Here is a 115,343-nt window from a genome sequence, read left to right on the forward strand (position 1 = left end):
GCGAGATCGAGATCCGATCCCGGCAGGTAGCCGTGGCGCTCGAGCCACCGCATGGCCTCAACGCTGAGACCATGGTGCACAACGCAGCCATTGAACGCGGTAAGGAGGCCGCTGCCGCGACCGACGTGCATCACGATCATGCGACGCACATCGGATTCCGACATCGATGTGGCGATCAGCCACTCCGACTGTGTAGCGCGGGCAACATCGCCCATGCCACGAATTGCGCTGGAGATACGGCGGTAGTGCTGGCGGGTTGCCCCGCAGAGATCGTAGCTGAGCTGGAAATGTGTCATGCGGTGTACCTATTACCGAGTGAACGCCCGTGCCGGGGCGGTCCTACCGCGCATGCTCGGAGGCATGCGCGGACTAGCGAATCGCTACTCGGCGACCTAACCTTAGGCCGCTACTCCCTCCATGGTGGTGGCACGCCGCGCCAACGGCGTATCGGTGACCTGCTGCCCCCCTGAGCCAATCATTCGCTCAGGGGGGCCGCTTGCTTACGGGTATTTCTATTTCCTCGTGCTGCGCTGTCGATTTGTGACAGCAAGCAATCTATGTCGAAAATCTGCCGACAACACGGGATTGCACGTCTGAGCTAAATCGTTGTAGCCGCGTAGTTTACCGTAGGCCGGGTCACGCCATGGGCGGTGGCGCTGCGCGTGAGCTCTTCTGACACCCGTTGTGGTGCGCCGCCGCACGCCCGTACCGCCTCCAGTTCACCCTGACTGGAGGCGGTTTCGTGTCTTTGCCCAAGTGGCTGTGGAGAATCGTGAAGGATCTCTTGTTGGCCGTCTGGTACATGTTCTGGCTCCCTTTCGCCGTCATCATTGCCGTCTTGGCGATGTTCTGCGAATGACGGGCGAAGCCACCCTTCGGCGGCCGGCCAGGGTGGTATCGTACAGCTCGCGCCAGAACCTCCCCGACCGCCCCCCCCGCCCAGCCGGCCGGAATGCGCCTGTCGGCAGGCTCGGCCCGGTGATCGGCCTCAACCGAAAAACGTCGTCGCCTTGGATCGAAACCAGTGATCGGTTTGCGCCGGGACGCGTTGTCGATTTGGGTGAACTACGCTTTCGGTTCGTGGCGGCCAGGAGGCGAACCTCGCCGCTGAACCGCGGATGCGAAAGGAGGACTGCGAGTAGGGTTCGCCGCCCCCGTCGTCGGCGGCCCAGCTGCCGTTCCGCCCAGCGCGCGAGCGGGGCCTTGCCGAAACCCGTTGATACTTTCGAGAATGGTGGGAAGAGAACCCCCATTCCCTCCCCTTCATGCAGAGGATTCAACTCGCAGGCGGTACTGAATACGCACTGGTCGACGACGCCGACTACCCACTGGTCGCACGCTACTCGTGGCACCGCTCTGGTCGATATGCAAGCGCACGCGTCAATGGCAGGAAGATGAAGCTCCACGTGCTGCTCTTGGGCAAGTGCGAAGCGCGCGTGATCGACCACAAGAATGGTGACGGGCTCGATTGCCAACGCGAGAACTTGCACCACGTAACACGCGAGCAGAACGCTGCAAATAGTCGGCACCGGCAGAGCGCCCAACCTTTCCGCGGTGCGCGCTATATGCCGAGTTCCTCAGCGTGCGAAGTGCGGATTGGCGGCAGTGCCCGACTGCGCTTTGGCCCGTTCGACAATCTGCTTCTTGCGGCCATGATCCGCGACCTCATCTCGCTTGACGTGTACGAGGGAACGGTCACGCTGAATTTCCCGGAGCTGCGTACGCTGTACGACGAACTCGCACGACGCTTTCCGCAGTTCACGAGGTGCTACCAATTGCCAGTGGAATAAAGAGGTATTGCTAAACACGGTTCTCTCGTTCCTGATCTTTGTCGAGTTCGGTAACGCCGGCGATAGTCTGATTCATGTCGAAGCGAAGGCGCATATCGGCGAGCTCGCGTCAAGTTGAACGGCGGCAGCCGAAGCTTCGCGCAACAAGAGCATCGCGTCGCTTGTGGCGACGAAAGTTGCGCTTGGTGTTCGCGAAGATGCCGATTGGCGGCGGGGCTATTATCAATTCGCGAACAGGTTCGCACACCTGAACGTTTTAAGAGCGCGTCGCGCTAACGCCGCTCTTGTTCTGTTGCAGTTGACCGGTAACACGGGCACGCCGACCGCATCCAGCGCGACCGCGTATAGTGATGCGCTCAGTGTCGCTTACACCCCGCTGGGCTTCCAATTTCACGTGCATGCTCTCGGGGTGGCGCGCGTCCGCGCTGATGTCGCGGAACTGTAGTAGCTGACCCTCGCGAGGCCACTTCTTCTCGCCCATCGGAGCTAACAAGGTGGAGTCGGCGGTGGGGTCACGCCAATGAGGCCTACACTCTGGGTATGAGCCCTTCCGACGACGCAGGCATCGCTTTCTGCGCAGTGATGGCGGCGCATGCCACTTCTAAGATTGGTCCGACTTGCACTGCGCGTGCTTCATGGGCAATTCCTAGATATCGGGCACCACTTGTGCTCAGTCGAATCGGCGCTCGCGCAGGAGCTATAACGGTGAGCACCCAGCGAGAGTGACCGATGTTGAGTCGATCACGTGCGATAGGAATTCGCCCCGAAGCACTTCTACCCGACGATTGTCCGTGTCGGTGATTCAAATGCGCCCTCAAAAAAGGTCGTTGTGGTGCGGCGTTTCGCACCCGTAGCGTCTTCTGTCACCCGAGACGGAGGCGACTTTGGTTTTGAGATGGCTGTGGGCTGCTGTGACGTTCGTAATCAAGGCGATGCTATTCATGACGTTTTTCTCGTACTGCTTCTGGTATGGGCGTTCCTGTTCTTGTCTGGGTGAATCGCCACTACAGCTCGGACAGAACGGGCAGTATCAGCGGCGCGATCATGAACGCGACAACCCACAGCGATCTGGCGATTCCGTGGAGGACCGTATAGACGTCGCCTACTTGGTGCCACAGCATGGCCCAATAGAGCCGGGTGCGTACCGCGGCGAGGTGCACTCGGTGACCCTCAAAGCCGAGCCGCTCTGACGCCTTCTCGAAATCATCTTACGTGTTGCCGGACAAGGCGAGGGTCATTGCAGCGTCCCGGCTTCTGCGAAGTTCGCGGTCCGTTTCGTACCGCCTTTTCACTTTCGACTTCGCCACCGCAGCTCTCCCAGAAAAGTCTTCCTGTTTGTTGTACAGACGCGAGCTCTGGACGGAGAATGGGGAGCGGGCCACCCGCGGCGGTATCCTGGCGCTATGACCCTGCTATTCGCGAGGATGGCGCGCGAGGCGCGGCCGGAGGCTACGCGCTGCTCTACCAGCTGGATTGCCTGGAGGGTGGTGGATTCGTTGCCGGCTACTGTGACCTCGACGTACCTGCGATGCCTATTCGAGGGCGGTCAGACTCTGTCTCAACCTCGCGATGTCACACTTCTCTCCCTTCCCTTCTCCATCATGAGCAACTCTGCACCGCAGGACACCCGCGCGTTGTTCGCGCAGCTCGCCGCCCCGTTCGCGGCCGACGAATTGGACTGGCGCATTGGCCGCTCCGGTATCAAGAACGGCAACCCGTGGGCGCAGATCCTGGTTTATATCGATGCCCGCGCGGCGCGGAAGCGCCTCAACGATGTGCTCGGGCAACAGAACTGGCGCATCGAGTACAACTCGGGGCCCGGGAACGGCGTGCTCGCGCGGCTCTCGATCCGCGTCGGCGATGAGTGGATCGCCAAAGAGGACGGGGCCGACACGACCGACATCGAGGCCACGAAGGGCGGGCTCTCCGGCGCGTTCAAGCGCGCGGCGGCCGTCTGGGGTATCGGTGAGTACTTGTACGATGTCGGCAATAGCTGGGCCGACTTCACGCCGAACGGCGCGAACAGCGTTAAGATCGAGGGCACGTACTATAAGTGGTCGCCGCCGCAGCTCAACGCGCAATTCATCCCCGCCGGCAACAGGCCCGCGCCTAAAGCGGCGCCGTCCCGCCCGGAGATCGTGCGCGATGAGGAGCCGGCACCCGAGACGCGGCGGTCATCGCAGCCGGACCCGGATCTCCCGCGTGGTGTCGCGTCGGCCCGCTCCGGATACGACAACGCGGCGGCCGCCAAAGGCATGACCGCCGACAAAGCCCGGACCATGAAGGTGCCGTTCGGGAAGATGAAGGGCGAGATCCTGGGCGACGTGATCGCCACGCGGCGCGATGATGTGAAGAGCGGTCGCGACTGGGCAGCGACCAACAACAAGTTCGTCGACTACGTGGCAGCGGTGGATGCGCTCCTAGCCGCGTGATCGCAGGGGCCTGGCCCCTGCACCCCGCTCACGGGAGGACCCGACCCCGGTTGCGTGCTCGCGCGGCCGGGGTCAGTCTTTCCTCCTATGCCCCACACGCCTGAACCTGAAGATCTCCTGAAGACCAAAGGCCCGCGCGGCTTCACGGTCACCCCTGTGGTGCGCGAGGACCGGAAGCGGCGCGTGTATTTTCAGTGGCCGCGCAAGGGTGCCAGCGGTGGCTGGGTGAAGCTCGCCTCCGACCTCGACTGGCCGGAGGGCCCGCGCCGGCAGCAGTCCGTCGCCGAGGAAGCGAACACCCGGGCCCAACGACTATCCGACGCCAGGCGCCTGAGACAGCCGGACAGCGTCCTCGAGCGCCTCGCCATGGGCGAGCTGCCCGGGGAAGAGGTGAAGCCCCAGTCGACCACGACGACCGTCACGATCCGGGAGATCATGGCGGCGGCCATCGGCCCGTCTCCGCGCGGGATCGCGCCCAAGGGCGAGGGGTCCTGGTTGGCGCGCACCGCGTTCTGGAAAGAAAACCCGCCCCCCCGTACGGGGCGCTTCGACACGTGGACCCAGCAGGCCCGCCAGGCCCGCCGCGAGGCTGACCGGATCGAGGATATGCTGGGCCCCGACACGGACTTCCTCGCGCTCACGGCGAACGACTTCCGCGCGCTGTGGAAGACGGGGGTAGCGGACAACGCTGTGAAAAGAATCGACGTGGCACTGCAAGTGAGCGGGTGGGCGGCGACGAAGTACGCGGCGCGCGGATACCGCGCGGTCGAGATGCCGAAGAAATGGAAGGGCGGCGTCGCCGTCGCGACGAAGCCGGCGGCGCTCAAGGGTGTTGCGAAAGCCAAGCGCTTCACGTGGAGGGAGGCCGGCCACCTGTGGCGGTGCATCTATGATCGCGCCAATGACCTGCACCCCTCCCTCCGACTTGCGCTGATGATCGGCGGGGAGGTGCGGCTTGGACAGATGGTGCGGTCGACCGTGCACCACGTGCAAGAGGTGAACGGGATGTACTATGTGCAGCCGCCGGGGTCTGGGAACAAGCTGACCTGCCTGACGCAGGTGCCTATCGCCGCGCATGAGGAGTTCGAAGCGGCCCTGCATGCGGCGCAGCAGCGGACCGGTGACCCTCGACTGTTTCCGCAGTCACGACACCCAGCGGGCGACGAATTCCGGCGACTCGAGCAGATCGCAGGGGTCCCGCACCGCGCGCCGTACGGGCTGCGCCACGCCATGATTGACGTGGCCCCGTTCGCGATGGCCGAGCTGCTCCAAGCGGGCGACGATCCGCTCGAGGTGAGCGATCCCGTGGTCCTGCATATCATCTCGCACCATCGGACCGACACCGTGAAGGACGGGGTGTACCGGGATACCCCGGTGGGCCAGGAGTTCGTCCTGGAGCCGGATAGCCCGATGCTCGCCCTGCTGACCGCGGCGGCCCGGGTGCGCGACCACGCGCGGCGGGTGTGCCTGATGAAGGCGGGCTACGGCGAGCCGCCGGTCGGGATCATGCGCACCGGCAGGATGCGGACGGAGGATTTCCCAGATGAATCGCGCGAACTGACCCCAACCTGACCCCAGGAAACAGCACGCCCCCCGCTGCGATGGTTGCCAGCGGGGGGCGTTTTCTCTACTTTCCCTCTCAAACTTCTACGGATGGAGTGAGATTCGAACTCACGGTACGCTTTCACGCACACACGCTTGCCAGGCGTGCGCCTTAAACCACTCGGCCATCCATCCTGGGACTGCACCTGCCCCTGCTTCCTGATAGACGAACGCGCCGGCGCGGGGTTCCACGACGGCGCGTCCTTGCCCTGATCCTGCTAGCTGACTTGTCACGCCCGCAGCACCTGCTGCAGCGGACAGGGTGAGATTCGAACTCACGATACCGTTGCCGGTACGCCGGTTTTCGAGACCGGTGCCTTCAACCACTCAGCCACCTGTCCAACGGGAAGAATGTCACAAATCTGTTGCCAGTTTTGTGCCCTTCAGTCCGGCTGGCCCGACCAGCGCCAACCGGATCCCGCAGAGTCTGGATAAGTAATCGGCGAGGCGACCCGATTCAAGGGTTCGCGGCCACGCGAGCCAGCTCCGCTTCCGCCGCCACCGTACCGAACGCACCCCACTGGCCGCCGTCCACGATGCGACGCCACAGGGCCTCGCCCTCGGCCTTCCGGCGGTTGTACCAGTGCCAGTTGGCCACGCCGTACGCCGCCGAGGCGTCCTTCACCGACAGCTCGCCGGTGGGCGCGGCGGTGAGGACGGAATCGGCCGGCAACTCACCCTTGTACAGCATCAGCAGGCGATGATAGGCCTGATTCTCGATGATCTTCATATCGCGAGTGACAGGCACCAGCACCTGCGCCGCCTCGGCGTCCCGACCGGACCGGCGAAGTGACATGTACAGCCAGTGCGCCATCGACACGCGACGGTCGTCGTTGCTGGCCGAATCTACTTCGAGCTGCGCCACGCGCGCGGCGGCCGCGAAGTCGCCAATGAGATAATGCGCGAGCGCGAGATGATAGCCGATGTTCGAATGCAACGTCCCGATGGGCGAGTTCTGCGCATTGGGCTGTCCGTCGGGCTCGACTTCATCGGGCTTGCCCTTCACCAGCTCGGTGGCGCGCTCGAGATCTTTCACCGCCGCCGGGAAGTCGCGCACCGAGATGTAGCGGTGTCCGCGGTGCCGATACAACCATGGGTTGTCGGGATACAGCGCGATGCCCCGCGTATAGATCTCGATGGATTCGCGCAGCTGGCCGAGATACCCCAAGCGACGCGCGTACCAGATGATCGAGTCAACGTTGGTGGGCGTGTGCTCGTACGCGCGTTGCGCGTCGGCGAGCTGCGTCGCGTACTTCTCGCGTACATCGGCGGCGAGTGGGAACGCGCGTAGCGTGTCACCAAGCAGCGAGACGGCTTGAAACGCGGGCGCCTCAGGCGCCGCTGTTGCCACTGATGCCGACGGTGTGTCGGCGGGTGAGGCGCAGGCGAGTGTCACGGCGCAGACACCGGCCACGACCAACGTGACCGCGTGCGGGGTGCGCCGAGTCGCGATACGAAGCGCTGACATGATGTGGGGGAGTGAGGGGAGCGCGGCGACTACCCGCGGCGGGCGGCGAAGAATGCTTTCAATATCGCGCTCGATTCCGCCTCCTGCACGCCGCCGCGTACCTGCGGACGATGGTTGAGCCTGGGATGCCGTACGACATCCCCCACCGAGCCGCACATGCCGGCCTTGTCGTCCCAGGCGCCGAACACCAACGCGCCCACGCGCGACAGCACGATCGCTCCCGCGCACATGGCACAGGGCTCGAGCGTGACCACCAAGGTGCATTCGGTGAGTCGAGCGGCGCCGAGCGTGTGCGCGGCCGCACGCAATGCGAGCAGCTCCGCATGCGACGTGGCATCACCGTCGCGCATCATCCGGTTCTGCGCGCGCGCCACGATGTCGGCACCACACAACACGACCGCGCCGACCGGGACTTCCCCGGCCAGCGCGGCCGCTCGCGCTTGGCCTAGCGCGAGGGTCATCGCGACCTCCACCTCCGGCGCCAACGGCGGACCGGAGGTGGCGCCGACGTCGTGACTCAACCCAGCATCTCCGCCATTGGCGTGACGCCTGAGAACGCGGCCTGTGCGGCGGCATCGGTGGCGTCTCCGTGCCTGAACGACAGTGAGTCGGTGCCCGTTTGCACATCGGCCACGATCACGTCACCGTCTTTGAATGTGCCATCGAGTACGGCGAGCGCCAGCGGATTTTGCAGCATGCGCTGCACGGCACGCTTGAGCGGCCGCGCGCCGAACACGGGATCGTATCCCTCGTCGGCGAGCAACGTGCGCGCGGCATCGGTGAGACGAATGGTGAGCTTGCGGTCGGCCAGCAGCTTGCGCAGATGCGCGAGCTGCAGGTCGACGATGTGATCGATCTCGCCGCGACCGAGCGGATGGAACACCACGATGTCGTCGATACGATTGAGGAACTCGGGCTTGAACACACCACGCAGCGCCATCAGGACATCCTGCTCCACGTTGGCCCACGCCGTGTCGCCCGCTTGCCCACGTTCGAGAATCATCTGACTGCCGACGTTCGACGTCATGATGATGACGGCGTTGCGGAAGTCGACGGTGCGTCCCTGCGAATCGGTGAGGCGGCCGTCGTCGAGCAGTTGCAGCAGAATGTTGAACACATCCGGATGTGCCTTCTCGATTTCGTCGAATAGAATCACCGAGTACGGCCGACGGCGGACGGCCTCGGTGAGCTGGCCCCCTTCTTCGTAGCCCACATAGCCCGGCGGCGCGCCGATGAGCCGCGCCACGGCGTGCTTCTCCATGTACTCCGACATGTCGATGCGCACCATCGCGTGTTCGTCGTCGAACAGGAACTCGGCCAGCGCCTTGGCGGTCTCCGTCTTACCCACGCCCGTGGGCCCGAGGAAGATGAACGAGCCGATCGGCCGATTGGGATCCTGCAGTCCTGCGCGCGACCGGCGCACGGCGTTCGACACGGCCTTCACCGCTTCGCGCTGACCCACCACACGCGTGGCGAGCACGTCTTCGAGCTTCGTGAGGCGTTCACGTTCGCTCTCCAGCATGCGCGTGACGGGAATGCCTGTCCAACGCGCTACGACATCGGCCACGTCGTCCGCGCCGACTTCCTCCTTGAGGAACTGCGGACGGCCGTCGTGACTGCCGAGTTTTCCTTCGGCGACTTTCATGTCCCGCTCGAGCTGCGGAATTTTGCCGTACGTGATCTCGGCGGCCTTGTTGAGATCACCGAGGCGCGTGGCCTGCTCCGCTTCGAACTTCGCGGTTTCGATTTCCTGCTTGATGCGACCAACGGCGCCGAGCGTTTCCTTCTCCTGTTGCCACTGCGCGCGCATGCCGGTGGTCTTTTCTTTCAGATCGGCGAGTTCGCCTTCGAGGTTCCCGCGACGCTCGACCGAGGCGGGGTCGGTTTCCTTGCGCAAGGCCTGCCGCTCGATCTCCAGCTGCACGATGCGGCGGTCGACTTCGTCGATCTCTTGCGGCACCGAATCGATTTCGATGCGCAGCCGAGAGGCGGCTTCGTCGATCAGATCGATCGCCTTGTCGGGCAAGAACCGATCGCCGATGTAGCGGTTGGACAGCGTCGCCGCGGCTACGACCGCGCCGTCGGTGATGCGCACGCCGTGATGCGCTTCGTAGCGCTCTTTGAGTCCGCGCAGAATGGCGATCGTACTCTCGACACTGGGCTCGCCGACGAACACCGGCTGAAAGCGACGCTCGAGAGCGGCGTCCTTCTCGACGTGCAAGCGATACTCATCGAGCGTGGTCGCACCGACCACACGCAGTTCACCGCGGGCCAGCATGGGCTTGAGCATGTTGCCGGCGTCCATGCTGCCTTCCGCCTTGCCGGCGCCAACGAGCGTGTGCAGCTCGTCGATGAACACGACGTACAATCCTTCGGCGGCCGTGATCTCCTTCATCACGGCCTTGAGGCGCTCCTCGAATTCGCCGCGGAACTTGGCACCGGCGATGAGCGCGCCGAGGTCGAGCGACACCAGTTTCTTGTTTCGGAGGCCCTCGGGCACGTCACCGCTGATGATGCGCTGGGCGAGTCCTTCGGCGATGGCCGTCTTGCCGACGCCGGGCTCGCCGATGAGCACGGGATTGTTCTTCGTGCGGCGCGAGAGCACCTGAATGACGCGACGGATTTCTTCGTCGCGCCCGATGACGGGATCGAGCTTACCCTTGCGCGCGGCTTCGGTGAGATCGCGGGTGAACTTCTCGATCGCCTGATACTGTCCTTCGGGCGATTGGTCGGTGACCTTGTGCGAGCCGCGCACGAGCTTGAGCGCGTCGAGCAGCGCCTTGCGGTGTGCGCCGACGGTGGTCAGCACGCGCGTACTGTCGGTGCCCTTGGCATCGGAGAGCGCGAGCAGCAGATGTTCGGTGGAGACGTATTCGTCACCGAGGGCTTTGGCTTCTTTCTCGGCGGCGTCGACGACCTGCGTGAGCTCGCGACTGAAGGTGGGCTGCGCGTCGCTTTGCTTGGCATACCGGGCGGCTTCCTGTTCGGCAGCGGCGCGGACGCTGGCGACGTTTGCTCCGACGCGCTGCAGCACCGGGACTACGATGCCCTCGTCCTGGGCCAGCAGCGCCAGCAGGAGGTGCAGATCATAGACGAGCGGATTGCCGGCCTTGCGCGCGAGCGCGACGGCTTCGTTGAGCGCCTCAGCGCTCTTCACGGTCAGACGGTCAGGATTGATCATGGTGTTGTGTAGAGGCAATCACAGTGCCGCGCTTCTGCTGCCAATACTGCAGACGACGACCGCGAGTTTCGAGAGGGAAGCTCCTACATTCGCGAGCATCGAGGGTCGTGAATACAAGACGGCGCGCCGGGTCCGTCCACCCGGCGCGCCATCGTGAGTTTTCGTTTGGGTCTCGTGGTGCTCGTCTACTCCCAGCTTACTTCACCACGATCATCTTTTTCACCAGCGGCACGCCATCCACTTCGAGGCGGTACAGATAAACGCCCGAAGCGGCCTCCCGCCCGGTTGCTTGGACCTTGCCATCCCAGTACGCGACGTAGTCGCCGCACTGGACAGACACTTTTTCTAGCGGTTGACCTCCGGCCACCCCTCCGGCTCCGCCCTGCAACACCGGCGTCGCTACAACCTGCATGATCATGTTGTAGACCTTCAAACTGACGCGGTACTGCCGACCAGGCTCGGTACAGTTGGGTGCATCACCCACACTGAACGGGATGCGAGTTTCAGGATTGAACGGATTCGGATAGTTCTGTCCGAGCGTCGCTCCATTGCGGCGTTGCTTGCTATCCTGCGCGGCCGCGACTCGTGGCATGATCACGCTGAGAGCGAGCACCAGACCCAGTGCTCCCCACACACGTTTCATGTTGCTTCTCCGACTGACGAATCAGGGTTGTGAGTCGAAGTCTCCAAGTGAAAGGTGGAAGTCGGACCTGAGTATCAGGTCTTCTTGAAGCTAGGACGCGTAGACGGGGCCGTCAAGCAACATTCCCCGGCAGTCGGACAGATTACCACCGTCCCTGCTCCCAGACCCCGAAGGCGCGCAGCTCCCGACTGTCCGGGAGGTGCTGGGTGACGAACTCCCTGAGGAGCCGCTGATGGGCTCGGCAGTCGGCTGGCTCGACCGAGGGCTGGTCTCCCCGAATCCAGGCGGAAATGACCTCGCGAGCGGAGGCCGGCAGCCGGCGACCGGATGGCGCCATTTTGGCACAGAGCGGACACAGGACGCCTCCGGCGGCGTGACTGAACCGGGCATCCGCCTCGGGTGGGATCTCGGCGTGACATTCGGCGCACCGGTCGATGCTCGGCATGAAGCCGACCTCACTGACGAGGCGCCAGAAGATCCCGAGGGTGAGTGCCACGGTATCGGTCTCCGAGGCCTCCGCGATGGCATCCAGCCCCGCGGCGACCCCGTGATAGACACGCGGTGCCGCCTCATCGTGGACCACCCGCAGAACGCACTCCACGAGGGCGCTGGCGGCGGTGAACCGGCCCAGATCCGTGGCCAAGCCCGCTCGTGAGCGGGTGACATCGAAGGCGTTCAACGCGTGCAGGTCGCGGCCCGGCTTCACCTGAATCTGCGCCTGCCCTTCGGCGAACAGATCGACGCCGCTGCCGAACCGTTTCTTCGATGAGCGGGCGCCGCGGGCGACCACCGACAGCACGCCGGCCTCACGAGTCGCCAGACGCAGGATGCGCGACGACTCGAGATATGGCACGGCGTGCAGCACGATCGCGTCGGTCGTGATCAGGGACATGGGTGGAGCTTAGCGAGTACGGAGGCGACCCGCTTCCGGGACGTCCGGTACGTGCCGCCCTTACGGACGGATGGCCATGTCCACGCCGCCTTGATTCGCGGCCACGCGACGGACTTCGGTGCCGGCCGGGCTGAACACCAGCAGTGAGGTCACGGAGCCCGTGCCGTTCTGGATGCAGTGCAGCCGGCCGAGGGCATCGGCCTGTCCACTGCCGCAGGTGACGGCGGTTCCGGTGGCTCCGGTAAGCACCAACCAGTCGGCCGACGCCGATGTGACAAAGCTCAGATCGGCCGGGCGCACCTTGATGATGCGATTGGTGAACGAGGCGAGATCCTGATACAGCGAGACATACAGGAAACCATCGAGGCCGAGCTTAACGCCGGCACCGTAGGTGTTGGCCGGCATCCGCTTGCTGGAGAGCACGCGCTTGCCGCGCAGGTCGACCTTGGTGATGCCGCCAGTAGAGATCAGCGTGTAAGGAAATGACGCGAAGCTCGCATCACCACCGGCGCTGATGTAGGCCACGTCGCCGTCGACGAGTGCCGACGCGCCCGATCCACGAAGGCCGGGCAACAGGATGGTGTCGCGAACGGTGCCGGTGTTCGGCACACGAATGAGGCGAACGTCGCCCTGCACGGCGTAGTTCACTCTGCAGTTCGCGTTGGCATCGACGATCCAGGTGGCGTTGTCGAATTGAAACAGATCGGTCGGGCATGTGCCCGCGTTGGCAATGCGGGTGCTGGCGACAGCGCCGGCTCCGGCGAAGGACACGAGCGCGATGCTCGAGGAGTCGCGCAGCGCTGCGCCGATGAGCGTCTGTCCGCCCGAACCATTGAGCAGCCGGGCGCGCGAGGGATTACTGCGCGCGGGGAGCTGAATGCGACGCGTCGACGACGTACGAACGTCCGCGATATAGAGCAAGTCACCCGCGCCACGACTGGACACGGCGAGCACGGTGTCGCGGAGCAGCGTGAAGCCTCCGGCATCGAACTCCGTCGTCGGTCCGAGGGTGAGTTTGGTACTGGCGCTGCCGGTGTCACCGAGGAAGGTGAGACCGGGCTGGATGAAGCCATCGAGCACGAGAATGCCGCGCGGTGGCTGCGGCGTGCTGTTACTCACGCCATCATCACCGCAGGCGGTGAGCGCGGTGAGCGCGGTGAGCAGCACGGCGGACGTGACCGCGGAAAGGCGGCGGCGCATGGACGAGCGAGAACGGACCTGCGGGATCATCGTGGGGAGTGTTGTAGAGTGAACGATATCGCCCAGGCGCGCCCGGGCGACGGAAAACCGCGGACCGACTGCCACGAGGCATCGGCGGCGTTCTCGAGCGAGAACGCGACCAAGGCGTCGAAGCGGGGCCACGGCCAGTGGGGCAGTGCGCGCAGCTGTTGCGCGACTGTGATGTCGACGAGCGACACCGCTGCCAATTCGAAATCGGGGTTGCGTGGTCCGGCGGTGTATGGCCGGGCGCCGGTACCGCGCCACACGACGGTGGCGTGCTGCGCCGCCGTGTGCAGCTGCAGCTGTGCGCCGCCGGCGAAGCGGGGAACGTATGGCGTGGGGATACGCAGGCCGCCGGTGCTGAGCATCGCGTCGTAGGCGGTAATCCACCCCGAGAGTGACGCGATGCCCGACGCGACTTCGGCGCGTGACTCCACCCCGCGGAGCCGTTCCACGCCAACGTTGGCGGGACTCCAGCCGAAGTTGCCGGGGAACCATACGATCGCGTCGCGTGTGTTGCGCGCGACGATGGCGCCTTCGAGACTCGCGTGCCGACGCGTGGCGCCGGCGAACACACGGAGGCCGCTACTGACATCAACGTCCACGCGCTCGGGTGAGAGCGCACGTACGAACAGTCGCTGCGGTGACGAGAAGTACAGATCGTAGAGGGTGGGCACCCGTACCGCCTGGGCGGCGCGCGCAAACGCCACGAGATGCGCCTGCTCTCCCATGCGCGCGATGCGGCGTTCGGCGCCGATCGACGCAGTGGGCAAGAACCCGCTGCCTTCAATGAGATCGGCGCGAGCGCCGACATCCACGCTCCACAGCCCGATACGGTGCGCACTCCATGCGCGCTGCACGCCGACGAACCCACGACGGCGACGCTGCGTGATGCCACCTGTCGCCGTGAGGCGATCGGCACCGACCCCCATGCGCCACGCGATGTCGCGCAACGCCCCGCGCCATTCGGCATCGCCCGCCCAGGCCACGGCGCGTGAATCGAGCGCCGGACGGGTGGGATCGACGTAGCGCAGTTGCATGCGGCGGACGCCGGTCGACAGCGTGGTGCCATGCACGGTGGTCTGGGCACGCGCCAGCAGACGATCGGTGTGCGAACGGTCGGCATCGTAGGTGCGCACGTTGGCAGGACCGACCATGCCGCGCTCGCTGGTCGAGCCCAGCACGGAAAGCTGCGCGCGGCTGCCGATCACGCCGAGCGACAGGGTCGCGCGTTGTTCGTCGTTGTTCACACGCGCCTCACGCTGCGGCGCGACGCCCGCGTCGTTCACAAATGCAAAGTCGTTGGTCGCCGTTCGCCACGCGGCGCTGGCGTGCCAGAGCGCGCCAGCGGACGATGCATGCCAGGCGCCCTCCACGGCCTGCTGCCCGAACGCGCTTACGCGCATCGACGCCACACGCTGCGCCGACGAGGTGAGCGCCAACACGCCGCCGGTGGCACCGGCACCCGTACCGACCGGATCGGCGCCGAGGGCGACGGTTGCCGACTGCAGCGCCGCCAGCGGAACGTCGGAGACGTCGGCGATTCCCGTTGCGGGATCATTGAGCGGCATGCCGTCGAGCGTGATCGCCACCTGTTCACGACGCGCGCCTCGAAGGGATAGTCCTGTCTCGCCGCGCGCCGATCGCACGTTGGTATACGGCATGAGCGCGAGCACCGCATTCACCGTGGAGGCGCCGGCCGTGCGGGCGTCGACGGTCTGCAACGTGGCCGTCGTACGCCCAGCGGAACGCAGGTCGCTCGCGTTTGCGTCTGCTCGCATAGCGGTGACCTGCACAGCGGCCAATTGTTCCGTACGCGTGGCGTCGACAGCGAGCAGCGCGACCCAGATCGTGTCTCCGGCCGGCCACGTCGAGGGCGGCACCGTAACGCGGCGCGGCAGATATCCGGTGCGTACCACTCGCATGCTGTCGGTATTCGCCCCCGAACGCGTGGCGGGAAGATGCGCGCAGGCGTTGGCCAGACGACGCGAGGTACGTCTCGTCGACGGCGGCACGAACCACGTGATCTCGGCACCAACCAGCGGCGCGCGCGTACGCGCATCGGCCACGCAAATCGTCGCGGAGTCGCGCGTCGACTGAACCGAGTGCGCGATGGTGCTCACGAGGAAGAGCGCCACGACACTCATAACGACGGTCGCTCGCGGTGACGACCGCGGCCGCGCAGCGGCAGCAGCGCCGGTGCGCCGACGGCGGGATCGCGCGTGACGACCAGGGGCCACTCGTACACCCGCTCGAGAATTTCGCCGCGCATAACGGCGGCGGCATCGCCCGCCGCAGCCACGGTGCCACGATGCAGCAGCACGATGTGCGACGCAAACCGGGCCACGAGGTTGAGCTGGTGACTCACGAGCAAGACGGTCTGCCCCTGCTGCGCAAGCTCATCGAGTAGTTCGAACACCGCCATCTCGTGTGCGATGTCGAGGAACGTGGTGGGCTCATCGAGCACGAGTACCGGCGCGGACTGCGCCAGCGCGCGGGCGATGCGCACGCGTTGCCACTCGCCGCCGGAGAGTGTGTCGGTACGCCGCTTCAACGCGTCTCGGATGCCGGCGCGGGTCACGGCACTTTCCACGGCCGCGTGATCATCGGCACTCAGGCCGCCGAATGCGCTGCGACGGGCGTGCCGGCCAAGACCCACGAACTCCTCGACCCGCAGCGGAAGGACTGGCTCCTCGCGTTGCGGCACGATGGCGATACGCCGCGCGCGCTCGCGCGCGTCGAGTGATGCCACATCGGCGCTGCCCACCGTGACGCGGCCGGACTCCATGGGGACGCGCCGTAGGAGCGTACGCACGAGCGTGCTCTTACCGCTACCGTTCGGACCAACGACGGCCGTCATCTTTCCCGGCTCGGCCGTCACCGACACGTTGTCGAGGGCGCGCTGTGTACCACCGGCGTAGCGAACGCTGACGTGGTCGAACACGAGGGGCGCCCCCTGCTCTTTCCGGTTGATCGAATCGTTCACGCTGCCATCCGGCGCAAGCGCAGCAGGAAGAACGGCACGCCGATGAGCGCCGTGACCGCGCCGAGTGGCAGGTCGGCAGGCGCGCGCACCGTGCGCGCCAACAGATCGGCAGCGACCAACAGCACAGCACCATACAGCGCAGATATGAGTAGCATCGACCGATGCTGCCGCGCACCCAGCGCGCGGGCGAGGTTCGGCACCACCAACCCGACGAATCCGATCAAGCCGGCAGCCGCGACGGTCGCTGCGGCAAGCCATGAGGCCACGAGAAACAGCTGCCGCGACACGCGATCAACGTCGACGCCGAGAGCGGCGGCGGGCTCGTCGCCCAACGACAACACGTCGAGATCGCGCGCGCGCCAGACGAGGATACCCCCAAGCAGCAGCAGTGCCCCGGCGCAGCGCGCGACGGCAGGCCACGTGGCATCGGCCGCTGATCCCATCATCCAAAAGAGCGCACCGCGCAGTCGCTCCGGCGGTGCATCAGCCAGCGCCACGAGAATCGCCGCATTCGCGAAGGCACCGACCACGACGCCGGCCATGAGCAGCAGCTTGGTATCGGCGCTTCCGCCAACGACGCGCGCGATGGCGGTGACCACCATCGTCGCGATCGCCGCGCCCGCGAAGGCACAGGCGGTGACGAGCACGGGTTGCACGACGCCGAAGGCCATCGCGGTGACCGCACCGACGGCCGCACCTCCGGACACGCCGAGGAGATATGGTTCCGCCAGCGGATTGCGCAGCGTGCCTTGCAGCGCACCACCACTGCTGGCGAGTCCGGCGCCGACGAGCGCGGCGAGCAACACACGCGGCGCCCGTAGGTCACGCACGATCGCGATCGTGGACGGTTCACCCATCCCGCGGAGCGCATCGACGATATCGCGAGTCGCAATCGGCACGGCACCGATGGAGAGCCCGAGCACCAGCACGAGGATCAGCAGGAGCGCGCCAATGCCCCAGGCTATCCACGGTGAAGTCGGCAACTGTGCGGCGCGGCGGCGGACGTCGTCGTTCACCGTAGCGAGTCGCGCAGCTCTGGATGCAACGCCCGGGCGAGTTGCACGGCGGCCATGCCCAGCACCACGGAAGGCCGACCGGTGACGGCCGGATCCTGCACGATGAAGCGCCGCTCGCGCACCGCACGGATGGCTTGCCACGAGGGATTGGCGGCAAGCTTCGCCCCGCGCGCGACACCGGTGATGATGACATCGGGATCTCGCTTCGCGATTTCCTCGATCGACACTGGTGGCGACGGCGCATCCATGTCATGGAATACATTCTCGGCGCCCGCAATGACCAGCAGCTCATCGATGTAACTGCCACCACCGATTACGAGCAGCGGCGATTCCCACGCCGGCCAGACCACGCGCGGTCGCGAACCGGAGGCGGTGAGGGTGCGCACACGATCGAGTGTGGACTGCACCGAGTCACTCACGATTCGCGCCCGCGCATCGGCGCCGAGCGCGCGACCAAGCGTCGCGATCATGCGGTGAAACTGCGCGATGTGATCGACGCGCAGTGCGATCGTACGCACGCCAGCGCGACTCAACGCCTCCGCGGCCGCACGATTCTCGGCGGTGGCGTACAGCACGACGAGGGTGGGTCGCGCCGCGAGAACCGCTTCGATGTTGGGGCGAATACCGTCGCCGAGCGCGGCGATGCGGCTGACCTCTGTCGGATACTCGTCCCAGCGCGAGCGACCCACGAGCAGCGTGTCGGCACCGATCGTGAAGATCGCTTCGGTCGCGGCGGGATTGAGCGACACGACGCGCGCGGCGAAACGCGCGTCTCGCGGCAGCGGCGCACCGAAATCATCGGTGTCCGCTACGGCAACGACCGACACGGTGTCGCGAGTATCCGACGTACCGGAATCCGCACGTGAGCAAGCCACTGCGCCCAGGAATGGCAACAGGACCAGCAGCGCACGGCGTACCAATCGTGGGTGAGGATACAAAAAAGGCGTCCTCTCCCACGAGAAGACGCCCGAGCACGCGTGCACGTCGAATGGCTAGATACGACGACACGTGGCGCGAGCCCCCCCTCGAGGGTCTTCGTCCGAGAATGAGCGCGGGTCGTCTCCTGGCTCCGGGTCGCTCCACTCGCCTTCCCGACCCGAAGGTCAGTGGCATTATGAGTGTCGCTGCTGCATCGCGTGTGCGTTGCAGATCCCGTTACAGTGGCGGGGCCGCACCGGCATTAAACCGGTTTCCGTGTCCTGCGCTCTGAAATCAGTTGTCCGCCGCGCCGAATGCGCGGCACCAGCAACCTACCTCCGTGCTCCCATGTCGGCAAGCGCCGCGCCGAGGGCGCCCTTCAGCTCGCTGCGCCGGGTCTCGTAGGCCTTCTTCACGGTATCCGACGGCTCGGCGATGCGAGCGTACGTTTCATCGAGCGCGGCGATCTCCTGCGCGAGGCGTTCGTGCAGCGGCGCATCGGATTCGCGCGGGCGTAACGTGGGCTCGACGGCCACCCGATTCGCGGCGCGACGCTGCATCGAGCGCATGAGCACGACCATCATCAGCATCCCGATCGCCACAAGCAATCCGGCGATGTACAGATTGCGTCCCGGCGCGCCGGACGATGGGAGTTCGATGATCAGCTCTGCATTCGACTGCACATCCTGTGACAGGAAGCGCCGGAAGTTGCGACCTTCGAGCGTGACTGGATCGACGTTGGCGAAGCCTTTCCCAGTGACGAATCCCTGCGGCTCTTCAAGCAGGACTTCGAACACGACGGCACCGCCTTCGGCCCGCATCGACAGCGGGAAACTGCTGTTCGGCACCTTGTACGAAAAGGCGACCTGCTTGATGCCGGGCGCGATCGGCGCGTACACCGAGACGCGACCGGGACCCGCGACAAAGGCGACGGGTGAGATCTCGCCTTCGTTCGCGCGCACATCGAGTGCCGAGGCCGGAATGGAGATGCTCCACGTGGGCATCGGCGACGTCGTGTCCGTTGCGACCAGGGTGCGCAGACTGTCGTTCGACAGTTCGAACACTTCGATCACGGTGCGGAACTGCGTCGTGTCGGACTTGCCGACGATCAGATGTCGACCCTTCACGGTGAGCTGGAAGCGCACTGACGTCGTGTCGAACACCGTAATCTCGGCGTCGTCACCGCGCGCGTCGACGGTCTTGAGTGGCGGCGTGAAATAGGCGATGCCTCCCCATGTCGTCGACGCGAAGTAGACACCATCCGCCGTGCCGAAGGGCGTCCACCGGAAGCGATAGTGTCCTTGCGCGTCAGTGCGGATGGAGTCGATCGGTCCAGCGGTGTCCTTGCCGACGCGATGCAGCGTGACCCACGCACCGACGGCCGGTCCCATGCCGGTGGAGTCCGCGTTGACCCTGACGGGACGTCGAACGCGTCCATCGACGGAGCGCGGTTGCGCGTGCAACGTCGTGGCGGTCGCGGCGGCGGTCGCGGCGACGAGGGTCAGCGCGAGAAGTCGGAAGAACGACGGGAGTCGGGACACGCGGTGGACAATCGGGTGGGGGAGCGGAAACGTCAGGGCGAGAACTTGCCGAAGTCTTCCGGCCGGAGGTTCTCGAGATAGGCCTTGAGCTGTTCGGCCGTCAGTTCGCTGTCGGAGGCGTGGACGGAGAAGTCATCGCCGTCGTCATCCTGATCGTCGTCGAGCGCAGTGAGCAATGCGGACGGCGCGAAGATCGGCGCGTCGAGCCGCAGGGCAATCGCGATACTGTCGGACGGACGGGCGTCGACCTCGACTACGCCGATGGGTCCGTCGATCTGCATCTCGGCGTAGTACGTGTTCTTTTGTACGCGAGTGATGGAGACGCGGCGCAGCGTGCCACCGAGCCCGATGATGAGCGACTTGCAGAGGTCGTGCGTGATCGGCCGTTCGCGCTTCACCGAATTCATCTGCATCACGATCGACTCCGCCTCCGGCTGCCCGATCCAGATGGGCAGGACGCGCTTCCCGCCTCGTTCGCGGAGAATGACGACGTAGGAATTCGTCGCGCTGTCGAGCCCGAGTCGGGCCACCGTGACTTCAACCATCATCGTTACTCCTCGTGCAGGCGAACGCGAGGACGGCACGCCGTCCGCGGGGCACACCGCTCGGCACGTGTGGTGCGGAGCGGTGCCCCCTCGCGGATCACCGAATGGCGCGCTTGAGCGCGGCGACGCGGTCGGTGCGTTCCCATGTGAACGTGGTGCGGGCCGAGCGGCCGCGCCCCACGGTTTCCGGACGGCGACCGAAATGCCCGTACGCGGCGGTGGCCTGATAGATCGGCTTGCGCAGGTCCAAATCACGCGTGATGCCGCGCGGCGTGAGGTCGAACACCTCGTTCACCGCGGCCTCGATCGCCCGGTCGGACACCACGCCGGTCCCGAAGGTCTGGACGTACACCGACACCGGCTGGACGACACCGATCGCATAGGCTACCTGCACTTCACAGCGCGAGGCGAGCTTCGCCGCCACGATGTTCTTGGCCACCCACCGCGCCGCGTAGCAGGCCGAGCGATCGACCTTGGACGGATCCTTCCCACTGAAGGCGCCGCCACCGTGACGGCCCATGCCGCCGTACGTGTCGACGATGATCTTGCGTCCGGTCAGACCGGCATCACCCTGCGGGCCACCAATGACAAAGCGGCCGGTGGGATTGATGTGGGTCTTGAGGCGCTTGGGCAGATACTCCTCGGGAATCGACGCCATGATGACGTCGTCGAGGATGGCGCGACGGAGCTTGGTGTTCGACACCTTCTCGTCGTGCTGCGTGGAGATGACGACCGTGTCGACGGCAATCGGACGATCGCCTTCGTAGATCACCGAGACCTGCGCCTTGCCGTCGGGGCGGAGCCACGGCAGCGAGCCGTCCTTGCGCAGCGCCGACAGGCGGTGCGTGAGGGCGTGCGCAAGCTGGATGGGCAACGGCATGAGTTCCGCCGTTTCGTCGGTCGCATAGCCGAACATCATGCCTTGGTCGCCGGCGCCGCCGGTGTCCACGCCTTGCGAGATGTCGGGCGACTGCGCGTCGATCGTGCTCATGACGGCGCAGGTCTTATTGTCGAAACCGAAGTTGGCGTCGGTGTAGCCGATCCCTTCGATGGTCTTGCGCACGATCTCCGGCAGCGGCACGTAGGCCGACGTCGTGATTTCGCCGGCGATCACCACCAAGCCGGTCGTCACCAAGGTCTCACAGGCGACGCGCGCTGCGGGATCCTTGGCCAAGATGGCGTCGAGCACGGCATCCGAAATCTGATCCGCGATCTTGTCCGGATGTCCTTCGGTCACGGACTCCGACGTAAACAGGTGACGATCGGCCACGCAGCACTCTGGGTAGAAGGTTCGTGCGAGAGGGTCTCGCGTAGACTAGTCCGCTATGAAAGTGCGGGCAACCCGCCCGACTGGGCGGCCGCATCGAGTTCGGTACGCAAACGACGACGCAACAGTGTTTCCGCTTCGCGCGCGGTTCCGGCCGCGAGTGCGGCCTGGGCCGCATCCTGCGCCGCGGCCATCCGCACGCTGCGAATGACCCGCTTTACTTCACCGACGGCCCGCGGGGCCACGCTGAGCTGACGGATGCCGAGTCCCATGAGGGCGAACACCGCCAGCGGTTGGGAGCCCATTTCGCCGCAGACGCAGACATCGATGCCGTGGGCCGCCCCGGTGGCCTGCACCTGCGCGATCAGGCGAAGCACGGCGGGATGGAACGGCGTGAAGCGGGGGGCGAGGTTCGCGTTGCCACGGTCGACGGCGAGCGTGTACTGGACGAGGTCGTTCGAACCGATGCTGAAGAAGTCGACGTCACGCACCAGCGTATCACTGGCAATGGCGGCGGCCGGCGTTTCAACCATCACGCCCAGCGGTACATCAGCCCGGAATGGAATGCGACGTGCAGCCAGTTCGGCCACGGCTACGTCGATCAACTGGCGTGTTTCCCGCACTTCGTCGACGGTGACGACCAGCGGCAGCATGATGCGCAGATCGCCGTGCACCCCGGCGCGCAGCAGCGCGCGGAGCTGCACCTTGAACATTTCGCTCTCGTCGAGACACATGCGGATGGCGCGCCAGCCGAGGAACGGATTGGCCTCGCTGGGGAATCCGCCTACCGGCAGTTTGTCGCCGCCGACATCGAACGTGCGAATGATGACGGGACGCGTGCCGAAGGCCTGAATGACTTTCTTGTAGGCCTTGTACTGTTCTTCCTCGTCGGGCATCGTGGCGCGGCCGACGACGAGGAACTCCGTACGCATGAGGCCCACGCCATCGGCACCACTGGTCGCGCTCATCTCCGCTTCTTCGGGGATGTCGACGTTGGCGCGAATGACCATGCGCACGCCATCGGGAGTGATCGCTTCGCTGTGCGCGATCTCGCGCATCTCGCCGACGCGACCGGCCTCCTGCTCCACACGCAAACGCGCGTCCTCGAGTTCGTGCTCGGAGGGCGCGATCAGCAGCGTGCCTTCGGCACCGTCGAGAATCGCGATCTGACCGGGCACGAGAAACGACAACGCATTCCGTAAGCCGACGACGGCCGGGAGCCCCAGCGAACGCGCGAGGATCGCGACGTGCGCCGTGGCCGTCCCGGCTTCGGTGGCGATGGCCGCGATGCAGTTGCGATCGAGCTGCATCGTGAGCGACGGCGTGAGATCGTGCGTGACCAGAATCGCGTGCGCGCCGGGCGGCACGTCGACCGGGTCGTGGTCGGGGAGATCGAGCAACATGGAGAGCACACGGATGTGCACGTCCATGAGATCGCCGACTTTTTCGCGCAGCATCGGCGCCGAGTGGCGCGCGAAATGCTGCCGCCATTCCAGCAGAATGAGATCGAAGGCCTTCTCGGCCCCGAGATTCTGGCGAATCAGGGCTTCCGTGCTCCGCGTGAGTTCGCCGTCGCCGAGGATGGAGATCTGCACGTCGAAGATCGCTGCTTCCTCGGGCCCCGCCTGCTGCTCCGCTCGCGCGCGCAGATGGCGCAGGCGCTCGCGGGCGCGTTCGAAGGCATCGTGCAAGCGCACGATCTCCGCCTCGATGGCATCGTCATCGATGAGGCGATGCTTCACCTCGGGCACCTCCCAGCGCAGGAGATGCACCGGTCCGACGACGATTCCCGGCGACGCGGGAATGCCGCGGAGCACGGACTGCATCAGCTCTCCCCGAACCGCGACGCGACGAGCGCGGCCAGCGACTCCAGCGCATCGTCGGCATCGGGCCCGGACGCGCGCAGCGTGATCATGGCCCCGTGTTCGGCGGCGAGCATCATGACCCCCATGATGCTCTTGCCGTTCACTTCGAGATCATCGCGCGAGATCGTGATGTCGCTCTTGAAGCGTGACGCGGCCTTGACCATTTCAGCGGCCGGTCGAGCATGGAGTCCATGCTTATTCGCGATTTGAACCGATCGTTCAGCCATCAACGGACCACCGAGTAGAGGACGAAGGCCGCGAGCAGGAACAGGACGACGCGCCATCCCTCGGCGCGCCCCTGCAGTCGCACAAGGAGTACGGCCAGGAGCGGCGTCACGACAGCGACGCCCACGGGGATGGGAGTCAGCGGCGCCGGTCCGCCCATCGCACGATGGACCGCGAGGGGCAGCGCCAAGCCACCCAACACCGCCGATACCCGTCCAATGTAGCGCGGACCGTGCTGAAGTACCGGATGCCCGAGGGCGGTAGCCACGCGCAACCCATGACGCCAGCCGGCACGGAGGGCCCAATCGCGCAAGCCAAAATGCCCAAGGTTGTACAGCCCGAGAAAGCCGAGCGCGACCACGAGCGCCGACCCGCCGACGCCGAAGAGGAGCAGCGCCACGAGCGAGCAGGCCGGCAACCACGCGGCCCAGACGAGGCGGTCGCCGACGCTGCCGAGCGGCCCGCAGAGGGCCGTACGGAAGCGCTCGATGCGCTGCGGAGCGACCTGCTCCACTTCGGCCCGGGCGAGTGCGCCGATGGCGAGGGCGGCAAGATACGGGTGCGCGTTGAAGTACACCGACTGCCGCGCCAACGCCTCCCGGTAGAGCGGCCCATCGACGCCACCGGGAAGCTGGCGCAGGGCCGGTTCGACACAGAAACCCACGCCGTTGCCGACCAGGATCTCGTAGTTCCAGGAGCCCTGAATCGCCAGGCAGCGCAAATAGATGGACAGCCGCAGCGCGGTGTCCATTTCCGGCGCCGACGCCATCCCCGCGACGGGCATGCTGACCGTCTCGGTGCGCAGCGCGTCCTGACCGAGCTGTTCTTCAGGCACCGAGCACCACCATCAGCGTGCCGACGGCTAGCGAAATCAGGAATAGGCGGCGGGTGCCACTGATGGCGTGGAAGTCCTTCCACACCGAGGCCGCGGCGACCGCGGCCACGCACGTCACCACGATGGCGCGCGAGAGGTCCTCAGGCACGCTCCAGCGGCCGTTCACGCGTGCAGCAAGGAGAGACCCGGGAATAAAGCAGAGCGCGCCGAGGAGTGCCCCCCTGACGAGATCGAGGGTCATGCCGAACACCTGCAGGCCGACCACGGTGTTGCGATTGCCGGCGGCGAGCTGACCAAGGCGCGGACGGGCGAAGCTGGCGATGATCTGGCGATGCTTGATCATGGTGAGCCCGCCGATCCACGCCGTGGCGATGCCGAGGGCGACCGCGACGGCGAAGGCTCCAGCCAGGGGCATCGATCCCGCGCTCGCACCGGTGGCCGCCACGGCACCCGCCACCACCGACGCGCTCCCCCACTCCGGATATCGGGAAGCGCCGACCGGCAGGGCTTCAAGGGCCAGGCACTCGAGCGCCGCGCCGCAGACGAGACCAGACATCGGCGCGCCGACAAAGGCACCGCCCAGGGTCGCGGCCACGATCGGGCGCGAGATCATGGCCTGCGGAAAGCTGACCACGTCGAGCCCGATGACACCGGCGAGGAGCGACAACGGCAGAACGTCGAGCCACCACGTGGGCGCCGCCATCACGCGCCCGTGGTGGACGTCAGCAGTTCGCCCAGCGGCACGGGACGCGCGCTGGGGACATCTTGGGCCGACACATCGACTCCCAGCGCGGCGATATCACGTAGCCCTTGCTCCTCGGCGGGCGTGAGAAACACGAACCGCAGCCTTTGGACGCGACCGGGCGAGTGATGCACGCCGCCGACATTCACGGCCCGAATGCGCCCGTCCGCCTTCGAGACGAGTCGGCCCATGGTGCCGATGTCGCCCACCAGCACGATGCCGGGCTCCGGACGTCTCTGCACTTCGGCGAGATGCGCGGCGGCATCCTCGACCGTGTAGAACAGGACGGACATCTCGGGGGGTACGCCCATGCGATAGAGCTCCTGCTCCCACTCGCTCGACGCGACCTCATCGTCGACCAAGACGATGAAACGGAGCTCGAGCGGTTGTCCCCATCCGACCACCACCTGGCCGTGAATGAGCCGATCGTCAATGCGATACAGCGCGATGGGCATCGGTTCAGCCGCCGTGCACAGCCATCGACGCGCGACCGCGCTCGAGGGCGGCGTTCACGGCGACGACGGGATCGACCGATTCCTGCATCGCGAAATCGAGGAGGAGCGAGAGGTTGATCCCGGTCACGAGCAGCACGCCGGGGCGCGCCCGGATCATCCGACGCACGGCCATCGTGCAACTGCCAGCGGGCAGGTCCGTGAAGATCACGCGCGCGCCGGTCTCATCGACGGCGCGCGCCAGCGTGTCCTGGATGTCGTCGAGACAGAGCCCGGAGTTGGACATCGCCAGAAACGAGGCGCCGCGGCCGGTGATCTGGTCGACGGCCGAAATGATGCCGGTGGCAAACGATCCATGACCGGCGACAATGGCACGGACAGTCGCTGATACGACGTCGGTGTCGGTCGCAGTGTTCACGTGTTCATCCCCATCACTCGTCATCCTCCTGCAGGTATCGCTGCACATCGGACGTCCGGCGCATCTGGCCAATCAACCGTTCGTTGAATGCCGTGGCCGAATCATAGCCGCGATAATACCGCAAGAGGTGATTCATCGCGATGACTTCGGCGATGACCGTAATGTTCTTTCCGGGATTGAGGTGCACGGTAATTTTCGGCACTTCGACACCGAGAATATCCTGCGTCTGCACGTCGAGACCCGTGCGATCGACCGAGGCCTCGGCATCCCATTCCTCGAGGATGACGACCACTTCGAGTCGCTTCTGCTGCCGCACGGCATGAATACCGAAAATGGCCGGTACGTCGAGCAGGCCGACGCCGCGGATCTCCATGAAGTGGCGCTGCAGTTCGTGCCCCTTCCCGATGAGCACATCGTTGCCGCGACGCGACACGAATACCAAATCATCGGCAACGAGGCGATGACCGCGCTCGACGAGATCGAGTACGCATTCCGACTTACCGATGCCGCTCTTGCCGGTGAAGAACAGCCCGACGCCGTACACATCGGCGAGCGAGCCGTGCAGCGTGGTCGTGGGCGCGAACTGATCGGCGAGGTACGGCTTGATGAGCCGATAGAACTCGGCGGTCTTCAAGCGCGAGCGAAGGATCGTCACGCCGGCTTCCTCGGCCAGCCGCAGCAACGGCTCCGGCGGCTCGAGGTGCTTCGTAATGAAGGCGCAGGGAAGTGGAAAGCCGAAGAACTGTTCGAGATTGTTGATGCGCAGCTCTTCGCTGAGCGACTGCAGGTAGGTGATCTCGGTTTCGCCGAGCACCTGGATGCGCTGATACGGAAAGCGATTGAGGTAGCCGGCGAGGACGAGCCCCGGGCTTGACGCCTCGGGGCTCGTGATCTCACGATCGAGACCGGCGGCCGAACCGAGCAGCTCGAGTTCGAGCGGATCCTTCATCCGCTCGTAGAGCGTGCCCACTGTCAGGCGTCGACTCACCCGGTGCGATCTCCTTCGGTCGGTACGCGCCGCGAGCGGCGCACCCGCGACACCTGACTTTCAAGTCGGTGAACGGCGGCGCTCAGAGCCGGCGCGAACGCACGCGCATCGGCGTGGACGAACAGCTCTTTCGATCGCGCGCGTTGCAGCACGATCTCGACGCGGCGGGTCTCACCGTCTCCCACGAAACGCACGATGGCGTTGGCGACGCGATGCAATCGCTTCGCGAGGCGGATGACAGCGGCTTCGGCCTGTACACGGAGCGATTCCGTGACTTCGGCATGGTGCGCGTGCAGGATGATCTCCATCAGCGACCTTCCTCCTTTCCCACCACCTCGCGGAGGTGAGCTTCAGTCTCTCTGGCAGCGTTTTCCCAAGTAAACGCCTCGGCGAAACGCCGCGCAGCGATCCCCAGGCGTTCGACGAGCGCTCGCTCGCCGCTGAGGTACCGCATCGACTCGGCCATCGCAGCGACATCGCCGTGCGGAACGAGAAAGCCTGTCTCGCCATGCCGCACGGACTCGCGAATCCCCGGAGAATTCGACGCAATCACCGGAGTTCCGCTTGCCGCTGCCTCCAGATTCGTGATCCCCCATCCCTCCTTCGGTGAAGCGAACACAAACGCCCAGGCCCGTCGAAGCAGGGCGCACTTCTGAGTCTCGTCAATACGTCCTAAAAACCGTACCCGCGAGGCCACCCCAAGGGTTCCCGCCAACTGTTCGAGTTCGGCGCGGAATTCGCCAGCCCCCGCGATCTCCAGTGTAGCCTCTGGGACGCCACATTGTGCGAACGAGCGCAGGACCAGGTCGACCCCTTTGTACTTCTTCAGTCGACCGAGGTAGGCGAATACGGGACGATCCGCACGCTGGGCGGGCTCAGGCGTGTATATATCGGTGTCAATACCCGGAAAAATGACACGAATCCGATCGCGGTGCACTCTCCGGGACACGAGGTCGTCCCGGGTGCTTTCGCTAATGGCCTCAAATGCGCAGCGACGATACACGACCGGGAGTGGTCGCTCGGCGAGCCACACCGCCGTCGCCAAGGGCGCGGCCAGCTCCTGAAAGGCGGTGCCACCGAACAGGTGCGGGACCAGGGCCACGATCGGAGGCGCCTGCCACCACGGCGTGAACACCGGCACCTTGTTGATGTCTTCGACGAGCACGTCGAATTTCTGATCGGCGAAGTGCTGGTGCCAGTGCCTGCGCACGAGCAACGGGAACGTGGCGCGAGTGCCGACGCGGTGCACGTCGATGCCATCGAGCGTGGCGCGCGGTGGGCAGCCGGGCCACCCGCCGCAAAGGAGCATGACGTGGTGCCCGCGACTCGCCAGCCGGCCGAAGATCTCGTGCAGATGGATCTCAGCGCCACCCGCGAGCGGATTCTCACGGCACTGCCAGTTGACGACCGCGATCCGCAGCCGGTCGCCCGGCCGTGCGGCGCTTCCGCTCACAGGCGCCCGAGTTTTCGGGCGTAGGCGTCGAGCACCCCGTTCACGAAGCGCGCGCTGCGCGTCGTGCCGTAGCGCTCGGCCAAGTGTACCGCCTCTTGCAGGACCACCTTCACCGGCGTCTCATTACGATCGAGCTCGGCGGCCGCGAGACGGAGCACGCTGCGTTCGATGGCACCGAGGCGTTCGAGTCGCCAGTTGTTGGTGACCTGCGCGAGGTCGGCATCGAGTTGGGCACACTTGTCGGCGACCGTGGCCACCAGCCGCGAGGCGAACTGACGCTCCTCGGGATCGACGGCGAGATCGTCGAAGACGTGCGTGGCGATCTTGCGCAGCTGCGTGAGATCACGGAGATCGGCGGCGTACAGGGCCTGCAGCGCGCGGGCGCGCCCGCGGGTTTCCACGCGCTCGCCTTTCGTGGCGGCACGATTCCCACGAGAGCGGCGACCGGCGCGAGGGGCCAGCGGTTCCTGGACTGGTGTGTCCCAGAACGCGTCATCCTGCATGTTGGCCACTATTCGTCCCCTTCGAACTCTTCGGACGGCGTGACCTGATCGAACAGGTCGAGCATTTCGAGCGCCGCCATCGCGGCTTCCGCACCCTTGTTCCCATGCACGCCACCAGCGCGCGCCTCGGCCTGTTCCATGTTGTCGGTGGTGAGCACACCCATCGTGACCGGCATGTCGAAGTCGCGCATCGCGTCCATTAACCCACGCGACGTTTCGCCCGCGACGATGTCGAAATGCGGCGTATCGCCGCGCACGACCGCGCCAACGGCCACCGCGGCGTCGTAGCGCTCGGTGGCGAGCGCACGCCGCACCGCGACCGGGATCTCCCAGGCACCGGGGACCCAGAGCACGTCGATGTCGTCGAACTTCACGCCCTGCCCTACCAACGCGCCCACCGCCCCCTCGGCGAGTGGCATGGTGATGCCCTCGTTGAAGCGACTGGCGATGACGACAATGCGGCGACCTTCACCGCGCGGACTACCGTTGAACTCGGCCATCAGGAATACGTCTCAGATTGCGAACAGGTGACCGAGCTTTGTGCGCTTCGTTTCGAGATACGAGGCGTTTTCGTCGGTGGAGGGAGCTTCGATGCGGACTCGATCCTTGAGGATCAGACCGTAGCCATCGAGACCCACGAGCTTGCGGGGATTGTTGGTGAGCAGGCGAATGGAGCGCGCACCCATGTCGAGCAAAATCTGGGCGCCGATGCCATAGTTGCGGAGGTCGTCCTTGAAACCCAACTGTTCGTTGGCTTCCACCGTGTCGGCGCCTTTGTCCTGCAGTTCGTACGCCTTGAGCTTGTTGAGCAGCCCGATGCCGCGACCTTCCTGATCGAGATACACGATCACGCCCTTGCCTTCGGCCTGAATCATCTGCATGGCGGTATCGAGCTGCCAGCCGCAATCGCAACGACGCGAGTGGAAGACGTCGCCGGTGAGGCACTTCGAGTGCATGCGAACGAGCACGCCTTCCGCGTCGGCCACGTCGCCGAAGGCAATCGCAATGTGCTCACGCGCGTCGACGTCGTTCTTGTACCCCACGATGCGCCACTCGCCGTAGTCCGTGGGGAGTCGTGCTTCGGCCACGCGATGCACCAAGCGTTCGTTCTTGAGGCGGTACGCCACCAATTGCGCAATCGTGATGAACGTGAGGCCATGCGTCTTTGCAAAGACCTCGAGCTGCGGACGACGCGCCGTGGTGCCGTCCTTGTTCAGGATCTCACAGATCACGCCAGCCGACCGCAGACCGGCAAGCCGAGCGAGGTCGACGGCGGCTTCGGTGTGTCCCACGCGCTGCAGCACGCCGCCGTCACGCGCACGCAGCGGATGAATGTGCCCCGGCACGCGAAGATCCGCGCGCGTGCTACCGGGGTCGACGGCGACGCGAATGGTGGTGGCGCGATCACTAGCGCTGATGCCCGTGCTCACGCCGTACTTCGCCGCGGCATCGATGCTGACGGTGAAGGCGGTGTGCATCGCTTCGGTGTTTTCGTCGACCTGCATCTCGAGTCCGAGATGATCGGCGAGGGCATTCTCCATGGCGAGGCAGATCATACCCTTGGCGTCGAGCATGAAGTTGACCATTTCGGGCGTCACCATTTCGGCGCCGCAGACCAGGTCGCCTTCGTTCTCACGATCTTCGTCGTCGGCGACGATTACGAACTTGCCGGCCGCAATGTCGGCCAACGCCTGTTCGACGGTGCCGAACGTCAGTTCCTGCGCCTCGTCGCCCGCTGCCGTGCCCGTTGCCGTGCGCGTTGCCGTCATGCGACTTCAACCCCTGCGCTGCGCCAAGGCGTCAGCAACCGTTCGACGTGCTTTGCAAGCACATCCGCTTCGACATGCACCCGATCGCCGGCGACGAGTTCGCCGAGCGTGGTGTGCCGTTTGGTGTATTCGATAATGGAGAGCTGGACACCGTCGTCGAGCAACGCGTTCACCGTGAGGCTCACACCGTTGACGGTGATGGAGCCGTGCGCGACCATGAGCGGACGCAAGGCGACAGGAAGGACCACGTCGATGAGCCAGGCGTCGCCGACTTGCTCGGTGCGCGTGACGACGCCGAGGTCGTCGACGTGGCCGAGCACCAGGTGGCCGCCGAGACGATCACCGAGGCGCATGGCGCGCTCCAGGTTGACGTGCGAGTCGGGGCGCCACGCATCAATCGTGGTGCGGCCGAGGGTGGTGATGACGGCGGCGACCGTGAACCACGCGCTGCCATCGTCATGCGCGCCATGTGCGCGCACGGTCAGGCACGCGCCATTGACGGCGATGCTCTCGCCGTCGATCAGGTCGGTATAGCGGCAGCGGATGCGCAACTCGCGCCCGGCCGGCGTGTCGGCGACGTGGGTAATAAGTCCCAGGTCGTCCACGAGCCCCGTGAACATCCTCTCGTCAGTCTCCAGAAACAGCGTAGACGGTCATCAGGTCGGCACCCAGTGCCTTCCGCTCCACGACGCGCATCCGAGGCGCCTGCCCGGCCCGCTGCGCCGGAAGCGCGGCGAAGGCCGACAAGGCGCCGGCGCCGAGGATAACCGGTGCCTGAAAGATAACCAGTCGGTCGACGAGTCCGGCGGCCAGTAGCGAAGAACCGAGGATAGCCCCGCCCTCAACCAACAGATGCCGGACGCCGCGGGTGCCCAATTGCCTCAGGGCCTCAGCGGTGGAGGCGACAACGACGGTCTCCACGCCGGCCTCGCGGAGGGCCGACTCCGCGTCCGGAAAGGCGCCACAGGTGAAATCGATCACGGGGAGTTCACGGGCCGACTGGACCAGCTGCCCGCCGAGCGGCAGCCGGGCGCCCCGGTCGAAGACCACCCGTAACGGCGGGCGTCGCGGCGGCGTGCCATGGCGGACGGTGAGTGCCGGGTCATCGGCTAGGGCGGTACCGATTCCGACGCCGATCGCATCACTGTCGGCCCGCAGCGCATGGACGGCCGCGCGGGCCTCCTCGCCGGTCAACCAACCGGGCTGGCGCGAGGCGTCGACAATGGCGCCGTCGATGGAGACGGCCAGTTTCAGTGTCACGAAGGGGCGACCCGCCCCCCGCGCCACGAAGAAGAACGGCGCGTTCTGGTCGAGCGCCTCGCGCTCGAGCACCCCGGCGCTGACCGCGATCCCGGCCGACTCGAGGCGGGCGGACCCGCCGGCGGCCTTGGGGTTGGGATCATGCGCGGCGAAGACGACCCGAGACACGCCGGCCGCGATGAGGGCTTCTGAACAGGGGCCAGTCTTTCCCGTGTGATTGCAGGGCTCGAGCGAGACATAGGCGGTGGCCCCACTCGCGCACGGGCCGGCTTCCATGAGCGCGGCGACTTCGGCGTGGGCCTGGCCATATTCGGCATGCCACCCTTCGCCGACGATCCGCCCGTGCTGCACGATTACCGCGCCGACCTTGGGATTGGGCGCAACCCGACCCGCGCCACGCTCGGCGAGTTCGAGGGCGCGACGCATGAAGCGGACGTCGTCGTCCGACGATGTGGGCAGCGGCCCGTTAGAACCTGAAAGCGATACCGAGCGATCCGTAGCGATACCCTTCATCGGCCTTCCGGCCGCCGAACTGATTGACCGTTTCCCGCACGGTGCCTTCGCTCGACCAGCCGTACTCGCCCACGAGCCTAGCCAGACCGAGACCGAGCGAGGCGTTCACGAAGGCGGTGTTTCGCTTGGTCGTGTAGCGCAGGTCGGGAAGCTCCACGAGAAAGCGCTGATTGGCACCGAGTACGGTTTCGTTGACCGACGCCCGCAGAGATGCCGAGCCTTCGATTTCATCGCGGCCCACGCCGGCGGCAATCCCGAAGATGGCGAAACGCTTGCTGGCCACGATGCGCAGTGCGTTCGACGTGACCGATGTGCCGGTGACGGTGAGCGTGTCGTTGTTCGGCGTGTAGCCGAGATCGACCGTCGGCATCTTCCGACGCATGTAGCTCACGCTGAGACCAGGAATGAAGGACGATTCCTGCAGTGCACCAACGCGCACGCCGTACTGAAAGGCGAACCCGCCATCCTTGGGCGCGACCTCGAATTTCGATTCCTTTACCGTCGGCAGATACGACGCGCCCAGCAGTACGTCGACACCGAGCGTGTTGGTGAGGCCAAGGGGGATGCCCGGGAAAACACCGATCGCGGCATCGGCCGACGGCAGCGGGATCGGCGTGCGCGCCGCACCGAAATCGGAGCCGACGGCGGAACCGGTCACGCTGATCGGCACCGAATTCTTCGGCAGCTGGCCGTCCACCGCGCTCACCCGAAACGAGAACGCACGCTTGGGCCAACCACCCAACGTCCCGCCTTCGCCGAGCACGGGATTACCGGATGACACCGCGATACCGATCTGCGGCACGACGAAGCCGAACAGATCGCGTCCCTTTTGGCAGGCGTCTGCCCCCGACACGACGCCGGGCGTCACGGTGCACGGCCCCGACGTCGTCTGTGCCGCGAGCGACGACGGCTGTCCTGCCCCAATTGCCGCGAACACGACGGCGGTGAGGCCAGCCACACGCCGCTGACGGGCACTCATGTGACTACCCCATCGAGGCGAACGCGACCCGTTCCTGGGACGACTGTGCCGCACTCCCACGCATCGATCCCGCACTCTGCGGCGCGCGCAGTGATGGCGCGCACGTTCTCTTGTGCCGTGATGACGACCATTCCCACTCCCATGTTGAAGGCTCGGAACATCTCGAGGGGAGCAACGGCTCCCGCTTCAGCAAGTACCCGGAAGGTCGAGGGGACGGTCCACGACGACGTGTCGACGTCGGCGTCCAGTGTGACGGGGAGCGCACGATTCAGGTTACCCGGAAGGCCACCGCCGGTGATGTGCGCCATCGCGTGCACGTGGCCAAGCATGGGCTTCAGACATTGCAGATACGAGCGATGCACCGCGAGCATGACATCGGCGACACTGGCACCACCCGCGTCGGGAAACGCATCGTGCACGCCGAGCTTGAGTCGATCGCTGATGATGCGACGCGCCAGCGAATACCCGTTCGTATGCAGTCCGTCGCTGGCCAGCGCGACGAGCGCATCGCCTTCGCGCACATTGGCACTGGTGATGACCTGCGACTCGTCGACGATGCCGACGATGAAGCCGGCGAGATCGTAGTCGGGGGGCGTATACACGCCCGGCATTTCGGCCGTCTCACCACCGATCAACGCACAGCTGTTCTCGCGGCACCCCGCCGCCACACCGGCCACCACACCTTCCACGACATGCGGCAGCAGCTTCCCGAATGCGACGTAATCGAGGAAGAACATCGGCACCGCCCCCTGCACGAGAATGTCGTTCGTGCAGTGATTGACGAGGCAGTGTCCGATGGTGTCGTGACGGTCGGCGTCTATCGCGATCTTGATCTTGGTGCCGACGCCGTCGGCGCTCGAGACCAGCAACGGCGCGCGGTAGCCCTCAGGGACACGGAACATGCCGCCGAATCCGCCGAACGCACCGCGCGCACCGGCCGTCAACGTGGACTGCACGAGCGTGGCGAGACGGTTCTTCGAATCTTCGGCGGCGTCGATGTCGACGCCCGCCGACCGATAGGTGAGCGGGGATTCGCCGGACGTGCTCACGCGCGGAGATCCTCGTCGAACGCCACCAGCTGACGGAACTCCTGCACGCGCGCGTCGATATCGGCGCGTGTGATTTCGAGCAGTCGACCGTTCGAGAACTTCTCGACGGCGAACGACCCCATCGCCGAGCCCACGACGACGGCACGTCGCATGGACGCGTCGCTCAAGTCGCCGCTGGCGGCGAGCGAGCCGATGAAGCCGCCGGCGAAGGAATCGCCGGCGCCGGTGGGATCGAACACCGACTCGAGCGGATACGCGGGGGCGAAGAAGACGCTCTCGCGCGTGAACATGAAGGCGCCGTGTTCGCCCTTCTTGATGAGCACGTGCTTCGGTCCCTTGTCGAGAATCCAGCGCGCGGCCTGCACCAGGTTGGTGTGCTCCGTGAGCTGGCGTGCTTCGCCGTCGTTGAGCGTGATCAGATCGACATGACCGAGCAGCTCGATGAGTTCCGGGCGACGCGACTCGATCCAGAAGTTCATGGTGTCGCACGCGACCAAACGTGGCTTCTCAACCTGCTCGAGCACCTGCAGCTGCAGGCGCGGATCGATATTGGCGAGAAATACGAACGGCGCCTTGCGGAACTGCTCGGGAATGTTCGGGCGAAAGTTGGAGAACACCCCGAGATGGGTCTCGAGCGTTTCGGCCGAGTTGAGATCGTGGCGATAGCGGCCACGCCAGCGGAAGCTGGAGCCGCTGACCTTTTCGAGTCCGGCCAGATCGACACCACGATCGGCGAGCGGCTGCAGGAGATCCACGGGGTAGTCGTCACCGACCACACCCACGAGCTGCACGGGCGCAAAGTGCGACGCCGACGACGAGAAGTAGGTGCCCGATCCGCCAAGCACATCATCGGCCTTGCCGAACGGCGTCTCGACGGAATCGAGCGCGACGGAACCGACGACGAGAACCTGACTGGCGGTACTGGGGAAACTGCTCACATGCGCTCCGGCGCGGACAGTCCGAGAATGCGCAATCCGGCGGCGATGCCGAGCTGCGTGGAACGGGCGAGCACGAGGCGCGCGCGCGTAATGGCCTCGGGTTCGCCGAGGACGTGATGCTTGTGATACCAGGTGTGGCCGGCTCGGGCCGTTTCCAGCAACCACGCCGCGATGCGATGCGGCTCGAGGTTGTCGGCCGCGCCCTTCACGGTCGCGGGGAAATCGAGCAGCTGCTTCACGAGTTCCTGTTCGGCGGGCTCCGTGAGCACCCCAAGGTCGACGCCGTTGCCGGTGACCGTGGTCGCGTCGATTTCGCCGACGCGGAAGATGCCGCACATGCGCGCGTGCGCCATCTGTACGTAGTACACCGGGTTCTCTTCCGACTGACTGCGGGCGAGATCGACATCGAACACGAGCTGCGAGTCGCCCTTGCGCATGAGGTAGAAGTAGCGCACGGCATCGCGACCGACTTCGTCGATGAGATCGCGCACGGTGACGTACGAACCGGCGCGCTTGGAGATCTTCACTTCTTCCCCGCCCTTCATGACGGTCACCATCTGATGCAACACGTAATCGGGATAGCCCTTGGGAATCCCAATCGCGAGTGCCTGCAGTCCAGCCCGTACGCGCGTGATCGTGCTGTGGTGATCAGCGCCCTGCACGTTGATCGCGCGATGATAGCCGCGCTCCCACTTCGTGACGTGATACGCGACGTCGGGCACGAAGTAGGTGTAGTCTCCGCCCTTGACTGCACTCTTCTTCATCACGCGATCTTTGTCATCACCGAAGTCGGTGGTGCGAAGGAACAGCGCGCCGTCTTCTTCGTACGTGTGCCCCGACTGCTTCAGCCCCTCGACGGTCTTGTTGACCGAGCCATCGGTGTAGAGCGAGCTCTCGAGGTAGTAGGTATCGAACTTGACGCCGAACGCCTGCATGTCGAGGTCCTGCTCATGGCGCAATGCCGCCACGGCGAACGCCTGCATCGCGGCGAGGTCGTTGCCCGCCGCGTCCTCCGCATGTTCGACGACATAGCGTTCGGCAATCTCTCGGATGTAGTCGCCGTGATAGCCGCCTTCCGGAATCTCGAGCGGCGCGCCACCGATGGCGCGCACGTGCGCCTGCGTGCTCTTCGCGAGGTTGGCGATTTGCGCGCCGGCGTCGTTGTAGTAGAACTCGCGATCGACCTTCCAACCGGTGTACTCCAGCAGCGTACTGATCGCGTCGCCGAGGGCCGCCTGACGACCGTGGCCGACATGCAGGGGACCGGTGGGATTGGCCGACACGAACTCCACGACCACGCGCTCACCGTGGCCGATGTCGAGCCGTCCGAAGGTGTCGGGCGACTCGAGAATGGTGAGCAGGCCGCGGGCCTGAAAGCCAGGATCGAGACGGAAATTCAGAAACCCCGGGCCGGCAATTTCCGCGGCCGTCACGCCGACGCTCGCCTTGTCCATCGCCGCGATGAGTGCTTCGGCAATGTCGCGCGGCTTCTTGCCGAGCGGCTTCGCAAGGGTCATGGCGAGATTGGTCGCCCAGTCGCCGAACGACGGATCGCGCGGCCGCTCGAGAATGGGGGAAACGTCGTCAGGCGCACCAAGCGTGCGCGCGGCGCGCGAGAGCTCGGCACGCAGGGCGTCGGCGTGAGTCACGGGGTCCGGGATGTCGAGAAGGAATACGCGCGAACGGCTCGCGTCATTCGGAAGACGAGGACGGCGTACTGGGCGAAGGCTTCGACGCGCTCTTGCTGTCGCTCTTCGTGTCGCTTTTGCTGTCGCTCGCGCTGTCGCTCTTGGTGCTGCTCTCGGCGGGCGAGGAGCCACCGCTGGTACGCTGGTCCTTCTTGCCGTCCTTGCCGTAATCCGTGATGTAGAACCCGGATCCCTTGAACAAGAGACTGGCGCCACCCGAGATGATACGCGTGGCCACTCCCGTTCCATCGGGCGTCGGAATGCTTTCCGGAACTTCAGAGATCTTGAAGCGCGCCTCGATGATGGACCCGTCGGGGCAGCGGAACTCGTAAGTCGGCATGGCTACGTTACTTGGCTAGGGTCAGACAGCCTTGAAACGTAGCCCGGTAGGCCCCGTGGTTCAACGGGTACGGTTCAGGTCACGGTAAGGGTCGCTGCACCGGGCGTATACATCACCGTGAGCGTGGAGAGATTGTCGGCGCGCTGGGGCGACGGCTGCCAGACACCGGCGCTGTTAAAGAGCGCGCCGTGATTGGGGCAGCGGAAGCTGGTGCCATTCACCACGTTGATGGTGGTGCCCGCATGTGGGCAGCGCATGGAAAAGGCCGCGAAGCTGGTGGCGCTGAGGCGCGACACGGCGACCGGGCCTCCGTTCACGTTGCCGACACTTCCGGCGACGCCGCCCACGATGGCCAATGCGGGCCAGGCGGCGAGAGTCACGACGAGTCCGGCGGCGGTCACGCTGAGCGTCACCGCGATCGTGCGTGACGCGACGCCGTTGGCGCTAACGGTGACGGTGGCGGAGTAGCTGCCCGCGGCCAGCGCACCGGCACTCGGGCGCACCGTGAGGGTGGCAGGCGCGGTGGTCTGATTGAGGATGGTGGTAATCCATCCAGTACCGCCGGCTCCGTAGGACACCGTGGCGACCAACCCGGTCAGCGTGCCGCCGCCGCTGTTGTTGCACTGCACGACCTGGGCGGCAGACGTACTGCCAAGGGGCGCCGTGAACGAGAGGGCCGATGTCGAGATCTGCAGGGCGGCGGGGGTGGTCGGATCCTGCACGAGCAGCGAAACGCTCACGGTTTGCGCGCCGTTGGTGATGCCGATGCCCGCAATGTTGACCGTCGCCGTGTAGTTCCCGATCGGCAGCGTGCCGCGCTGCGCCGACAGCGTGAGCGTGGAGGGAGCCGACGCCTGACTAAGGGCCAGCGACAGCCAGCCCGTGCGTTGCCCCGGCCCGTAGGTGAGCGTGACGGCCAGTCCGCCGAGAATGCCGCCGCCGTCGTTCGAGATGGCGACAGTCTGTGGAGCGGGGACGCTGCCGGTGAGCGTGGTCAGGAACACGACCGCGTTGCGTTCGAGCCCGAGCACGGGCGGCGTGAGGGTGCCGCCGATCAACAGCGACCCGTCGCTGTTGCGCCGAACGTCGAGCGCCGCCAGTCCGGCGGTGGGTTGCCCACCAAGCCACGTCCCGTCGTTGGCGAACACGGCCCCGTGGTTGGGGCAGCGCAGACCGTTGGGCTCCACGTTGACGATCGAGCCGCGGTGCGGGCAGACCAGCGACAGCGCACGGAACTGCGCGCTGGCGAGCCGTTCGACCATAACCGGCGCCGCCGTCCCGGAGACCACGACCGTGCGGCCGCCGATCTGCGCCAACTCCGGAATGGTGGCCGGATCGAAGCGGAAGGGCGTCGGTATCGCATCGAGCACCTGCTCCGGCCCGCTGATGATGCCGTCGCCGCAGCCCGACACCAGGACACCGAGCGAGAGGACGGAGGCCGAGGCCAGAAACTGACGCCGGTCGACCCGATGGCAGCCGCCGCAGAGCGACCGATCGGATGACAGCGCGGACGAGAGCTCGGACGATGGATCGAGAGGCATACTGGATACTAACGCGGAACGCCATGCTGTCGAGTTCGGACATCACGACGACGTTCATCAATTCGTCACGCGAGGATCATGCGGGTATCACGTTCTTCGCGTGCGGCCCCGTGCGACAAGCTGCATGTTAGCGAGACGGTCGGCTGTTCAGGGTGCCGACCCCTCCTTCCCCACTGGAGCGCGCTGCGTGTTCTCGACTTGCCTGTACTGCCACGGCTCCCTCGGCCGGAACGAGGTGCTGGAGGAGTTTCCGATTGGCCGTCGGATCGCGTTCGACGCGCGTCGCGGGCGCCTGTGGGTGGTGTGTCGCGGGTGCCGCAATTGGAATCTCTCGCCGCTCGAGGAGCGATGGGAGGCGGTGGAAGCGTGTGAGCGACTCTACCGCGAGACGCCGGTGCGCGTGAGCGGTGACCAGATCGGACTGGCCACGCTGAGCGAGGGGCTGGACTTGGTGCGCATCGGGACGCCGCTGCGACCGGAGTTCGCGGCGTGGCGCTACGGTGGACGCCTGCGCAAGCGGCGGCTGCAGTTACCCGACGCGCGGGCCACCGCGTCGGCGTTGTTGAGTCAGAGCGCGGCGCTGGTGGTCGGCGCGGTGGCGGCGCTAGCCGGCGTGACGTGTACCCTGACGAGCAGCCGTCGATGGCAGCGCGCGGTGGTCGACCCGCTCGAGCACGTGGAAGCGCGACTGCAGTACGACCGCACCATCGCGCACGTGCGCACGCCCGACGGACTGCTGCGGCCGTTGCGGTTCAGTCATATCGCGCGACTCGAAATCATCGCCGACGAGAACCAGCCGTGGGTGCTGCGCGTGGCGCACGCGCAGGGCATCACGGATCTCGATCAGGCGCAGGCCATACAGGTGGCGAGTCCACTGCTGGCGCGACTGAACACGCGCGGCGGCACGCCGGGCCAGGTGCTCGATGCCACCCGCCGCATTACCGAAGCCGGTGATGCGGAGCAGTACATCCGCAGCAGCAGTGCGCTGCGGGTCACGCGTCGTGCGAAGAATACGATATTCTGGGACGACGACGTGGGCGTCCTCGGACTCACCGGCACCGAGCGCCTGGCGCTCGAGATCGCGATGAACGAGGACGCCGAACGTCAGGCCATGCAGGGCGAACTCAGCGCACTCGAAGACGCCTGGCGCGACGCCGAAGAGATTGCCGAGATCGCCGATCGCATGTTTCTGCCGTAGCGGCTACGGCTCGCCGTTACGGCGTGCCGGTCTGGCCGCGAATCTCACCGGCCGGGAAGGTTGAGGAGTGCACGTTGACATAGGCGTTGCCCGTGCGCAGGAGCGTCATGAGCGAGTCGAGCGCGATGGGCGGCTGTCCACTGATGCCGCGAATATCCGTCGCCGTAAACGTGCCCGTGAGCACGCCGCTGTTGCTGGTCTGGGTCTGCTTGACCAGATCGACGATGACGCCCGCGGTGGCGGTGAGGCCGGCCGGGGCGTGGATGTGGGCACCGGTCGGGATCGAGGCGATGCCCTGATACGTCACGATGTACGTGACCGATGTGCCGTTGCGGGTGAAGACGGCGGCGCCGTTGGCGCTGGTGGTCACCGGATTCGGGCGCTCGTTGGCGCCGTTGAGCAGGGCGAGGATCCCGTTGGGCAGCACGGTCACGGTGCCCGACATGCCGGCATGCAGCGAGCACACATACGGGTAGCTGCCGGCAGTGGGGAAAGTGCGCGCCGCCGTCGTACTGGCGACGGTCGCAATGTTCGTCGGGGCCCCCGCCGACTGGAACAGCACGTTGTGCGCGATGCTTCCGAAGGCGAAGGTGACCACGCCACCTTCCGCGATCGTAATGGCGGGCGGCGTGAAGACATTGGCGTTCGTCGCCTCGACGGAAGCGGCGGCAGCCCCACTGATTGGCGCGGTCACCGTGAGCGAGGCGCTGCCCGTGGCGGTGACTCCGTCACGCGTGAGCGATGCGCCAACCGAAGCGGCGCCCGGAGCGATGGCGGTGACGAGTCCGTCGACGCTGATGATGGCCTTCGTGCGATCGGCGGTCGTGTACGTCACGCCAGTGACACCGGCGATAGCATTGCCGCGGGAGTCACGGGCGGTGGCAGTGAGCTGCGTGGTGCTGCCTATCGCCGGTGTCAGCGCGGCCGCCTGCACGGCCAACGTGGCGAAGCGCTGCGCGACATCGACCGCGACGGTACCCGACACCGATCCGCTGGTCGCTGTGATAGTGGCGGAGCCATTGCCGGTGGCCGTCACCGTGGCGCTGGCGCCGGATCCAGCGACGGTCGCGACGGCGGCGTTGCTCGTGGTCCAGCTCACGGCGGCTCCGCTCAGCGTGGCCTGACTCGCATCCTTCACCACCGCCGAGAACGACCGCGTGGCACCGATCGCGGTCAGCGCACCGGTTTCGGAGGCACTCACGGCGACTGATGCCGCGACGACAACAGGCGTCGGTGTGGTGCCGCCATCGCCGCCGCTGCAGGCCGCGAGGGTGAACAGCAGCAACATCTGGGCGGCGCGCGTACCGCGTGCATCGCGGACTGTGGTGAACATCGGTCGGTCTCCCGGCGAGAAAGGATCGACGACGCGGACGTGCATCGCCTCCGGGGGGTAGAGCGAACGAGTGACGAAACTATTCCAGCGGCAGCGTTGAGATCTCGAGCCGTTCAAGCAGGTGAGCCGCCGAGGGGGCCCGGTGGGCCGCATCATTCGCGGTCATGGCCGCGATGAGTGTGTCAAGCGGCGGCGGCCAGGCGGCCACGTCGGTGCGCGCGTACTCGCCCATGTCGTCGCCCAAGCGTTTGCCGATGAGCGTGACCGGCATGTCATTCCGTTGCATGGCGTGCCCCGCGAGACACTCCTGCAACACCACGCCCAGTGCATACAGGTCGCTGGCGGATGACGCCGGCGCGCCGACGAGCTGTTCAGGAGCGAGATACTCAGGCGTCCCCACTGTCGCGCCGACGAGGCGTCCCGACAGCGCGGCGTCGCCGGCGCGCTGTACCGACTGCGCCCGCTGCGCGGCGTCGCGAAGCGCGTGCGCGATGCCGAATCCCGTGAGCTTGACCTGTCCGCCGGGCGTGATGCGAATGTCGCTCGGCTTGATATCACCGTGGATCACGTGGTGCGCGTGCGTCGCCGCCAGCGCGCGCAGCAGTTGCCGCGCCAGTGCGATCACGGCGTCGGCCGGCAACGTCCCCCAATGGCGGAGCACGCTGGCGAGCGACACGCCCGGCACGAACTCCGAGGTCACGAACGGAACACCGCGCTCGTCGCCGACGTCCCGCACCTGCGCCACGTGCGGATGCTCCACGCGGCTCGCCGTCGACACATCGGCAGTCAGCAACGCGCGCGCGTCGTCGTCGAGAAAGAGCCGTTCGGGCCGGAGCACGCCCAGCGCCACGGTTTCACCACGCGCAACATCGAACGCGCGATACAGCACGCCGCGGTCACGCGCCCCGAGTATGGCGTCGATGCGATAGCGCTGCGCGACGGTGCTGCCCAGCGCGAAAGGCGTGATGTCACCGTCGGCGTGTCGCGGCATCGGCAGCGACAGCGACAGCGGAAGCGAGCGCGGAAGCGTGCGCGGGAGTGTGCGCGGGCGCTCTACGCGAACCCGACTTGGCAGTACGGTGCGCGACGGCTCCACCGCAACGGGATGCTCCGCCGTGACCGACGTCGCGACATCAAGCGAGAGCAACCGACTGAGCGCGACATGGTCGTGCAGATCACGGCGCGCGAGCATTACGTCGCGAGTGAGGTCCCGCCGCTCGCGCTCGAGCCGGCGCACCGGCGCGACCACGACGCGGTGTGCGATCAGCGCAGCGAATACGGCGAGCAGGAAACCGAGTGCGCTGGCGATGGCCATCGCACGTCGCAGCGCCGTGATCGTCGGCACGTCGACCTCGGCAGGGCGCAACACGAGATAACCACCGACCTCCGTGCCACCGGCGGTGTTGAGCGCCGTCGCGTGCGCGCGCCACTCGCGACCGTTTATGACGAGCGGGGCCTGCCCTGATGCCCGGCGCCGAACGGCCGAACGCAGCGACGCATCGCGCGACAACGTCGATGCCGCCACATGAGCCACGCCGTCGGTGGTGCGTACATAGAAGACCAACGCACTGCCCGTGGCCGTCGCGATGTCGACCGCCATCGCGGAGTCGAGGAGTCGCGTGGCAACCAACACGCCGAACGGCGAGCCTCCGGGTGCGGCGACCGGGACGGCGGTCGCTTGAAAGAGTGCGGAATCCCCGGAGCCTCCGAAGCCGGTCATCACCTGTCCACGGAGCGCCCCTGAGATCAGTGCGACGTTGGCGAGCTGATCGCCGGAGGCCGACGGTTCGTCGGACTTCGCCACCAGCATCCCCGACGCGTCGGTGATGAACACCCACGAGGCATCGAGTTGCTCGGCGGCCTCGAACGTCTGGTCGAGGATGTCGTCACGACGGCTTTCGGCGACGAGCGTGCGAAAGTACGGCCCTTGTACGAATACGCGCGCGCCGCCGGCGAGACTGCGGCCACGTCCAGCGAGGAGCTGCGCGACGAGGTCGGCTGATTGCTCGAGCGCGCGCACCGCGCCGGCATCGGCGGCGCGTCGCGCTTCGGTGCGCGCCACCGTGAACACCGTCCCCAATACCAGGGCGACGATGGTCACCACTCCCACGAAAACGCGCGCGGTGACGTGCATCGCCGACGCCGCTAGTACCGGTCAGCGCGCGATGTCGCGTAGGGCTGTCCGAACTTGTTGGTGTGGGGCTTGGGCACGTAGCCGCGCCCGTCGAGGGCCACCACGATGTCGGAGAGACCGTCGACGGGAACGGTGATCGTTTCTACGTGTTCGGGTGCCCGCTCATGCCACACGTGTAGCCGCCATGTTCCTGCCGGCACGCCCGGGAGCGTGAACACACCGGATGATTGTGCCCGTGCGACATACGGCGTGGGGACGGCAACCACATAGCTCACCATGCGCGCGTGGATGTTGCAGTAGATCGCGTACACGCCGGCCTTGGGGAACGTGGCCGCGCGGCTCTTCCCGGTGCGGTACAGTCCGAGATCGAAGGCCCCGAGTGCGGAGTTCGAGAACACGTTATGGCTGAACGGATCCTGATTGGGGAACGCGACCGCACCGCCGACGCCGATGGTCTGCACGCGCGGTACGAACTCGCGGAGTCGCATCCCCACCGATGCCTTGACCATGGCGACGGTGGGCATGCGCGGTCGCTCGCCGTCCGCCTCGAGGTAGATCACCGCGTCACCGAGCGTGGCGGGCGCGCCGTTGGCCGTCTCGATCACCCGCAACTGGCCGCGCACGGCACCCTGCGCTCCGAGCCTCGCGGCGGTTCCGACGCCGCACAGCGCAGCACCGTACGCGAGCGCGTACGCGAACGCGGCGAATCGCAGGTATCGCGAGGGCCGCGAGCGATGCGTGCGACGCGTGCGAGCCAGGGTCATAGCTCGATCCCGAAGCCGATATTGAGATGGCGGGCATGCTGTAGTCCGGCGGCGTAGCGGGTCTTGAAGTCGCGCAGTTCAAATGAGAAGAGGAGCGGCTGCGCCGGACGCCACATCGCATGCACCGCACACACACTGTTACGACGACGATCTGCGCTGGCGCCCAACACGCGATCGGTGCCGCAGCCCACGCCAGCGATCACACGCGGGTGCCACTGCGCATTGATCTGCACCCATCCGGCGACGTCGGTGAGCGGCACCCCAGGTTTGTCGACGTTGTCGCCCAGGACGCCGAAATTCTGACCGATGGCGCCGCCGCCGAGCCCTCGGAGGAGTCGGCCTCGATACGCTTCGCCGCGCACCTCGACGCCATGTCCAAGGGCGACGCGTCCATCGGCGCTGGTGGCCCAACTCGTCAGGTTGGTGTCGCCCACGGCCCGCAGCCACCCGCGGTGGGCACCGACCCCGACCTCACCGCCGCGCTGGATGACCGACTGGAGCCCGGCGACATCCTCCTCGATGCCCCAGCGCAGTCTGGCTCGCGACTCGAGCGCCGGTCGCCCACTGAGTTGGCCGGCGTCGGGCCCTGCCGCGTCGGTCACATGGCGGTCCGCGCTAAAGGGCGACATGACCGCCCCCTGCAGCGCGATCGAGACCGGCGTGACGGCGCCGCGCCGCCAGAGCTCGCGTGTCACGCGTAGCTGCGGCAACCAGTTCCACAAATTTCCCGCTGCCGTGAACGTGGGGATCGCCACGCCGGCCGCGGTGATCGGCGTGAGATCGGAGATGAGCGGCGTTTCCATGCCGACCATCACCTCCGTGCGCGGCCACACCAGCATGGCGCGCGCCGTGCGCAGGCGCGGTTCGGGAAAGAGCGGCGGGATCGGATCGAGTGCACGCGAGAAGAAATCGAGCTCGACATCGGCCACGAGTACACCGCCCAGCACACTGTCCACGCTGACGCTCGCGCCCACGAGCGACTGACGCATGGACAGTCCGAGGGTATGCAAGCCGGTGGAGCCGTACCGGGGGTCGGCCGGTCGGGCCACCGCCGCGAAGGTCGGCACCTCCGAATTCGAAGCGATGCCGGTGGTGCGCCAGCCATTCACGATCAGCCGGGCGGAGAGTTCGAGCTGCACCCGTGAGCGCAAACGAACCTGGGTGGACGACTCGGTCGCAAGTTGCTGGCGAAGCAACGCCAGTGCTGCCTCGGCGCGCTCCAGCCGCGCGGCAATCGAATCGAGTACCACGCGTGCCGCCGTGGAATCGCGGGCCAGCGAATCGCGCGCCGGTGGCCCCTGGGCATGCAGGCCGCGGGCGCTGACGGTCAGCAGCAACGCCGACCCGAGACGGACCAACCGACGGGGAGTGAACACGACTCCAATCAGTGGTGCGATTGGATCGAGCGCAACGTGTTCCATGATCCATCGGTGGCGCCGGCGAGCCGTCAGCGCGCGCGCGGATGCAGTGTCACGAGCGTCGGCCAGCGCTCGTCGGCGACCACGACCGTGCTTCCCTCCCCAAACGACCAGGCCAGCATGCCGACGCCAGAGACATCGGTGCCCAAAGACTGACCAGCCGCGAACGCGCCGCGAATCGTGAGCGAGCGAAACAGCCATGGGTCTGAGACGACGTACTGCATCACCAGCGCATCACGCCATTTGTACGCGAGCACCGCCGCCACCTCACCATCGAGATCTGTGGTCCACGCAGCGACCAGCTGGAGGTCGGCGTGACGAAGCGGTTGCACCGTAAAGGGGACAGCGCCTCGCACGGTCTCCAAATCGCGCGCGCGCCCTGGGAGGTCGCGCGCGCTGGCGGTGCGAAAGTCGGCGGCCAGCAGCTCGAGCAGGGGGATCGGCGTGGTCACGACGAGCGGCGCCGGCTGCAACGCGGCCAGTTCGGGTGCCCGACCGGGCGGGGAGAACACAAGCGCGGTGACGAACACCGCCGCGACCGAGGCGACGCCAAGCATCCAACGGCGCCGACTCGCGGCCGCCGCGGGTGTGCCGACTATCGGCGCCGCAACGAGCGACGCCGCCATTACCGGCTCCGCGTGAGCGGGTGACGCGGCAGCGGGTGACGCGGCAGCGGGCGCCGCGACGATCGATGCGGTCGCGATCGTGGCGCTCAGCCGGTCGTCCAAGGCCGCCGAGACGGCCGGTCGGGTGACGCGAGAGAGTCGCGTCGCGAGACTCTGGTGCACCGTGACCTCGCAACGACAGCGACGGCAGCCGAGTAGGTGCGCGTCGATCTGCGCCATCGTTTCCGGCGGCAACTCGCCGTCGACGTACGCCGCCAACAGCGTCGCCAGCACCTCGTGCCGCGCCTCGCGTGTCGCGTCGTCCTCGGGCTGTAGTCGGCCCGCGGCTGCCCCTCCCTGCCACTCACTCATGATGTCCTCGGCGCTCGTCCTTGGCCGCTCCGCGGTTCTGAGCGGGGCTCGCGGCGTCGGCCGCTGTCAGGCGATCCGAGCGCCCACTGCTGCCGACGTTCCACGATGACGCCGGCCAGTAGCCGGCGACCGCGCGAGATCCGGCTCATCACCGTGCCGATCGGCACGCCGACGATGTCGGCGATCTCGTGATATTTGAACCCTTCGATGTCGTGCAGCTCGACGGCCGAAGCGAAGTCCTCGGGAATGGCGTCGAGCGCCATTCTGATCATTTCCTCGTCGAGGCGCGCCACCACCTCGGCGAAAACGACATCGGAGTCGGTCGAGACGAACTGCTCGTGCACGTCCTCGAGACGCGACATGGGCACCAGGCGAGCACGGCGGCCGGTGCGATCGAACGCGTCGCTGAGCACCGTGCGGAGAATGCTGAAGAGCCACGGACGCACGCGCGCGGGATCGCGCAGTTCATCAAAGGCGCTCCACGCCCGCACGCACATGTCCTGCACGGCGTCTTCGGCATCACTGAAGGAGACGGTGCGCCGCGCCGCGAAGCCGAGGAGGCGATCGAGATGCGGACGCACGAGATCCTCGTAGCGCTGCTGTCGCAGCGCGAAGGCATCGGCCGAAGCGGGAGTCATACGGTGAGTGACGGGGGCACGAGGCAAACTATTCCCTCCGGGGACCGGCCGCTGGACAGCCCCTGCGGTGGCGGGCAGCTTGCTTGGATGTCCTCTTCCCGATCCTGCCGTCTTCCGCGCCCCATCACGGGAGTCCTCGCCGCCGCCCTCGCGTGTGTTGCCGTCACCAGCGCCGACGCGCAGTCACCATTGTTGACCGGCCCAGGCGTATCCGCCGACTTGGCGCGCCTTCGGGAGGCGCAGATCACCGACGTGGCCTACGACCTCGCCCTGTCGGTGAGTGCGGGAGACACGGCGACGGGGCGGGTGACGGTGTCGTTCACGCAACGCACGCCGGGCGATGTCGTCCTCGACTTCCGAGGACTGTCGGTGCGCGACGGTCGGATCAACGGCACGGCATGGCTGGAACTGGCGGCGGCCTGGAATCGTCACCACCTCGTGATTCCCGCCGCGCGTCTCCGTCCCGGTCGGAATGCGATCGAGGTGGGGTTCGCGACGCCGGTGGCCCAAGCCGGCGCCAGTATCATCCGCAACCGCGATGCCACCGACGGCAACGTGTACCTGTACACGCTGCTCGTGCCGTCGGACGCGAACCTGCTCTTCCCCTGTTTCGATCAGCCCGATCTGAAGGCGAAGGTCCGCCTCTCGCTCACGACACCGGTCGCCTGGCGCGCGCTGGCGAACGGCACAGCGATCGGTATCGACACCGCGGGCACCGTAGCGACACACCGGTTCGCCGAGACGCAGCGCCTCAGCACCTATCTCATTGCGTTCGCGGCGGGTCCGTGGGCCAGTGTCACCCGGAGCGTGGCCACGACCTCCGCGGCGGCGCCGGTACCGGTCTCGCTCTGGATGCGACAGTCCCGGCGCGCCGAAGCGGAGAGCGACACGTTGATCGAGATGAATGCGCGTGCGCTGCGCTGGCTCGGCGACTGGTTCGGCATCCCGTATGCCTTCGACAAGTTCGATGCCCTGCTCGCCCCGGCGTTCCCGTTCGGCGGCATGGAGCATCCGGGCGCGGTGTTCTACAACGAAGAGAGTTTCATTTATCGTGAACGACCGACCGTGTCGCAGCTGCTTGGGCGGCAGGCGACGACGTTTCACGAAGTGGCCCACCAGTGGTTTGGTGATTACCTGACCATGCGGTGGTTCGACGACCTGTGGTTGAAGGAAGGATTCGCGACGTACATGGCGGCCCGCATGCAGGCCGACCTCGAGCCCAGGTCGAACGCGTGGAAGACGTTCTATCTGCGCAACAAGCCGGTGGCCTATGCGACCGACGCCACGGCGGGCACGACACCGATCTGGCAGCAGCTCGGGAACCTCGATCAGGCGAAGAGCAACTACGGCCCGATCGTGTACAACAAGGCCCCGGGTGTGCTGAAGCAGCTGGAGTATCTCGTGGGGGCCGCCGCCTTTCAGCGCGGGGTGCAGGATTTCCTGCGCACCCATGCGTACGGCAATGGGACGTGGCGCGAATTGCTGGGCAACGTAGGGCGCGCCGCCAATCGCGATCTCACAGCCTGGGGACAGGCGTGGATGCTGCGCCCGGGCATGCCGCTGGTCGAGCAGCGCCTGACGGTGCGCAACGGCGTGGTGCAGCGACTGGCGTTGGTGCAACGCGCGGCACAACCGGCGCTGTCGGGTGGCGGTGCCTGGCCGCTCAAGGTGCAGGTCCTGTTGTTCTATGCCAACAAGCCGGCGGTACGTCTCCCGGTGGAAATGCGCGGCGATACCACGATCGTGAGGGCCGCCGCGGGGCGTGCGGCCCCCGACTTCGTGTTCGCGAATGATGGCGATTTTGGCTACGCGATCGTGCTCCCGGATGCGGTGAGCGTGCAGTGGCTCGAGCAGCACATCGGCAGCGTGCGCGATGACTTTCTGCGGGCGATGTTGTGGGGATCGTTGTGGGATCTGGTGCGTGAAGCACGCCTCTCCCCGGCGCGCTATGCTGACATGGTGATGCGGGAACTGCCCACCGAGCGCGACGAGCAGATCACGGGGACGCTGGTGAGCCGGCTGTCGACCGTGATCGGTCGCTACACCGACGACGTGGCGCGCGACGCGCTGCTCGCTCGAGCGGAGCCGTTGCTGTTGCGAGGCGCCGCCGACAGCACGCGGAGCTATGGGCAGCGCAAGACGCAGCTCGACGCGGCGATCGGACTCGCGCGCGTGCCAGCCTCGCTGCAACGGCTCGATCGCTGGCTCGATGGCGACACGGCGGCCGGGCTGGCGCTCCGTCCGCCGACGCGGTGGTCGATCGTGACCCGCCTGGTGGCGCGCGCGGCCCCGACGGCCTCGTCGCGGCTGGTCGCAGAAGTGCGCCGCGATTCCACCAGTGAAGGGCAGCGTCAGGCGTTCGTGGCCAGCGCGGCGCGGCCGGATTCGGCACACAAGGGGGCGTTGTTCACGCGCTGGTTTGCCGATGCCGGACTCAACGAGGAGTGGGTGACGTCGAGCCTCCGGAGCTTCCACGACGCCGATCAGGCCGCGATGACGAAGGCCTACCTTGTGCCTGCGCTCGATACGCTGCCGTGGATCCAACAGAATCGCCGCATCTTCTTTCTGGGCAGCTGGCTCGGCGCGACGATCGGCGGTCAGAGCGATGCCGAGGCGCTGGCGCAGATTGACCGTTGGCTGGCGGCGCGTCCGACGCTCGCGGCGGATCTCCAGCAGAAGATCCGGCAGAGTCGTGACGAGCTCGAGCGTACGGTGCGGATCCGGCTCGCGTTCGCGGCGGTCACTTCGCCTCCCTGAATTGCCGCTTATCCCTCATACTATGGGGACATGATGGTTCGGGTTGCGAGCAGAATTCGCCCGCCGTACCAATTTGTGACCTAGCTGGGGGGTACTCGTTGTTAATACCTTTGCTTTGAATGTGCCGTTGTCACAGCTGGGTCTCGGTTTCGTCCCACGATGACATCGGACAAGCTGACAGCAGGCCGATGCCGTGTGCTCGTGCTGCTGCCCTCCCGCTCCGCCTTCCCCTCCATCGGAGACCCTTTATGGGTAGGTTTTTCTCGCTCGCCGCGGCGCTCGCGGTTGCCGTGCTGCCGCTTCGCGCGGACGCACAAACCCGCGATATCTCGGGTAAGGTGACGCAAGCCGTCGTCGGCACCCCCATCGCTGACGTGACCGTCAGCATCGTCGGCCAGCAGGTCGGTGTCCGGACCAACGAACGCGGTGAATTCCGCATGCGCGTGCCATCGGGCGAAGTGCTCGTGCTCGCGCGTCAGCTCGGCTTCAAGCGCCAGACGATCCGCCTCGGTGCGACCGAGAACACGGCCAACTTCGTCCTCGAGAAGGACGTGCTGCAGCTGGAAGGCGTGACGGTGACGGGTCAGGCGACGACGACGGATCGTAAGGTGGCGGCGACCGCCGTGGCAACCGTCGGTGGTCCGGAGCTAAACCGCGTGCCGGCTCGTTCCATTGAAAGCAACTTGGCCGGCAAAGTGGCCGGTGCGCGCATGTTTGAAAATAGCGGCGCCCCGGGCGGCGGTGCGCAGATTCAGATTCGCGGCGCCACGTCGGTGCTCGCCTCCGGCGACCCCCTGTACGTGGTGGACGGCGTCATCATTTCGAACGCCAGCATTTCGTCGGGATCGAGCTCGGTGAGTCGCGCCTCCGGCAGCACCGGGTCGAGTCAGGACCAAGTGGTGAACCGTCTGGCCGACCTGAACCCGAACGATGTCGAGAACATCGAAGTGCTGAAGTCGGCGGCCGCGACGGCCATCTACGGCTCTCGGGCCACCAACGGTGTGGTGGTGATCACCACCAAGCGCGGCAAGCAGGGCAGAGCCACGTGGAACGTGGTTCAGCGCATGGGGACGCAGCAGGCCCAGCGTCTTCTCGGTCATCGCTCGTTCGAGAACTACGCCGAAGTGAAGCCCTATGTCGGCGGCGTGTACGGCGACTCGATCGCTCGCGCGGTGTGCGGCACCGGCGCGTGCCCGTCGTTCGACTGGCAGAAGGATCTGTATGGTCGGACGTCGCCGAGCTGGGAAACGCTCCTCTCGTCGGCCGGTGGCGCAAACAATACCCGCTACTTCGTCTCGTTGAATGACCGACAGGAGTCGGGCATCGCGATCAACACGGGCGCGCGTCGTACCGGCGGTCGTGTCAACCTCGACCAGACGATCGGCACCAAGCTCACCGTGAGCGCTGGTCTTGACGTCACGCGCAACTCTTTCCAGCGCGGATTCGGCAACAACGACAATGCCGGTGTGAGCCCGATCTATTCGCTGGCGTACAACCCGGCGATCATCGACCTGACCAAGAAGGATGCCTCGGGCCGCTACGTCCAGATGCCGTTCTACACCGGCAGCACGCGCCCCGGCTTCGGCACGTCGAACCCGTTCGAAGTCTTCAACTTCGCAGACAACACAGAGAGCGTGTGGCGCCAGGCGGGTAACGTGCGCGTCGGCTACACGGCGTTGTCGACCACCAAGAACTCGGTGCAGCTCTCGTACCTGACCGGTGTCGACCGCTTCCAGCAGGAAGGCTATCAGTACTTCCCGAACTACTTCCAGGTCGAGCCAGCCGACGGGTTCCTGGGTACGGCGAATCAGGTAAACGCGTCGAGTCTCCAGATGAACCAAGGCGTGAACGCCGTCTGGACCTACAGCCCGAACAGCAAGTGGCTGACGTCGGCAACGACGTCGTTCGGTGGCACGTACGAAACGCAAGCGCTGAATCAGTACAGCGTACGTGGACGCGGCCTGCTGCCGACGCGCAAGATCGCGTTGGGCGCGCAAGACATCGCCATCACGAACGCGCGCACCGAGTTCCGCGATCAGTCGATGTATGCGCAGACGCAGTTGCTCATGCTCGACGAAAAGCTGGCTTTGAACGCCGGCCTTCGTGCCGACCGTTCGAGTGCCAACGGAGACCGCGAGAAGTTCTACACGTTCCCCAAGTTCTCGGGATCGTACCGTTTCGTGAAGCCGCTCACGGACAAGATCGACGAGATCAAGTTCCGCGCGGCGTGGGGCCAGTCGGGCAACCGGCCGCGTTGGGCTGATCGCGACATTCTGTACGCCGACGGTGGGTTGATCGGCGGCGGCGGCTCGCTCGTCTCCGCTGGCCAGCTCGGCAGCACGATCGTGAAGCCGGAAGTCATGAACGAGACCGAGTTCGGTACGGACGCCACGCTGTTCGGCGGCCGGATGGGCGTGGAATTCTCGCGCTACCAGCGCCGTATCACGGACTTGTTGCTCACGTTCCCGCTGGCGCCGTCGTCTGGCCTGGGCACGCAAGTGATCAACGGCGGCCAGCTGTCGGTGCTCGGCACTGAAGCCGTGTTGTCGGCGGTACCGATCCGCACGCGCAATTTCGAATGGACCACGCGCATCATCTACAATCAGAACGCGCAGTTCACCGACTCCATCCCGGTGCCGGCATTCGCCGTCGGTGGTTCCTTCGGCGCGTCGTACGGACGTAACCGCATTCAGCGTGGCACGCGTTCGACGAACATCTGGGGCAACGCCCCGCTCCGTCCGAACGCCGTGCCGGGGCAGCCCAACGTCGTGGCCGACACGATCCTGTTTGACTCGAATCCGATCCATACGACGACGTTCAACAACGACTTCTCGTACAAGCGGTTCACGGTGTCGGCGTTGCTCGATTGGCGGAACGGCGGTTACGTGTCGAACATGACGAACAACCTGTGGGACGAAGGTGGTCAGTCGCGCGATTTTGTGGCCGAGGGTAAGCAGCGCTACGCCACCTTCAACAGCGGCGACATCCGACCGTACATCCAGAACGGTTCATACGTGAAGATCCGTGAAGTGACGGTGAACTATCAGGCGCCTGACGCGTTGGCGAAGAAGATTCCGGGCGCCAGTTCGTTGCGCTTCAACTTGAGTGGCCGAAACCTCGCCATCTTCTCCAAGTATTGGAGCTTCGATCCGGAGTTCAGCAACTTCGGCAACTCGAACTTCAACCGCTTCATCGATCTCGCGCCGTTCCCGGCGAGCCGTCAGTTCTTCTTCAGCGTCGACGTGGGGTTCTAAACCATGACGATCTCACTTAACACGGCCTCGTCCTCTGTGAAGACGACTTTGACATCGGTCCGGAGCATCGCTGCACTTGGTGCGGCCTTGTCCCTCGGCGCCTGTAGCGCCGACCAGCTCAACATCACGAACCCCAACACGCCCACCGTGGCAGCGGCGGCCGCTGACCCGCAGGCGCTACAGCTGCAGGCCACGGGACTGCTGCGACAGCTGCGTGGTGCCCGCGGTGGCTTTATGAGCTCGACCGGAATTTTCGGTCGTGAGTCGTACAACTACACCCCGCAGGAGGGGCGTAACACGTCGGGTTTCCTGATTGGCATTTCCGGGCAGAACCGACTCGATCCAGCCGGGTTTGCGGTTGGGAACTGGGCTGCTCAGTACGGCAATCTGCGCGACATCTTCAATCTGAAGAACGCCGCGACCGCATCGAGCTCGCTCTCCGCGGAGCAGAAGAGCGCCGTTCAGGGCTTTGCCAAGACGCTCGAAGGGTTGGAGCTGCTGTACGTGATCAGCACGCGCGACACCCTCGGCGCGGTCGTGGAGATCAAGCAGAATGCGTCTGACCTCGCCGCATTCGTGTCGCGTGACTCCACGTACAAGTACATCCTGGCCACGCTCGATGACGGCGCGGCCAACCTGGCGGCCGGCGGGAGCGCGTTTCCGTTTACCATCCACGCCGGCTTCGCCGGATTCAACACGCCGTCCACGTTCCGGTTGTTCAACCGGGCGATCGCGGCGCGAGCGGCGGCGTACTACGCCACCAGCGGCGGCGGTGCGGCGGCGTGGCAGCGTGCCCTCACAGCACTCACCGCGTCATTCCTGAACACCGCCGCGACCACGCGCGCACAGCTCGATGTCGGGCCGGTGCACGTGTACTCGGCCGCGACGGGCGACGCCAACAACCCCCTGAACGTGGTCACGGCGACCGACATCTACGCGCACGGCTCATTTCAGACGGACGCGCAGAACAAGGCGAGTGGACAGCCTGACGATCGGTACACGACGAAGATCGGTGCGCGGCCGACTCGTAACGCACCACAGGGACTTGGTATCCCGTCATCGCTGGGTTTCAACATCTACCCGGCGCTGACGAGCAGCATTCCGATCATCCGGAACGAGGAGCTCATCCTGCTTCGTGCGGAGGCGCTGTTGGCCACCGCCGACAAGGCGGGCGCGATCGCGCTGATCAATCAGATCCGGGTGAATTCGGGTGGATTGGCACCGACCACGCTGACGGCCGCGTCGAGCGATGCCGATGTGCTGACGGAGATCCTGTACAACAAGCGCTACTCGCTGATGCTCGAAGGGCATCGCTGGATCGATATGCGTCGCTACGGCCGGTTGAACCAGCTGCCGCTGGACATCACCACTGGCGTGAACGTGCATTTCGTTGCCCGCGTGATGCCGATTCCGCAGGCGGAGTGTCTGGTGCGCGTCGGCAAGCCGGCGCCGATTGCCGGGCCGGGGTGCTGAGGAGTACGGAGTACGGAGTAAGGAGTAAGGAGTACGAAGTACGGAGTGGGAAATGCCCCCGTGAGAGTCTTCTCACGGGGGCGTTTTCACAGTCGGGAGAGCGTTAGTCAGTAGCCGTCGCGCGTCCAGACGGCGATGATGCCGCAGCGTCGATCGGGGCCGCTGAATTCAGGCGGGGTGGTCGCCGGTCCGCTATAGATCTCGATACCGGCAATTTGCCGAGGCGGTGGCAGCAGGTCGAGATTGAAGAATCGCGGCAACACAATGCCATCCAGCAGGACTTGCATGGGACAGGCACCTGCCCCGTCGCCGGTCAGACTCCCGCCTTCCCGACGCGACAAGGCCACGGTTCCGGCGAACTGCTGATCCGTGATCCGTGAGACCTCGACACTGCGCGTGTTCCGCAGATAATCGGAGGCTTCACGGGAGCCGCGACGATCGATCTCGTCTTGCGTGATGAACTGTCCTTGGCCGATGAGCCGGCGCTTCTCGAATCCCAGCATGCGCATGCCGACGCGGCGCTCTTTGATGCGCAACGTGTCCAAAAGACTGTTGGAACGGGTGAGGGAATAGGTCAGCCGCAGCGTGTCGTTGTCACGGACGTCGATGATACCGGAGGTGGGCGCAAAGCCAATTCGTCGGACGACGATGAGGTATTGCCCGGGTGGTACCTGCAACATCCGGAATCGGCCGTTCTCTCCGGTCACGACGCGCGCGGAGGTGCCCACCACGGAGATGTCGGCGCTGACCAACGGGCGAAGCAGGGTATCGGTGACGACGCCATCGATCACCGATTGCGCGCCGGCTAGGCGTCGGGCGGCGGCGGCGGCGCGATCGCGTTCTTGCGCCGCGCGATCGAGCACCGTCGTTCGCTGCTGGGCGCCGAGCTCCGTCGCCATAAACGGTAGGGCGTACAGTGCTGCGATGGCAACGGACGTACCGACGCGCCGAGAAAAGTTTGGCATATTCGTCATGGACTAGAGCAACAGGTGGATGAACGCTCGCTTCGCGCTACTTCTTCTTCAGGTCACCGCAGGCCACGATGATGCCCATGGCCTGGGCGGCGTCGTGAATATTGACGTAGTAGGTCGTCGTGTCGGCGAGCGCGACGGCGAGCGTCGCCTTCCCGGCACCCTGCCCTTTGTCACTGATCACGATGGGCGCGTAGGCTCGTCCTCCGCCTACGACGCCGCCGCCCTTCTCGCAGCTGCCGGTGTGGATGTGCCACGGGCGCGTCGCTCCCGGCGTGTCGTCGGCCAGCGTGACCGAGACTTCGGTACCGGCGCCGTCTTTCGTGGGCGTGACGGTCGCGGTGCCATGCACCTTCCGACCGTCCTTGCCGGCGAGCGTAGCGACGTAATCGGTGATTGGCCGGGCGAGGGCGAAGAGGACGGCGCTGTTGCCGACGAGTGCGGCGCTGAGCGCCATCCAGCGGAAAGTCGTGCGGCGGGGCATCGAGAACTCCGGTACGGGGACGAGCAAGGAGACTACGGACGACGAGCAGGAGGACGCGGGGCTGGCCCCTTGGCAGGCGGCGGGCGCTTGGCGGGCGACTGCCCGACCGGTGGGGACTTGATCGGAGGGCGTGGTGGCGACGGCCGAGACGTGCTACCCCGTTGCCCAGGAAACGCATCCGCCACGAAGATGAACGCGAGCGCGAGCGCCGCCAGCACGAGGATCACAAAGAGCACGCGCGCGCGCATGGGCCGACCATCGACGAAGATCGTGCCGACGAGTACGGGCACGACGATGAGGAACAGGCGCACGATGCGTCGATCGAACGTGTTCGGTACGATCTTCGTGGTGCGCGGCGTGATCTTGAGTCGATACTCCGCCTCGCTGGCGAGGCGGAAGACGCCATCCTCGAGCGCGCGGAACCAGCGCACCGCGGGGAAGCGGGTGAGCAGTGCTTTCCGTTGCGCGCTCATGCCGGCACGCGATCGAAGAGCGAGGGCGGTTCCAATGTGTCATCCCAACGGATCGCGTCGCCGACGGCGATGTCGCCGTCGGCGAGAATCATGGCGAAGGCCCCGCCGCCCCACGCTGGCCGCATCACGGCCTGCAACCCAGGGAACACTTCATCCATCTGGTGACACGGCTTCGTTTCACCGGCGATCAGCACGCGCACCGCGCCGAGGCGCAGTACGCGCCCGCGTGAGTTCACCAACGGAATGCCGCGTACGAGCACGTTGGCGCGTCGCCGGATCGGGCCCAGCGACTCGTCGTGTTCGCGTCCCAGCGCGGTCAGGTGTTCGGCCCACCGTTCCGCCTCGAGCAACGTGATCTGCCGGCGGCCTCGCTGATTGGCGTTGCCGACGAGTCCACGCTCCGTACGTACGTGTGCTCTCGCGACCGGATCCATGGGCCCGCGCTTGGCGCGCTTGAGCCAGATCTGTTCGATGACACCCTGTGGCACTACGAGTTCGGACATCAGGCCCGCTCGACGATGCGATCGATGAGAAAGCTGGACTGCTCGAGTGCTTCGGCGGTGAAGTCACCGAAGAACAGGCGGACGTCATCGAACAGGCGCGAGAACGCGACCTGATCGCCACGCGCGAGGATATCGGCGACGTCGTGCACGGACTGTCCGAAGGCGGAGGTGACGTCGGCCGTGCGCGGGTTCCGCATTTCGATCGAGCCGTAGAGCGCCGGGTCCTGCGCGAAATGGCGCGCCGCCACGTACAGCTCCAGCAGGTACGCCGGCGAGGTGAACGGCAGCGTTTCGGCCAACGGCAGCCCGAGGCGACTGAGCGTGAGCCCTTGCACCTGCGTTTGAAAATGCGTGAGCACCTGCACCACCGACATCGCGCGATCGTGCAGCGTGGCGGTGGTTTCGGTGATCACCAGTCCGCGTGCGGCAAACGACTGCGCGACCCAATCGGCCCAGGTATCGCCGCGCCCGCGACAGATCACCACGCGCTGGCCCTGCAGCGTGTGCACGCTCGGTCCGAACATGGGGTGGGTGCCGACCACGCTCGCGCTGGTGACCTCGAGCATCGTCTGCAGCGGCGCCTCTTTCACGCTGGTGACGTCCATCAGCAACGCATCGTCGCGCACATGCGGGCCCACGGCGCGAAGCACCCCGTCGGTGACATCGATCGGGACACTGACCACGACCACGTCCGCCACCGCGGCCGCTTCCTCAGCACGCAACGTGGTGTCGGTGTCGACGAGCAGCAGGCGATGACCGAGGTCGCCGAACAGGCGCGCCATCACGCGACCGATGCGGCCGTGGCCGCCGATGATTGCGATCGTATACGACGCGGCATCCATCGGCACTTCGGCACGCAGCGCGGCCTGATGATCGCGACTCGACCGCATGAGCAGCCGGAAGATCGATTCGATCTCGTCGCTGGGCAGCCCGAGCTCACGAGCGTGTTCATGTCGATCCCGCAACAGCTCGCGCTCGCGACTCGCGTCACGGATCTTGAGACCGTGCTGGCGCTTGTAGGCGGCGACCTCCGCCACCAGCGCCATGCGTTTCGCCATGATCTGCAGCAGGTCACGATCGAGCGCATCGATCATGGCGCGCACCACGGGCAGCGGACGCGGCGTGTCAGCCACGATCGCGTGTCTCGGTGAAGGATGGCATCACCTGGTCATCTTCCAGAACGCGATGCCGCTGGCCTGCGGTCCGACATCGGCGGTGCCCACCTTCGCGTGCGACGTGAGATCGATGACATCGACCTTACCGGGCTGCGATCCCTGCCCTTCGCTGCTCACGAACGCGTACTTCGAGTCCGAGCTGATGGTGACGCCGTGCGCGAGACGGTTCGACGTAGGCACCTGCGCGACACTGGCGCCGGTGGTGAGATCGAAGATCTCGACGGCGTTGCCCTGCTTGAGCGTGGCCACCATCAATTTGCCGTCGGCGGTCACGGCCAGGTTGTACACGCCACGTCCAGTCTTCATTCGCCGCGTGAGTGCCCACGACTTGGTATCGATCTCGAGGATCTCATCGGCCCTGTTGCAGGCCACGTAGATCTTCGTGCCGTTGGCCGACGGTTGTGCCCACGTGGGCGAGCAGGAGGCGGGTGCCATTGTGTGCTTCTCGAGGCCCATCCCCGCGCGCCCAACCTGCGCCGGATCGATGGTGGGGCCAGCATTTGGCTTTTTCGCCGCGCCGGGAGCGGCCATATCGTGCCCCATCGCCGCATGATCCATCCCCGCCATACCGGGGCCCATCGTGGTGGTCGCAGTGAGCGCCAGCGGCCCTTCCTTGCCCTTGGCCAGTGAGAACCGGCGAGACACCACAAAATCCTTGGTGTCCACCTCCACGAGCTGGTCATCCATCATGCAGGTGGAGTACTGCCGCATACCGTCCGGCGACACACGGCTGCCGTGCGGCATGGTGCAGGTGACGATGCGCGCAACCTCGGTGTGATTCGGTGTGTAGATCACCGACACGGTGGACGGGATCATGTCGCCGTGCAGATTGAAGTTCACCGACAGCGCGTAGAGGCCATCGGGTGTCACGTCGATCGACGCGGGGAAGTTACCCAACAGCAATCCAGGACCGACGAGCGTGTCGGGACCGAGTGCGTAGCGCCAGTATTTGCCATCGGGGAATCCGTGCCCGGTGGTCAGGTGCAGGTACTTGCCATCCTGCGAGATCGCGAGGCCGTGCGGTCCCTCCATCTCCGCCGCCAACTCCCCGACACCGATCGACTTTTCGACCACGGTCCCCATGGGCCCGAATCGCACACGATAGATCTTGTCGGCCGATTCAGCGCCTACATACACCCAGTAGTCGACGAGGGGCGCTTCAACGGGGGCCGGTGCGAAGACGGGCTTCGTCTGGCCAGCCAGCGGTGCGGGCGGCGGCAGGGTCGTGCTCGCCGCGAAGACGACGGCGGCGTACACAGTGCGCCACGTCTTGCGAGGGCTTGGAACGAGAGGCATGATCGCGGGGCTCGGCAGGAACTATCCCATTGGAGACAACAGTATGAACGTAGCGCGCACCCGGCGGTTCGTCACGACGACCGCCCTATTCCTGGCGATACCGCTTGCGGTCACCGTCGCGACTCCTGGCGCGGCCGCGGGGCAGACTGCATCGCCGGCCGTCATTGCCAAGCTCGTGGCGGAACCCGCGAAGGTCACGATCCGCGCGGGCGAGTCGCAACCGTTCAAGGTGACCGCGTACGACGCGTCCGGAAAGGTCATTCCGGACGCCGTGGTGCGTGTCGGCGGACCACGTCAGGCGGTGGCGTTCAGCGATGGCCAGGTCCGCGCCTTCCGCGCGGGCTCATACACCGCCACCGCTACGGCGGCCGGCGCCACGGGGCCGATCGCGCTGGATATTCCAGTGCTCATCACGTGGCCCGCGCTGTCGAAGCTCACGATTACGGCGGACTCGGGCCGGCTGTACACCGGCATCTCGCTTGGCCATCGCGTGGCGGCAACGCACGCGGACGGCAGTCTGCGCGCGGGTCTCATGCCGACGTGGCGCAGCAGCGCCCCGGCCATCGCGTCGGTGGATCGCTTCGGCACCGTGACCGCGCTCAAGGCCGGCACGGTGGTGATCAGCGCCGAGTCGGAAGGCGTTCGCGCCAGCCGGACGTATACGATCGCCACGAACCCGGTCAGTGCGCTCGCGCTCGACATCAGGGAAGATGTCATCCTGACGGGACAGGTGGTGCATCTCAACGCCATGGCGCGCACGGCCAGCGGCGCTCCGGTGAAGGATGCCGTGATCACGTGGAGCTACACCTACACGCCCGACGACACGACGGTCGCGCCCGGTGGCCCCGGCATCATCGACTGGGGACGCTTCACGGCGAACGCGCCGGGCCGATTCACCCTACTCGCACAATCGGGTAATGTGACAGCGCGCAAGGTGCTCGAAGCCAAGCCGCGTGACGTCGTACGTCGCATCACGGTCACCGGCCGCGGCAGCATCGCGAGGACCGCCACGTCGGACCTGTGGCCGTGGACGGGCAAGGATGGACGCGACTACTGCCTCGTGGGCACGTGGGGCGGCGACGGGTACGGCATGGTGTTCGACATCACGGACATGAACAACATCGTGAAGACGGACTCCATCAAGATCGATGCGCGTACGATCAACGACGTGACGGTCTCGCCCGATGGCCGCTATGGCGTGCTGGCGCGCGAAGGCGCCTCGAATCGCGTGAACGGCGTGGTCATCCTCGACCTCGCGAATCCGGCGCACCCCAAGGTCGCGTCGACGTTCGATCAGGAACTCACCGGCGGCGTGCACAACATGTTCGCCACGAACGATCATCTGTTCGCCATCTCCGGCGGCCAGAAGTATGTGATCATCGACGTGAAGGACATCTACAAGCCGAAGTACGTGAGCGAGTATCAACACCCGAACGCGCGCATCCACGACCTCTGGGTGCGTGACGGCATCGCCTACTCCGCGCAGGGCGGCGTGGGTGCGGTGATGGTGGACGTGGGCAACGGGAAGTACGGCGGCACGATCGAGAAGCCGAAACTGATCAACGTCTTCCCGATCAACTCGGGCCATGAGATCTATCCATACTTCCAGAAGTCGACGGGCCGCATGTACCTCTTCCTCGGCGACGAGGAGATGAACCGCGCCGGCCGCGTCTGGGAGGGCACGAACTATGGCGCCACACTCGGCAGCGCCGGCGGCATCGCGCAGACATCGGGCGGCTACGTGCACATCGTGGACGCCACCGATCCGATGCATCCGCGCAAGGTCGGTCGCTATCACCTCGAGGATTACGGCGCGCACGACATCATCGTGGAAGACGATATTTTGTATCAGGCCTACTACGACGGCGGCGTGCGCGTGGTCGACGTGAGTGGTGAGCTCATGGGCAACCTGGCAGATCAGAAGCGCGAGATCGCCGTGTTCAAGCCGTATGATCCAAAGGCCTTCACCGCCAACGCCCCGTTCGTGATGAACGCGATGCCGTGGAAGGGTCAGGTGCTGTTCACCGACTTCAATTCCGGACTGTGGTCGGCGAAGCTGGAGCCGAAGGCGAAAGCGATTACGCCGTAACGACAACGGCAACAGCAACAGCGGGAACACGGATGGAAAAGGATATCACTGATCACACAGATAAGCGAAACGACGCGTCGCGCTGGCGTCGTTGATCAATCGATTTTGCTTATCTGTGGAATCGGTGGAATCGTTTTGAAATCCGTGTTCCCGCCGTTGCGGTTGCCGTTCGCGAGTTACACGCGCGCCGATGTCGATTCGCGATCGCCGCTGGACGTCACAACCGTGCCCTGCACGTGCTGTACAAAGGAATCGGCACAGAACGCATTGAAGTCACGCTGCATGGCGTCATGCTCCCGCTCGCCCCTGTTGCCAAGCTCGGCCAACCGGGCATCGCCGAGACGCTCGCCAGCCACGGCGAACGTGGCGAACGTGTCCTGGGCCTGGCGAATCATGACGATGTCGCCGACGACGCGCAGGAAGTCGGTGCCGCGCATGGCATCGACGGCATCGCGGGCTTTGCCGAGCGCCGAGCCGAGCACGTTCTTGAGGCCGCTTCCGCCGTCCGATCCGATCGATGTGCCGTACGCCTCGAGCATTCCCTGGTGCTGCTCGAGAATCGGGATGTACTTGTCACACAGCTGACGATAGGTCGGATCGTCGGCCTGCCCCGCGTGATCGCGAAGACTACCGATCAGTGCGTTGTGCTGCGAGATCGCATTGTTGAGCTGCGCGCGAAGGAAGTCGCGTCCGGTATCCATGTAAGTACTCCATCGTGAAAGGTGCGGACACGGGTTGCACAGCCCGTGCCGCACCGATCGCGATGCTGATCACATCGTCGGCTGATATCGCCCCCACACTTTCTCCAGCGTATCCGCAATTTCGCCGACCGATGCGCGCAAACGCACGGCGTCGATGATCCGCGGCATGAGTGGCGCGCGCGCACCGACATGGGCCGGCAGATACTCCGGCGCGATATCGGTGATCGCCTGCAACGCGGCTTGTACGGCCGGGTTGTCGCGCGAGGCCTTCACCTGCTTCAAGCCGGCCACCTGCCCCACTTCGAGCGCGCTGAAATCCGGCGCGGGAATGATCGGCGGATCCTGTCCGTCGCCGAAGCGATTCACGCCCACCACCACGGTTTCGCCCGCTTCGACCCGAAGCTGGTACTCGTACGCGCTGCGTCCGATCTCCTCCTGGAAGAAGCCGGCGCGAATGGCCGCGGCCGCGCCACCGAGCGCGTCGACCCGCTCCAGCAACTCGAGCGCGCGCGTTTCGACCGCATCGGTGAGCTGCTCCACATACCAGCTGCCGGCGAGCGGATCCGCCGTCTGCGCAACGCCGGACTCGTAGCCCACGATCTGCTGCGTGCGCAGCGCGAGCGTGGCGGCTTCGGCAGTCGGCAGCGCCAGCGCTTCGTCATAGCCATTCGTATGCAGCGACTGCGTGCCACCCAGCGCGGCCGCGAGGGCCTGCACGGTGACACGCACCACGTTATTGAGCGGCTGCTGCGCAGTGAGCGTGACACCGCCCGTCTGCGTGTGGAAGCGTAGCTTGCAGCTGGTGTCGTTGGCGCCGAAGCGCTCGCGCATCAGCCGCGCCCACAACCGACGCGCGGCGCGGAACTTCGCGACTTCTTCGAACAGGTCGCTGTGCGCGGCGAAGAAGAACGACAAGCGCGGCGCGAAGGCATCGACGGCGAGACCGGTGTCGACCGCCTGCTGTACGTAGGCGATGGCGTCGGCAAAGGTGAACGCCACTTCCTGCACCGCGGTGGCGCCGGCCTCGCGGATGTGGTAACCCGAGATCGAAATCGGATTCCACTGCGGCACTTCGGCCGCGCAGAAGCGGAACATCTCGGCCGTGAGTGCAAGCGAGGGATCGGGCGGATAGATGTACGTACCGCGCGCGATGTACTCCTTGAGAATGTCGTTCTGCACCGTGCCCGACAGCGCCGAGCGGGCAATGCCACGTTCCTCGGCCACCACGATGTACATCGCCAGCAGCGTCGACGCCGTGGAGTTGATCGTCATCGACGACGAGACCTTGTCGAGCGGAATGCCGTCGAGCAGCACGTGCATGTCGTCGACCGTATCGATGGCGACGCCAACGCGGCCGACTTCTCCACTCGCGCGCGGCGAGTCGGAGTCGATGCCCATCTGCGTGGGCAGGTCGAAAGCGACCGAGAGTCCGGTCTGCCCCGCTTCCAGCAACAAGCGGAATCGCTCGTTGGTGGAACGCGCCGTGCCGAAGCCCGCGTACTGGCGCATCGTCCAGAGACGACCGCGGTACATCGTGGGCTGCACGCCGCGCGTGAAGGGAAACTGACCGGGATCGGCCAGGTCACGCACGTAATCAACGTGGACGTCGTCCGGACGGACGACGCCGGGGATCGGAATGCCGGAGGGGGAGAGTCGCTCGCTCATCCCCCAATGTAGCGATCAGGACGCGACTGTCGGAGTCGGTACCGCCGTTCGCGTTCCACGCCGCTCGGGAATGCCCGGGGCGACGTACTGCGGCAGCGGGAACTCCGCCACCGTTTCCACTTCGGCCTTGCTGCCGAGATAAAGTGGCGTCCGCTCGTGCAGTTCGGTGGGCTGCACATCGAGAATGCGACCAAAGCCATTCGTGGCCATACCACCGGCCTGTTCGGCGATGAACGCCAACGGGTTCGCCTCGTACAACAACCGCAGCTTGCCCTTGGGCGCCTTCTCGTTGGCGGGATAGCAGAAGACGCCGCCGCCGAGGAGGTTGCGATGGAAGTCGGCCACGAGTGATCCCACGTAGCGTACGTTCAGCGGCGCACGCTGACCGTCCAGCCCGCGATAGCGACGCATCAGCGCGCGCGTGGGTTCCGGCCAATCCTGTTCGTACGCGTCGTTCACCGACAGATACCGTGCACGGGTCGGGATCTGGATATTCGGGTGCGACAACAGGAATTCGCCGATCGACGGATCGAGCGTGAAGCCGTGCGCGCCCTGCCCCGTGGTGTATACCAGCATCGTGCTCGATCCGTAAATCACGTAGCCGGCGGCGACCTGTCGGCGGCCCGGTTGCAGCATGTCTTCCATCTCGCCGCGTGCGCCGCGCGTGATCTTCTGATAGACGGAGAAAATTGTCCCCACGGGCACGTTGACGTCGATGTTGGACGAACCGTCGAGCGGATCGAACAGCAGCACATACTTGCCGGCGCGGAAGCCTTCGGGAATGTGGATGATGTCCGGCTCCTCTTCGGATGCCATCGCGCACAACCGGCCGCCATGATCGAACGCCTTGACGATGATCTCGTTCGAAATCACATCGAGCTTCTGCTGGACCTCGCCCTGCACGTTCACGTCGCTCGTCGCGCCGAGAATGTCCGCGAGTCCGGCGCTTCGCACCTTGTTCGCGATCATCTTGCCGGCGAGCGCCATGTCGTAGAGGATGCCGGAGAGTTCGCCGGTGGCCTCGGGGAACATGCGCTCCTGCTCGATGATGAAGCGTTCGATCGTGACGACGGAAGTCGCAGTATGCCTGACCACGGTTCTACTCCTGGGGGGAGACGGGCGCGCAGGAGCGCAGCAACAGAAGTTCGATCCGATCCGGGGAGGATCAGCGCGAGACCCACGTAAAGACAGTTGACGGAATCGCGGCGAACAGAGCGTGCGCGTCGCGGCCTGTGGAAACTGGCTTACGTGGGCAAGCTCAGGCAAGAGCCGCGCCGCGCTCTGGCGCCGGGAATGACGCTCAAGGCGGCACGGCCCGGCGATCCGGGAGACGCCAGCGGTCGCCATGGGCGGAGACGTCGAGCCACTGCCCGTTGGTGGACACGACGACCGTCCCCTCAAGATCCGAGCGCAGCAGCGGCACCCGCCGGCCGGCAAAGCGCTCCAGCACCTCCGGCGACGGGTGCCGGTAACTGTTTCCTGCCCCGACGGAGACGAGGCCCACCAAGGGGTCGACCGCACGCACAAAGTCCGCCCCGGAGCTCGTGCGACTGCCATGATGCCCAAGTTTCAGCACGTCGGCGCGTAAGGCGCCTTCAGGCAGTCGGTCGAGCAGCCACGACTCTTCCTGCTGCTCGGCGTCACCCATAAACAGGAATCGCCGTCGCCCGTACGAGACCCGGAGCACCACAGAGGTTTCGTTCGCGTCGTGCTGCGCCGCTGTCCAGGCGGAGTCGGGTGCGAGCACGTCGATGGACACCCCGTCGAGCTGCCAGCGCTGGCCGGGATGCACGCGTCGCCACGGCTGGCCGCTGCCGCGAAGCGCCACGAGCGCCTTGCGATAGCCGTTGCTCGAGGTGACGAACGCGGGCTCCCACCACTGCTTCGGGGAGAGCGCCGCGATCACGCTGGCGGCACCGCCCACATGATCCTCGTGCGCATGCGAGAGCACCATGAGGGCAACCGCACCTCCGCGACGCTGTACGTACGGGATCACCGCGCGGCGACCAGCATCGCCGCCATTCCATGACGGCCCCGCGTCGATGAGCACCCACCGACCGCGCGGCGTCCGGATCGCGAATGCGTCACCCTGCCCCACATCGATCATGTGCACCTCCAGGACGCCAGAACCGACGGTGACCGTGGGCAGCCAGACGGAGAGCACCAGCGCCATCGCCGCGATCCGGAGCCACGGGCCGGCACGTCGAGCGGCCGTGGCCCGCACGACGGCCGCCGACGCCACCCCCGCACCGATCGCGGCGGCGAGCGTAGGCGCGACATGCACGACGGCAAAGGGCATCGCGGCCGCCGCGGCGGCGATCTGGTCGAGCAGCGCAATCGGTAAAGCGCTCGCATCGGCGATGACCTGCGCCATCGGATCCAGCGGGCTGGCGAGCAGTGCCAGAAAGAGTGCCGGCTGCAGAAACGCCACGATCGGACCCGCCAGGATATTCGTCACCGGCGCCAGCACGCTCACGCGTCCGAACGTCCACGCAATCAGCGGTGCGGTGACGACGGTGGCGACCACACCGGTGATCGTTTCGCGTACGAGCCATCGTGAGATCCCCCGTCGCGTGACCAGCCAGCGCTGCGCGCTCCGCACCGCGCCGCGCCACGTCCCGGAGGTACCGCCGCGCGATGAAGCCGGAAACGACAGGGCATAGGGTTGCCAGCGTCGCAGGATGGCTCTGGCGGCCACCAGCGCTGCCATGCCGCTCACGCTCAACTGCCAGCCCAAATCGAGTACGACCAACGGCTCCACGGTCGGGATCACGGCCCCGAGCGCGAGTGCGGTCCATTCGTGCAGCGGACGTTGCCACGCCGTGGAGAGCATCACCGTGAGCAACATGACGGCGCTGCGCACGGCCGGGGCGGGCGCGCCGAGCATGGCGACGTAGGCAAGGATAAGCGCCAGCGACGCCACGGCACCGACCGTGGCCGGGAGACGCATGGCGGTGGTGATCGTGAGCAGCGCCGACGCGATGATGGCCACATGCATCCCCGACACCGACAGCATGTGCACGAGGCCCGCGTCGGCAAAGCGATCACGCACGGCCGTGGCAATGCCGTCCTGGTCGGCGATCACCAGCGCGCGTACCAGCGGCGCCCGTTCGCCGAACAACCGATCGATCGTGCCGCCGGCTCGTCCCCGCGCGGCGCGCAGCCAGTCGCGCCCGGTGATCGCCACGACCGTGTCGATGGTCATGCGAACACCGCGATCGGTGGCCAGCGCGCGCCCGGTCACGCGCGAGATCTCTCCAGCCGCCAGAGGACGTGGCAGGTCCGCGGGAAGCCGCACGGTGGACAGCACGAGACAGGCGCGGCGTGCGAACGTGAAGCGCACGGTGCCGCGCCCGCGCGCAGCAGGCGAGACCGCCGGGCGGCGCGGTGCGCGACGCGTCCCGAGGTGGCTTGGTACTTCTCGTTCGGACAGTGGACCATCGAACACCAGCGTGAGGGCGTCACCGCGTGCCAGATGTGCGACGGCCGCCGATCGACACACGCGCGCGTCGCGCGCCGCCGCCGCGCTCGCCAGTACGCCCGCCAGCGCGATGCTCCCGAGCGCCGCCCCCTGCAGCAGACGCGTCTCAGGCGCACGGCGCGCCGATCGCAGCGCGATCACCAGCACCGTGGCGACGAACGTCCATACTGCTATGCCTGCGGCGGGCGCCAACCAGGCAGACCGCGCGGCGTCGCCCAGCCAGGCACCCGTGAACAGGCCGACCAGCCACCAGCCGGCGGCATGAATAAGAAGCGGCATCACGCACGGTGTCGAACTCTCGTGGGTGATGCCGCATCAAAATCTCGCACGCGTACCCGAAGGAACGCCCTGTACGCGCACCGGAGTCGGGCGCTACCCGGCCATCATCGGCAGTGGCTTGCGTTCGGTCGACTCGACGACCGGCGTGCCCATGAACGTCGCGCCAGTCGTGCCGCTCAGCGTCACCGTGAGATAGTCGCCGATCGCGCCGGCGTCGGCCGGTACGATGATGGTCTTGAAATCACGGGAGCGCGCCTGCAGCAGTTCGCCGTCGCGGGCCACTTTCTCGATGAGCACTTCGACGGTGTCGCCGAGGCGGCGCATGTTGTTCTCGCGCGAGATCTCACGCACCGTCTTCAGCAGCAGCTCGAAGCGCGTCGCCACGAGATGGTCGGGGATGGTCCACTCGGCGGGCATGCGTGTGGCCGGCGTCCCTTCGCGTGGAGAGAACTTGAACATGAATGCATCATCGAAGCGCACGTCCTGACAGAGCGAGAGCGTGTCGGCAAACTCCTCGTCGGTCTCACTCGGAAAGCCGACGATGATGTCGGTGGTCAGGGCCAAGCCGGGAATCGCCGCCCGCATGCGCTCCACGCACGCGAGATAGTCCTCGCGCGAGTAGCGACGCAGCATCTTCTTGAGCATCGACGTCGAGCCACTCTGCATCGGCAGATGGATGTGCTCGCACACCGTGGGCACTTCGGCCATCGCCGCAATCACGCGATCGGAGAAGTCGTTCGGATGCGGGCTGGTGTAGCGCACACGACGGATGCCATCGACCGCGCCGACGGCACGCAGCAGATCGGCGAAATCGTGGGTGCCGTCGTTGTACGAGTTCACGGTCTGACCGAGCAGCACCACTTCCGTGAGACCCTGGTTCACGACCTCGTGTACTTCGCGCACGACCTCGTGGAGCTTGCGACTCCGCTCAGGACCACGCGTGGTCGGGACAATGCAGTACGTACAGCGATAGTCGCAGCCGCGCTGCACCGGGATCCACGCCTTCACGCCTTCAAAGCGACGGGCGACCACATCCTCATAGTGCTCTTCGAGATCGAAATCCGTGGCGGTGAACTTCTCCCCGCGGCGCGCGCCATCGAGCAGCGCTGGCAATGCGCGATAGCCGTCGGGACCAACCACGATCGACACATGCCGAGCCTGTTCGAGCACGCGGGGACCAAGCCGCTGCGCCATGCAGCCGGTGACGCCCATGATGCTGCCGGCGCGCATGAACTTCTTGAGCTCGCCGAGCCGGCCGATGACGCGCGTTTCCGCGTTCTCGCGGATGGCGCAGGTGTTCACGAGAATCACGTCGGCGCCATCGGGCACATCCACCGCGTCGTAGCCGCTGGCCACGAGCTTGCCGTACATGAGTTCCGAATCGGCCACGTTCATCTGGCAGCCGTACGTCTCGATGTAGACGGTGGGGCGTGGTGCCCCGTTGGGCGCCTCGGTCACGGGCAGGTCACTCATCGATCAGTTCCGCGGACGGATCTGAATGCCGATGCCGAGCAACCACGCTGATTCCTTGAAGCCGCTGCCGGACATCGTGCGGTTCGCGCGCTGTACCGAGAGATCGAGCGACGCGTCTTCACCGGCAACCGGCACGCCCAGTCCCGCCGTGAGACGATTCTCCTTGGCGACCTGTCCGAGCGTTCCGAACGGCAGCTCATTTCGCGCGTAACCGGCGCGCACGAGCAGCGGCAAGCCGCGGAATTTCGGGCCCGCCACTTCGGCGCCGGCGTGCCAGTTCATGGCGTCCGTCGTTGTGGTGGTTGCCGATCCCAGCGAGGCCATGTCGGACCACGAGATCTGCTCCATGCCGAGGGCAAACACCGACCCGACGATGCCGTCGTAGCGCAGGGCCACGCCGGTGCGGGTCGGCGCGCTGGCTTTCGACACGATGGTGTCGCGGATCCGGGCGTTGATTTCGTTGCCCCGACGGTACGACGCCATCGCGGTGAATCCCTTACCGAGCGTGGCCTCACCGCCGACGGAGAGCGCCGTGCCGAAGTACGTCACGCGCGACGAATCGAGTACGCTGCCGAAGGCCAGGGTATCGGCGAACGTGCGCTCGCGTGTGGCGCGGTTCTCACCCGTGTAGAGATGACCCGCGATGCCAACGCGAAAGCGCGGCGACACCTGCCAGCCGGCACCGGCGCGGAGATCGTTGATGGCGCCGCGCACGTCCGTCTGATCGGTCGTGGGTACGGTGTTGCCGTCGATCAATGCGCTGCCGGTCGTCGTGGTCGAGAACGTCCGATCGAGGAAGCTCGTGGCGCTCAGACCGACCGCCACGCCACGACGCGCCGGGAAGATGAGCATGATGAGCGGCACGCGCTGCAGCGTGCTCTTCTCGCTCACGCCGTTCACCGTGAGCTTCCGCAACTCGGGTTCGGCCTGCGCCGTGATGACGGTGCGGGCGATACCACCGAGCGCCGCCGGGTTGGTCGGCGTGAGCGCATCGAATTCAGCAAACGCGCCGCCCGTGCCGTTGGTGCGGACACTGCCACCGCCGACAGGATAGCCGAAACCCTGCGTGCCGATGGAGCCCTGCGCGCTGGCGGTCGAGGCCATCGCCACGGCGGCAAACCACGCGAGCGAGGTGGGTGATGCGAGAGATCGGAGTCGAGAGCGGATCACGGGAGGGCGAACTCCGAACGCGGGAGATAAGTGATTCGCAGGCGCGGGCGCAGCGTGGCTGGCGCTTCGCTGGAGTAGAAGCGCAACTCGGCCGGCTGCGCGCCTTCGAGCGCGATCTTGAACGCGATCGCGCGCGGCACATTCGACGGCAGCGTGCGCCACGTACGCGCGAGCGCCAGCACGTTCACCGCGCGCACGCCGGCCGACGACGGCAGCAGCAGTGTGGAGTCGACGCCGGCGAAGGAGCCGGCCGCCGCGAGATCGAGAATACGGCGCAGGTCGGTGACGAGATTGGTGGTCGTCGGCACCAGCGCAAAGAGACCAACTGAATCCGCCGCATTGCCGAACGTCGAGGCCCGCTGCGTGAGCAGTACCTCCGCGCGCACGATGGTACTCGAGTCGGTGATGCGCGACGGCACGTTGAATCGCAGATACGATCGGTACGCCGGGAAGCCACCGACCAGCAGTGTGTTCGCACCCGGCGGCGGCGACGCCAGATCACTGATCATGTACACCGCGTACGCCAGCTCGGCATCGGCGGTGGAATTCGGTAGGATCGTGCTTGGCGAAATCTGCTGCGGCGCGTACGTCGTGTCGGTGCTCGGATCGAAGATGACCGTGGGGGCACCCGCACCGGCCACGAAGGCCACCGCGCGAAGCTGGCCCGATCCACCGCGAATACGAACGCCCAGTCGCAGACGTCCCTTCGCGGCGATCTTAGCCGCCATCACCGTCTTGGAGAACGGAATGCGGATCGAGTCACCGATCGCCGACGGCGTAACGACCAGCGAGCCAATCCGACGATCCGGCCGGAAGAGCGAGCGCACCACCGATGTGACCGAATCGGATGCCGTGGTGTCCACGTCATACACTTCGAGTGTCACGGGCGTCGTGCCGCGGCGTCCGGTGCTGTCGAGCGGGAATCGCAGATAGACGGAGTCGACCGCCGTGATGGAGTCGACCGTCGTGCCCTTGTTCGGACTGAACACCGTCGGCAACGCATCGAAGCGGAGGATGGCGCTGGTGACGACCGTGTCAGGACGATTGGCGATCAGGATGTACGGCGACAGCCCGAGCGCCGGATAGCCGGACAGTGAGCTGTCGAGGACGACCACATCGACAATGGTATCGCGGAAGGACTCCGCCTTCGACGGACACAACGACGGGCAGGCAGCGCCACCGTCGAGGGACTCCGTGCACGCCGCGGCCGTGACGGCCGCGAGCACGAGTCCACACATCAGGAGAGGGCTGCGCAAACGCGGCCACGAGGTAAAGCGAACGCGCTCAGGCATTCTCGAGCGAAGCAGGCGTGAATGGCGCGGGCAACAGTTCCGCCAGCGACCAGCACGCCGTGAGCCCATCGGGCGTCACGGCGAAGATTTCGAGCGCTGGGGCGAACTCCACCAGCGCCTGTCGACAGATTCCACACGGTGGCGTCGGCGCAGCCGCCGCCGACGTGATCACAATGCGCACAAACCGACGCGCCCCATCGGCGATCGCCGCACCGAGCGCGACGCGCTCCGCACAGGTCCCCGCCGGATACGACGCGTTTTCCACGTTGCAGCCCGCATACACGCGCCCGTCGTCCGTCTCCAGCGCGGCGCCCACGGGATAGTGCGAGTACGGACACCACGCATTCGCGCGCGCCGCGTCTGCCGCGGTGCGCAGATGAGCGATGCTCATGCGTGCAAAAGGCCCGGCAGGAACGACGTGCCGCGGCCGCGCCACGAGAGACCGAACCAGTCGGCCACCGTCGCACCCAGATCCGAGAACGTATCGCGCTCTCCCACGCTCCCACCGCGCACCCGCGCGCCGGCCACCAGCAACGGTACGCGCTCGCGCGCGTGGTCGGTGGATGGCGTCGTGGGATCGTTGCCGTGATCGGCGGTAATGAAGAGCAGGTCGTCCTCCCGAAGTGCAGCCAGCAGGCTGGGCAGGGCGCGATCGAACGATTCGAGCGCCCCCTGAAAACCGCGGACATCGTTGCGATGCCCGAACAACTGATCGAAATCTACCAGATTGGCAAAGCAGAACCCACGAGGAGCCGAATTCAGCCACTCGAGAAGGGCCGAGATCCCGTCCGCGTTGTCGACCGTGTGCCGGGATGTGATGCCGCGACCGGCGAACAGGTCGTCCACCTTTCCCACCCCGGCCCGCGGAATCCCCGCCGCGGCGAGGGCGTCGAGCAGTGTCTCGCCGGGCGGCTGCATGGAGTAGTCACGCCGGTTGGCGGTACGCTTCCAGGCCCCCGAAGTTCCCACGAACGGGCGGGCGATGACGCGTGAGACATCGTGCGGCGCCACCAGCTGCGCTCGGGCGATTTCACAGGCGCGATAGAGCTTCTCGAGCGGGATCCACTCCTCGTGGGCAGCGATCTGGAAGACCGAGTCGGCCGAGGTATACACGATCCACGCCCCGGCCTCCCGGGCCAGCTCAGCGAAATCGGCGATCACAGCCGTCCCGCTGGCTACGCAGTTGGCAATCACCGGACGACCGGTCGCCTGCTCGAACGCCTCGGTCACGCTGGGAGGGAAACCCTGCGGGTAGGTCGGGAACGGCTTCGGAAGATGCAGTCCCGCGAGCTCCCAATGTCCGGTGGTTGAATCCTTGCCCGACGAACGGGGAATCAGCGTACCCCAGGCACCGATGGGATGCACGACGGGCTCGACGCCCTCAATGGGCGCGATGTGTCCAAGACCCAGACGCGCCATGTTGGGCAGGTCGAGGCCGCCGACCGCCCGGGCCACGTTGCCGATCGTGTCACTCCCACTGTCGCCGTAGGCCGCGGTGTCCGGGGCCTCACCGCAGCCGACGCCGTCGAGCACCAGGACCATTGCGCGGCGATTCGTGGATCCGGTCATGACGGGCTCAGTGAGAGTGGCCGAGCGGGCACGCGCAGGGCGAGTCCGACCAGCAGTTCGTAGGGAGACAGATCGGCCAACTCGGCCACCTGTTCCGCGCTGACCGTGTCCGTCCCGTCGCTGCCGATGAGCGTGGCAACGTCGCCGACGGCACACGGCACGTCGGTTACATCGACCATGATCATGTCCATGGTGACACGACCCGCGACCGGGCAGCGTACCCCACCGATCAGAACCTCACCGCGATTGGACAGTTGCCGTCGATATCCGTCGGCGTACCCGGCGGAGATCGTGGCGATGCGCGACGGTCGCGCGGCCGTCCACGTGGCACCGTAGCTCACCGTCTCGCCCGGGGCGACGTCGCGGATGTCGATGACGCGGGCCCGCAAATGCACGACCGGCCGGAGACCGAGTAATTCGCTGAACATGCCGGCGTACACGGCGATGCCGGGACGGGCCAACGAGCCGGGCGAAAGCCGCGTGCGACCGGCGATGCCGGCGCTGTTGTCGCTGTGCCGGAGTACGTTGGGCGGGAGGGCGTCACCGAGGGCCAGCATGGCGTCCACGAAACGCGCGTCCTGCTCGTCTCGCGAGTCGATGTCTTCGTCGGCCGAGTGAAAGTGCGTGAACACGCCCTCGGGCGGATGCTCGCGCAGCACGTCGCCGAGTTCGTCGACCTGATCCCAGCGCACCCCGGCTCGCGCCATGCCGGTGTCGATCGCCAGATGGTACGGTCGCCGTTCACCGCCCTGCTGCCCCGCCGCGGCCCAGGCACGGATATCCGTCACGCGATGCAAGGCCGGTCGCACTCCAAGGGCATGGGCGCGAGGCAACTCCGAGGGCAGCAGCGGCGTGAGGCAGAGAATACGCCCCCGGCATCCGGCGTCGCGCAGTTCCGCCGCTTCGTCAAGCGACGCGATCCCGAGCCCCCACGGGGCATCAGGGGCCGCCGGCGTGCGATCGAAGGGCACGCCCAGCGCCCGGCTGACCATCACGGCCCCGACGCCATAGGCATTCGCCTTGACCATGACGATCAGCGGCACGCCGGCCCGTGCGCGCAGTTGACGGACGTTGTGGCGCACCGCCTCGAGATCCACGTCGAGCCAGGCGCGATCAATGGCGGGATATATTGTCGCGGTCACTCGCACATCCTAAGCAGCCAACGACGTACGGAGAAGCGATGCAACGGACGATGGACGACGCGCTGGCCCTGATGCGGGATCTACGGGCCCGCTGCGAGTGGGACCGGGTGCAGACGCACAGCTCGCTTCGCCCGTATCTGATCGAGGAAGCACATGAGGTCGACGACGCGATTGCCCAGGGCGAGGACGCTACCCTGCGCGACGAGTTGGGCGACTTATTTCTGCAGGTCCTGTTCCACTCCGTGGTGGCGGAGGAGCGCGGGGCGTTCACGATGCAGGACGTGGCCGGTGCACTCGTTGCCAAGATGCACGCGCGGCACCCGCACCTGTACGGGGACGGGATCAAGCGCAGCTGGGAGTCGATGAAGGCCGAAAAGGCCAAGCGCAGCACCCTCGAAGATGGCCTGCCGTCGGGGCTGCCCTCGTTGCATCGCGCGCATCGGCTACAGGATCGCGCCGCCGGCGTGGGCTTCGACTGGCCCAATGCGCTAGGACCGCTGGAGAAAGTGCGCGAGGAGATCGACGAACTCGCGGCTCAAATGCGCCCTGACGGCACGGTGGCCGATCAGGACTTGTTCGAGGCCGAGCTGGGCGACTTGCTGTTCGCCGTGGTGAATCTGGCACGCAAGACGGGCGTGCACGGCGCGCTGGCCCTCGACCGCACGAACGCCAAGTTCGTGCGACGCTACGCCGCCATGGAAGCGTTAGCGACCGCCGACGGCGTGGAGCTCATGGCCCTGTCGTTGGAGGAGCAGGATCGGTACTGGGATCAGGTCAAAGCGACGGAAGGACAACAGCAGAGTAAGGGGTAAGAAGTAGGGGGTACGGAGTTCGACTCCCTACCCCCTACCCCGTACTCCCTACTCCGCTGTTATGGCGCGAGCCTGCCCATCATGCGCGGGAACGCGATCACTTCGCGGATGTGCTCGATGCCGCAGATCCACGCGATCGTGCGCTCGAGGCCAAGCCCGAAACCCGAATGCGTGAAGGTGCCGTACTTGCGAAGGTCGAGATACCAGCCGTACGCCTCGACCGGCAGACCTTCGTGCGTGAGACGCGCGAGGATCTTGTCGTAGTCGTCTTCGCGCTGTGAGCCGCCGATGATTTCACCGCGGCCTTCGGGTGCCAGCAAATCGGCGCAGCGCACCGTGCGCGGATCGAGCGGGTTCTCCTTCATGTAGAACGCCTTCGCTTCCTTCGGATAGTTCACCACGAACACCGGGCGCTGATACTCGTCGACGATGAGCGCTTCGTCGGGCGCGCCGAGGTCGTCACCCCACACGATATCGCTGCCCTTCCCTTGCGCCAGCTTCACAGCGTCGCCGTAGTCGAGCCGCACGAACGGCTGCGACACGCAATCAAGCTTGGCTGTGTCGCGCTCGAGCACCTTGAGTTCTTCGGAACGACGCTCCAGCACACGCTCTACGAGGTAGCGCACGAACGCTTCCTGCAGATCCATGTTGTCATCCTGATCGTACCACGCCATCTCCGGTTCAATCATCCAGAACTCGGTAAGGTGACGACGCGTCTTCGACTTCTCGGCGCGGAACGTGGGGCCGAACGTGTAGATGCGTCCCATCGCGGCGGCGAGGGCTTCGCCGTAGAGCTGTCCCGTCTGCGCGAGATAGGCGGTGCCTTCTTCGAAGTAGTCGGTGCTGAACAGGCCGGCCCGCTCGCCGATGGCGGCGGTGAGAATCGGCGTGTCGCAGCGGATGAAATCGCGCGCGTAGAAGAAGTCGTGCACCGCCTGCTCCAGCTCGTGCCGCACGCGCATGATCGCGACCTGGCGCTGACTGCGCAGCCAGAACGTGCGGTTGTCGAGCAGGAAGTCGATGCCGTGCTCTTTCGGCTGAATCGGGTAGTCGTTCGGGCTCGTGCCGATCACGTCGAGCGTCTGCACGCCCATCTCGAATCCGCCCGGCGCGCGCGCGTCAGCGCGCACTTCGCCCGTGAGCGCCACCGACGCTTCCTGTGTGAGTTCGGCGAACGCGTTCCACGACGCCTCCGGCACCTCGGACTTCACCAACACCGCCTGCAGAATGCCCGTGCCGTCGCGGGCCACGACGAAGGCGACCTTGCCCTTGGAGCGCAGGTGGGTGACCCAGGCGCGAACGGTGACGACGGCGCCGACATGGTGCTTCAGGTCGGCGATACGGGTGCTGGATTGGTTCATCGGACGGCGAGTTGAAGGAGAGCCGTGAAGCTACACCGTTGCCCGCTCGTGCTCCAAGAGTTGACGCACCTTGGCGATGAGCGTATCGGGAGTGAAGGGCTTCGGGACGAAGGCGTGTGTCTCGTCGTCCGGAAGTTCTTCGCCCGCCTGGTAGCCCGACATGAACAGGACCGGGATCAGGATGCCGCGTGCGGTCATCGTTTCGGCCAGTCCGCGACCGCCCAGTCGCGGCATCACCACGTCGGTGATGACCAGACTCGGGAGGGCCCGATCGCCATCGAGCACCTCGAGGGCGTCGATCCCGTCGGCGGCAACCCGGACTCGGTACCCACGCCGGTTGAGGATTTCCGCCACCAAGCGGCGGAGCCCCGGCTCGTCCTCAACCACCAAGATCAGCTCCGAGCCCGGGCGGTCCGTCGTCGGCGCGGCCGCGACCGGCACCGTTCGAGCCGCCAGCCGCGGCAGGAGCACGCGGACGGTCGTGCCGACGCCAAGGGTGCTGTCGACCAGCACGCGTCCGCCCGCCTGCTGCACGATGCCGTAGACCGTGGACATACCGAGGCCGGTGCCGTCCCCCATGGCTTTCGTCGTGTAGAACGGCTCGAAGATGCGGGCTTGGACCTCGGGTGACATCCCGGTTCCGCTGTCTTGCACGGTTAACCCCACCCAGGCGCCTGCCGGCACCCCGGGATACGCGGCGTCACCGGACGACGCCAGATCAAGGAGGTCGGTCGAAACCTGCACCATGCCGCCATTCGGCATCGCGTCGCGCGCGTTGACGACCAGATTCACCAGTACCTGCGCCAGTTGTCCGCCATCCACCATGACGGGAAGCGGCTGCGGCACGGTGCGGGTGGCGAGCGTGAGCCGTTCACCGATGAGTCGCTGCAGCATGCGCTCGATGTCGTGGACGGCGACGTTCACATCGACTTCGGTCGGCGAGACCTTCTGCCGCCGACTGAATGCCAGCAGCTGCGACGTCAGCAGCGCGGCGCGTTCACCGGCCTTCAGGATCTCGGTCAATTCTGTCCGCACATCGCGCATGCCATTCCGCAAGGCGATCGGCGCGTCATCCTGCAGGAGCGTCGCGGCCTGCTGGTCGGCGAGCTGGGCGAATCCCATCATCGCGGTGAGCAGATTGTTGAAATCGTGCGCGATGCCGCCGGCCAGTGTGCCCACCGCTTCCATTTTCTGCGAGTGCAGCAACTGCTCTTCGAGCAACCGGCGCTCGGTGATGTCGGCAAGGACGCCGATGATACGCTTCGGCGCTCCGAGCGGCACGCCATCGTTGAGTGGGGTGGCGGTGACGTACAGCCAGCGCATGCTCCCATCGGCTTGCGCCACCGAGTATTCGGCGAACGCTGCTTGCCCCTGCATCGCCCGTGCAATGCCGTCGCGCACTGTGTCGCGAAGCGCCGCCGGAATCAGTTCGAGGAATCGATCGCCGGTCATCACCCGCGCTTCACCGGCGAGGCCCAGCAACTCGAGCGACTGCTCCGACCACTCGACAATGCCCGCGATCGGATCGTACCCCCACAAACCCATCTTGCCGCTCATGAGCGCGATCTGGAGCCGCTCATCATTCAACCGCAGCTGCTGTTCGACGCGTTCACGCTCCTGAACTTCTTTCCGCAGGTCGTCATTGGCGCGCTCGAGATCGCGCGTGCGGTCCTCGACGGCGTCCTCGAGTCGCGCCTGCCGACCGAAGAACAGGTACGTCACGCACATCACGAGGAAGAGAATCACCGCCGATGCGACGCGCGTCGGTTGCAGCTCGCGCGCGACGACGCTGTTCCAGCCATCCACCGGCACGCCAAGCAGTGTCCACTCGCCATCCATGATCGATACCGACACGGTCGCGGGATCGCCGAGACCGAGCGGGCTGCCGCGGAGCGGCTGGCGTGCGCGATCCAGCAACGCGACGCGTAACCTCGGCATCGGCGCGATCGTATTGGCCTCTTCGAGGAGCGACTTCACGTCGACGGCCATCGACACGAGGTCGGGAAACGCCGGCGGCACGCGATCAAGGCGACGTCGGATCAGCAGTCCCTGCCCGCCCTGCAGCAGCTCGATCGGTCCCGTGACGACGACGCTCGAGGATGACATGGCCCGGCGAACGCCATCGGCGAGCTCCGACCGCGGGTCCGTCAGCAGATCATAGCCGAGCAACCGCGCCGCGTCCGACATCGGCTCCGTCGCCACGATCCGGCCGTTGCGGTTGAGCTGTAACGCACGGATGCCGGGTGCGGCAACGCGCAGTCCGGCCGCGAACGTGTTGAACGTGCGATTCAGCGCGTCGAGCGACGGCTGCACCTCCACGAAGTCCTTGAGTCCGAGCAACCGTGCGACACGACGGCCGATCGCGTTCTCGAGGGCCTGCGCGTACGGCGCCATCTGGGCGCGCACACGCTCGCGTTCCCGCACGACCAGCGTGCGGCGATACCACGCGTCATACCCAACAGCGACGGCTAGTCCGAGCAGGCCCGCCGTGAGCGCTGCCCGAACCGCGCGCAACCCTACTGCCGAGCCATGCGCCACGGCGTCCCTGGCCAAAGATCCTGTCCACGATGTGGGGCGACATCGCCCTCAGCTTCCCTAACATACACGATCGAGCGTCGGGTCTGCATCGGCGTATCTTCGGCCCCTTATCCCACCCGAAAGAGCTCCAGTGCGCGGGCATAGCCCACTGTCAGGAGGTGGCGAAGCCCGTGATGCGACGGGGCCGTGAGTTCCGGGTCGTCCTTCAGCAGGCGTTCGGCCACAATCCGGGCCGTCTCATTGAGCGCCTCGTCTCGGAGCGGATCGGCGATCCGGAACGCCGGTAGCCCGTGCTGCTTGGCGCCGAACAAGTCACCCATGCCGCGCAGCTGCAGGTCGGCCCGCGCGATCTCGAACCCGTCTTCGGTTCCGGCGAACAACCCGAGACGTTCCGCTGCCTCGGCCCCCACATCGCCCAACAGAATGCAGTACGATTGCTCCGCGCCGCGCCCGACCCGGCCGCGCAGCTGATGCAACTGCGAGAGACCAAATCGCTCCGGGTGCTCGATGATCATGACCGTGGCGTTGCCGACATCGATGCCCACCTCAATGACCGTCGTGGCCACCAGCACGTCCACCTCGCCATCGCGGAACGCGCGCATGATCGCATCGCGCTCGTCGGCCGGAAGTCGCCCATGTAGCAGCGCCACCCGCCGCTTGGCGAATGGCCCGCTGACAAGCTCCTCGAACATCACCGTGGCCGCTTTGAGCTCCATCTTCTCGGACGTCTCGATGAGCGGATACACCACATACACCTGGCGTCCGGCCTCGAGCTGCGTGTTGGCGAACTCGAACACTTTCGGCCGTCCCGATTCCGGACGCACCACCGTGGTGATCGGGTGTCGACCCGGCGGGCGTTCATCGAGCACGCTCACATCGAGATCGCCGTACAGCGTGAGCGCCAGCGAACGCGGAATCGGCGTCGCGCTCATGAGCAACACGTCGGGCGCCTTGCCCTTCAACCCAAGCGTCGCGCGCTGCTCGACACCGAACCGATGCTGCTCATCGATGATCGCGAGGCCGAGGTTGGCGAACGCCACGTCACCCTGAATCAGCGCGTGGGTGCCGATCGCGAGCACGGGCCCGTCGTCGGCCAGACGCGCGAGCGCGGCGCGGCGCTCCTTAGCCCCTAGCCGCCCGGTGAGCAACACGGGGGTGATGCCGAGTGGAGCGAGGAGCGCGCCAATACTTCGCGCATGTTGCTCGGCCAGCAACTCGGTGGGCGCCATCAGCGCGACCTGAGCGCCGTTCTCCATGGCCAGCAGCGCCGAGAACACCGCGACCACCGTCTTGCCGGCGCCCACATCGCCCTGCAGCAAGCGATGCATGCGCCGCGAACTCGCCATGTCGGCCACGATCTCGCGAATGGCCCGGACCTGCGCGCCCGTGAGCGTGTACGGCAGCACCGCGCGGAGTTTCGTGGTCAGATCGCGACGATTCACGAACGCGGTTCCGCCACGAGCTTCGCGCGCCACCTGATTCGCCTTCCGGTGCAGCAACTGCACGCACAACAACTCTTCGAACGCGAGCCGGGCGCGTCCGCGCAGCGCTTCGGCCACCGACGTCGGGCGATGGACCAGTCGCAGCGCCTCCGGCAACGGCGGCACGTCGGCCTGCGCCAAGATCTCGCGCGGCAGCGTTTCCTGCACCAACGGCAGCAGCTGATCGAGATGCTGCTGCACCATGGCGCGCAGCACGCGCACCGAGAGGCCCTCGGTGCTGGGATAGACCGCCAGCACGCGTCCTTCGTTCGTGCCTTCTTCTTCCGGCCCGAGATTCACGAACTCGCGCGGCTGCAGGCGGCGGCCGTGGAAGAAGCGGACCTGCCCCGTACAGAGCAACCAGTCGCCCTTGTTGATCGTGCGATCGAGGAACGGTTGCCCGGGCCACGCCACTTCGATCATCCCGCTCGCGTCCTGCACGACGGCCTGAAATACCCGCAGCCCCTTGCGGGTGGGCAGCACGCCTTTGGCGATCACTTGGCCGAGTACCGTGATATCGGCGCCGACGACAGCCTGCGCGATGCGCGTGACCGTGCTGGCATCTTCGTAGCGGTGCGGCACGTGGCGGAGCAGATCGCCGGCCATCGTGATGCCGAGTCGTGCCAGCAGCTCGGCGCGCACCGGACCGACGCCTTTGAGATACGTGACCGGCGTGTCGAGCGTGAGCCGCGGCGCCGGACGCGCAGGCGGACGTCGCTTCCGCTCCTGCGGGTCACGATCGCCGCCGAACGCCATCACGCCTCCACCAGCTCCTTGGCGTAGTCTCCCGCATCGAACGGCTCGAGGTCGCCGATCTGCTCGCCGAGTCCGACGAACTTGATCGGCACGTTGAGCGCCTCGTGCACGGCCACCACGATGCCGCCCTTGGCGGTGCCATCGAGCTTCGTGACCACGATGCCCGTGACCGGCACGGCGGCCGAGAAGGTCCGCGCCTGTGAGAGCGCGTTCTGGCCGATCGTGCCATCGAGCACGAGCAGCACTTCGTGCGGAGCGTCGGGAAGCCGTTTCATGATCACGCGATGAATCTTGCGCAACTCCGTCATGAGATCGTCACTCGTGTGCAGGCGACCGGCCGTGTCCACGATGACAATGTCAGCACCGCGCGTCATGCCGGCATCGACGGCGTCGAATGCGACTGACGCGGGATCCGATCCCGGGGCGCCGCCCACGAAGTCGACTCCGGCACGCTCTGCCCACACGCGCAGCTGGTCGATGGCGCCGGCGCGGAACGTGTCGGCGGCGCCGAGCAACACCTTCTTGCCTTCCTTCTTCAATTGCGCCGACAACTTGCCGATGAAGGTCGTCTTGCCGGCGCCGTTCACCCCGATCACGAGGATCACCGTCGGACCCGTCGTGGCACGGAGCAGCGACGGATCCGCGTTGCCCTTCCGCAGCGCGGCTTCGATGCCCTTGGCCAGAGCACCACGGAATTCCGCTTCGGTTTTGACTTCACCGCGCTTGGCGCGAAACTCGACGTCCGCCACCAGTGCCAGCGACGTGGTGACGCCAAAATCGGATTCGATCAGGAGCGTCTCGAGCGTCTCGAGCGATCCCTCGTCGACGCCCTTGAAGAGCACCGACACATCGGTGAACGCAACGTCCTTGAAGCGCTGCCAGAGCGAGCGCTTGGGAGCTTCATCCTTACGGCGAAACAGGCGAGCCATTCTTGACCAGGCGAAGAGAAACGAAGTGTCGAGCGAGTGGCGACGATCAGCGATAGCCGCCAGCACGGCGGCCGATCCATTCGCCGCACAGCAGCAACAGGGCGAGCACGAAGGGCCATCCGGCGTCGGCCAGTCGCGGGGCATCCGACGACAACGCCCCGCGGGAGAGCACGCCATCGCGCACGGTGGGGGCACGGGGCACCCATTCGCGCGAGGCGTTCACCACCAACACGCTGGGACCGCCCTCGGCCTGCACATCGTACACCCCAGCGGCCAACGCGGGTGAGGTAGTTTCGAAGCTCGAGCCGGTGAATCGCAACGTGAGTGAATCGACCACGCTGTCCCCACGGCGGCTGAGTCGCACGGCCACGACCGAATCGGCCCCGCCGCGGCGCCACGCCACCGGATCACCGGCACGCATCAGTGACGCCATTGGCCGCGCCGCACGCACATCACCGCGTCCAGCGGCCAACCAGTCGAAGATGGCGCCCCACAACGCGCCGAACGCCTCAGCGGACCTTCCGCCGCGTAGCGCCCAGCCAGCGTATCCCGAGCCAGAGACGACGACGGTGCGCACACCGTTCTCGATGCGCGCGGCGATGGCCGGCACCGCCTCGCCTCGCTTCCCCAACTGCGCCGTCAGGACGGGCATGGTGCCACGCGCCGGGCCGGCGAGCGTGAGGGGTGGCAAGGAATCGAGCGGCAAGCCGGCGAGTGCGGCGGCCAACGGCGACGCCGGCACGCCTGACGCATACCACTCGGGCGTTCGTGCCATTTCACCGGCCCGCGCGATCGCCGTGGGCGGCGCGGGAATCCAGAGCGCCTTCGCGCCGGTGGCGCTCCGCACCGCTGCGCGCGGACGCCACGCCGTATCGCCATGTACGATCAGCATCCCTGCCGCCCCGGCCTGCGTCTTGACGTCGTCCTCACTGATCGGCGCCAACGAGCCTTCCACCCGCCACACACCGGGTGCGAGGCGCAGGAAGGCCCGTGTCGGCACGTTCAGGGCGCCGCGCAGCACCACCAGTGCCTCGCGCACATCGAGGTCAGGCGCGGTCGAGACAAACACCGCCGCAGGGCGGTCACCGATGTCGATCGTGCTGGACAGCGTGTCGTTGCGCGGTTCGGCGTCACCGGGAACGAGCACCACCGATCGCACGATCGCCGAACGCGCACCGCGCGGCAGGGCGATGGTGGCGGTCACGCGCGTGGAGGTGAGCGCACCCAACGCCGGCACAGGGAGCGTAGCCGGCGCGACACCATCGACCATCACGCGCCACTGCGCCTGTGGCGTCGCCGTGGCACCGGAAGTGATGGTTGCCGCCACCGTGATCGTATCGCCCGCTGTGGCGCTCGTCGGCACTGCCATCTCGGCGATCGCGCCGTCGGTGCGCGGCGCATTCGCCAGCACGCGAATGCGCGAGCCGGTCGGGGCTTCGGCGAGGGACTCGGCATCATCCACCTCACCGTCGGTGAGCAGCACCAGCGGACGCCCGAGCGAGGCCGCCCGATCGACTGCGGCGCGCACACGCGAACCTTGATCATCGGACCGCAGCGTCGCGATGTCGGAGGCGCTGATGTCGCGAATGGAATCGCCAACGATCACGAAGGCCTCGGCGCCGGGCGCATCGCGCTTGGCCGTCGCGGCCAGGCGCTCGCGCCACGCGTTGACCACGGAGTTCTCGTCACCGACCGCGCGACGCGAGGAGGCAGAGACGTCGATCGCCACCAGGGGCGTTGCCGGGCGGGGTGGCGCCGAGGGGGCGCCGAACAGAATGGCCGCGACGAGCGTCACGGCGAGGGCGCGCAAGGCGCCAAGCATGATCGCACGGGAGCGCGCAAGCGTTCCGACACGCCCGTAGGCGAGCCAGGCCGCGGCAACGCCGAGTGCGAGGGCAAGTATCCAGCGAATCACGACAGTAACGTCATTGATCGGCACGATGGGAGAAAGGGCAAAGGGCAAAGAAGCCGAAGCCTCTTTGCCCTTTACGCGGAACGATGCCGATCAGTTCAGTCGCCGGCGACGCGCGTGATCACCGGCGCCGCCGCCGTGCTCGCGGCGCGGGGGCCATCGAGACGGGCGAAGAGCCGTGCCCTGAGATCGTCGAAGCTCGCACGCTGTCCTGAGGCGAGCGGCTCACCGGTCACGTTGCGCAGGGCGACCCTCGGATCGCGGTGCTTACCGTTCACGAGCACTTCAAAATGCAGGTGAGGTGCGGTGGACAGCCCCGTGGTGCCCACGAACGCGACCGTACGCGAGATCGAGACCGTGGTGCCACGACGGATGCCAGGGGCGAACGCATTCAGATGGCCATAGCGCGTGACGAAGCCGTTGCGATGCCGAATCTCGAGCACGCGACCATACCCGCCCTTCCAGCCGGCAAAGATCACGACGCCATCGCCCAGCGCGCGGACGGGGGTGCCGCGGGCGGCGGCATAGTCCATCCCTTGGTGCGCGCGCACGGTGCCGAGGATCGGATGGCGACGCAGGCCGAACACGCTCGAGATGCGCCGGAAAGCGAGCGGTGCCCGCAGAAACGCGGCTCGCATCGACTTGCCTTCTCCATCGAAATACGCGCTCTTGCTGCCCTGCGCGAATCGCATGGTTTCCACGCGACGGCCATCGACGGTGAGCCGGGCGGCGATGACGTCGCCGGGTCGGACAGCCCCATTCGGCGCGCGCTGGCGCTCCATGAGCACTTTGATCGTATCGCCTTCGCGCAGATCGCGGCTCAGGTCGACGCGGTATTCAAGAATGTCGGCCAGCGCGTAGGCGACTTCATTGCGCACATTGGCCGGAAACGCATCGGCACCCTGTGCAATGGCTCCCGTCAGCGTGGACGAGACCACGCCGCCAACGACGACCGTGTCGGTGGTCCAAGGCAGCGTCTCTTCTTTCTCCAGCCATCCGGACCGCGAACCGCCCGTGGCGGAGCGTGTGAAGCGCACCAAGCGATCGATGGCCAGCTGCAGCACGACCTCGGAGGCGCCGGAATCCGCGCTGACCGTAGAGGTGATCGTGGTGCCGGCGCGGATCTTCCGGGCGTCGATTGCCTGCGACTCGCGCAACACACGGGCGGCTTCGTCGCGCGGGACGCCTGCGCGTTCCAGCACGGCCACGAGCGGCTCCCCCCGCTTGACGGTGTCGACGCGCACGCGCCACTTGGACGCGACAGAAACACGAGACCCCGCAGCGAGCACTGTCGCTGCGGGGCGTTCGGGGACAGGACGTCCCAACGCAATTGCGGTGGCTCCGATACCGGCACAAAGGGTAGCCATCAGGAGCCGTGCGCGAGCGCTGGTCAATCCATCTGTCTCCGTATGAACGTCGGGATTTCCATGTCGTCTAGCTCAGTGCTTGGCGACGGGGAGATCGGAGGAACGCGAGACGGCCGTGGCGGCGCGCCTTCCCAAGCAGGACGAGCGGGGGCGGCCACAGGTCTCGAAGCGGGCCGGTCCCTCGTAGGGAACGGCAGCACCGCAGGGGACTTGGCCGCCGCTGCAGGAGGAAAAGATGCAGCGGGCGGATTGGCAGCGGAAGGGCTCGTTGTGCCGAGCGGCACATTACGGACGACTCCGTTGCCGGCGCCTCCCTGCATCTGCCGGTCGAATCCGGTCGCAATGACCGTAACGCGGATCTCGTTCATCATGGCGGGCTCATGCACGGCGCCGAAGATGATCTCGGCGTTGTCCCCGACCGCGTCGTGCACGATGTCGTTGATCTGCGTGACTTCGCCGAGGGTAAGGTCTTCGCCGCCCGTGATGTTGACGAGCACGCCGGTGGCGCCGGAGATCGAGACGTTGTCGAGCAACGGCGAGGCGATAGCCTGCTGGGCGGCTTCCATGGCGCGGTTCTCGCCGCGGCCGATGCCCGTGCCCATGAGCGCCGAGCCGCCGTTCTGCATGACGGTGCGCACGTCGGCGAAGTCGACGTTCACGAGGCCGGTTTCGCTGATGAGCAGCGAAATGCCCTGCGTGGCGTGCAGCAATACTTCGTCGGCCTTCTTGAGCGCCTCATGGAACGGGATGCCCTTGCCGACCACCGCGAGCAGTCGCTCGTTGGGCACGATAATCATCGTGTCCACGTGCTTGCGCATCTCGGCGATGCCTTCTTCCGCCTGGCGCATCCGCTTGCGTCCTTCGAACAGGAACGGCCGCGTGACGATGCCGACGGTGAGCGCGCCCGCTTCACGCGCCAGCTCGCAGATCACGGGAGCCGCGCCCGTGCCCGTCCCGCCACCCATACCACAGGTGACGAACACGAGATCCGCGTTGCCAAGCACGCGCTTGGTGTCTTCTCGGTTTTCATCGATCGCCTGCCGCCCGATCTCCGGGCGAGCGCCAGCACCGAGTCCACGCGTGAGCTTCTTGCCGATCTGAATCTTGACGTCGGCCTTGGAATTCATGAGCGCCTGCGCGTCGGTGTTCACCGAAATGAACTCGACGCCCTCGAGGTGTTCCTCGATCATGCGGTTGACGGCATTACCGCCACCGCCGCCCACGCCCACGACTTTCATGCGGGCGTTCTGGGAAGCGCTCTCTTCGAACTCGAAGGTCATGCGGGGGAGCTCCATACGGGGCTTTGCGGGCTCAGGGTGGTTCGCACAGCAACCCGGCAGCAGGCTGGGTCGCCACGAATCCTCTGCAGCGAGCTCCGCCAACGTTGGCGGTCCGCGCACGGACTCTCGGGAATGTGGAAGATCATGCCGCATGATGCGAAAGCTTCCCTAGAATACACATTCGAGAGTGCAGCGCAACCCGTGAAATCCGTTGAAGTTGGACGGATTCGTCACGACTTTGGGCGGCGTGAAACAGGCCCGATTTTATCCACATATTCGCCGCATGGAACGGCTTGTGACATTCGCGAATGGGGCCATTGAACTGATCACACAGAGCAAAGGAGAAAAAGAGAAAAGGAGGCGACTGGATTGGGCGGCCCGGTCTCTTTTTCTCTTTTTCTCTTCGCCTCCGTCTGATCAGTTCAGCGGGTCTGCGTCAAATGCGCGACCTTATCGGCCCGCCGGTGCCGTTGCCGCCGACGGCTTGGCGTCCGCCGCACCACCGGCGTCGTTCCAGTTGATGATGCTATTGAACACCATGTTGAACTCGCCGTGGTTCTGCCACCGGTAGATCGGGTTGTTGGCGAACATGATCACACGACCGTTGCCCTTCACGGCGCCCGGCACGTCCACGGCGAACGGCCGCGACTTCAGGGAGTCGGCGCCCGTCATGAGACCCGAGAGCACCGCTTTGTCACCGCCGACGTAGCGCGCGAGCACATTCCCTTCGTCGGCGATTCCGACCTTGAACGGCGTGCCGCCCACGTACTTCACCGGGATCACGGTCTTGCCGAAGCCGTAGAACACCGGATGCTCCGGACGCGTGATCGTGGCTTCCACCAGGGGACGCTGCGACGTGAGCCCCGGCACGGTGGTCTTATCGACCGTTCGCGCCCAACCGAACTCGATCGGCAGACGCGCGGATTCGCCGATCGCGATCAGCGTACCACCCGACGCGAGGAACGCGGCGACTGCATCGACGCCGGGCTGACCGAAGCCGCCCGTGAGATCCTTCGTCTCGCCGTACATGCCGAGGAACTTGTACTTGTCGTTCTTGAGATACGGCTGCGCGCGTGCGGCCGGCGCCTGCATCACCGTCTGCCGGCTCAGGTTCTGCTCGGCCATCAGGATCACGTCGTAGTCCTTTCGCAGGTTCCCCTGCACCACGCGCTCCTTGTAGACCAAGTCGTACGGAATCTTGAACTCGTCGAACGTGAGACGATACCAGCCCAGATTCTGCGTGCCGGTCCACTGCGAGTAGATGGCGACCCGCGGCACATCGGCGTCGTGCATCGATACCGACGGTGCGCGGCCCAGCATGGCGGCGGTGAGTCCCAGCGAATCCACCAGCGTACGCACCCGCGGCGCATACTTGCCATCGATCACAAACGAACCGGCCGGGAACGTCGTGTCGCCGGCGGCGAAGCGCTGCTCGGCCACCTTCATCGGCACCGTGCGCAGCAGATAGCGCAACGTGACCATGTTGTTCGAGCCGGTGTGCGCCACGGCGATGGCTGCATTGCCGCTGCCGCGTGTGTTGCCCTTCAGCACGATCTTGTCGATCGGTGATACGGCGGCCTTCAAAATGCTGGGATCGGCGATTTCGACGACATCCACGTCCATCGCGAGCCCCATCGACCAGCCGCTGTCGTCGTACGTGTTCAGGCGGGCGTCCGGATACTGCTGCCGCTCGATGAGATTCTTGGCGAGACGACCGTAGGGCTGATCGCGCTTGATGACATACGAGCCGGCCGGATACGTGATCGCCCCGACCTTCACCGGCGCCGTGGCCTGCCCCACTTCGATGCGCTGGACGCGTAGCAGATTCACGAACTCGGCCACGCGCGTCATGTCACGCTGCAGCGGAATCACGAACCCGTACGGCGCCTTGACCTTGCCCTCTTCAATGCTGTTGCGCGTCTTGATGTAGAAGTTCTCGAGCACGGTGGCCGGGAACATCGACGCCAGCTGGAGCGCCGACAACACGCCGGTCTGCATGTAGTTCGTGTTCGAGCGCCGCGTGAACGTGGCGATATCGTTGAAGCCGATCGGATTGCCGCGATACCACTCACGATCCTGTGCGCCACCACGACCGGTCGGTACCGCGCCGCCGCGACCGCCACCAAGTCCGCCACCTGCAGCGGGCGCGGCAGACGCCGTGCCGTTGCGCGCGTTGGCCATCGCCGTGCTGTCGAGGTCACGACCCGACTGCGTCTCGTACATCTTCATGAGACCGTTGTGGTTGTACGCCACCGATCCGAGATAGCCGGGCGACCAGCCGTCCATGAAGGCGTGGGTGTACACGCCCGGCATGCCCCACTTCGTCATCTGCGCCATCTCCCAGTTGCCGAACCACGGCAACTCGGCGAACAGGATCGGATCGAGATTCGGATTCTGCGGCGGGCCACCGGTGTACGTGTACAACAACGGCTGCGCTTCATGCAGATCGTGCATGATCGGCGGATACGCCGTGAAGTACCAATCGATGATCGCGCGCATCTGCACCAGCTTGATGTTGATGTCGCGATTGTTGTCGTGGTACACGTACTTGCCCCAGTACGGCACGCCCGCGCCGCCGCCAAAGCCACCACCACCACCCGGTGCCGGCACGGCGGCGGGCACCCGACGCGTGGTATCGCCGGCGACCACTGCGGTCGCGGGCGGAGCCGGCACCACGGCGGGAGTGATCGCCGGCGCCGGAATGGCTGCCGCCATGTCGAGACCGCGGAAGAACCAGTCGACGTTGCGATCGCGGCCGTCGGCATCGGCCGCCGGCGTCATCGATACGTACAGCTGTTCACGGATCTGGCTGATCAACGGCGATGTTTCGGTCACCAGCCTATACGCCAGTTCCATCAGCATTTCCGACGGACCGGTTTCGCCGCTGTGCAGGCCGCCCATGAAGTGGTAGTGCGGCTTCGTATCGGTCAGCACCGCCTTCACCTGGGCCTCGGTCATGCCGCGCGGGTCGGCGATCTTCGCGAGGTTTTTCCGGTTCTGGTCGAGGCGCTGCATATTCGCCTCCGACGAGATCCAGACCACGACGAGCTCACGACCTTCGTCGGAGCGACCGATGGTTTCGATCTTCACCCGCGGCGACGCTGCAGCGAGCGCGCGGTAATACTTCAGCTGATCGGCGTAGTACGTGAGCTTGCGCGGCGCGCCGATGTGGTAGCCGAGCACATCGCGCGGGGTCGGGATGCCCGCCACCAGTGGCAGGTGATCCACCAGCGGGCTGCCGTGCTTCGGATTGGCGAGCCACTCCTGGTAGCTCTGCGTGAACGTCGGATCCTGCTTCTGATTGGGATCGCGCGTTTCGGTCGTGAGCTGCTGGGCAGCCAGTGACGCGAAGGGCGCAAATCCGAGCAGAAGCGCGTGGCGCGTAAGCACCTGGCGCACGGCTCGGAAACGGGAGAGACCGACGTCGATCACGAAAGCTCCGACAGTAAGGAGTAAGAAGTACGGAGTAGGGAGTAGCGTTAAGCGACTACGGGGTACCGAGACACCCGTCTCCGTACCCCGTACCTCTTACTCTCTACTTCGCTGTTCCGTTAGAACCAATCCTGCAACCACGTCTTCACGCGCGTCGCCAGCTTGTCGACGCCGGCGCCGGTGAGCGACGGTCGGCGCGCGATCACACCGCCCAGCGCCACGCGATGCGCGCCGTAGAGCGCGAGACCGACGGCCGTCGCGAAACGTGGCTCGGCGATCTGCTCCACGAGTCCACCGACCTTGTCGCCGGGTACACCCACGCGCACACCGAGCCCGAACACATCGGCGGCGAGCTCGCTCACGCCTTCGAGCGCTGCACCACCGCCGGTGAGCACGATGCCGGCATTCAAGCGGCCGGCAAAGCCTGCGGTTTGCACCTCGCGCTGCACCCTGTCGAAGATCTCGTCCATGCGCTGATGAATGATGTGCGTCATCAGTTCGCGCGAGATGTGCCGTTCCGCGTGCGACGCCGACGCCGGCATGGCGATCACCTGTTCGGCGTCGACCATGGGCTCGTACGCGCAGCCGTAAGCTTCCTTGAGCTGTTCGGCATCGTTGTTCGTGATGCCGAGTCCCTGCACCAGATCACTCGTGACGGCGTTGCCGCCAAACGGGATCGTGCCGAGATGTCGGATCTTCCCCTCGTGAAACACGGCGAGATCGGTCGTGCCGGCACCGAGCTCGAGCAGGATGACGCCGAGCTCTTTCTCTTCTTCGGTGAGCACGGCCAACGCACTGGCCAGCGGCTCGAGCACGAGTTCGCGCGTTTTGTATCCGGCGCGTTCGATGCTCTTGCGTAGGTTCATGGCGGGCGAGCTGCCGATCGTAACGAGGTACATCTCCGTTTCGAGGCGCGTGCCGATCATGCCGACGGGATCGCGGATCCCGTCGGTTTTGTCGACGCGGTACTCCTGCGGGATCGCGTGCAGCAGTTCGCGGTCCTGCGGAATCGCCATCGCGCGCGCGACTTCATTCACGCGATCGACATCGGTGCGCATGATCTCGTTGCCACTGATCGCCACCACGCCCGTGGAACACATCGCACGCACGTGCTCGCCGGCGATGCCGACGTACAGCGATTCGGGGGACACGCCGGCCACGCGGCTGGCTTCTTCCACCGCCTTCCGAATGGAGTGCGTGGCCTCTTCGATGTCGGAGACGACACCGCGGCGCAGGCCCATCGTGCGGGTGTTCCCCACTCCCAGCACGCGCAACGTCGGCGTGCGCGGCAGATCGCCGTGCACCGCCGCGACGATGGCGGTGGTGTGCGCGGTGCCGATATCGAGGGCGGCGACAATGGGTTCGGAATTCATGGCTGTCTGGCGATCACCTGGTCACGAAAGCGGAGGTCGAGCTCCACCGCACGCAGATGATTCCGCGCGAGGTCCGCTTCCACAGGTAATATGTCCTTGAAGCGCGCTACGGTCACGTCGGACGTGGTTCGTACCGTGACGCCGCCCAATTTGAAGCGCATTTCCTCCTTTCCGGCCCGCTCGCCGTGCGAAACACGGGCATAGAGTCGCGGTGCGTCCTTGCGCAGACCGTCCAACAGGTGCAGGAGCGAACTGTCGGCGGAGGCGGCCACGGGCACGTCCAGCGGATAGCGCGCGGGGTCGATCGGCAGGGGGCGCCCGGTCGCATCGGCCGGCTCGAGTCGTCCCTTGCGCGGCACGTAGGCCACCGGCTCGCGTTCCACGACGCGGATGAGGAGGGTACCCGGCAGTTGCCGTTCGACGACCACCGACGCCACCATGGAATGTGCCCCGAGGCGCTCGACCAGCGGCTCCAGTGGCTGCCACACCGACTGCAGCGTGTCCACGTTGAGCCGCGCGACCAGCTCCGTCGGACGGGCGTAACGTACGCCTTCGAACACCACGCGACGGGCGTGGAAGTAGTCGAGCCGCGCGAGCGCGAGGGGGCCCCACCACGGCGCGCCCACCCCGACACCGACCGCCAGCACAAAGCCAACACCGCGAACCCAGCGCAGCCACGTGGGCCGCGCCGCCTTCGGTGTCGTCGTCGGCGACGCCTTCCTGGCCGACGGCGTGGTGGGATCGAACGCCGCGGTGGCCATCAGCCGCGCAGCGCCTCGAGCAGTTCGGGGCCCGTCTTGGTGATATCGCCGGCGCCCATGGTCACGACCACGTCCCCCTCTCGAACCACGGCCCGCAACGCGGCCACCGCTTCGCTTCGCGGGCCGTGCCACTGCATCACACCGGCCGTGACGCGATCGCCGATGAGCGCCGACGTGACGGTCGGATCGGGCGCCTCGCGGGCGCCATAGATGTCGCACAGCAACAGCACATCGGCAGCGCTCAGCGCGTCGGCGAAATCGACCTGCAGATCGCGCGTGCGGGAATACAAGTGCGGCTGAAACGCGAGCACGAGCCGACGGCCAGGGAACGCATGACGCGCCGCGGCGATCGTGGCGCGCACCTCGGTCGGGTGGTGCGCGTAGTCATCGACGACGTCGACCCCGTGCACTGATCCCAGTCGCTGAAACCGACGCTCGACGCCGCGGAACGCAGCCAGTCCCGGTGCCATGGCTGCCACGGAGCAGCCGAGCGCGAGTCCGGCGCCGAGCGCAGCGAGCGCGTTGCGCACGTTGTGCAGCCCCGGCACCGAGAGCTGCACGCGGCCCAGGTCTTCGCCGTCGAAACGCGCCTGAAAGCGTGAGCCCATCGCATCGAGCACCAGGTCGCCGGCGACCAGCCGCGCATCATCGGCGTGCCTCGACGGCGCCGTACCTGGCACCGTGGCGCTGTACGCAATCACCTCGTGTCGCGACGCAACGCGCAGGGCCATCGCCCCGTCATCGTCGGCGCATCGGACGACAACGCGCGCCGGTGCGAGGTATTGCTCGAACGTGCGCATGATGTCGTCGAGATCGCGATAGATGTCGAGATGATCGGCTTCCACATTCAGAACGACGGCCACGGCCGGATCGAGCGCGAGGAACGAGCGGTCGTATTCATCGGCCTCGACGACGTACGTGTCGCCGCCCAAGCGCAGATTGCCCGCCCAGAGCTCCACGCGTCCTCCCACCACGCCGGTGGGTTCGCGACCGGCGGCGGTGAGCGCTTCAGTCGTCATCACGGTCGTGGTCGTTTTGCCGTGCGTGCCGGCGATCCCGACCAGCGTCCCGCCGCTGACTGCATCGGCCAGCGCTTCGGCGCGTCGCACCAGCGGGATGCCGGCGGCACGCGCCGCGACCATCTCGGGGTGCGTCGCGCTGATCGCGGAGGAATAGACCACGGCACGTGCACCGCGCACGAGTGCCGCATCGTGCGCGGCGACGGCGATGCCGTAGCGCGCGAGATCGGGCGCGCCGGCGGGATTCGCGTCGGTGCCCTGAAGGTGCACGCCACGACGGCCAAGCAGTTCAGCCAGCGCACTCATGCCGGCACCGGCGATTCCGATGAAGTGCACCGGACGCGGGTCGATGCGATCGAGCAGAATGGCGGCCGTCAACGACGGAGCGCGGGCGCCGGATTCGGCGTTATCGGGGCGTGGATGCGGCGCAGACATGGCTACAATATGGCGACGCGATCAGCCGATCCCCACGGCATCGAGGCCGAGGGTCACGATGACCGATCGAGCGATGTCGGCGGCGGCACCGGGTCGGGCTCGCTGCAGCGCGGCGTGGTGCATGGCGGCCCGTGCCGCCGGGTCGTCCCGCAGCGACCGCACGGCGTCGTCAAGTAATGCCACGGTAAAGTCGCGCTGCGGCACATATCGCGCGGCGCCCACGGCCTGCGTGGCCTGCGCATTGTGTGTCTGATGATCCTGCGCCGCGCTGGGCAATGGAACCAACAGCGACGGAATGCCCCACGCACATAATTCGGCGATCGTCATCGCGCCGGCGCGCGTGACCGCGAGATCGGCGGCGGCATAGGCGTCTGCGATCGGCGCGAGATAGGGACGCACCCGCACCATTGCTGATTCACGGTCGAGGTAGGCCGCCGCCTGTTGTTTTCCGGTGGCCCAGATCACGGCGACGCCCTCGGGAAGTCCCTGCGCCGTCCAGGCGGCGACCACGTCGTTCAACGCGCGTGCTCCCTGACTGCCGCCCACGATGAGCACAACGAACGCGTGGTCCGAGAGTCCCCACACGCCTCGCGCCTCGGCTCGCGATCGCGGCGATGCCGGTGGCGGCTCAATCGGACATCCCAACGGCAGCACCTGCGTGTTCGCGCCCACCGAGAGCCGAGTCGCCGCTTCAGGAAAGCCAAGGAATAGGGACGTCGCGCCCTTGGCGAACGTGCGCGTAGTCAGCCCCGGATGCGAATCGGGTTCGTGCAGCATGATGGGCACGCCGCGCGCGCGCCCCCACGCTAACGCCACGCCCGCCGCGTACCCGCCAGTGCCGATGACGGCCAAAGGCGCGTTCGGCGCCGCCAGGTGCGTGATCTCGCGCCACGCGCCGATGGCGCCCACGATCGTACGCCAGTTCTTCCACGGCGCCTGACGATACAGCGGGTGCAGGTCGAGCAGCGTGAAGCCGAACTCCGTGGTCGGCAGCACATCGCGTTCGATGCCGCGGCGCGCACCGATGAAGTGCGGCTCGACGTGCGGTGCCTGCTTCACCAACGCCCGCGCGATCGCAAGGCCGGGGTACAGGTGCCCACCGGTACCGCCGCCCGCGAAGAAGATACGGGTCGCGCGAGACGACGTCATGCCATCGCCATCAAGGGATCGGTCGCACTGGCGCCGTACACGCGCTCGCGATCGCTGCCGATGTTCACGAGGATGCCAGTCATCGCCAGTGTCAGCACGAGGTTGGAGCGTCCGTACGACACGAAGGGCAAGGTCAGTCCGGTGTTCGGCAATAGGCCGATCACCACGCCAAGATGAATGAACGCGGTGAAGACGGTCACGAAGGTGATCCCGATCGCGACCAGCGCCGTGAACGGACTTCGTGCCCGCCGCGCGATGCGGAAGCCGAGCCAGCCGTACAGCGCGAAGGCGAGGGTCAGCCCGCCGAGTCCGAGAAATCCGAACTCTTCGCCCACGATCGAACCGATGAAATCGTTGTAGGCGAGCGGCAGCCATCCGCGCTGCTGATTGCCCTGGCTGAAGCCAACGCCCACAATGCCGCCCGACCCGACCGCGACAAACGACTGATACTGTTGATCGGCCGTGGCCGACCGCGTGGTCGACTCCTGCTCTTTCGAGAGAAAACTTTCCACGCGCTTTCGCACGTAGGAACTCTGCGAGGCCTGAAAGCCGATGAGCAGCAACCCGACCGCACCGAACAACAGAAAGTGCGACACGCGCGCGCCGCCCACGAACAACAACACCGCCATGGTGAGACAGAACATCATGGCTACCGAAATGTCAGGCTCGAGAATCGCCAACAGACTGAGCGCCCCGATGACCACCGCGAACGGCATGAGCCCCTTGCCCAACTGTTTCACGGCCGCACCCTTCTTCACCAACAGCATCGGCGTCCACACCAGCACCGCGAACTTCGCCAACTCCGACGGCTGCAACGAGCCGTTGAAGAGATACCGGCGCGAGCCGTACACCTTTCGGGAGATCGCTTCCATGCCGGGCAGCACCACGATCAACATGAGCAGCAGACTGATGCCCATGATGTGCCATGCGTACTTTCGCCAGATCTCGGCGTCGACCTTGGCGCAGATCGCGAAGATCACCACGCCCACCACCACGCCGGTGAACTGACGCAGCACGAAGAAATGTCCCGGACTGTTCGCCGAGATCGCCTGCAACGCGCTGGCGCTGTACAACACCGCCAGCCCGAATGACACGAGCACGGCGGTCACGAGCAACAGCGCTCGTGCCTCGAGCGACATGCGCCAGCGTTCCCGCGTGCCCGTCATGGTTCCGCTCATTACGCCACTCCCGCGCTCACTCACGCCATGGCACCCGCGAACCGCGCGAACTCGCGACCGCGCTCTTCATAGTTGTTGAACATGTCGTAGCTGGAGCAGGCTGGTGACAAGAGCACTACGTCTCCGGCCACCGCGAGCGCACGCGCCCGCGTCATCACCTGCTCGAAGCGGTCGGAGCCGCAATGCTCCACCAGCACGCGTCCGTGTAACGGGGCTTCGAGATCGCTCGCGATCAGCGCGCCGGCCTCACCGTACGCGAGTACGACCTTGGCCGTGCGCAGCAATTCGGGCACCAACGCCGTGTACGACTCTCCCTTGTGACGCCCGCCCAAGAGCACGATGGTGGGCCGCGACATGCTGGCTAACGCGACCTTGGTGGAGTCGATATTGGTAGCCTTGGAATCATTGAGCCACAGAATCCCGCCGCGATCGACCACGGGCTCGAGTCTGTGCGGCAGTGCGCCGAAGGTCCCGATGGCTGCGGCCAGTTGCGCACGCGCCGAGGGAATGCGATGCAACGGATCGGCGGCCATGACGGCCAGCAGTGCCGCGAGTGCATTGGCGACGTTGTGATCGCCCGTCAGGGTCAGCCTGTCTCGCGCCACCAACGGTTCGCCGAACAGGTGCAGCATGCCGGACCCGCGATGGTAAAACCCGTCCACGTCGGTGCGATGCACCGAGAAGCGGTGCCAATGCCCCGGGATGCCAGCGACCAAGGCGCCGACGTCGGCGCTGTCGGCGGTGGTCACCCACTGCGACGGCAGCACGGCGTTCGCAAAGAGTCGCTTCTTGTCGGCGTAGTACTCGGCCACACCGGCATAGCGATCCAGGTGATCGGGACTGAGCGTGGTGAGCACACCAACGTCGGGCATGATACCGGGCGTGTCGTGCAGCTGGAACGACGACAGTTCGAGCGCCGCCCAGGCCGGCGGCGCGCTGAGGAGCGCCAGCTCGGACACGGGCGTGCCGATGTTGCCGACGTCGGCGGCGTCGTGTCCCAGCGCGCGAAGCAGATGACCGATCAGCGCCGTCGTGGTCGTCTTGCCGTTGGTACCCGTGACCGCGATGTAACGCAGCGCCGGCTGCAAACGCAACGCGACTTCGACCTCGCTCACGACGGGTACGCCCGCACTGAGCGCGGCGCGGATCGGCGGCGCCGTGGGCGGGATGCCGGGGCTGACCACCAGCACCGAGCAGTGCGCGATCCGCTGCACATTGTGCACGCCGACATCGACGCTGGCGCCTTCGCGTTCGAGCATCGCTCCGGCGCTACGCACGGCCTCTGACGTGGACGCATCGGAGGCGTACACCGAGCAGCCGGCGGCGCGCAGCAGACGCACGGCGGCGATCCCACTACGGGCGAGACCGACCACGGCGAACTCTCCCCGTCGTTCAGCGAGACGTCGCGCGACGATCGAGGCGAGTTCCTGCGGCGGCCGTACGTCACCCATGGCTTCGCTCCGTTAGCGCAATTTGAGCGTGCTGAGCGCGAGGATCGCGCACAAGATGCCGATGATCCAGAAGCGGATGACGACTTGCGTCTCCGGCCAGCCAGACAATTCGAAGTGGTGATGCAGCGGGGCGCGCTTGAACACGCGGTGCTGCTGCGCGTATTCCAGCCCGAACCGCTTCTTCCGGTACTTGAACACGGTGCGCTGCAGGATGACCGACACGGTCTCCGCGACGAACACCGCGCCCACGATCAGCAGCAGGAACTCGCTCTTGAGCAGAATTGCAATCGATCCGAGTGCCCCGCCGAGTGCCAGCGAGCCGGTGTCGCCCATGAACACCTGCGCCGGATGGGCGTTGTACCACAGAAAGCCGATGCAGGCCCCGACCACGGCGGCGCAGAACACGGTGAGTTCACCGGCGCCAGCCATATAGAAGATCTGCAGGTACGCACTCGTGTCCACGCGACCGGCCACGTAGGCGAACAGGCCGAGCGTGAGCACCGCGATTGCCATGAGTCCGGCAGCGAGTCCGTCGAGACCGTCGGTGAGATTCACCGCGTTGCTGAAGCCGGTGAGAATGAAAGTGACCCACGGGATGTACATCCACGCCGCCCACGCCACCGCCGGCACGACCAGGATGTACTTGAAGAACGGCAGCGTGGTGCTGGCACCGGGGAGGGTGGAGACCGGAAAGAACAGCAGGATGAGACCGAGACCGAGTCCACATGTCACCTGGCCCGCGAGCTTGTAGCGCTCGACGAGCCCTTCGTTCTTCTTGCCTTCCCGCTTCTGCTTGAGCTTGAGGTAGTCATCGAGAAAGCCGATCATCCCCATCCACACCGTGACCGCCATGGCCAGCAACACGTAACGATTGCTGAGTCGCGCCCAGAGCAACACGGGCACGAAGGTGGCCGCCAGAATAATGAGGCCACCCATGGTCGGCGTGGTCCCTTTGCCGGCGTGCGAATCGGGCGTGCCGGCGCGCACCACCTGATGCACGGCCATCGCTCGGAGCCGGCGAATGATGACCGGCCCGAACACAAACGTGAGCAGCAGCGCCGACACGAACGCGGCGGCCGATCGGAACGTGATGTAGTTGAGCAGATTGAACACGCGGACGTCGCGCGCAAACGGCTGGAGCAGATAGTAAAGCACTAGGCAGTCGCCCAGGAGGTAAGCGTGGGAACCAGCCGCTCGAGGCGCATCCCGCGGGAGCCCTTGAGCAGCACGATGGCATTGCGTTCGAGTCGTGGCGCGAGCAACGACCACAGCGCGTCGAAGTCTGGCGTCGCCACGACGCGCGGATCAGCCGGCGCGATCTCATGAAACGCCGCCGCGAAGTCACCCACGCCGACGATCAGGTCGGCCCCCGAGGCCAGCGCCGCACTCGCCACCTCACGATGCTGCTGCGCCGACTGCGCGCCCAACTCACGCATGGTACCGAGAATCGCGACCCGCTGCTGTCCTGAACCTACGCGACCGAGCAGATCGAGCGCAGCACGCATCGAGGCCGGATTGGCATTATAGGCGTCGTTGATAAGGACCAGCTCGCCAAGTGGCTCCCAGACGCCGCGCATGGTCGGCACCGGCATCTCGGCCATCCCCGCCGCCGCATCGACCAACGGGACACCACATGCCCCCGCCGCCGCGATGGCCAACATCGCGTTGGACGCCTGATGCGCGCCCCGAAGTGGCAACGTGAAATGCACGCCCTCGACGTCGAGCCACGGACGTCCTTGGGTGTCGAGCCCCCACGCCGTGGGCGTGATCGACGCGTTCTCGAGTCCGGCGGACAGGACGGCCGTGGCGCGGGCCTTGGCGATGTCCGCGACTTCAGGGTGCGCCGACGGCACGATGGCGAGCGTCACGCGATGAAAGATCTCACTTTCCTCGCGCAGCACACCGGCCAGATCGCCGAGTCCTTCCAAATGCTCTTCACCGATCGAGGTGAGCACGGCGATGTCGGGCTCGGTGATGGCTCGCAGTGTGGCGACTTCGCCCGGCGTGTTCGTACCGACCTCGACGATCGCGACTTCCGCATCGGACGGAATCGCCAGCAACGTGAGCGGCACGCCGATGCGGTTATTGAGATTGCCCTGGGTGGCATGCACCACGAGCGTGCGCGAGAACGCCGCCTTGAGCAGCTCCTTGGTGCTGGTCTTGCCGTTCGATCCGGCCACGGCGATCACACTGCGCCCCCATGCGCGGCGCCAGGCGGTGGCAAGCTCACCGAGCGCCACCAGCGTATCCGACACCACGTACGTCGGCACGCCAAGCCCCGCCGCTTTGCCGGCATCGCTCACGACGAACGCGGCGGCACCGGCATCACGTGCGGTGGCGAGAAAATCGTGCGCATCGAAGCGCTCACCTTTGAGCGCCACGAAGACATCCCCGCGCGTGATCGCGCGCGTGTCGGTGGACACACCGGCTAATGGACGCGGGATCCGCGGCCCGGTGCCCAGCGCATCGGCCACGCGCTCGAAGGTCCAAAATGGATGCGCGTGATCAGGCGCGACGGCGGAAATCGCGCTGAACGCGGTGCCGGCGGTAGAGAAAGCGGTCACGCAGAATGGGGCGGACGGTTGGGAAGGATAGCCGGCTTCGTGGTCGTAAGTTCGGCCATGAGTTCGGCCACGATCTCCCGTTCATCGAACGGATACGACGTGGTGCCGCGAATCTGATACGTCTCATGTCCCTTGCCGGCCAGCACCACCACATCGTGTGTCGTCGCGAGGCGCAGGGCGTGGGCGATGGCGTCGCGGCGATCGACGATCCGCACATGATCGCGTCGCGTCATACCGGCCTCGATGTCGTCGAGAATGCGCTCAGGATCTTCGGTACGCGGATTATCGCTGGTCACGATGGCGACATCGGCAAGGTCTTCGGCAAGACATCCCATCTCCGGGCGCTTGCCGCGGTCACGGTCACCACCACAGCCGAACAGGACGATCAATCGGCTGGCCGACCCGTCGCTCTGCCGGGTGAATGGACGTACGGCACGCAGCGCGCGATCGAGCGCGTCGGGTGTGTGCGCGTAGTCACGCAGCACGGTGGGCGCGGTCTGCAAGCGCTCGAGTCGTCCCGGTACCTGCGGCGCGACCGACAAGCGTTGCGCCACGTCGGCAATCGGCATGCCCAATGCCAGCGCCACTGCCGCCGCGCCGAGCGCGTTCGCGATGTTGAAGTCGCCGATAAGCGGCAATGACACCGACTGCGCACCGTGCGGTGACACGAGCAGGAAGCGGCTGCCGTCGCTGGTGAACGTGACATCGCGTGCCGAGATGTCGGCGCCGGATTCGGTGCCGAAGGTCCACGATGTGGGTGCATTGGTGACACCGCGCCACGATGGATCATCAGCGTTGAACAACGCGACGCCATCGCGCGCCAGCAGCCCGACGAGGCGCAGCTTGGCGGCACGATACTCCTCCATCGTGCCGTGATAGTCGAGATGATCGCGCGTGAGATTGGTGAACACGGCCGCCGCGAACGACAGCCCATCCACCCGTCGCTGGTCGAGCGAGTGCGATGAGACTTCCATGGTGACCGTGCGCACGCCGCGATCCGCCAGTTCGCGCAACAGTCGCTGCAGCTCGACGGGGCCCGGCGTGGTGAGACCGCTGCCGCCGGGCAAGGTCACGCCGTCGCTGCCGAGCAGCACGCCGAGGGTGCCGATCGACGCAGCCGGACGCTCGGGTGAATCCAGCAAGTGCCGCAGCAAGCCGACCGTGGTCGTCTTGCCATTGGTGCCGGTCACACCCACCAGCGTGAGCTCGCGTGCCGGCCAGCCGTGGAACGCGGCGGCCGTCACGGCTGCGGCGCGTCGCCCGTCGCGCACTACGATGGCCGGAAGCCCGGCCGCTGCCGCGGCGTCGGCGTCTTCCACGAGGGCGAGCGCCGCACCGCTGGCCTTCGCTGCTGGCAGCCAGGCATGCCCGTCCTGCGCGGCCCCCTTCACCGCCAGAAACGCCGACCCCGACGTCACGCGCCGACTGTCGTCGATCACATCGGTGACGACCGGGGGCAAATCATTGGCCGACGACACCAGCAAGCCGGCATCGCGCAGCGCGTCGAGCAAGACGCCAACGTCCACGACGCGAGCGGTTGCCGTCACTTGGCCGACTCCATACGCGGCATCTCCAGTTGCACGGTGCTACCCACGCGAAGCATGGTACCCGCGGCAGGACGGGTGCGCACGTCGGAGCCGCGCGCGATACTCACCTGAAACCCGGCAGCGTACAACGTGCGCGTCGCTTGACGCACGTCGAGTCCGAACACGGACGGTACCGCCCGAACCTCGCGGTCGTTGCTCGGGGCCATCTTCTGTGCCTTGAATGGCAACGCAACGACCACGCGTGCCGCTGCCGGCGCCGGCTCGGCTTTCGGCGGAGCCGGTGCCAGCAGCGAGTCGCGACGTGCTGAGTCACGCGCGGCGAGGGCCAGCGCCTTCTCCGACTTGGGCTTGGCGACGGGCACCGGCATGGCCTTGGCGACCTCCGCCAACGCGTTGCGATCGAGCGCCGAGTTGCGCGTGGCGAGGGCGGCCTGCAGAATGCCGTTCACGAGACTTCCCGAGACGATACCGCCGTAGTACGTCCCCTTGGGGTCGATGATACGCGCGACGAGCACATACTGCGGTGCCTGCGCCGGAAACATGCCGGCGAACGTCGCATTGTACTTCCCTTCGAGATAGCGACCGTTCTCACTGCGCCGCGCCGTGCCGGATTTGCCGGCCACATCGTACGTAGCCAGTTCGGCGGAGGTGCCGGTACCGCTGTCGACGACCGAGGCCAACATGCCGCGCATCTCCTTCGCGGTTTCGGCCGTGAGCACGCGCCGTACCACGCGCCGCTCGTGCCGATACACCGTCGCGCCCTGCGCGTCGCGCACGTCCTTCACCAACGCCGGCTGCAGCAGGTCTCCGCCGTTGGCGATCGCGGCATAGGCCAGCGCGATCTGCAGCGGTGTGGCCAACACTTCATATCCAATCGACACGGCGGTCTGCGTGCTGCCACTCCAGCGTGCGGGCAGCGGCAACGATCCCTTTGACTCGGCGGGATACGGCACACCGGTGAGCGAACCGAAGCCGAAGTCGCGCATAGCCTCGAACTCTTCGCGCGGCGTGAGACGAAGCGCGAGCTTCGCGGTGCCGATGTTGCTCGAGAAGCGAATCACGTCGCGCACCGGCATCTGCGCGGCCTTGTGTTCGTCCGTGAGCGGCCGCTTCCGGCCGGGCAGCATCGCACTGCCATTCTCGGTGTTGATGATCTCGTTTGGCGTCGCCTTTCCCATGTCCAACAAACGCGACACGAGAAACGGCTTCATGACCGACCCCGGTTCGTACGCCAGCGCCATCGGCGTGCTGGTGCTCGCTGGCTTGCCGTCGCGCACGCCCGCCAACGCGAGGATGGCACCGTCCCGAGGGTCGAGGATCACGACGTCGCCACCCGTACCGCCGGTGCGCACCAGCGCCATTTTTAGTTCGTTTTCGGCGATCTCCTGCAACGCCTGATTCACCGTGAGCGTCACCGAATGTCCGGGCAGCGCGTCGACACTCGACAGCTCCGGTGACTCCACATAGCCGGCCTTGGGGTCCTTCACGAGCGCGCGGCTTCCCTCCTGCCCGCGCAGCAGCAGATCGAGTTCGAGCTCGATACCGCCCACCGGTACATCCTCGGCATCGACCGCGCCGAGCACACCGCGCAGGTTGTCGCTGGCCGAATTGATCCGACGGCGGACGCGCTCCACGTGAACGCCGGGCAACCCGGCGAACCGCTCGATATCGGACGGCAGATACAGCTTGGGCAGCGACACCCATTTCTGATTCGTATCGAGCGCTTTCCGAATCTGGGCTTCGGGGACCGACAAGGCGCGCAGCCCACTGCGCAGCACGGCCCGCGTTCTCACCAACGGGTCACCCCGCTTGGCGTTCTTGCGGCGCACATCGCGGATCTCACGCGGCGCGATGCTCAGTTTCACCTGCTCCCGCGATTCCACCAGCACCGTGCCGGTGGCATCGGTGATCGCGCCACGCAGGGGCTTCACCGTTTGCTGATCGACGTGTTGGCGATCGGCTACGCGCAGCCAGGTCTCGTGTTCCACGATCTGCAGCTGCACGGCACGGGCGAGGATCGACACCGCGAACAGCACGAGGCCGGCATGCACGATCATCGAGCGCGCACGACTCACCGTCGCCGGTGCGCTCGGATCGTCGGCTACGAACCGCGGCTCGTTGGACGCCTCGGGACGAATAGATCCGAACATCATGCGCAGATCAGGTGCGGGTCACGGCGCATCATGAGCGCGATGCCGAATCGCTCGCGGCGGTATCCGGACGCACCGGATCGCCGAGCATCGAATCAGACAGCATACGCGTCTGCGCGTCCGTGGCCACGTGCAGGCCGAGCCGGCGTTCCGCCTCGCTGATGACACGACTGCGGGACATGGCGCTCCGGATATCGCGATCGAGCGTGGTTTTTTGGGAGAGCAGCGCGCGTTGCTGATCGGACAGCCGTCGCATATCACGCGCGGTCGCCACGCCCACACTGCGTCGCCACACGACGAGCGAAGCCACCACCACAAAAACGCCCAACCCGATCGCGATCCACGAGCGACCCTTGAGCGGACCGCGCGGAGAACGTCGGGTGGTGCGTTTGGTGGATTTGGTCACCATCAGATGGCGAGCTTCCAGGCGCGCAAGCGCGCGCTGCGGGCGCGCGGATTTCCTTCCACTTCTTCGTCGGTGGCGTTGACCGGGCGACGCGTGAGCGTCTCACCGAGCGGCACACCACGGCAGGTGCAGAGCATTTGCCGCGGCGGGCAGATGCAGGCTGTGCTCCAGTCGCGAAACGCATTCTTGACGAGGCGGTCTTCGCCAGAGTGGTAGCTGATGATCGCGAGCACCCCCCCGGGAGTGAGCCGGTCACGCAGCAACGGCAGCGCATGCTCGAGCCCCGACAGTTCGTCGTTCACGGCAATGCGGATCGCCTGGAAAATACGCGCGAAGTCGGGCGCGCCACTGCGCGGACCGAGCACCGCGCGAATAGCGTCCACCAGATCATCGGCCGTCGCAAACGGTCGACGCTCACGGCGCCGAACGATCTCGCGCGCCATACGGGCCGCGCGCGGTTCGTCTGCATAGTTGCGCAGCAGGGCCGACAGATCGACTTCGTCGATGGTGTTCAGCAGCTCACCGGCGTCCGTTTCGGCGTCGGTACCCATGCGCATGTCGAGGGGCGCGCCTTCGCGGAAGGTAAAGCCGCGAGCGAGGTCATCGAACTGATGCGACGAGACGCCGAGGTCGAGCAGGATACCGTCGAAGTGCTCGTCCGGGGAGAGCCCGCCGGTGTCAAGCGCGGCGTAGTTGGTCAGCAGGGCCCGGAACTGACCGGCCCGTTCAAAATCGGCCAATCGTTCGCGCGCGGCCGCGAGCGCCCGCGGATCGCGATCGACGCCAGTGACACGCATACCGCGTTCGAGAAGGGCTGCGGTGTGCCCACCACCGCCCAACGTGCAATCGAGGACGGTCGAGGCGCCGGCAAGCAGCGCTTCGATCTCGGCCAGCAGCACCGGGACGTGGTAGGCGCCAACGCGCCCGGATGGGAGTGTACGGACCGGGCTCACGCGCTTATTGGAGGCTTGTTGGGGCGCGTCATGTTACTGAGGTGCTGAGTGCACCGTCAAGCGATGCTGACGCGTTCAGAAATGTGCATTACCCGTACTCGCGCACGGATGTGATGGCTTCGGTTCTATCCCGTACCTGCGCGGGGAGAAAACGAACGGGCCCACCGTCGGAGCGACGGCGGGCCCGGGGTCCTGCAGCGGCGGTGCTACTTACAGAACGCCTTGACCATCTGATCGGCCGACGGATCGAGCTGCATGACGAAGCCCATGTACTGGCGCATCGCATCCGGGGCAAAGGTACCACCCTTCGGCAGCTGAATCTGCGCATCGACGAACAGGTTCTTCGCTTCCTTGGCCAGTGCACAGCTCTTCTGCTCGCTCGCGGCCGTCAGCTTGAGCTGACCGTACACGACACCGGCGGCACCGAGCAGGAACTGCGCCTGGGCCTTCACCGGTCCCTTGGACACGGAATCGGCAAAGGTGAGCGTCGAGATCATTGCGTCGAAGTCGGCGGGCAGCTTGCTGGCCTGTGCCTTCTTGAACTGATCGTTGCCGATTTGCACGAGCATCTGTCGCACCAACGTGCTGGTGTCACCAGCCGCGATCACGGCACGCGCCGCGGGCACGACTTCTTCCGTGCGGTTCAGATCCTTGAGCAGCGTCAGACGCAGGAACGCTCCGTTTTCGACGGCGACCTTGGCGGCCGTGGCCTTATCCAGCGCTTCGAGTGCCTGCTGGTTCTGACCGGCCTTCTGCAGCGCCACGATCTGCGTAAACGTCAGTCCGGGCTCTCCAGGAAACTTCGCAAGACCCTTGGCCGCCATCTCCGCCGCCTTCTGGAACTGGCTGTCGGCCGCCATGGCCGCCGCCGAGAGCGAGAAGTACGCGGTGTCGGCGAAAGACGTGTCGAGCTTCACCAATTCGTCGCCCTGCGCGAAAGCTTCCTTATAGTCGCGCGTGGCGAGCAAGATGCGCCAGCGGAGACGCAGCAGATCGGGGTCGCCTGGATTGAGCATCACGGCCGTGTCGATCACCGGCTTCGCGAGGCGCGGATTGGCGACGCTGGCCAGCTCTTCGACGACGTCCTTCTGTAGACGCGGGTTCTTCGGGTCGGTCGAGAGGAGACGCGTGAGCGACACCACGGCCGAGTCCTGCTGACCAAGCGCCCGATAGGACGAGGCGAGAATCGCGAGGCCCGGACGGCTCCTCGGATCGATCGCGACGATTTCCTTGGCGATCGCGAGCTGCTCGGCGGCCGGCGCCTTCTGCGTGATCATCACATTCGCCATGCAGATACGGGCAAGCGTGGCCCGCGGATACAGCGCGATGCCTTCCTTGGCCGCGGCGAGCGCGGCGTCATACTTCTGATCGCGAGCCGAGTTGATGCACTTCTTTTCGGCGTCGAGCTGCTTGCGGGCTTCCTTGAGCTCCTTGGAGATCGCACCAGCGGCGTCTCCGACTGACTTCACGTCGTAGGAGCCGATCGGCTGCACGAGCGAATTATCGCGAGCCAGCACGAGGTTGGCGTCGACTTTCACGCCCGTCGCCGTCTTGGTGACGGTTCCGGTTACATATTCATCGGCCCGAAGCAGCGTTGCGAGGGCGCGCTGATCGTGGGCCTCGAGGGCGTCGGTGATCGGGAAGCCGGAGGCTTCGAGCGTGGCATTGATGTCCGTCTTGGGCAGGACATACACCTGCTTGAACGGGAACTCGCTGTTCATGCGCGAGCGCAGCGCGTCGGCGGCCTGCACTCCCAAGCCCTTCTCACCTGCCTTGAACACCGCCACGAGGACCCGTGTGGCGTTCGGGTCGGGGACCCGATTGTACTGAGCGGACGCGATCGACGGCACCGCGAGGGTACCACCGAGGGCGAGACCGATTCCGGCGAGCGCCTGGAAATGCCGTGACTTCAATGTCGTAACCTCCGCACCGTGAGCCGTGGATCCGGCATAACGCCGGCATACCTGAAACCCGAGTGGCCGTGCGTGAGCCAGGCGGGTCTGGGGGGGAACTGCAGTACTTTGAAGAACACCGACATGCCGTGCAAGCATTCGGCCGAAGCCGACGCCCGTTCGGTACCTACATCACGTTCAGGACGAGTCGCACAACACTGAACGGTCGAAACACGTGGGGCGAGTGCAACGAGTGGGCGAAGAGGGACTCGAACCCCCGACATCCTGCGTGTAAGGCAGGCGCTCTAACCAACTGAGCTATTCGCCCGGTGTACGTCAGACCCACATCGGCCGTTGAAAAACTACTACGAACGGGGGTCGCTGTTCCGTCTTGGGGCACAACTTAACCGGATTGTCACGTTCGGTCGGGCTGTGGTCCCGCGCACGGCCGTCGAACGTTCCGCTTATCCCTTCAAAATCGCGAGCGGCACCAACACCACGTAACCGAGCACGAGCAGAAGCGGGGCAATGGTCTCTCCGCCACGGGCGAGATCCACGTAGCCGATCACCAACGAGAGTGCGGCGGCGCCCCAATAGATCAGGGCGCGGGAGCGGGGCTTGTCGATCGAAGTCATAGCGCACGATACCGACAGACCGAGTGGCACGGCAAGGGCAGGTTCGGACCGGCCGTATTTCAGGATACCCCGGACACTCCCGATGGTCCCGCCGCTCGTCCCATGGACTCGGTGCGTTCGTGCCCGGGATCCTGGCCGGGATCCTGGCCGGGATCCTGGATGGGCTGCAGTCCAGGTTCCAGTCCGGCGTCGAGCAGCGCCTGCAGCGCCGACGCCCGCGCCGCCTGCTCCTGCGCGAGATCCTGCGCCCGCATCGCCTCGAGCTTCCGGCGGTCCCGGCGGCGCTTACTCACGTACAGGGGAAGCAGAATCACCCCGAAGAGTCCGAACACCGCGGAGACGTTGGTCACGAGTGACAGCGCCCCGTAGCGGCTCCGCGTGCGCGCCTTCCAGTGCTTCTCGAACTGCTCACCCGTCATGCCGTAGGCCTGCCGAATGCCCTTTTCCATTGAGCCGGACGCCTTCCAATACGTGAAAACATTGGCCAGACCGTTCACCGGATCGAGCGCCTGCAGTTCGCTCACCACGCGATAGGCCATGGCGTAGCTCCAGGTCGCTTCGGTGGCGCCGGCGAAGAAACCCTCCTCCAGGCGGTCGAGGGACGGCAACGTACGCCACACCATCGTCAGCGACGTTGCAAAGGCTTCGTCGCGGCTCCACTCCCCGGCCGCTACGCTGGCGTAGCCCTCGTCGAACCAACGCGGCGGCAGTCGTCCCATATGCTCGTGCAGTGCGAGGTGGGCGAGTTCATGCCGCAACACGACGACCGGATCACCGGCATCGCTACCCGACCGTCCGCCCTGTAGCACCAGCCGCTGTTCGTCGGGAATCGCGATCGCGGCCCCCCATTCCGGCGCGTGGGGCCCCACCCACTGCCGGAACCGCTCGGCATTCGGCGCCACTGCGATAAGCACCTGCGCCTTGGGGCGCGGAAGCCCGGGAAAGCTGTCGTTGGCCTGTGCGGCCGCGAGCAGCGTGCGGGCCAGCCGCGCATCACGCGCCTCAGCCACCACGGTGAACCGTCCCGAATCGAGACGGACGCCGGGGGCACTCGGGGACTGCGCCGACAACGCCTGCCCGCTCGCGACGGAAAACGCGAAGGAAAACGCGAAAGCGGCCGCGAACACGATCGCGATTGCCGATCCTAGTCGGCGCGCGGTGGCGCTCCGCCCTGCTCTATCTGCCCCAACAGCTCCGCGCAGCGTTTCCCCCATGGACTGAACTTGTTGGCCTCCGCGCCTGAGCGCCACGACGCGAGGGCGTCGTCGCGTCGTCCGGCGAACCAGTGGACGCGTCCCAGTTCGTACCAGCTTTGCAGCAGGTTGGGTCCGAGCTCGAGCGCCTTCCGGAAAAACGTTTCCGCATCGTCGTACATCTCGCGTTCGCGATACACCATCCCCAGATAGAGATGGGCGTAGAGCGTGGCCTTCCGGTCGAGATCGAGCCGGATCACACGCGCCAGATGCTCGATCGCCTCGCCATAGCGTCCCTGACGCAGGCAGACGTAGCCAACATTCGTGTGGGCCAGCGCATGCTCGGGATCGCGCTGGAGGACCTGCTGGAACGTGGTGCGGGCGGCATCGTACTGCTGTTGCATCATCTGCGCCCATCCCAGCAATGTCTCTGCGTCGTTACTGCCGGGTGCCAACTCCAGCGCGCGGCGCAGCGCCACCTCGGCGCCGGCGGGGTCGCCAAGCGACAGCTTGGACCAGCCTTTCTCCGCGAAGGTCGAAGCGCCTAGATGGTCGACGCGCCCCGATCCGGCGACGGTCGCGGTACGGCCATCGAGCTGTTTCCACTGCTCGACCAACTCTTTCACGCTGGCTTTGAACGCGAGCGCCGCCGTTGCAGCGGCATCGGCGTCGCGGAAGAGCGAAATGATCTCCTGCTTCACACGCTCGCGCTCATCCGGCGCGGGCTTGGCGACCAGCGCGGCATGGATGGCATCGAAACGCGCCTGCAGGTCGGAGCCGGCTAACGACATGGCGCTATCATTTCAGGGAGTCAGCGGAGAAGACGAACAAGATCGAGCACCAGAACAGTACTACCGCCTCGCGTGAACGTGGCGATGGCACCGGTGCGCTGCGCATCGGGATGCCCCGCCGGCAGCGGCAGCACCTCACTCGCATCGACACTGACGACGTCGTGCACCGCGTCCACCGGCAGCGCCCACCAGACGTCGTTCACGTGGGCCACGAGCACCCGTCGCAACCCGACCGCACCGCCGCCGAGCGCGAGGCCAAGCGGTGCGGCGAGATCGGCGTAGGGCAGCACGCGCCCCTCGAAGGAGACGCTGGGAACGTCGGTGGACGGACGCAGCACACGATCGATGAGTTCGACCGGTCCGGCCAGGCGATGCTCTCCGATCGAGAAACAGACGAAGGTGGCTCGCTCCACCGTGCTGACGGCGCGGCGGCGAACAGCGAACAGCGCCGTCGACTTGAACGGGCTCATCGTGGGCTCACGCGATCTTCTCCACAGTGTCAACCGCGACGCCCTGCCCCGCGACGAGGCGTTCGATGGCGTGTGGCATGTCGGCCAACGACACCACGTCGTCAGCGCCGGCCACCCGTAGCGCCGAGTCGGGCATCCCGGGGATCACGCACGATGACCGCTCCTGCACCACCGCGAGTCCGCCGGCCTGTCGGATCGCCAAGAGGCCGTCGGCACCGTCACGCCCCATGCCCGTGAGCACCACCCCCAGACAGGCCGCGCCGTAGCAGCTCGCCGCCGACTTGAAGAGCCGGTCGGCAGCCGGCCGCACCCCCCATTCCGTCGGCTCCTGATCGAGCTGCGCCAACGGTGCGAGTGGCGTGCCACCGACCCGCAAGTGAAAGCCTCCCGGCGCCACGTAGACATGACCGACGTGCAGCGGCTCGCCGTGCATCGCCTCATGGACCGCCAGCCGCGAAATGCCGTGCAGTCTACTGGCAAAGCTGGCGGTGAAACCCGCCGGCATGTGCTGCACGATCAACACGGCGGCTCGCTCGAAACGAGATAGCAGCGGAATGATTTGACCGAGCGCCGCCGGACCGCCGGTGGACGCGGCGATGCACACCAGGAACGACGGGGCCTGACCATGCATCGACCGCGACGTGCCGCGCGCCGGTGAGCGCAGACCGCGATCGTGCGCCGAACCGCGCAGCGCGACGTCCGGCGTGACCAGGGTCGGAGACGGCAGCGGAACGCCGAGCTGCGTCACCGCCGCGGCGGCACGTAGCGCCTCGAGCAGCTGGTCACGCACGAGTTCGAGATCGAGGCTGATCGCGCCCGACGGCTTCCGCACGAACTCCACCGCCCCGCGATCGAGCGCGCGCAGCGTGGCATCGGCGCCGCCATCGCTTCCGCCAGCACTCAGCATGACCACCGGCCGCGGCCACTCCCGCATGATCCGATCGAGACACGCCAAGCCGTCGAGGTTGGGCATGTCTACGTCGAGCGTGACCAGATCGGGATCGAGCAGTGGCATCTGACGCAGCGCGTCCAATCCGTCGCGCGCCGTGCCGACGACTTCGAACTCGCCACTCGACGCCACGATGTCACTGACGAGCCGACGCATGAACGCGCTGTCGTCGACCACGAGTACGCGTCGGCGCACGGCGCCCGACACGCTAGAGGACGACATCGTCGCCTCGCACGGAGCGCACGAACACGCGTCCGGTGGAGACGTCGAACGTCACCGAGCGACCGAAGTCTCCCCCGACGGCTTCGCCCAAAATGGGAATGTCATGCGCCGCGCAGGCCGCACGCGCCGCTTGCACATTACGCGCGCCCAGACTGATGGCGCCCGGCGCCAGCAAGGCGGCGAACATGCTCGCCCCGCCGACCAGGCGCGCTTCGATGTCGCGCCTGGCGCCGAGCACGTGCATGCGGGAGAGCATCGCCGGCACCGCGGTGGACGCGGCCTTCCCGGCGCTCGGCGTGTCGGCGGTGAGCGCATGGTGCGGCAATAGGACGTGCGCCAGCGCACCGACGCGGTTCGCGCGATCGTGCAGCGCAATCGCGACACACGAGCCGAGGCCGATCGTCACCAGCGTGATGTCCCCGGCGCCTGCGGTGAGATCGGCGATGCCGACCGTGTGCTGTGTCATTGCCGCGAGACGCCGGTGGGGTGGCCACATACTGTCATACGGCTCCCCCCACCAGCGCGTCGTCGCTGGTGGCGACGGGCGAGGACGCCGTCGGCGTCGTCGAGCGGCGCATGGCGTCGAGATTCGCCCGCACGATCCGATTGTCCGGATCGAGAGAGAGCGCCTGTTCCCACGACCGCTGCGCCTCGAGCAAGGCGCCGCGCCGATAGTGCACGTTTCCGAGCTTGAGATAGACATCGGCCCCGTGTGACGGCATCAGCCGCACCACCCGCACGAACGACTCGAAGGCTTCGTCGTATCGCTGCGCGCGATACAGATAGTCGCCGAGGTTCTTGTGCAGATGAGCGCAGTTCGCATCCTCGAGCAGCGCGTGCTCGATCGTGCGGGCCGCCAGCTCATAGCTCCCACGCCGTTCCTGCACGACCGCAAGGTTGTTGTGCAACGCGGCCGCGTGCGGATGCAGCGCGATGCCTTCTTCCAGCACGGCCGCTGCCCGCGCACTGTCGCCACCAAGGGCCGCCGCGAGGCCGGCGACATGGAACCAGGCGGCCGACGGTTGACGGGCACCCCACGCACTGCGCGCTGCGGCAAGTGCCGACTCGGTGCTGGCCAGATCGCCCACGCGCAGGGCGATCGTCGCCCGGGAGAGCGCGATCCGCGGGTCGGGGAGCACGACGCGCCGTGTGGCCTCGTCGAGGTATTCGGCCGCCGCCACCAGATCCCCGCGCTGTTCGCAGACGAAGGCGAGGTTATGCAGCACCGCCGCAGGGGCATCCGGCTCCTGCGACGCACGCAGAAACGTGGCGTGCGCGCCCGCCCAATCACGCCGACGCAATTGCACGAGCCCAAGATGAAATCGCGCCACGCCGTCGGCTTCCCGCAACTCGAGCACCCGGCGGAACTCCCGCTGCGCCTCGTCGAGCATGCCGGTGCGATAGAACGCGATACCGAGATTGCGGTGCTCGGCCACGCGGCTCTCCGGCGGCGGCTGACGTCGCGCGGCACTCCGGCCCACACGCTGCGCGTATCCGGCGGTGAGCAATCCGAACACGGCCTTGCCGACTTCGAACTCCCCGAGGCCAGAGCGCTCAATCACCGTGTTGAGATCCTGCGTGCCGTCGAGGAATGGGAGGAGGCGCTCCTGCGTCGCGCTCAACGGCACTTCGCGATGCGCGAGCCGCGGACCATCGAGCTCGAAGATGAGATCGAGACTCGGCACCTTCTTCGCGATCTGCGTCCACTCGTCCACGCGACGCGCGCCTTCCAGCAACAGCGAATCCGCACTGACCGACACCAGCGCCGCATCAGGCGAGTCCTCGGCCTCGGGCTCGAAGGTGAACGAGCCGAGCGACCAGCTGAATAGGTGGTACACCGCCTCTTCAACCTGCGTGCGATACTCGCCGACCAGCACTTCGCGTTCGATCAGCGCCTGCTCTAACAGCGCATGCGCGAGCTCGCGATCGTCCTGCGGCGCGCTGGCGGCCGTGACGCGTGCGAGATCATCGGGCGTGATCGCGCCGATACGCACGAGACGATCGCCGAGACGGTCGCGACGATTCACCAGTTCGGCGTGCACGATGCGGCCGCCCGCGAAGTGGACGGTGCCGAAACTGCCTTCGCGCGCGATGCTGAGACAACCGGTCTTCTGACCGAGCGCCAGCAGCTGCAGCACGTCGGCGAGTGACGCTTCGCTCAGGTTTCCACGGATGGCCACTATCGGTACTCCTCGATCACGCGTCCGCCGAGGTCCGGCCAGTTCCACATGGTCTTCTCCCGATCCTCGAAGAAGCGGTCGAGTTCACCGGGCGCGCGCTCCACCAGCTGCTCCACGCGGTGGCGCTCGCGCGACTGCAGCGCGACCACGAGACCGCCTTCGAATCGCGATCGCAGCCGATCGGCGAGTTCCGGGAGTTCGCGCGGCGGGTACGAGCTGGTGAGCACGATCTGCGCTCCGCGCTCATACAGGTGATTGAACAGGTGGAACAGCTCCTCCTGAGTGCGCTCCTTCCCCGCCAACACCTCGACATCATCGAGAATGAACAGATCCGCGGCGCGAAATCGCAGGCGCCAGCGCTCCATGCCGCCTTCTTGCATCGCCGCGATCAGTTCATCGACGAAGGCGCTGGCTGACAGGCAGGCCACGGCGGCACGCGCGCGCATCGCATTGCCAAGCGCATGGGCCAGATGAGATTTTCCGCTGCCAGCCGGTCCGCAGATGAACAGCGGATTGTAGCGCGTGCCCGGGTGCTCGATCACCGAGTCGATCGCCTTGACGGCCAGTTGATTGGCGCTGCTGACGTCGAGGCGCTCGCGGGTGAAGACCGGCGACGGCGCGGGCAGCGGCAACGTGCTCGCCATCGCGCGCTCCACCAGCTGTTGCGCCAGTGGGATCGAGGCGACATCACGAAAGGCCGCATGTCCTCGCAGCGCCGGATCGAGGCTGCTGGCCTGTGCTTCGAGGTTGCGAAGATGTTCGATCGCCGAGGTGAAGGTGGCGAGCAAGCCGTCCACGTCGGGTGCGGTTGGCAACTGCATGGCACGTTCCAGCACGGCCACGCCGTAGCCATGGCTCTTCCAGCGCGAGATCGCTTCACCGAGTGCCACGCGCCACGGCTCCACGCGCGTTTCGACTTCCTGCAGGACATCAGCGAGGAAGCCTTCGTAATCGGTACCGTCGGGGATGATCGCTTCGATCCGCGGCGGGTGCGAGGGCGACGACGGCGTAGGCGTCGATGCGCGCTCACCCAACACGGCGCGCACATCGGGCGGCGCGACCGGCGTTCCCTCGAGCTGCTGAAACGCCGAGAGCTTGTTTAGCGCCCCCTTCAGTTCGCGCACATTGCCAAACGCCAGACGAGCCACCTCGTTCAGCACGCCGTCAGCGAACTCCACCCCGCGCGCGCCGGCCACGTTGCGCAGGATCGCCAGACGCATCTCGTAGTCGGGCGCACCGACATCGACCACAAGCCCGCCGATCAGTCGCGATAGCAAGCGTTGATCCACGTCGGGGATCTCCGACGGCTGCCGATCGCTGGTGAGCACCAGCTGCCGGCCCGAGCCCTGCATCATGTTGAAGAGGCGCAGCAACTCGGACTGGGTCTC

Annotated in this window: 93 protein-coding genes, 3 tRNA genes, 1 pseudogene and 1 riboswitch (1 of these 98 running past the window's edge); of the genes and pseudogenes, 9 read left to right on the forward strand and 88 right to left on the reverse strand. The window is 66.2% G+C overall.

Translation table 11 applies throughout. The features are described from left to right. Nucleotides 1-296: pseudogene (locus RMP10_RS04165) on the reverse strand (hypothetical protein); the annotation flags it as partial. 1,269 nt (nt 297-1,565) lie between these two features. Here RMP10_RS04165 and RMP10_RS04170 point away from each other — a divergent pair. From RMP10_RS04170 to RMP10_RS04180, 3 genes are all read left to right on the forward strand, one after another. Then, on the forward strand, nt 1,566-1,790 hold the full coding sequence (locus tag RMP10_RS04170) for a hypothetical protein (protein WP_310569168.1): 225 nt from the start codon (nt 1,566-1,568) through the stop codon (nt 1,788-1,790). Between the two features lie 1,601 nt (nt 1,791-3,391). After that, nucleotides 3,392-4,222, forward strand: coding sequence for a Rad52/Rad22 family DNA repair protein (locus tag RMP10_RS04175; RefSeq protein ID WP_310569169.1), 831 nt, complete (start codon nt 3,392-3,394; stop codon nt 4,220-4,222). 87 nt (nt 4,223-4,309) lie between these two features. Further along, nucleotides 4,310-5,794 carry a hypothetical protein gene (locus RMP10_RS04180; RefSeq protein WP_310569170.1) on the forward strand — a complete coding sequence of 495 codons (1,485 nt, stop codon included), beginning with the start codon at nt 4,310-4,312 and terminating at the stop codon, nt 5,792-5,794. Nucleotides 5,795-5,872: 78 nt separating this feature from the next. On the opposite strand, the gene RMP10_RS04185 is transcribed toward RMP10_RS04180, so the two are convergent. The 35 genes from RMP10_RS04185 to RMP10_RS04355 form a co-directional block, all read right to left on the reverse strand. After that, nucleotides 5,873-5,959, reverse strand: a tRNA-Ala gene (locus RMP10_RS04185). 119 nt (nt 5,960-6,078) lie between these two features. Next, a tRNA-Ser gene (locus RMP10_RS04190) sits at nt 6,079-6,165 on the reverse strand. 116 nt (nt 6,166-6,281) lie between these two features. Then, the gene (locus RMP10_RS04195; RefSeq protein WP_310569171.1) at nt 6,282-7,292 is read right to left on the reverse strand and encodes a hypothetical protein; all 1,011 of its coding nucleotides are present in this window, start codon (nt 7,290-7,292) and stop codon (nt 6,282-6,284) included. A 29-nt stretch (nt 7,293-7,321) separates the two neighbouring features. Further along, nucleotides 7,322-7,813 (reverse strand): nucleoside deaminase, encoded by a 492-nt coding sequence (locus RMP10_RS04200; RefSeq protein WP_310569172.1) that lies wholly within the window; start codon nt 7,811-7,813, stop codon nt 7,322-7,324. Continuing rightward, entirely contained in the window at nt 7,810-10,473 is a 2,664-nt protein-coding gene (clpB, locus tag RMP10_RS04205) for an ATP-dependent chaperone ClpB (protein WP_310569173.1), read from the reverse strand. The genes RMP10_RS04200 and clpB overlap by 4 nt, the downstream gene beginning before the upstream one ends. Before the next feature lie 196 nt (nt 10,474-10,669). Continuing rightward, on the reverse strand, nt 10,670-11,116 hold the full coding sequence (locus tag RMP10_RS04210; RefSeq protein WP_310569174.1) for a hypothetical protein: 447 nt from the start codon (nt 11,114-11,116) through the stop codon (nt 10,670-10,672). A gap of 142 nt (nt 11,117-11,258) precedes the next feature. Beyond that, a complete protein-coding gene (gene recO, locus RMP10_RS04215; RefSeq protein WP_309671223.1) occupies nt 11,259-12,008 on the reverse strand; it encodes a DNA repair protein RecO in 750 nt (249 codons plus the stop codon). A 60-nt stretch (nt 12,009-12,068) separates the two neighbouring features. After that, nucleotides 12,069-13,208: a hypothetical protein gene (locus RMP10_RS04220; RefSeq protein WP_310569175.1), complete on the reverse strand. Its 1,140-nt coding sequence runs from the start codon at nt 13,206-13,208 to the stop codon at nt 12,069-12,071. Nucleotides 13,209-13,234: 26 nt separating this feature from the next. After that, nucleotides 13,235-15,376 (reverse strand): TonB-dependent receptor, encoded by a 2,142-nt coding sequence (locus tag RMP10_RS04225; protein WP_310569176.1) that lies wholly within the window; start codon nt 15,374-15,376, stop codon nt 13,235-13,237. Beyond that, the gene (locus tag RMP10_RS04230) at nt 15,373-16,215 is read right to left on the reverse strand and encodes an ABC transporter ATP-binding protein (RefSeq protein WP_310569177.1); all 843 of its coding nucleotides are present in this window, start codon (nt 16,213-16,215) and stop codon (nt 15,373-15,375) included. The genes RMP10_RS04225 and RMP10_RS04230 overlap by 4 nt, the downstream gene beginning before the upstream one ends. Next, complete coding sequence (locus RMP10_RS04235; protein WP_310569178.1) at nt 16,212-17,231, reverse strand: iron ABC transporter permease; 1,020 nt, start codon at nt 17,229-17,231, stop codon at nt 16,212-16,214. Before RMP10_RS04235 ends, RMP10_RS04230 begins: the two co-directional genes overlap by 4 nt. Continuing rightward, on the reverse strand, nt 17,228-18,058 hold the full coding sequence (locus RMP10_RS04240) for a helical backbone metal receptor (RefSeq protein WP_310569179.1): 831 nt from the start codon (nt 18,056-18,058) through the stop codon (nt 17,228-17,230). Before RMP10_RS04240 ends, RMP10_RS04235 begins: the two co-directional genes overlap by 4 nt. A gap of 209 nt (nt 18,059-18,267) precedes the next feature. After that, nucleotides 18,268-18,493: riboswitch (cobalamin riboswitch) on the reverse strand. Continuing rightward, nucleotides 18,482-19,690: a hypothetical protein gene (locus tag RMP10_RS04245; protein WP_310569180.1), complete on the reverse strand. Its 1,209-nt coding sequence runs from the start codon at nt 19,688-19,690 to the stop codon at nt 18,482-18,484. (Overlaps the previous riboswitch by 12 nt.) Before the next feature lie 32 nt (nt 19,691-19,722). Further along, complete coding sequence (locus RMP10_RS04250) at nt 19,723-20,238, reverse strand: bifunctional nuclease family protein (RefSeq protein WP_310569181.1); 516 nt, start codon at nt 20,236-20,238, stop codon at nt 19,723-19,725. 94 nt (nt 20,239-20,332) lie between these two features. Continuing rightward, nucleotides 20,333-21,505, reverse strand: a complete 1,173-nt coding sequence (gene metK, locus RMP10_RS04255; RefSeq protein WP_310569182.1) for a methionine adenosyltransferase — start codon at nt 21,503-21,505, stop codon at nt 20,333-20,335. 53 nt (nt 21,506-21,558) lie between these two features. Continuing rightward, nucleotides 21,559-23,328, reverse strand: a complete 1,770-nt coding sequence (gene ptsP, locus RMP10_RS04260) for a phosphoenolpyruvate--protein phosphotransferase (protein WP_310569183.1) — start codon at nt 23,326-23,328, stop codon at nt 21,559-21,561. Continuing rightward, nucleotides 23,328-23,594: an HPr family phosphocarrier protein gene (locus RMP10_RS04265; RefSeq protein ID WP_309671209.1), complete on the reverse strand. Its 267-nt coding sequence runs from the start codon at nt 23,592-23,594 to the stop codon at nt 23,328-23,330. The genes ptsP and RMP10_RS04265 overlap by 1 nt, the downstream gene beginning before the upstream one ends. After that, nucleotides 23,594-24,427 (reverse strand): PTS system mannose/fructose/sorbose family transporter subunit IID, encoded by an 834-nt coding sequence (locus tag RMP10_RS04270; RefSeq protein WP_310569184.1) that lies wholly within the window; start codon nt 24,425-24,427, stop codon nt 23,594-23,596. The genes RMP10_RS04265 and RMP10_RS04270 overlap by 1 nt, the downstream gene beginning before the upstream one ends. Continuing rightward, on the reverse strand, nt 24,420-25,130 hold the full coding sequence (locus RMP10_RS04275) for a PTS sugar transporter subunit IIC (protein WP_309671227.1): 711 nt from the start codon (nt 25,128-25,130) through the stop codon (nt 24,420-24,422). Before RMP10_RS04275 ends, RMP10_RS04270 begins: the two co-directional genes overlap by 8 nt. After that, on the reverse strand, nt 25,130-25,624 hold the full coding sequence (locus RMP10_RS04280) for a PTS sugar transporter subunit IIB (RefSeq protein ID WP_310569185.1): 495 nt from the start codon (nt 25,622-25,624) through the stop codon (nt 25,130-25,132). Before RMP10_RS04280 ends, RMP10_RS04275 begins: the two co-directional genes overlap by 1 nt. 4 nt (nt 25,625-25,628) lie before the next feature. Beyond that, nucleotides 25,629-26,039 carry a hypothetical protein gene (locus RMP10_RS04285; protein WP_310569186.1) on the reverse strand — a complete coding sequence of 137 codons (411 nt, stop codon included), beginning with the start codon at nt 26,037-26,039 and terminating at the stop codon, nt 25,629-25,631. Between the two features lie 13 nt (nt 26,040-26,052). Then, nucleotides 26,053-27,027 carry an HPr(Ser) kinase/phosphatase gene (gene hprK / locus RMP10_RS04290; protein WP_310569187.1) on the reverse strand — a complete coding sequence of 325 codons (975 nt, stop codon included), beginning with the start codon at nt 27,025-27,027 and terminating at the stop codon, nt 26,053-26,055. After that, on the reverse strand, nt 27,024-27,335 hold the full coding sequence (locus tag RMP10_RS04295; RefSeq protein WP_310569188.1) for an HPF/RaiA family ribosome-associated protein: 312 nt from the start codon (nt 27,333-27,335) through the stop codon (nt 27,024-27,026). The genes hprK and RMP10_RS04295 overlap by 4 nt, the downstream gene beginning before the upstream one ends. After that, nucleotides 27,335-28,480 carry a glycosyltransferase family 4 protein gene (locus RMP10_RS04300; RefSeq protein WP_310569189.1) on the reverse strand — a complete coding sequence of 382 codons (1,146 nt, stop codon included), beginning with the start codon at nt 28,478-28,480 and terminating at the stop codon, nt 27,335-27,337. Before RMP10_RS04300 ends, RMP10_RS04295 begins: the two co-directional genes overlap by 1 nt. Continuing rightward, nucleotides 28,477-28,983: a transcription antitermination factor NusB gene (gene nusB, locus RMP10_RS04305; RefSeq protein ID WP_310569258.1), complete on the reverse strand. Its 507-nt coding sequence runs from the start codon at nt 28,981-28,983 to the stop codon at nt 28,477-28,479. The genes RMP10_RS04300 and nusB overlap by 4 nt, the downstream gene beginning before the upstream one ends. A gap of 8 nt (nt 28,984-28,991) precedes the next feature. Next, nucleotides 28,992-29,483 (reverse strand): 6,7-dimethyl-8-ribityllumazine synthase, encoded by a 492-nt coding sequence (ribH, locus tag RMP10_RS04310; RefSeq protein ID WP_309671199.1) that lies wholly within the window; start codon nt 29,481-29,483, stop codon nt 28,992-28,994. Nucleotides 29,484-29,495: 12 nt separating this feature from the next. Then, a complete protein-coding gene (locus RMP10_RS04315) occupies nt 29,496-30,752 on the reverse strand; it encodes a bifunctional 3,4-dihydroxy-2-butanone-4-phosphate synthase/GTP cyclohydrolase II (protein WP_310569190.1) in 1,257 nt (418 codons plus the stop codon). Beyond that, nucleotides 30,749-31,372, reverse strand: coding sequence for a riboflavin synthase (locus RMP10_RS04320; protein WP_309671197.1), 624 nt, complete (start codon nt 31,370-31,372; stop codon nt 30,749-30,751). The genes RMP10_RS04315 and RMP10_RS04320 overlap by 4 nt, the downstream gene beginning before the upstream one ends. A gap of 7 nt (nt 31,373-31,379) precedes the next feature. After that, complete coding sequence (ribD, locus tag RMP10_RS04325) at nt 31,380-32,525, reverse strand: bifunctional diaminohydroxyphosphoribosylaminopyrimidine deaminase/5-amino-6-(5-phosphoribosylamino)uracil reductase RibD (protein WP_310569191.1); 1,146 nt, start codon at nt 32,523-32,525, stop codon at nt 31,380-31,382. Then, entirely contained in the window at nt 32,479-33,504 is a 1,026-nt protein-coding gene (locus RMP10_RS04330; RefSeq protein WP_310569192.1) for a hypothetical protein, read from the reverse strand. The genes ribD and RMP10_RS04330 overlap by 47 nt, the downstream gene beginning before the upstream one ends. Continuing rightward, entirely contained in the window at nt 33,501-34,553 is a 1,053-nt protein-coding gene (gene purM, locus RMP10_RS04335) for a phosphoribosylformylglycinamidine cyclo-ligase (RefSeq protein ID WP_310569193.1), read from the reverse strand. The genes RMP10_RS04330 and purM overlap by 4 nt, the downstream gene beginning before the upstream one ends. Further along, nucleotides 34,550-35,491 carry a PfkB family carbohydrate kinase gene (locus tag RMP10_RS04340; RefSeq protein WP_309671193.1) on the reverse strand — a complete coding sequence of 314 codons (942 nt, stop codon included), beginning with the start codon at nt 35,489-35,491 and terminating at the stop codon, nt 34,550-34,552. Before RMP10_RS04340 ends, purM begins: the two co-directional genes overlap by 4 nt. Continuing rightward, nucleotides 35,488-37,140, reverse strand: coding sequence for an arginine--tRNA ligase (gene argS, locus RMP10_RS04345; protein WP_310569194.1), 1,653 nt, complete (start codon nt 37,138-37,140; stop codon nt 35,488-35,490). The genes RMP10_RS04340 and argS overlap by 4 nt, the downstream gene beginning before the upstream one ends. Before the next feature lie 43 nt (nt 37,141-37,183). Further along, nucleotides 37,184-37,519 carry a hypothetical protein gene (locus RMP10_RS04350; protein ID WP_309673046.1) on the reverse strand — a complete coding sequence of 112 codons (336 nt, stop codon included), beginning with the start codon at nt 37,517-37,519 and terminating at the stop codon, nt 37,184-37,186. Nucleotides 37,520-37,593: 74 nt separating this feature from the next. Then, nucleotides 37,594-39,060, reverse strand: coding sequence for a Rieske 2Fe-2S domain-containing protein (locus RMP10_RS04355; protein ID WP_310569195.1), 1,467 nt, complete (start codon nt 39,058-39,060; stop codon nt 37,594-37,596). Between the two features lie 187 nt (nt 39,061-39,247). On the opposite strand from RMP10_RS04355, the gene RMP10_RS04360 reads away from it, so the two are divergent. Continuing rightward, nucleotides 39,248-40,258: a hypothetical protein gene (locus RMP10_RS04360; protein ID WP_310569196.1), complete on the forward strand. Its 1,011-nt coding sequence runs from the start codon at nt 39,248-39,250 to the stop codon at nt 40,256-40,258. A gap of 16 nt (nt 40,259-40,274) precedes the next feature. Here the strand turns inward: RMP10_RS04360 and RMP10_RS04365 are convergent, their stop codons facing one another. The 6 genes from RMP10_RS04365 to RMP10_RS04390 all read right to left on the reverse strand — a co-directional run bounded on the left by RMP10_RS04365 (nt 40,275) and on the right by RMP10_RS04390 (nt 47,522). Then, nucleotides 40,275-41,591 carry a CHRD domain-containing protein gene (locus tag RMP10_RS04365; protein ID WP_310569197.1) on the reverse strand — a complete coding sequence of 439 codons (1,317 nt, stop codon included), beginning with the start codon at nt 41,589-41,591 and terminating at the stop codon, nt 40,275-40,277. 79 nt (nt 41,592-41,670) lie between these two features. Then, complete coding sequence (locus tag RMP10_RS04370) at nt 41,671-43,692, reverse strand: cache domain-containing protein (RefSeq protein WP_310569198.1); 2,022 nt, start codon at nt 43,690-43,692, stop codon at nt 41,671-41,673. Nucleotides 43,693-43,736: 44 nt separating this feature from the next. Beyond that, the gene (locus RMP10_RS04375; protein WP_310569199.1) at nt 43,737-44,489 is read right to left on the reverse strand and encodes a hypothetical protein; all 753 of its coding nucleotides are present in this window, start codon (nt 44,487-44,489) and stop codon (nt 43,737-43,739) included. Further along, on the reverse strand, nt 44,486-45,865 hold the full coding sequence (locus RMP10_RS04380) for a hypothetical protein (protein WP_310569200.1): 1,380 nt from the start codon (nt 45,863-45,865) through the stop codon (nt 44,486-44,488). Before RMP10_RS04380 ends, RMP10_RS04375 begins: the two co-directional genes overlap by 4 nt. A 71-nt stretch (nt 45,866-45,936) precedes the next feature. Then, complete coding sequence (locus RMP10_RS04385; protein ID WP_310569201.1) at nt 45,937-46,884, reverse strand: zf-HC2 domain-containing protein; 948 nt, start codon at nt 46,882-46,884, stop codon at nt 45,937-45,939. Continuing rightward, a complete protein-coding gene (locus RMP10_RS04390; protein WP_310569202.1) occupies nt 46,881-47,522 on the reverse strand; it encodes a sigma-70 family RNA polymerase sigma factor in 642 nt (213 codons plus the stop codon). The genes RMP10_RS04385 and RMP10_RS04390 overlap by 4 nt, the downstream gene beginning before the upstream one ends. 87 nt (nt 47,523-47,609) lie before the next feature. Between RMP10_RS04390 and RMP10_RS04395 the strand changes: the two genes are divergently transcribed. The 3 genes from RMP10_RS04395 (at nt 47,610) to RMP10_RS04405 (ending at nt 55,006) form a co-directional block, all read left to right on the forward strand. After that, nucleotides 47,610-50,279, forward strand: a complete 2,670-nt coding sequence (locus tag RMP10_RS04395; RefSeq protein WP_310569203.1) for a M1 family aminopeptidase — start codon at nt 47,610-47,612, stop codon at nt 50,277-50,279. A gap of 248 nt (nt 50,280-50,527) precedes the next feature. Next, nucleotides 50,528-53,533, forward strand: coding sequence for a SusC/RagA family TonB-linked outer membrane protein (locus RMP10_RS04400; protein WP_310569204.1), 3,006 nt, complete (start codon nt 50,528-50,530; stop codon nt 53,531-53,533). 36 nt (nt 53,534-53,569) lie between these two features. Beyond that, entirely contained in the window at nt 53,570-55,006 is a 1,437-nt protein-coding gene (locus RMP10_RS04405; RefSeq protein ID WP_310569205.1) for a RagB/SusD family nutrient uptake outer membrane protein, read from the forward strand. Nucleotides 55,007-55,113: 107 nt separating this feature from the next. On the opposite strand, the gene RMP10_RS04410 is transcribed toward RMP10_RS04405, so the two are convergent. From RMP10_RS04410 to RMP10_RS04435, 6 genes are read right to left on the reverse strand one after another with little or no spacing between them, the layout of a single operon-like run. Continuing rightward, complete coding sequence (locus RMP10_RS04410; RefSeq protein WP_310569206.1) at nt 55,114-55,980, reverse strand: carboxypeptidase-like regulatory domain-containing protein; 867 nt, start codon at nt 55,978-55,980, stop codon at nt 55,114-55,116. A gap of 37 nt (nt 55,981-56,017) precedes the next feature. After that, nucleotides 56,018-56,461, reverse strand: a complete 444-nt coding sequence (locus RMP10_RS04415) for a hypothetical protein (protein ID WP_310569207.1) — start codon at nt 56,459-56,461, stop codon at nt 56,018-56,020. 32 nt (nt 56,462-56,493) lie between these two features. Continuing rightward, on the reverse strand, nt 56,494-56,934 hold the full coding sequence (locus tag RMP10_RS04420) for a hypothetical protein (RefSeq protein WP_310569208.1): 441 nt from the start codon (nt 56,932-56,934) through the stop codon (nt 56,494-56,496). Beyond that, nucleotides 56,931-57,437, reverse strand: a complete 507-nt coding sequence (locus tag RMP10_RS04425) for an MOSC domain-containing protein (protein WP_310569209.1) — start codon at nt 57,435-57,437, stop codon at nt 56,931-56,933. Before RMP10_RS04425 ends, RMP10_RS04420 begins: the two co-directional genes overlap by 4 nt. Beyond that, the gene (gene tyrA, locus RMP10_RS04430; RefSeq protein ID WP_309670949.1) at nt 57,437-58,570 is read right to left on the reverse strand and encodes a bifunctional chorismate mutase/prephenate dehydrogenase; all 1,134 of its coding nucleotides are present in this window, start codon (nt 58,568-58,570) and stop codon (nt 57,437-57,439) included. Before tyrA ends, RMP10_RS04425 begins: the two co-directional genes overlap by 1 nt. 27 nt (nt 58,571-58,597) lie before the next feature. After that, nucleotides 58,598-59,908, reverse strand: a complete 1,311-nt coding sequence (locus RMP10_RS04435; RefSeq protein WP_310569210.1) for a hypothetical protein — start codon at nt 59,906-59,908, stop codon at nt 58,598-58,600. A 43-nt stretch (nt 59,909-59,951) separates the two neighbouring features. Between RMP10_RS04435 and RMP10_RS04440 the strand changes: the two genes are divergently transcribed. Continuing rightward, nucleotides 59,952-61,997 (forward strand): hypothetical protein, encoded by a 2,046-nt coding sequence (locus RMP10_RS04440; protein ID WP_310569211.1) that lies wholly within the window; start codon nt 59,952-59,954, stop codon nt 61,995-61,997. Nucleotides 61,998-62,173: 176 nt separating this feature from the next. Here RMP10_RS04440 and RMP10_RS04445 read toward each other — a convergent pair whose 3' ends face one another. The 10 genes from RMP10_RS04445 to alr all read right to left on the reverse strand — a co-directional run bounded on the left by RMP10_RS04445 (nt 62,174) and on the right by alr (nt 74,769). Then, nucleotides 62,174-62,698: a hypothetical protein gene (locus RMP10_RS04445; protein WP_310569212.1), complete on the reverse strand. Its 525-nt coding sequence runs from the start codon at nt 62,696-62,698 to the stop codon at nt 62,174-62,176. A 69-nt stretch (nt 62,699-62,767) separates the two neighbouring features. Next, on the reverse strand, nt 62,768-64,363 hold the full coding sequence (locus RMP10_RS04450) for a methylmalonyl-CoA mutase family protein (protein ID WP_310569213.1): 1,596 nt from the start codon (nt 64,361-64,363) through the stop codon (nt 62,768-62,770). A 15-nt stretch (nt 64,364-64,378) separates the two neighbouring features. Further along, entirely contained in the window at nt 64,379-65,458 is a 1,080-nt protein-coding gene (gene fbp, locus RMP10_RS04455; RefSeq protein ID WP_310569214.1) for a class 1 fructose-bisphosphatase, read from the reverse strand. A gap of 205 nt (nt 65,459-65,663) precedes the next feature. Next, nucleotides 65,664-68,123: a DNA internalization-related competence protein ComEC/Rec2 gene (locus tag RMP10_RS04460; RefSeq protein ID WP_310569215.1), complete on the reverse strand. Its 2,460-nt coding sequence runs from the start codon at nt 68,121-68,123 to the stop codon at nt 65,664-65,666. Nucleotides 68,124-68,216: 93 nt separating this feature from the next. Next, nucleotides 68,217-69,596 (reverse strand): tRNA (N6-isopentenyl adenosine(37)-C2)-methylthiotransferase MiaB, encoded by a 1,380-nt coding sequence (gene miaB / locus RMP10_RS04465; RefSeq protein WP_310569216.1) that lies wholly within the window; start codon nt 69,594-69,596, stop codon nt 68,217-68,219. 3 nt (nt 69,597-69,599) lie between these two features. Beyond that, nucleotides 69,600-70,766, reverse strand: coding sequence for a hypothetical protein (locus RMP10_RS04470; RefSeq protein ID WP_310569217.1), 1,167 nt, complete (start codon nt 70,764-70,766; stop codon nt 69,600-69,602). Beyond that, complete coding sequence (locus tag RMP10_RS04475) at nt 70,763-72,058, reverse strand: hypothetical protein (protein WP_310569218.1); 1,296 nt, start codon at nt 72,056-72,058, stop codon at nt 70,763-70,765. Before RMP10_RS04475 ends, RMP10_RS04470 begins: the two co-directional genes overlap by 4 nt. Beyond that, complete coding sequence (gene cdd, locus RMP10_RS04480) at nt 72,051-72,449, reverse strand: cytidine deaminase (RefSeq protein WP_309670958.1); 399 nt, start codon at nt 72,447-72,449, stop codon at nt 72,051-72,053. Before cdd ends, RMP10_RS04475 begins: the two co-directional genes overlap by 8 nt. After that, entirely contained in the window at nt 72,446-73,627 is a 1,182-nt protein-coding gene (locus RMP10_RS04485; RefSeq protein ID WP_310569219.1) for a phosphopentomutase, read from the reverse strand. The genes cdd and RMP10_RS04485 overlap by 4 nt, the downstream gene beginning before the upstream one ends. Continuing rightward, a complete protein-coding gene (alr, locus tag RMP10_RS04490) occupies nt 73,624-74,769 on the reverse strand; it encodes an alanine racemase (RefSeq protein WP_310569220.1) in 1,146 nt (381 codons plus the stop codon). The genes RMP10_RS04485 and alr overlap by 4 nt, the downstream gene beginning before the upstream one ends. 38 nt (nt 74,770-74,807) lie before the next feature. Between alr and mazG the strand changes: the two genes are divergently transcribed. Next, a complete protein-coding gene (mazG, locus tag RMP10_RS04495) occupies nt 74,808-75,581 on the forward strand; it encodes a nucleoside triphosphate pyrophosphohydrolase (protein WP_310569221.1) in 774 nt (257 codons plus the stop codon). Nucleotides 75,582-75,640: 59 nt separating this feature from the next. On the opposite strand, the gene asnS is transcribed toward mazG, so the two are convergent. From asnS to RMP10_RS04645, 30 genes are all read right to left on the reverse strand, one after another. Then, nucleotides 75,641-76,942, reverse strand: a complete 1,302-nt coding sequence (gene asnS, locus RMP10_RS04500) for an asparagine--tRNA ligase (RefSeq protein ID WP_309670963.1) — start codon at nt 76,940-76,942, stop codon at nt 75,641-75,643. 30 nt (nt 76,943-76,972) lie between these two features. Next, the gene (locus tag RMP10_RS04505) at nt 76,973-79,495 is read right to left on the reverse strand and encodes an ATP-binding protein (protein ID WP_310569222.1); all 2,523 of its coding nucleotides are present in this window, start codon (nt 79,493-79,495) and stop codon (nt 76,973-76,975) included. A gap of 92 nt (nt 79,496-79,587) precedes the next feature. Further along, complete coding sequence (recG, locus tag RMP10_RS04510) at nt 79,588-81,717, reverse strand: ATP-dependent DNA helicase RecG (protein WP_310569259.1); 2,130 nt, start codon at nt 81,715-81,717, stop codon at nt 79,588-79,590. After that, on the reverse strand, nt 81,717-82,646 hold the full coding sequence (ftsY, locus tag RMP10_RS04515) for a signal recognition particle-docking protein FtsY (protein ID WP_310569223.1): 930 nt from the start codon (nt 82,644-82,646) through the stop codon (nt 81,717-81,719). Before ftsY ends, recG begins: the two co-directional genes overlap by 1 nt. Nucleotides 82,647-82,692: 46 nt before the next feature. Continuing rightward, complete coding sequence (locus tag RMP10_RS04520) at nt 82,693-84,585, reverse strand: hypothetical protein (protein ID WP_310569224.1); 1,893 nt, start codon at nt 84,583-84,585, stop codon at nt 82,693-82,695. 71 nt (nt 84,586-84,656) lie between these two features. Continuing rightward, on the reverse strand, nt 84,657-85,802 hold the full coding sequence (locus RMP10_RS04525; RefSeq protein WP_310569225.1) for a M23 family metallopeptidase: 1,146 nt from the start codon (nt 85,800-85,802) through the stop codon (nt 84,657-84,659). A 146-nt stretch (nt 85,803-85,948) separates the two neighbouring features. Beyond that, nucleotides 85,949-87,205 carry a cell division protein FtsZ gene (gene ftsZ, locus RMP10_RS04530; protein ID WP_310569226.1) on the reverse strand — a complete coding sequence of 419 codons (1,257 nt, stop codon included), beginning with the start codon at nt 87,203-87,205 and terminating at the stop codon, nt 85,949-85,951. A 450-nt stretch (nt 87,206-87,655) separates the two neighbouring features. Beyond that, a complete protein-coding gene (locus RMP10_RS04535; RefSeq protein WP_310569227.1) occupies nt 87,656-90,637 on the reverse strand; it encodes a M14 family zinc carboxypeptidase in 2,982 nt (993 codons plus the stop codon). Between the two features lie 119 nt (nt 90,638-90,756). Then, nucleotides 90,757-92,010, reverse strand: coding sequence for a cell division protein FtsA (gene ftsA, locus RMP10_RS04540; protein ID WP_309670970.1), 1,254 nt, complete (start codon nt 92,008-92,010; stop codon nt 90,757-90,759). Further along, nucleotides 92,007-92,771, reverse strand: a complete 765-nt coding sequence (locus RMP10_RS04545; protein ID WP_310569228.1) for an FtsQ-type POTRA domain-containing protein — start codon at nt 92,769-92,771, stop codon at nt 92,007-92,009. The genes ftsA and RMP10_RS04545 overlap by 4 nt, the downstream gene beginning before the upstream one ends. After that, complete coding sequence (gene murC / locus RMP10_RS04550; protein ID WP_309670973.1) at nt 92,771-94,225, reverse strand: UDP-N-acetylmuramate--L-alanine ligase; 1,455 nt, start codon at nt 94,223-94,225, stop codon at nt 92,771-92,773. The genes RMP10_RS04545 and murC overlap by 1 nt, the downstream gene beginning before the upstream one ends. A gap of 21 nt (nt 94,226-94,246) precedes the next feature. Beyond that, on the reverse strand, nt 94,247-95,374 hold the full coding sequence (locus RMP10_RS04555) for a glycosyltransferase (RefSeq protein WP_310569229.1): 1,128 nt from the start codon (nt 95,372-95,374) through the stop codon (nt 94,247-94,249). After that, entirely contained in the window at nt 95,371-96,552 is a 1,182-nt protein-coding gene (locus RMP10_RS04560; RefSeq protein ID WP_309670976.1) for an FtsW/RodA/SpoVE family cell cycle protein, read from the reverse strand. The genes RMP10_RS04555 and RMP10_RS04560 overlap by 4 nt, the downstream gene beginning before the upstream one ends. 20 nt (nt 96,553-96,572) lie before the next feature. Then, the gene (murD, locus tag RMP10_RS04565; RefSeq protein WP_310569230.1) at nt 96,573-98,003 is read right to left on the reverse strand and encodes a UDP-N-acetylmuramoyl-L-alanine--D-glutamate ligase; all 1,431 of its coding nucleotides are present in this window, start codon (nt 98,001-98,003) and stop codon (nt 96,573-96,575) included. A 12-nt stretch (nt 98,004-98,015) separates the two neighbouring features. After that, the gene (gene mraY, locus RMP10_RS04570; protein WP_310569231.1) at nt 98,016-99,158 is read right to left on the reverse strand and encodes a phospho-N-acetylmuramoyl-pentapeptide-transferase; all 1,143 of its coding nucleotides are present in this window, start codon (nt 99,156-99,158) and stop codon (nt 98,016-98,018) included. Continuing rightward, nucleotides 99,158-100,567 (reverse strand): UDP-N-acetylmuramoyl-tripeptide--D-alanyl-D-alanine ligase, encoded by a 1,410-nt coding sequence (gene murF / locus RMP10_RS04575; protein WP_310569232.1) that lies wholly within the window; start codon nt 100,565-100,567, stop codon nt 99,158-99,160. Before murF ends, mraY begins: the two co-directional genes overlap by 1 nt. Beyond that, the gene (locus tag RMP10_RS04580) at nt 100,564-102,114 is read right to left on the reverse strand and encodes a UDP-N-acetylmuramoyl-L-alanyl-D-glutamate--2,6-diaminopimelate ligase (protein ID WP_310569233.1); all 1,551 of its coding nucleotides are present in this window, start codon (nt 102,112-102,114) and stop codon (nt 100,564-100,566) included. The genes murF and RMP10_RS04580 overlap by 4 nt, the downstream gene beginning before the upstream one ends. Continuing rightward, a complete protein-coding gene (locus tag RMP10_RS04585; RefSeq protein WP_310569234.1) occupies nt 102,111-104,267 on the reverse strand; it encodes a penicillin-binding transpeptidase domain-containing protein in 2,157 nt (718 codons plus the stop codon). Before RMP10_RS04585 ends, RMP10_RS04580 begins: the two co-directional genes overlap by 4 nt. Before the next feature lie 28 nt (nt 104,268-104,295). Further along, on the reverse strand, nt 104,296-104,673 hold the full coding sequence (locus tag RMP10_RS04590; RefSeq protein ID WP_309670982.1) for a hypothetical protein: 378 nt from the start codon (nt 104,671-104,673) through the stop codon (nt 104,296-104,298). Then, a complete protein-coding gene (gene rsmH, locus RMP10_RS04595) occupies nt 104,673-105,623 on the reverse strand; it encodes a 16S rRNA (cytosine(1402)-N(4))-methyltransferase RsmH (RefSeq protein WP_309670983.1) in 951 nt (316 codons plus the stop codon). The genes RMP10_RS04590 and rsmH overlap by 1 nt, the downstream gene beginning before the upstream one ends. A gap of 206 nt (nt 105,624-105,829) precedes the next feature. Continuing rightward, entirely contained in the window at nt 105,830-107,536 is a 1,707-nt protein-coding gene (locus RMP10_RS04600) for a hypothetical protein (RefSeq protein WP_310569235.1), read from the reverse strand. A 233-nt stretch (nt 107,537-107,769) separates the two neighbouring features. Next, nucleotides 107,770-107,843, reverse strand: a tRNA-Val gene (locus RMP10_RS04605). 136 nt (nt 107,844-107,979) lie between these two features. Then, nucleotides 107,980-108,150 (reverse strand): hypothetical protein, encoded by a 171-nt coding sequence (locus RMP10_RS04610; protein ID WP_309670985.1) that lies wholly within the window; start codon nt 108,148-108,150, stop codon nt 107,980-107,982. A 59-nt stretch (nt 108,151-108,209) separates the two neighbouring features. Further along, the gene (locus RMP10_RS04615) at nt 108,210-109,277 is read right to left on the reverse strand and encodes a hypothetical protein (RefSeq protein WP_310569236.1); all 1,068 of its coding nucleotides are present in this window, start codon (nt 109,275-109,277) and stop codon (nt 108,210-108,212) included. 17 nt (nt 109,278-109,294) lie between these two features. Further along, nucleotides 109,295-110,134, reverse strand: coding sequence for a tetratricopeptide repeat protein (locus RMP10_RS04620; protein ID WP_310569237.1), 840 nt, complete (start codon nt 110,132-110,134; stop codon nt 109,295-109,297). A gap of 20 nt (nt 110,135-110,154) precedes the next feature. Further along, nucleotides 110,155-110,604 carry a chemotaxis protein CheW gene (locus RMP10_RS04625; protein WP_310569238.1) on the reverse strand — a complete coding sequence of 150 codons (450 nt, stop codon included), beginning with the start codon at nt 110,602-110,604 and terminating at the stop codon, nt 110,155-110,157. A 7-nt stretch (nt 110,605-110,611) separates the two neighbouring features. Further along, the gene (cheB, locus tag RMP10_RS04630) at nt 110,612-111,775 is read right to left on the reverse strand and encodes a chemotaxis-specific protein-glutamate methyltransferase CheB (protein WP_310569239.1); all 1,164 of its coding nucleotides are present in this window, start codon (nt 111,773-111,775) and stop codon (nt 110,612-110,614) included. Next, nucleotides 111,762-112,241 (reverse strand): hypothetical protein, encoded by a 480-nt coding sequence (locus tag RMP10_RS04635; protein WP_310569240.1) that lies wholly within the window; start codon nt 112,239-112,241, stop codon nt 111,762-111,764. Before RMP10_RS04635 ends, cheB begins: the two co-directional genes overlap by 14 nt. Before the next feature lie 34 nt (nt 112,242-112,275). After that, nucleotides 112,276-113,955, reverse strand: coding sequence for a DUF4388 domain-containing protein (locus tag RMP10_RS04640; RefSeq protein WP_309670991.1), 1,680 nt, complete (start codon nt 113,953-113,955; stop codon nt 112,276-112,278). After that, nucleotides 113,955-115,343, reverse strand: the 3' portion of a protein-coding gene (locus tag RMP10_RS04645) for a DnaA/Hda family protein (RefSeq protein WP_310569241.1). Its footprint extends 351 nt past the window's final position; 1,389 of the gene's 1,740 nt are visible here — the last part of the coding sequence; its start codon lies beyond the right edge, outside the window; its stop codon occupies nt 113,955-113,957. Before RMP10_RS04645 ends, RMP10_RS04640 begins: the two co-directional genes overlap by 1 nt.

This window comes from Gemmatimonas sp. (assembly GCF_031426495.1).
GTDB lineage: Bacteria > Gemmatimonadota > Gemmatimonadetes > Gemmatimonadales > Gemmatimonadaceae > Gemmatimonas.

Coding starts and splice junctions, on each gene's coding strand:
- RMP10_RS04170 (WP_310569168.1), top strand. CDS start 1,566: ATGCCGAGTTCCTCAGCGTGCGAAGTGCGGATTGGCGGCAGTGCCCGA.
- RMP10_RS04175 (WP_310569169.1), top strand. CDS start 3,392: ATGAGCAACTCTGCACCGCAGGACACCCGCGCGTTGTTCGCGCAGCTC.
- RMP10_RS04180 (WP_310569170.1), top strand. CDS start 4,310: ATGCCCCACACGCCTGAACCTGAAGATCTCCTGAAGACCAAAGGCCCG.
- RMP10_RS04195 (WP_310569171.1), bottom strand. CDS start 7,292: ATGTCAGCGCTTCGTATCGCGACTCGGCGCACCCCGCACGCGGTCACG.
- clpB (WP_310569173.1), bottom strand. CDS start 10,473: ATGATCAATCCTGACCGTCTGACCGTGAAGAGCGCTGAGGCGCTCAAC.
- RMP10_RS04210 (WP_310569174.1), bottom strand. CDS start 11,116: ATGAAACGTGTGTGGGGAGCACTGGGTCTGGTGCTCGCTCTCAGCGTG.
- recO (WP_309671223.1), bottom strand. CDS start 12,008: ATGTCCCTGATCACGACCGACGCGATCGTGCTGCACGCCGTGCCATAT.
- RMP10_RS04220 (WP_310569175.1), bottom strand. CDS start 13,208: ATGCGCCGCCGCCTTTCCGCGGTCACGTCCGCCGTGCTGCTCACCGCG.
- RMP10_RS04225 (WP_310569176.1), bottom strand. CDS start 15,376: ATGAGTGTCGTGGCGCTCTTCCTCGTGAGCACCATCGCGCACTCGGTT.
- RMP10_RS04250 (WP_310569181.1), bottom strand. CDS start 20,238: ATGATGGTTGAAGTCACGGTGGCCCGACTCGGGCTCGACAGCGCGACG.
- ptsP (WP_310569183.1), bottom strand. CDS start 23,328: ATGCAGTCCGTGCTCCGCGGCATTCCCGCGTCGCCGGGAATCGTCGTC.
- RMP10_RS04265 (WP_309671209.1), bottom strand. CDS start 23,594: ATGGCTGAACGATCGGTTCAAATCGCGAATAAGCATGGACTCCATGCT.
- RMP10_RS04275 (WP_309671227.1), bottom strand. CDS start 25,130: ATGGCGGCGCCCACGTGGTGGCTCGACGTTCTGCCGTTGTCGCTCCTC.
- RMP10_RS04280 (WP_310569185.1), bottom strand. CDS start 25,624: ATGCCCATCGCGCTGTATCGCATTGACGATCGGCTCATTCACGGCCAG.
- RMP10_RS04295 (WP_310569188.1), bottom strand. CDS start 27,335: ATGGAGATCATCCTGCACGCGCACCATGCCGAAGTCACGGAATCGCTC.
- nusB (WP_310569258.1), bottom strand. CDS start 28,983: ATGCAGGATGACGCGTTCTGGGACACACCAGTCCAGGAACCGCTGGCC.
- ribH (WP_309671199.1), bottom strand. CDS start 29,483: ATGGCCGAGTTCAACGGTAGTCCGCGCGGTGAAGGTCGCCGCATTGTC.
- RMP10_RS04315 (WP_310569190.1), bottom strand. CDS start 30,752: ATGACGGCAACGCGCACGGCAACGGGCACGGCAGCGGGCGACGAGGCG.
- RMP10_RS04320 (WP_309671197.1), bottom strand. CDS start 31,372: ATGTTCACGGGGCTCGTGGACGACCTGGGACTTATTACCCACGTCGCC.
- ribD (WP_310569191.1), bottom strand. CDS start 32,525: ATGAAGGGTATCGCTACGGATCGCTCGGTATCGCTTTCAGGTTCTAAC.
- RMP10_RS04330 (WP_310569192.1), bottom strand. CDS start 33,504: ATGAGTGCCCGTCAGCGGCGTGTGGCTGGCCTCACCGCCGTCGTGTTC.
- RMP10_RS04350 (WP_309673046.1), bottom strand. CDS start 37,519: ATGCCGACTTACGAGTTCCGCTGCCCCGACGGGTCCATCATCGAGGCG.
- RMP10_RS04355 (WP_310569195.1), bottom strand. CDS start 39,060: ATGCCTCTCGATCCATCGTCCGAGCTCTCGTCCGCGCTGTCATCCGAT.
- RMP10_RS04365 (WP_310569197.1), bottom strand. CDS start 41,591: ATGTTCACCACAGTCCGCGATGCACGCGGTACGCGCGCCGCCCAGATG.
- RMP10_RS04375 (WP_310569199.1), bottom strand. CDS start 44,489: ATGACCCTGGCTCGCACGCGTCGCACGCATCGCTCGCGGCCCTCGCGA.
- RMP10_RS04385 (WP_310569201.1), bottom strand. CDS start 46,884: ATGAGTGAGTGGCAGGGAGGGGCAGCCGCGGGCCGACTACAGCCCGAG.
- RMP10_RS04390 (WP_310569202.1), bottom strand. CDS start 47,522: ATGACTCCCGCTTCGGCCGATGCCTTCGCGCTGCGACAGCAGCGCTAC.
- RMP10_RS04395 (WP_310569203.1), top strand. CDS start 47,610: ATGTCCTCTTCCCGATCCTGCCGTCTTCCGCGCCCCATCACGGGAGTC.
- RMP10_RS04400 (WP_310569204.1), top strand. CDS start 50,528: ATGGGTAGGTTTTTCTCGCTCGCCGCGGCGCTCGCGGTTGCCGTGCTG.
- RMP10_RS04410 (WP_310569206.1), bottom strand. CDS start 55,980: ATGACGAATATGCCAAACTTTTCTCGGCGCGTCGGTACGTCCGTTGCC.
- RMP10_RS04415 (WP_310569207.1), bottom strand. CDS start 56,461: ATGCCCCGCCGCACGACTTTCCGCTGGATGGCGCTCAGCGCCGCACTC.
- RMP10_RS04420 (WP_310569208.1), bottom strand. CDS start 56,934: ATGAGCGCGCAACGGAAAGCACTGCTCACCCGCTTCCCCGCGGTGCGC.
- RMP10_RS04425 (WP_310569209.1), bottom strand. CDS start 57,437: ATGTCCGAACTCGTAGTGCCACAGGGTGTCATCGAACAGATCTGGCTC.
- RMP10_RS04435 (WP_310569210.1), bottom strand. CDS start 59,908: ATGCCTCTCGTTCCAAGCCCTCGCAAGACGTGGCGCACTGTGTACGCC.
- RMP10_RS04440 (WP_310569211.1), top strand. CDS start 59,952: ATGAACGTAGCGCGCACCCGGCGGTTCGTCACGACGACCGCCCTATTC.
- RMP10_RS04445 (WP_310569212.1), bottom strand. CDS start 62,698: ATGGATACCGGACGCGACTTCCTTCGCGCGCAGCTCAACAATGCGATC.
- RMP10_RS04450 (WP_310569213.1), bottom strand. CDS start 64,363: ATGAGCGAGCGACTCTCCCCCTCCGGCATTCCGATCCCCGGCGTCGTC.
- RMP10_RS04460 (WP_310569215.1), bottom strand. CDS start 68,123: ATGCCGCTTCTTATTCATGCCGCCGGCTGGTGGCTGGTCGGCCTGTTC.
- miaB (WP_310569216.1), bottom strand. CDS start 69,596: ATGAGTGACCTGCCCGTGACCGAGGCGCCCAACGGGGCACCACGCCCC.
- RMP10_RS04475 (WP_310569218.1), bottom strand. CDS start 72,058: ATGCCTGAGCGCGTTCGCTTTACCTCGTGGCCGCGTTTGCGCAGCCCT.
- cdd (WP_309670958.1), bottom strand. CDS start 72,449: ATGAGCATCGCTCATCTGCGCACCGCGGCAGACGCGGCGCGCGCGAAT.
- RMP10_RS04485 (WP_310569219.1), bottom strand. CDS start 73,627: ATGACCGGATCCACGAATCGCCGCGCAATGGTCCTGGTGCTCGACGGC.
- mazG (WP_310569221.1), top strand. CDS start 74,808: ATGCAACGGACGATGGACGACGCGCTGGCCCTGATGCGGGATCTACGG.
- asnS (WP_309670963.1), bottom strand. CDS start 76,942: ATGAACCAATCCAGCACCCGTATCGCCGACCTGAAGCACCATGTCGGC.
- recG (WP_310569259.1), bottom strand. CDS start 81,717: ATGGCGTTCGGCGGCGATCGTGACCCGCAGGAGCGGAAGCGACGTCCG.
- ftsY (WP_310569223.1), bottom strand. CDS start 82,646: ATGGCTCGCCTGTTTCGCCGTAAGGATGAAGCTCCCAAGCGCTCGCTC.
- ftsZ (WP_310569226.1), bottom strand. CDS start 87,205: ATGACCTTCGAGTTCGAAGAGAGCGCTTCCCAGAACGCCCGCATGAAA.
- ftsA (WP_309670970.1), bottom strand. CDS start 92,010: ATGAATTCCGAACCCATTGTCGCCGCCCTCGATATCGGCACCGCGCAC.
- RMP10_RS04545 (WP_310569228.1), bottom strand. CDS start 92,771: ATGGCCACCGCGGCGTTCGATCCCACCACGCCGTCGGCCAGGAAGGCG.
- murC (WP_309670973.1), bottom strand. CDS start 94,225: ATGTCTGCGCCGCATCCACGCCCCGATAACGCCGAATCCGGCGCCCGC.
- RMP10_RS04555 (WP_310569229.1), bottom strand. CDS start 95,374: ATGACGTCGTCTCGCGCGACCCGTATCTTCTTCGCGGGCGGCGGTACC.
- RMP10_RS04560 (WP_309670976.1), bottom strand. CDS start 96,552: ATGAGCGGAACCATGACGGGCACGCGGGAACGCTGGCGCATGTCGCTC.
- murD (WP_310569230.1), bottom strand. CDS start 98,003: ATGGGTGACGTACGGCCGCCGCAGGAACTCGCCTCGATCGTCGCGCGA.
- RMP10_RS04585 (WP_310569234.1), bottom strand. CDS start 104,267: ATGATGTTCGGATCTATTCGTCCCGAGGCGTCCAACGAGCCGCGGTTC.
- RMP10_RS04590 (WP_309670982.1), bottom strand. CDS start 104,673: ATGGTGACCAAATCCACCAAACGCACCACCCGACGTTCTCCGCGCGGT.
- RMP10_RS04610 (WP_309670985.1), bottom strand. CDS start 108,150: ATGACTTCGATCGACAAGCCCCGCTCCCGCGCCCTGATCTATTGGGGC.
- RMP10_RS04620 (WP_310569237.1), bottom strand. CDS start 110,134: ATGTCGTTAGCCGGCTCCGACCTGCAGGCGCGTTTCGATGCCATCCAT.
- RMP10_RS04625 (WP_310569238.1), bottom strand. CDS start 110,604: ATGAGCCCGTTCAAGTCGACGGCGCTGTTCGCTGTTCGCCGCCGCGCC.
- cheB (WP_310569239.1), bottom strand. CDS start 111,775: ATGTCGTCCTCTAGCGTGTCGGGCGCCGTGCGCCGACGCGTACTCGTG.
- RMP10_RS04635 (WP_310569240.1), bottom strand. CDS start 112,241: ATGACACAGCACACGGTCGGCATCGCCGATCTCACCGCAGGCGCCGGG.